This window comes from Rhizobium sp. BK418 (assembly GCF_004341105.1).
Lineage (GTDB): Bacteria > Pseudomonadota > Alphaproteobacteria > Rhizobiales > Rhizobiaceae > Rhizobium.
Window position 1 is genome coordinate 109,361 of the sequence record NZ_SLZK01000002.1, and the last position, 110,699, is coordinate 220,059.

A 110,699-nucleotide genomic window follows, 5' to 3' on the forward strand; every position below is an offset into this window, starting at 1 on the left:
CCGCGTGACGGGCATCGACATTTCCGAGCACATGATTGCCAAGGCGCGGGAAAAAGTTGCCAGGCACAAGCTTTTCCATGTGCGGCAACTGCAGGTCATGGACGCACATGCGCTCGCCTTCGAGGACCGGTCCTTCGATGCAGTCTGCCTACCCTTCGTCATCACTCTCATTCCCGAACCCGAGCGGGCGCTTGACGAATGTGCCCGCGTGCTGCGGCCAGGCGGCGAGATTATCCTTGCCAGCAAGCTCGGCGATGGCGCCGGTCTGCAGGGTGCCATCGAGGAGGCTGTCGCGCCGCTGGTGCGGCGAGTTGGCTGGAGTTCTTCTTTCCGAATCAGGCGGATCACGGACTGGGCAAAAGGGAACGGCTTCGATGAGGTTCAAATATTGCCGGTTTTCCCGAATGGCTTTTTCAAAGTCATGCGCCTCAAACGGCGTGCATCAGATGCTTGAGGCGGAAGTTTTTCCATACTGAACGTATCTGCAAATCAGGCCTTTGCTCGTTAGGGACCTTTATGACCTGGGATTTCCTCCTCTTCGTCGTCGTCGGTTTCTGCGCGCAGATCGTCGACGGCGCCCTCGGAATGGCCTTCGGCGTGCTGTCCACGACCAGCCTGCTGACGCTTGGCGTGCCGGCTGCCAATGCCAGCGCCATGACGCATGTGACGGAGCTGTTCACCACGGCAGCATCGGGCATTTCCCATGCCTGGCATCGCAATGTCGACTGGAAGCTCGTAGCACGGCTGGCGCCTGCCGGCATGATCGGTGGGGCCGTCGGCGCCTTTTTGCTGGCCAACGTCGACGGCAAGCTGATCGAGCCCTTCGTCTCCGCCTATCTGATCGTTATCGGCCTCCTAATTTTCTGGAAGGCTTTCCACCCGACGCCCAGGCGCGAAGTCAGCGACTGGATGGTGCCGCCCGTCGGGCTTTGCGGCGGCGTGCTGGATGCGATCGGCGGCGGCGGGTGGGGACCGATCGTCACCAGTTCGCTCGTCGGCCGCGGTCACGATCCGAAGCGGGTGATCGGCTCGACCAACTTCACCGAGTTCGCGGTGACGCTGATCATATCCATCACCTTCGTTCTGACGCTCGGCTGGTCCGAACTCGGCTCGGCAGTCGGGCTGATTATCGGTGGCGTGATCGCCGCGCCCTTCGGCGCGATCCTCGTCAAGCGGCTGCCGGTGAAACCTCTGATGATCGCGGTTTCCATCGTCATCATTGCGACTTCGGCGATGCGGCTCTTCTGACGTGCGCGATCTCTTAGTTTCGCCTGCCACGCTTCAAATTTAGGCGTGACGCATGTCGTTACCGCAAAACCGCTACACAATTTGCGCGACATGCTTCAGGCCGTATTGCGGCCGAAATAGACATCGACGGATGCTATCTTGTCGCCGGCGAAGCGAAAACTTTCCATGTTGCGGAACGCCTTGCCATCGGTCGTTTCGGCGCGGTAACGCACGACGCCCTGGTCCCCCTCAACCGACAGGAACTCGATATCGAAGGCTTTCAGCAGCGGCTCATTCGGCCAGCAGCGCTCGAAGTAGGTGGCCCGGTTTATGTGATCGTCCCGTGGGCTCGAAAAGGTAAAGTCCTCCGTCAGCATGGCGCCGACGATATCCTTGCGTTGATCGATATAGGCTGCGTAGAGATCGCGCAGCATCTGGGCGCGGTGTTCATTCCTGTTGCTCATGTCTGCCTCTCCTTACCGATTGCATATTGCAATCAGCTAGAGGCGAAATGGTGCTTTTCAAGCCGCTTTCCTTTTTACGGCAGGTCTGATTGGGGCGAATCCGTCCTTGGCAGCCCGCAGCGCGATGCATAAAGTGAGGATCGCCTCATCTTGGCCAAGGCCAAACTGTACGAAGAAGATCCGCAATGACCGACACGCAATGGGACGCCGCAAAGGTGGTACCCGGCTCCGCCTACTGGAAACGCAATCTCGTCATCTCGCTCACGGGCTCGTTCACGACCATCGTGGCGATGACCCTGCTGCTTCCCTTCCTTCCGCTCTATGTGGAAGAACTCGGCGTGAGCGATCATGCGGCGATCGTGCAATGGTCGGGCATCGCCTATGGTGCGACCTTCTTTGCCGCCGCTTGCGTGGCGCCACTCTGGGGCCGGCTCGGCGATATCTACGGGCGCAAGCTGATGCTGGTGCGCGCAAGCCTCGGCATGACCATCGCTATCTCGCTGATGGGCATGGCCGGCAGCGTCTGGCAGCTCGTGGCGCTGCGCCTCTTCGTTGGCCTCGCGGGTGGTTATGCTTCCGGCTCGATGGTGCTGGTCGCGACACAGACGCCGAAGGACCGATCGGCCTGGGCGCTCGGCGTGCTCTCATCCGGCATCATGGCCGGCAATCTGGTCGGCCCGCTGATCGGTGGGGCGCTGCCGCCCATCATTGGCATCCGCGGTACGTTTTTGGCTGCAGGCGGCATAATCTTCCTCGCCTTCCTCGCGACGACCTTTCTGATCAAGGAGGAGAAATCGGCGGCGCGCAAACAGGCGGCGAAGGCATCCGGCGGCTGGAAATCCATTCCCGACAAGGGGCCCGTGGTTGCGATGCTCGCGACCGGGCTGCTCCTGATGCTCGCCAATATGTCGATCGAACCGATCATCACCGTCTATGTGGCGCAGCTTGTGCCCGATCAGCGGCAGGTCACGATGGTGGCCGGCATCGTCATGTCGGCCGCGGCGCTCGGCAGCATTCTCTCGGCCTCGCGGCTTGGGAGGCTGGCGGACCGGATCGGCCACTGGCCCGTCATTGCCGGGGCGCTGGCCGTCGCCGGGCTGCTGCTCATCCCACAGGCTTTCGTGACCTCTTCCTGGCAGCTCATCGCCTTGCGTTTCCTGATGGGGGTCGCGCTTGGCGGGCTGCTGCCCTGCATCGCCGCCGTGATCCGGCACAATGTGCCCGATAGTGCGGCGGGCAGCATCCTCGGCCTCTCCACTTCCTCGCAATTCGTAGGCCAGGTCGTCGGGCCTGTTCTCGGCGGCTTCGTCGGCGGCCATATCGGTATGCGGGCGGTCTTTCTCGGCACCTGCGTCCTGCTGGTTGCAGGCGCGGCCTTTGCGTGGCTGGTCCGGCCGAAAGAAGAGGAAGCCTGAGCGTCAGGTTTTGCCGCAGATCATGTCAATGCCGGATTTAGCCAAGGCCTCCAGCGTCTCGCGGCTATCGCCGGCCCGGGCGCGCACGGCGAGCGAATGCATGACGGCCGAGGCAAGTCTTGCAAGCATGTGGACATCGCTGCCCCCGGGCAGTTCGCCGCGTTCGACGGCGAGCGCCATGCGCTGCTCGATCGCGCCGTCAAAATCCTCGAGACTGCGGCTCAGCAGGTCACGAACACGCTCGTGCTGGATCGCCTCGGCAGTCGCCGTGCTGATGAGGAAGCAGCCGCGAGCGGACGTCTCGCCGTGAAGATAAATCTCCAGGGCGCTTTTATAGACCTTCGCGAGATTGTCGCGCAGCGGCAGTGACGGGTCGAGTGCATCGGCCAGCACATCCATGCTTTCGGCCCGATAGGCCTCCATGACATCGAGATAGAGAGCCTCCTTGTCGCCGAAGGCACCGTAGAGGCTTGGGCGGTTGAGCTGGGTGGCAGCGCTCAGCGTATCCAGCGATGTGCCGGCAAAACCGCGGTCCCAGAACACCTCCCTCGCCTTTTCCAACGTTTGCCTGGCATCGAAGGCTCTTGGGCGACCACGCTTCTTCTCGCTCATTTTGTACCGTTTCGCATAAAATAATTGACCAAAAGAATTTTATGCGAAATAGTACAAAAGTCCAACGGATTGATGCGGCCGCTCTCGAACCGCCGCAGGAGGAGAAAACCCATGAAGCTCTATATGCATGCAGCCGCCTGTTCGCTGTCGCCGCACATCATCTGCCGCGAGCTCGATATCGACATCAAGCTCATCACGGTCGATCGAAAGACGCACATAACCAGCGAGGGTGACGACTATTTTGCGATCAACGGCAATGGCTATGTGCCGGCGCTGGTGCTGGATGATGGCAAGGTGCTGACGGAGGGACCGGCGATTGCGCAATTTCTCGCCGACAGCTCGCCTGATGGGCGCCGGATGCTACCGGAATTCGGCAGCTTCGCCCGCAATCAGGTGCAGTCGCTGCTGAACTTCATCACGTCGGAACTGCACAAACCGATGGTGATACTCTTCGATGCCAACTACACCACCGTGCATGACGCCATGCGCGCGGTCGTCCACAAGCGTCTCGACTGGATCAACGGCAGGCTTGCCGGCCCCTATCTCACCGGCGAGGATTTTACGATCGCGGATGCCTATCTCTTCGTTTGCCTCAACTGGTCGCCGTGGGTCAAAATCGATCTCGATCAGTTTCCGGCGCTTCCTGCTTTCATGAAGCGTGTCGCGTCGCGGCCGGCAGTACTGACGGCACTGAGCGAGGAAGGGCTGATGGCCTTCAATGCCGGCGGGAATTTCTTTGCGCCGATCGCCTATATCCAGTCCGCCGGTTATATCGGCTCGCCGGTCCGGCCGTGATAGAGTGCCGGTCCGGCAGGTCGCGCGGCCGGACCGGATTATCCTTTGATGCTTGATAATCCTTCCGCGACAGCGCGGGTTATCGGAAGCCTTCGATGGCGGCATCTTTTCTCCATCGAGACCGAAAGGAGCGAAAGATGACCACAACAGCCGACAAAGCCCCGAAGACGGACAAAACCATGAAAGCTTACCGGGTTCATGCATTCGGACCGCCGGAAGCCATTATTGCCGAAGACATCGAGATTCCCGCACCCGGCAAGGGTGAAGTTCTCATCAGGGTGCATGCGGCCGGCGTCGGACCTTGGGATGGCTGGATCCGTTTGGGCAACAGCGCCCTGCCCCAGCCCCTGCCGTTGACGCTCGGCTCGGACCTCTCCGGGACGGTGGAAGCGATTGGTGACGGCGTGACGCAGGTGGCGCGCGGCGATGCCGTTTATGGCGTCACCAATCCGCGCTTCATCGGCGCCTATGCCGAATATGCGATCGCCGCTGCCGGAATGATAGCCCGCAAGCCGGCGAGCATCGACCATGTCGAGGCCGCCTCGATACCTGTCATTGCGGTAACGGCGCGGCAGGCGCTGTTCGACCACGCCAGGCTCACCGCCGGACAAACGGTGCTGATTCACGGTGCGGCCGGCAATGTCGGCGCCTATGCGGTACAATTCGCCCGCAAAGCCGGGGTGAAGGTGATCGCCACGGCAAGCGGCAGCGACATCGAGACCGTCAGACGGCTCGGGGCCGATATCGTCGTGGACTTCCGCAGCCAGCGCTTCGAGGACTTTGCCCATGAAGTCGATGCCGTGATCGATCTTGCCGGCGGCGAAACGCAGACGCGCTCCTTTGCGGTCCTGAATCGCGGCGGCCGGCTCATTTCCGCCGTCTCGCAGCCGGATCAGGAGCTTGCGAAGACATATGGCGTCGAGGCCCTCTTCTTCCTCGTCAACGTCACAACGAAGGAGTTGAATGAAATTGCCGCGATGGTCGATGCCGCCGAACTCGAAACCAATGTCGGCGATGTGCTGCCGCTCGATGCGGCGATCGCCGCGCATGAGATGCTGGAAGGGATGCGCCCGCACGCCAAGGGCAAGATCGTGCTGAAGGTTATTTGAGGACGGTTTGAGGCAAGGTCCAGCCGGCTAACAGTCTTGCCGGACGTTTCTCATGCCATCCATTTGCGATGCTCGGCGAAACGCTCCACGAGCATGTCGAGGAACAGACGCACCTTGGTCGGCAGATGGCTGCGGTTGGGATAGACCGCATTGATGTGGATCTCGACGCCGCGATAATCGGGCATCATACTGACGAGACGGCCCGCGGCGAGGTCTTCGAAGATGACAAAGCTTGGCGCCAGAAAAATCCCTTGCCCGCTCAGCACCAGGTAGCGCAATGTTTCGGCGCTGTTGGAAATGAGGCTGCCGCCCACTTTGACGCTTTCCTGCTTGCCTTCCTTGTCCTGGAAACGCCATTCGTCGCCGAAGGGATAATAGGCATATTGCAGGCAATTGTGCTCGGCGACCTCCGCCGGCGTCGTCGGCATGGCATGGGTCTTCAAATAATCCGGCGAGCAGACGAGAAAATGCCGCCAGGGCGTCAGCTTGCGCGCAACGAGGCTCGAATCCGGAGACGGTGTCGAGCGGATCACCAGATCATAGCCATCCTCGATCATATCCACCGCGCGCTCGCCGATATTGAAATCGATCTGGACAGCCGGATAGAGCGTCATGAACTCGTTGATGACGGGGAGCAGGAAGCGGACGATCGCGCTGCTCGTATAGAATCTCAGCGTGCCGCGCGGCGTCGAACTCAATGCGCCGGCCGTGCGGTCCGCCTCTTCCAGATCGGCCAGGATCTGCGATGAACGTTCGTAATAATATTTGCCGGTTTCAGTGAGGCTGACCTTCCTGGTGGTGCGGTTCAGGAGCCGCACGCCAAGGCGATCCTCTAATGATTGCACATGGTTACCCACCATGGTGACGGACATGTTCAGGCGTCGCGCGGCAGCCGAAAAGCCGCCGCATTCCACTACCCGGCCGAAGACTGTGAGGCTGGTCAGCCGATCCATGTTGTTCCTCGATTATCCAATGAGAGTTGATGATCCTTCCGGAAAACAGGAGATTATCAGAAACTACTGCCGGGTCCATCTTCCAGCCATCGAACAAGGCCTCTCACGAACGGGGCCGAGACTGATGGAGAAGGACAATGGTTGAACTCCCCCGCAACGACATTTTCAAGAATACGCCACAGGGCGGGATCGCCCCGACGGCCGAAGCCGGGGCACCGACTGCAGAAGCGATGGCTGCAGCTGCCGCGGCCGTAGAAGCCCCTAGGAAAACCGGCCGCAAGATCGTCAAGCGTGCCGTTCTTGCCGCAGCCTTGCTTGCCGGCGCCGCCTTTGCCGGCGACTTCGGCTATCACTACTGGACGGTCGGCCGCTTCATCGAATCCACCGACGATGCCTATGTGAAGGCCGATTATACGACCGTCGCTCCGAAGGTCGCCGGCTATATCAAGGAAGTGCTCGTCAACGATAACGATACCGTCAAGGCCGGGCAGGTTCTCGCCCGTATCGACGACCGTGATTTCCAGGCAGCGCTCTCGCAGGCCAAGGCCGACGTGAAGGCGGCCGAGGCCGCCGTTACCAATCTCGACGCGCAGATTTCGCTGCAACAGTCGATCATCGCACAGGCACATGCAACGCTCGATGCCTCACAGGCTTCGCTTGCCTTCGCCCAATCCGATGCCCAGCGCGCCAGCCGCCTGATCACCAACGGCGCCGGCACGCAGTCTCGCGCCGAACAGAGCCAGTCGCAGAAGGATCAGGCTGCGGCTGCCGTCGAGCGCGATCAGGCCGCCGTCGTTGCCGCCGAGAACAAGGTGCCGGTGCTGCAGACACAGCGCGAACAGGCACTTGCCCAGCGCGACCGCGCCGTTGCCGCCGCCCGCCAGGCCGAGCTCAACCTCTCCTATACGGAGATCGTCGCTGCTGTTGATGGCACGGTCGGCGCCCGCTCGATCCGCGTCGGCCAGTATGTCACCTCGGGCACACAGCTGATGGCGGTTGTGCCGCTGCATGCGGTCTATGTCGTCGCCAACTTCAAGGAAACCCAGCTCACCTTCGTGCGTCCCGGCCAGCTGGTCGAGATCAAGGTCGACAGCTTCCCGGACATTGCCATCAAGGGTCATGTGGACAGTGTTTCGCCGGCAAGCGGCCTCGAATTCTCGCTGCTGCCGCCCGACAACGCCACAGGCAATTTCACCAAGATCGTCCAGCGCATTCCGGTCAAGATCGTCATCGACGACGAGCGCCTTGCCGGTCTGCTGCGCTCGGGCATGTCGGTCGTGCCCGACATCGATACCAAGGCCGCCCAGACCTCCGCGGCCGCGGCGGAAGGATTATCCACCGCTGCTGGATGATCCTTCCGTTCCTTTCTCAATTATCACCCACACAGCGTCATGAGAGAGTTTTCCGCAGAGCCGGAAGGAGATTAGTCATGGCTACGCTTCAGATCGCCGCAAACAGCAATTCCGTCGCGCGCCCTGTCGCTGCGACCGCCCCCGCTACCAGACCTGCCATGAGCCCGCTTCGCATGTGGTGTGCCGTCGTCGGCTCCACGCTCGGCGCCTTCATGGCGATCCTGAACATTCAGATCGTCAATGCCTCGCTTGCCGACATCCAGGGCGCCATCGGCGCCGGCACAGATGATGGCGGCTGGATCTCGACCTCCTATCTGATCGCCGAGATCGTCGTCATTCCGCTCAGCGCATGGCTTGCGCGCATCTTCTCGGTCCGCAACTATCTGCTGGTGAACGCGATCCTCTTTCTGGTCTTCTCGGTCGCCTGCGCCTTCGCAGTCAACCTGCAGCAGATGATCATCCTGCGCGCCATCCAGGGCTTTACCGGCGGCGTGCTGATCCCGATGGCCTTCACGATCATCATCACGCTCTTGCCCAAGCCCAAGCAGCCGGTAGGCCTGGCGCTCTTTGCCCTTTCGGCCACGTTTGCCCCGGCGATCGGCCCAACCATCGGCGGCTATTTCACCGAAAACTGGGGCTGGGAATATATTTTCTATATCAACCTTGTGCCTGGTGCGCTGATGGTTGGCATGCTCTGGGCCTCGCTCGACCGGGCGCCGATGAACCTCGGCCTGCTTTCCAAGGGCGACTGGCCCGGCATCATTACCATGGCGATAGGTCTCGCCGCGCTGCAGACCGTTCTGGAGGAAGGCAATAAGGAAGACTGGTTCGGCTCGGAATTCATCGTCCGCCTCTCGATCATTGCCGCCGTGTCGCTGACGCTCTTCCTCATCATCGAGCTGAAGGTCGCCCATCCACTCTTGAACCTGCGGCTGTTTGCCCGCCGCAATTTCGGCTTCGGCATCCTTGCAAACTTCCTGCTGGGCATCGCGCTTTACGGCTCGGTTTTCGTGCTGCCGATCTACCTGACCCGTATCCAGGGCTACAATTCCGAACAAATCGGCTTTGTGCTTGCCTGGACCGGCATCCCGCAGCTTTTGCTGATCCCTTTGGTGCCGCGTCTGATGAAGCGCTTCGACATCCGGCTGCTGATCATCGTCGGCTTTGCGCTCTTTGCCGCTTCGAACTTCATGAACGTGCATATGACAGGCGACTATGCGAGCGATCAGCTCTTCTGGCCGAACGTCGTGCGTGCTGTCGGTCAGGCGCTTGTCTTCACGCCGCTGTCGGCGATCGCTACCGCAGGCATCGAGCCGGAAAATGCCGGTTCGGCATCCGCGCTCTTCAATATGATGCGCAATCTCGGCGGCGCAGTCGGCATCGCCTCGCTGCAGACCTTCCTGTCGAAGCGCGAGCAGTTCCACTCGAACATCCTGACCAACTCGGTCTCCGTCTTCGAGGAAGCCACCCGCGACCGTGTCGCAAGGATGACCGCTTACTTCATGAACCACGGCGTCAGCGATCAGGCGCTTGCCACCCACAAGGCGATCGTTGCGATCGCGCTGAAGCTGCGCAAGCAGGCTAACATTATGGCCTTCAGCGACACGTTCTTCCTGCTCGGCGTCGCGCTCGTCGTCGCCCTGCTCGCCACCCTGCTTCTCAAGAAGCCCGCCCAGATTTCCGGCGGCGGCGCTCACTGAGGTCAGCGCGTCCAAAGGAGGAGAACACCCATGTCCAACTTGCTCGACATCGATTATCCCGTTGAAACCAGGGCTCCCGCGCGCAGCCGCAACACCACCGCTGTGTTCGACCTCATCGAATGGCTGACCGGTGACGAATGCCATGCACTCGATGAGGTCGGCCTCGTCTCCGGTCTTGGGCGCCGCCTGCGCGCGCTCGGCGTCCCGGTCGACCGGCTGACGCTGCATCTGATGACGCTGCATCCGGAATTTATCGGCCGCACCATTGCCTGGGCGCCGGGGGAACCCGTGGAGATCCACGACCGCGAGCACGGCACGCGTCTCGCCATCGCCAACACGCCGCTGCACAGGGTATTCGAAACACGCGAGATGCTGATCGTGGGGCCGGGTCAGAGCCCTTATGGTCGCTGGCAGCATCTCGATATCTTCGCCGGTCGTGAGCTTGTGCAGTTGATGATCGCTCCACTCTGCAATGCCGACGGTCCGGTCAGCGCGGCGGTCTTCGGCACCAAACGGCCGGGGGGCTTTACCGCCTCGGACATGCAGATGCTCGAACGCATCCTGCCGGCGCTGCGCAATACGAGCGAATTGCGCATCCTGCGCCAGGTCGAGCTCAGCCTGCTCGACACCTATATCGGGCCGATGACGGCAAGCCGCATCCTTGCCGGCCGCATTCGCCAGGGAGAGATCGAATCCATGCAGGCAGCCCTGCTGCTCTGTGACCTCAGAGGTTTCACCGAACTTTCCAACCGCCTGTCCGGCGAGACCGTGCTCGGACTGCTGAACGCCTATTTCGACCGGGTCATCCCGGCAATCACCCGCGAAGGCGGCGAAGTGCTGAAATTCATGGGAGACGCAGTGCTCGCCTTCTTCCCCGGCTATGATGCCGCCAGCACCTGCAATTCCGCACTTTCAGCGGCGCGGGCAATCCTCGAAGCGCTCGACGGCTTCAATTACGACGGCATCGGCGCCAGAGCCGGCATCGCCCTGCATCATGGCGAGGTCAGCTACGGCAATATCGGCTCCGGGCGACGGCTGGATTTCACGCTGATCGGCGGAGACGTCAATCTGGTCAGCCGTATTCAGGGTGCGTGCAGCGAACTTGGGGAAGCGTTGCTGATGTCCGAGGCGTTTTTTGAGGAGACGAAGCCCACAGATGCAATATCCTTGGGAAGCCATCGGTTGAAGGGCTTCCCGGATGGGGTGGGGTTGTATGGGGTGCGGTAGGGCCGGTGGTGCCGATATTCGCCGCTAGTGGCATCACGGCCCTTCGCATGGCTTCGGGCGTTCGGTCTTGCATCGATTCACTGGATCGACTGCCGGCGCGTTGCGGCGCCAGGACCTCACCTACTCATCGCTCGCCGAGCGGCCGTGGGCCCAGTCCATATAGAGTTCCAGCGCCTTGCGGGTGACTGGGCCTTCCTGGAAATTGCGGCCGTCGAGCCTGTTGACGCCGACCACCTTGGAATAGTTGCCGCTCGTGAAAACCTCGTCGGCGCTCATGAAATCTTCGACCGAGAGTGTCACCTCGCGCACGTCGAAGCCGGCCTTGCGCAAGAGGCCGATGACGCGCAGCCGCGTAATGCCGGCGAGGAAGGTGCGGTTGGCGATCGGTGTAAGGACCACGCCGTCCTTGACCATGAAGACGTTCGAGGAGGCGGTTTCGGCCACGTTGCCGTTCATGTCGCGCATCAGGGCGTTGTCGAAGCCGCGGCTTTTCGCTTCGGCAATCGCGCGGCCGCTATTCGGATAGAGCGAGCCGGCCTTGGCATCGGTCATCGCCGTTTCCGGCGTCGGGCGACGGTAAGGGGAAACCGTGAGCGAGGAGCCGGCGTGGCCGCCCATGGCCGCCTCGAACAGGCAGAGCGCAAAACGGGTGGATTCGCCATCGACGGTCACGACGCTGCCTGCCGAACCATGCTCGCCCCAATACATCGGCTTGATGTAGATCGGCGTCTTGCCGTCGAATTTCTTGACACCTTCCCAGGCAAGCGCTTCGATCTCTTCAGCCGTCTTGACTGGTTTCAGGCCCATGGCGACGGCAGAGCGGTTGATGCGCTGGCAATGCAGGTCGAGATCCGGCGCGATGCCATCGAACCAGCGGGCGCCGTCAAAAACGGTGGAACCGAGCCACATGGCATGGGAGGTCGGTCCGATCAGCGGCGGGTTGCCGGCAATCCACTCTCCGTCGACATAGGTCCAGGTGGTCGTGCGGGGTGATGTGTCGACGGGCATTTTGGGCTCTCCTTCTGAAGTCGGCAAAGCAAAATCCTCCGTGACCGGACCGGTCAAGCGCAAATTGGCGGCTGAAACATCGAAGCAAGAAAATGCCGGTGACTGCCTTGCGATTGAAATATTGATGCGCGTTCGGTGGTGCTAAAACGATGAGTGCATAAAGGAAAATGATGGAAGGCCGACTGGATGAATGCCACCGCCGCATGTCATCATGGCGATCAGAAAACGCGTGCCGGGCCAGGAGATGAACAGATGAAAGCCATGTATTACGAAGCCTTCGAACAGGCGCCCGAGATCCGCACCGTGCCGGACCCGACGCCCTCGGAAGATGGCGTGGTCATCAAGATCGGCGCAACAGGGCTCTGCCGCAGCGACTGGCATGGCTGGATGGGGCACGACCCGGATATCCGCCTGCCGCATGTGCCGGGGCACGAGCTTGCCGGCAAGATCGTGGCGACCGGCAAGGGCGTGGTGCGCTTCAAGGCCGGCGACCGCGTGACCGTGCCGTTCGTCTCCGGCTGCGGCCATTGCGCCGAATGCCATTCCGGCAACCAGCAGGTCTGCCTCAACCAGTTCCAGCCGGGCTTTACCCATTGGGGCTCATTTGCCGAATATGTCGCCATCGATTATGCCGACACCAATCTCGTGCATCTGCCCGAGACTGTGGACGATGCCACGGCGGCAAGCCTCGGTTGCCGCTTCGCCACCTCCTTCCGCGCGGTTGCCGATCAGGCGCGCACCGGCCCGGGTGAATGGATCGCCGTGCATGGCTGCGGCGGTGTGGGGCTTTCGGCGATCATGATCGCGACCGCGCTTGGGGCAAATGCGATTGCCGTCGACATTTCCGAGGAAAAACTTGCCTTCGCGCGCGAATGCGGGGCGGTGGCGACGATCAATGCTTCCGCCGTCACCGACGTCGCGGAAGCCGTGCGAGAGATCACCAAAGGCGGTGCGCATGTGTCGATCGATGCGCTTGGCCATCCCGTCACCTGCTTCAACTCGATCAAGAACCTGCGCCGGCGCGGCCGCCATGTGCAGGTCGGATTGATGCTCGGCGAGCACTCGACGCCGCAAATCCCGATGGCACAGGTGATCGGCCATGAGCTCGAAATCTACGGGAGCCACGGCATGCAGGCTTGGCGCTATGATGCGATGCTTTCCATGCTTTCTGCCGGCAAGATCGCGCCGCAGAAACTGATCGGGCGGCGTATCAGCCTTGAAGAGGCCGTTCCGGCACTGATGGCGCTCGACAAGGCCGAGGGTACGGGTATCAGCGTGATAACGCAGTTCTAGGACGGTGGGACGGCAATTCGCGCGGTGCGGACTACCCGATCGACGGTCGCGATCCCACCTATAGAGTGGTAAAGTCACCGGTCCGCCGGCGGCGATGGGGGATTTCATGAGCGAGACACAGCGCAAGCTGACGACGATCTTTGCAGCCGACGTGCAGGACTATACGCGGTTGATGGGCGAGGACGAGGAAGGCACGCTCGCGATGCTGAAGCACTATCGCGATGCCATGTCGCGGCTCATCACTTCGCATGGCGGACGGGTGGTCAATACCTGGGGCGACGGGCTGCTGGCCGATTTTCCGAGTGTGGTCGAGGCCGTGCGGGCGGCGATCGACGTGCAGAACGAGCTTGCCGGCAAGAATGCGGCACGGCCGACCGACGGGCGCATGCTCTTCCGCATCGGCATCAATCTCGGCGACCTCATTGTCGAAGGCGACGATATCTATGGCGACGGCGTCAATATCGCCGCGCGGCTGCAAGCCTCGGCGCCGGCCGGCGGGATCGTGATCTCGAATACCGTCTACGATCAGGTGCGCAACAAAGTGGCTGTCGGATTCGACTTTCTGGGCCCCCTGGAGATGAAGAATGTCGCCGACGCCGTGCCGAGCTATGCCGTTCGCATCGGCGATATCGGAACGGAGCCGCAGAGGCCGGCAGCCGCCGCTCCCGATCGGCCCGTCGAGATGGTGACGCCACGACCGGCGCCGGCCCCGCCTGCGCCTCCGCGGGGTCGGCTGCGCAAGATCGGCGGCATCCTGGCCGTCATCGGCGCTGTGCTCATTGTCATCAATATTGCCACCTGGGAGGGTGAATTTTGGGCAGTATGGCCGCTGCTCGCCTTCGCCTTCGTGGCCGCCATGAGATGGGTGCGATCACAGAACCAGTTCGACCAACGTATTGCAGCACTTGCCGTGATCGGGGTCGGCATCGTCGCCATCAATATGCTGACATGGCACGGAGTCTTCTGGGCGATATGGCCGCTGCTCGGGCTCTCCGTTGCCGCCGGCGTGCGCTGGGCAATGCGTGACTGAGGCTCAGGAGCGTCGTGCCAATCGAAGCGCGGCGCCATCGATCATCATCTGCAACCCGGCTTCGAAAAAGGCTTCGTGGCCGCTGTTGCGATAATGCGTGATCGCCCTGTTGGTCAGCGTGAAATCGGCCGCCGCGGCATCGAGCTTTTCCCGTTCCGGCGGCGGTTCGGCCTGCTCCTCGATAACGCAGCCGACGGTGTAGCGACTGACCGCGACGAGCAGTTCCATGGCGAATTCCGCTCCCATGCCTGCTTTGACGAGTATCGCGATATGGGTTTCAATATTGGCGAGATCCTGCGGATTGGCCTCGGTACCTACATGCACCCGCCCGCCATCGCGATAGTTCAGAAGCGCGCGGCGGAAATTGCGGGCATTGTCCAGCATGAAGTCACGCCAATCATCCACCGAAGCAGGCCAATTATGCGTGTGGCCGCGGGCCATGATCTCTTCGGCCATGGCTTCCACGAGCGCCCGCTTGCTCTTGAAGTGCCAGTAGAGCGCTGGCTGGCGCACATTCAGGCGCTCGGCAAGCATGCGGGTCGAGAGGGCATCGATACCCACTTCGTTCAAGAGCTTCAGCGCTTCGTCGACGATCTGCGCCCTGTCCACTTTCATCGGCTTCGACTTCCCGGTTGCCATTCCAATTTATCAGCGATAAGGAACTTATCAGTGATAAATTTTCAGTTGATCCCATGAAAATAGCGCTTGTCGTCGTCTATGCCACCGTGATCCTCGATGCTGCCGGCATCGGGCTGACCCTGCCGATCTTTCCACGGCTGCTGCAGGACGTCGGCCATACTGACGATCTGGGGTGGCGGTTCGGTGCATTCCTGGCACTTTATGCGCTGATGCAATTCATCTTCTCGCCGGTGCTCGGTTCGCTTTCAGACAGGTTCGGCCGCAAGCCGGTGCTGATGGTGTCACTTGCCGGTGCTGCCATCGACTATGTATTTATAGCGGCTGCCCCGTCGCTCTGGCTGCTCTTTATCGGCCGAGCGATTGCCGGCCTCACGGGTGCCAGCAACGCCGTAGCCGCAGCCTGCGTGACCGATATCACCGAGGATGCCGAGCGCACCCGCCGCTTCGGCCAGCTCAGCGCCTGCTTCGGCATCGGTTTCATTGCCGGTCCAGCGATCGGCGGAGTTCTAGGTGAATTCTCCGTGAGGTTGCCCTTCGTCATCGCTGCCGCACTCAATGCAGCTAATCTGGTGATGGCGCTCTTCCTGCTGCCGGAGACGCGCATGACCGGTTCGGAAGCCGAGAAACAGGAATTTTCACCGCTTGCACATTTCCGCTGGCTCATGGGCTATCGGCTACTGCTGCCGCTCGCGGGCGCCTATTTCATCCTTGCACTTGTCGGCGAAGTCGGCGGTACGATCTGGGTTCTTTATGGACAGGACAAGTTTTCCTGGTCGCCCATGATGGTTGGCTTCTCGCTTGCCGCTTTCGGCTTCTTCCATGCGGTCGTGCAGGCTTTCATTGCCGGGCCAATCAGCGAAAGATGGGGGGAGCACCGGACACTTCTGATCGGCATCGTCGCCGACAGCGCGGCCTATATCATCATCGCGCTGGTGACGCAGGGCTGGATGGCATTCCTGTTGATGCCGCTCTTCTGCCTCGGCGGGGTTGGCGCTCCTGCCCTGCAATCGCTGGTGACGGCGCGTGTCGATAGCGATCATCAGGGACGGGCACAGGGGCTGCTTGCGAGCATGACCAGCCTTGCCTCGATCATCGGACCGCTGGCGATCAGCACTGTCTACTTCGCCTCGCGCGATGCCTTCCCAGGACTTGTCTGGGTGCTTGGCGCTGCTTTCTACGTACTCTGCCTGCCAGTCGCCTTCACGCGCCGGCCGAAGGATACAACGGCCTGAACATCGGCGGCGGCGAGATGGTCTCGCCGCCTGTTCCGATTACTTGACGCTGTTATTGGGCGACGCCGATCGAAGCCAGGTATTCAGCCGAAGCAATGATCTTCGATTTGTCCTTGATCTCGATGATCAGGCGCGGATTGCTTTCGACCTTGGCAAGGGCTGCAAAAATCGCGCGCCAGTTCACGGTACCTTCGCCCAGCGCCCAGTGGCGGTCGGCATAACCGTCGGCATCCTGCAGGTGCACGTGGCCGAGGCGGTTGCCAGCGGCATGGACGTAATAATCAACCGGTGGCGCACCGGTCGAGCCGTGGGCGTAGTGCGCATGGCCGGTATCGATGGAGACCGCAACGGCCGGCGAATTGAAGCTTTCGGCAAGCGCCACGCGGATATGCGGATCCTTGTCCTCGATGTTTTCGATGACGAGGGTGCAGCCGATTTCTTCGGCGCGCTTCACGGCTTCCCGCATCGTCTGATGGCAATAGTCGGTGATGCTTTCGCGCTCGCCTGGATTGTTGTCGAGGTTGTTATAGCCCCAGGTCGTGTAGGGGCTGTGGATGACCATGTGCGTGCCGCCGATTGCGGCGCAGACATCGAGGCCCTGCAGCATGCGGCGGGAGACGACGGAGCGGATATCCGGATCCTGCGAGGCGATGATGAAGCCCCAGAACGGGCCATGGATGCCGACGCGGCCCTTGAAGCCGTCGAGCAGCTTCCTGGCGCGATCGGCGCGCGGCGTCCAGTCGCCGTTCAGAACGTCGGCATTGATGAAGCTCTGCAATTCGAGATCGCGGGACTTTTCGAAGAGCCAGTCACGATGGTTTTCGAGTTCGTCGATCGTCATGGCTGCGCCGACGACGGGAAGAGAAGACATGGGGTTGCTCCGCTGATGGTATGCCGGATTGGCGGGGAAGGATCGGCGCGTTCTATGCGCCTCTTCTGTGTCGGCGATATTACAGAAATAGTGGATGCAAACCTGCCGCACTTGCAGAACGGAGGACCCATACCGATATGCTGGCGGTGGGTTTCAGGGGCTGAAAGCGTGCAAAAGCCGCGTATTTGTCGCCCTCCCCCGGTTTTGCGGCGGTTGCCAAAGCGACCGCGAAAGTCTATCGGACCGCCCCGCAAGAACAAGAAAGAGACATCATGTCCAACTCATTTGTGAATACAGATGCCCGGAAGGAGGTAAAAAGCTTCTTCGTGCTGGGCGACAAGGTCGAGCGACGGGCTCGCCTGACAGGCAACTGGCTCAACGTCTTCGATGTGACCGTCGAGCCCGGCGGCAGGACGCCGCGGCACGCGCATGCGAGCCCAGAAGTCTTCCGGATCATCGAGGGTACTCTGACGGTCTGGCGGCTGACCGACACCGGGCCGGAAGAGATCCAGGCGAGCGCAGGCGACATCGTCAGCATCGCCCCCTTCATGGTGCACGGCTATTCCAACAACGGAACCGTGCCTGCGGTCTTCTCGGCCATCGTTGATCGCGACATGGCCGAATTCATCGAGACCGAAGGCGTTACCGAACGACCGCAGGGCAGTCCATCACCGGAGACGGTGGCGCGCATGCGGGCAGCGGCAAACGCGCATGGGATCACGATCCTGGCGGCTTGACGAGATCGATCCTTGCGACCGATCTGCTCTTCCGAAAACTGCCACATAAGCTCGCGTTGATGCACGGGCCAACGTTTACGGGGGATGGCGTCGCTCTGAATTCCCTACTACGACAACCGCGTTTGGCTCTAGTCGCAGATGGTCCTGTAGCGTACCACGCGGTGGTGATGCCTGTATCCGTAGTATCTCTGTGTCCAGCAGCGGTCGCCATGGCGATACCTCGGGCGGCCATAGTAGTCATCGTAGCCGTAGCGTGGCGGGTAGCGATAGTACCGTGGTTCTGGGCGATCGTAATAGCGAGGGCCGGTCCCATACTCGAAGTAGATCTGAGAGAATGCGGGCGACGCTGTTAACGCCGTCGCTAAAGCCAATGCTGCGATAATGAACTTCTTCATGTCCTCTTCCGATTCCGATTTACGCGCACTCCATGCAAGGCAATCTTCCCACGCCTTGAATCTTAATATGTCATCGGCACCGTCTCTGGACACTGGACCTAGGTCCCGCTCGAACAAGGACTTAGGTCCGATGACATAGGGTGGGGGATCCTCGGCGAAGGCGCTAGATAGGCCGTTTTGCGATGGAACATTTGGCATTGCCGCGGTATAAGCGCGCGCTATTTTCGGGAAGAGCCTTTTAGCGGTAACCGATGCCAAGTCCTCCCAAATCCTCAACGCAAAGTGCCGGTAGCTCAAGCACGGGTATCAATCACCCGGCAGATTCGAAGCTTCCGACCGACGATGTTGGGGCGCAGGCGCCCGCCGCGGACTCATTGGCTGAGACCAGCTCATCCCCCCAGGCCGCCTACCCAAAACAGCCTCACAAGTCCTTCGGCCAAAGCAGACAGGCAGCGCACGATTTATTGTGTGCCCTAGCCCATGATTTGCGAGTGGGCTTAACCTTGGCCAAGGCCAAAACAGTCGCAGCCGCTTCCCATTTGAGGACGGAGTTCAGAAAAGCAAACCGGTCGGAAACCACAACGACGATCGGCCATCTTGGCAAGTGGTTCGCGACTGCTCTGGCTAAAACCGGGCGCGGTATCGGTGATCTGTATGCCATGCCCTTCAAAAATCGCCGACGCGGCTCGCTTCATGCGGGACGGTGGAAAGTCGCCCTGGGATCGGCCTTTCTTGTCTTTCTGCTCCTGACGGGAAGTGTCCTGGTGTGGGCACTGAAGGACGTTCCCTGGGGCGAGATCCGGGATGGGAGCTTGAAGCCTGTCGTAGTGCTGGAGACCGCTGACGGTGCACCGTTGGTAAGACAGGGGCCGTATCAAGGCCCCTATGCGCAATACAACCAGTTTCCGCCGCAACTGATCGACGCCGTCCTCTCGATCGAGGATCGGCGGTTCATGCATCACTTTGGCATCGACATCAGAGGGATCGGAAGAGCGCTCCTGCGGAATTTCGAAGCTGGCTCGGTGGTAGAGGGCGGCAGCACGATCACCCAGCAGCTTATCAAACTGCAATATCTCGACAGCGATCGGACAATAAAACGAAAGATACAGGAGGTCGTCATCGCCCTCTGGCTGGAGTGGAAACTCGGCAAGCAAGAAATCCTGACGCGCTATCTCAACAGCGCTTATCTCGGTGCTGGTGCGACCGGCATGCCTGCCGCCGCGCGGATCTACTTCAACAAGGATATCAGCGCCCTCGACCTGCCGGAATCGGCGATGCTGGCGGGATTGCTGCGGGCGCCGAGCCAGTGGAATCCGATCGATAATTTCGAAGGCGCCCGGCAACGCACCGCCGTTGTTCTTGACGCGATGGTGGCCAATGGCAAGATCAGCGGACCGGAGGCGGAGGAAGCCAAGGCGAGTTTTGCCAAGCTGCATCCGACGACGCCGACACCGCGCTCCGGAAGCTGGTTTGCTGACTGGATTTCGCCGCAGGCGGGCGAGATCGCCGGCTCCTCGCCAGGATCGACCACGGTTCGCACGACCCTTGTGCCGCATCTGCAACAGATCGCTGAGAACGTCGTAAAGAGAGCCTTGGACAGGGAAGGAAAGGCCGCGGGAGCATCTCAAGCCGCGTTGGTTGCGATGACACCCGACGGCGCGGTCGTTGCCATGGTCGGTGGCCGCGACTACAAGGCAAGCCAGTTTAACCGCGCCGTCACGGCGATGCGGCAGCCCGGCTCCACCTTCAAGCTGTTCGTCTACTACGCGGCGCTGAAGGCTGGGCTTACCTTGTCCGATTGGGTTCTCGACGCGCCGATCAATATCGACGGCTGGTCGCCGGAAAATTCCGGCGACCGCTATCACGGCTGGGTAACACTGGCCGAGGCTTTCGCCCGATCACTCAATGCCGCGACAGTCAGGCTTGCCGATCAGATCGGGCTCGACAATGTGATTGCCGCCGCCCGAGAACTCGGCATCGATGCGCCGCTTGCCAATACACCGTCTCTGGCGCTCGGCACATCCGAAGTAAACCTGCTTGACCTGACCAGCGCCTACGCGTCTGTCCATCTCGGCAAGGCACCTGTCAGGCCCCGGGGCATCATCGACTTTCAGGCCGCGGGGCAGCCGAAAGCGTTTCGGGTCGGTTTACAAGCTGGGCCGAATGTCGACCTTTCGCCCTACCAGTCCGATCTCCTCGGGCTCTTGCAGTTGGTGGTCGAGCGGGGCACTGGACGGGGCGCCGACCCAGGGACGTTCGCAGCCGGCAAGACGGGCACCAGCCAAAACAATCGCGACGCCTGGTTCATCGGCTTCACGAAACCGCTTGTCGCCGGCGTCTGGGTGGGCAATGACGATGACGCGCCGATGAACGGCGTCACAGGCGGCGCCTTGCCGGCCCGTATCTGGCGGGACTTCATGCAAGAGGCAATGGCCGAGCCTGCACCGAATGAGGCAAGCTCGACAGGAGCAATGATCGACGGTCGAGGTGCACCGCAATCCTGCAACATCGCCGCCTGCTCCCGCAGCTATCGTTCCTTCCGGCCGTCGGACTGTACTTACCAACCCTACTCTGGCGAGCGGCTGCTTTGCGAAAAGTGATCTTCGCCTCTACACAAAGCCCTGCCGGATAGCCGCAGCATAGACGAGGTTCGCATCCGCCACGTCGAGGACGTGGCCTGATATCAGGAGAAAAATGATGGCATGGTCAGCCAGCCAATATGTGAAATTCGAGGATGAACGCACCCGCCCGGCGCGCGACCTGCTGGCGCAGGTGCCGCTGACGGAACTCCGCCATGCGGTCGATCTCGGCTGTGGGCCGGGCAATTCGACCGAGCTGATCATCGACCGTTATGGCGCGGCCAATGTGTCCGGCCTCGACAGCGACCTCAACATGCTGGAGGCCGCCCGCAAGCGCCTGCCGGGCACGGCCTTCGTGGAGGCCGATCTTTCCACCTGGCAGCCTTCCGAACCGGCAGACCTGCTCTTTGCCAATGCCGTGTTCCAGTGGCTTCCCGACCATCTCGACATTTTCGACCGGCTGATGGACGGGCTGGCGCCGGGTGGCGTGCTCGCCGTGCAGATGCCCGACAATCTCGGCGAGCCGAGCCATCTGATGATGGAGGAAACGGCACATGCCGGGCCATGGAAGGCCGCGTTTGAAAAGAAGAGCGTACGGCGCAACATGCTGCCACCGCCATCGACCTATTACAGCCGGCTGATCGCCAAATCCTCCCGCGTCGATATCTGGCACACGATCTACAATCACCCGATGGACAATGCGGCGGCGATCGTCGAATGGGTCAAGGGAACGGGGCTGCGCCCCTATCTCGACCATGCCGGCGAAGGGCATCGTGAGGCTTTTCTTGCTGACTATCTGGAACGAATCGACCGTGTCTATCCGAAGGCGTCCGACGGCAAAGTTCTGCTCAAGTTTCCGCGGCTCTTCATGGTAGCTGTGAAGGCCTGATCGGAAACCCCTGAATTCCCTGACGCCGGCAGCGATCCGCTGCCGGCGAAACTTTGTCGGCTCTCCGCAAGCCACACGCAAAGTTTGAAGTGTAGCGGTTCGCCCTGGGGTTTCTCAATCCAGACGTGCTTTTGTGACGCTGCCAGCGTCGATCGCTATCCATTCAACGCCTTTGCGCCACCACGTGCGGGGCCTGACAAAGAGATTTTCAAAATGGTTTCTTCTGTATCTAACATACGACTGGAGAGGGCGCAGATCGCGCTGCAGGTGATCAAGGGCAATTCCTCGGAAAGCAGCTCCAGCAGCTCGACCGGCCACGATTATTCCAGCCTTCCCTCGCAGTCGCGCTCGGCGCTGTCGGTGATGCTCGACAAGATTAATTCCGGCAAGACCGGATCGACGGATGCCTCCGGCAACACCGTCGCCAGCACCGACATCACCACCGCCTCATTCATGGCGCTGCTGCGCCAGAACATGACGGCCGCGGCTGATGCCAAGGGTGAAAACAGCCAGGAAGCTGCCATGCTTGCCGCCTTCAAGAAGGGCCAGTTGGCGGTTACCGATCCGATCCAGGGCGTTTCGATCAAGGCATGGGATGTGACCGATCCCAAGGAAGCCGATGTCGAGCAGAAGAAGGGCACAGCGATCAAGACGGACGACTGGAACGATTTCCTGCGCGACCATTTGCAGCGCGATTCCCACGGGCGCCTCGTCAGAAGCGAAAACGGCAGCTTCATCGAGAAGGGCACCGGCAACGAGGTCTATTTCGGCCAGGTCGGAACGCAAAATTATTATATCACCTGGCCTGTGAAGACCGAGACGAAGCCGGCCACGGATGGCGGCAAGTCGGACAGTACCAAATCCGGCACGGCGGACACATCCGGCACCCAGAAGCCAGCCACCAACAGCACCGCCGACACGTCAGTCAAGAGCAGCTAAGCTGCTCTTCTCAAACAGATTTTGCCAGTGACATCTCCGGGGCTCCGAGCCCCGGAACTGCTTTCGGGGTGCGGCACTGCACCGCGATCGCCCTGTCAAATGCTTGTTCTCATTGGTAGGCAGGTTCTCTTGCGGTAAAGCGGAAGCGCTTTATATTCGGCCGGACAATCCAGCAGGAGATGACACGCATGGACGCTCACCCTACCCCGCCCGTCACTCTCGTCATCTTCGGCGCCACCGGCGACCTGACACGGCGACTGCTGGTTCCGGCCATCATCAATCTCACGCGCAGCCACCTCGTCGGCAGCGATCTGAATATCCTCGGCGTCGGCATCGAGCCCGGTGACGACGAATTCCTGCGCAAGCGGCTAGATGACTTCCTCAGCCATATCAGCGGCGAGGAAGAAACAATGAAAGACGAAGCCTGGGGGAGCCTGCGGCCACGCATCTCCTATCTGCAGGGTGACTTCACCAAGGACGATATCTTCCTCGAAATCGGCAAGCGCCTCGGCACGACCTGCAATGCAGCCTTCTATCTTGCCGTGCCGCCGAGCTTCTTCGGTCCGATCGTCGAGAAACTTGCCGATCTCGGGCTGATGGATGAAAGCGACGGCTGCTTCCGCCGCGTGGCGATCGAAAAACCCTTCGGCACCGATCTAGCTTCGGCCAAAGCGCTGAATGCGCGCATTCTTGCCCGTGTGGCGGAAAGCCAAGTCTACCGGCTGGACCATTTCCTCGGCAAGGAAACGGTGCAGAACCTGATGACGGCGCGTTTCGCCAACATGATGATCGAGTCGCTGTGGAACAGCCGCTATATCGATCACGTGCAGATCACAGCCTCCGAAATCGTCGATGTCGGTACGCGCGGCAAGTTCTACGATGCGACCGGCGCACTGCGTGACATGATCCCCAACCATCTCTTCCAGCTTCTGGCGATGATTGCCATGGAACCACCGAACAGTTTTGACGCCGAGGCGATCCGCAACGAGAAGAGCAAGGTTCTGAAGGCGCTGCGCATCTATACGCCTGAGGAAGCCAGGGCCAATGGCGTGCGCGGGGCTTATACCGCCGGTCCGCTCAACGGCATCGACCTGCCCGCCTATCGCGATACGAAGGATGTTTCGCCCGACAGCAAGACCGAAACCTATGTGGCACTGAAGCTCTATGCCGATACCTGGCGCTGGGCCGGCGTTCCCTTCTATCTGCGCACCGGCAAGGCGATGACGGCGCGCGATACGGAAATCGTCATCACCTTCCAGCCTGTGCCCTTCGCGCAGTTCCGCGAAACGGGGGCCAACCGTCGCCTGCCGCCGAACAAGCTCGTCATTCAGGTGCAGCCCGATGAGGGGATGAGTATGGAAATTTCGATCAAATCGCCAGGTCAATCCGTCGATACCGTGCCGGTAGCGCTGGATTTCCGCTATGCCGACAAGTTCGATATCAGCAAGACGACCGGTTACGAATCACTGCTCTACGACCTCTTCATCGGCGATCAGACACTCTTCCAGCGCGCAGACGGCATCGAGGCCGGCTGGGCAGCGGTGCAGCCCTTCCTTGACGAGTGGGCAAAGGATGACCGCATTCCGGATCCTTATGTTCCGGGCAGCATGGGGCCTGCCTGCGCCGACGAACTGATCCAGCGCGATGGCCGCAAGTGGCATGAACTGGGAGTTCTCCGGCGCAAGAGCGGCAAATAGCCGTTCCTGCTCGCCGGCCCGACGATCGTCCCGTCAACGGCAGGCAGCGGGCAGCGTACCGTTACGCACCGCCGCGCGATAGGCGCGCGTGCCGTGCTTTGGGCACGGCGTCCGTTCGGGCGGAACGACGACGGTGACATTTTCGTTTCCGACTGTATCGAACGGAATGGAGATACCGCCGCCGCTTGCATTGGCATCCGGCACGGTGCCTGGCGGCATGCCACCGAAGCGGCCGGAATAGTCCATATCACCGAGGGCCTGGGAGAAGGCCGGAGCGGCGAAACCGAGGAGAATGATCGAGGCTGCTGCAATCAAGTTACGCATGACCATATTCCTTTTATCTGGCCGATATGAAACGAGATTTCGAAGCGCATCGTTCCAGCCGATCCGGCCGTCGGTGAAAAAATCCGGCACTGGTTAATCTAGGAAAGGTAGCCGCGGATTTCCATCCGGCGACTGGTGTTGCCGGATGGATTCATCAACTCTCAAAATGCGATCGATTCGTTGACGAAGAAGGTGCGCTGCTCGCCCATGAACCTGCCGCCATTATTATCTTTCGAGCGGGTAAATAATCGCTCGGCGAATAGCTTCTTCGCGCCGAAGCAATTGTTGCGCTTTCAAAGATCGGCTTTCAGACGAACTGGCTGAGGCCGGGAACGGAAGCAACGACCTGATCGACCACTTCTTCGCCGGCATGTTCCTTGGCGATGGCGATGGTTTCCTTGGCAAGGGAGGTGATCTCGCTCATGCCAAGGCCTTCGCTCATCAGTTGCTGGCCGAGACCCATGATGCCGCCGGCGCCGAGCGCACTCATGAGGCCGCCGAGCAGGCCGCCACCACCGCCGGCCCCTTCGCCGTTGAACTGGGCAACGAGTTCGGTGGCACCGGGGATCTTTTCGATCATCTCGGCGACAGGGCCGTCGGCCGCCTCGCGCTGCAGGAAGCCGAGCATCATGCCGAGCGCCTTTTCGGCCAGCTCAGGCGAAATGCCCACACGATTGGCAATTTCAGTCACAATCTCATTCATCGTCTGCCTCCTGTTTTTACGTTAACGTCAACGTAATCGAATTGACACGACTACTCAAGCTGCCCGTTCCGACGTTTCCATTGCCGCTTTGCCTTTTGACGCAAACAGTTGTCCGCATCCTGTCGCCTGCTTATAACAGACAAACGATAATTGCATGAATGTGCGGAAAGAGGCGCATATTCGGAACTGAGCGGCGGCATCGACCGAGGAGATATTCTTTCATGCTCGAGGACGGCAAGATTTTCATCGGCGCAAGCCGCAATCCTGATGACAGCATCAACAAGGGCGAATATCTCGACCTCAGGTTCGGCAACCGCCACGGGCTCGTGACCGGCGCCACCGGTACCGGCAAGACGGTGACGCTGCAGGTGCTGGCGGAAGGCTTTGCGAAAGCCGGCGTGCCGGTTTTCGCCGCCGACATCAAGGGTGACCTCTCGGGCATCGCCGCCAAGGGCGAGCCGAAGGATTTTCTCACCAAGCGCGCCCAGCAGATCGGCTTTGACGATTACGAGTTCGAGCAGTTCCCGGTCATCTTCTGGGATCTGTTCGGCGAAAAGGGTCATCGGGTGCGCACGACTGTCGCCGAGATGGGACCGCTGCTGCTTGCCCGCCTGATGGATGCTTCCGAGCCGCAGGAAGGCGTCATCAACATCGCCTTCAAGATCGCCGACAAAGCCGGCCTGCCGCTGCTCGACCTCAAGGATTTCACCGCGCTGCTCAACTATATGGGCGAGAACGCGTCGGAACTTTCCAGCCAGTTCGGCCTCATCTCCAAGGCCTCGGTCGGCTCGATCCAGCGCGCGCTGCTGGTGTTGGAACAGCAGGGGGCCGAACATTTCTTCGGCGAACCGGCGCTGAAGATTTCCGACATCATGCGCACCGCAAACAACGGCTATGGGCAGATCTCCGTTCTTGCCGCCGACAAGCTGATGATGAACCCGCGCCTCTATGCCACCTTCCTGCTGTGGCTGCTCTCCGAACTCTTCGAGGAACTGCCGGAGGTGGGCGATCCCGAGAAGCCGAAGCTCGTCTTCTTCTTCGACGAAGCCCATCTGCTCTTCAACGATGCGCCAAAGGTGCTGATCGAGCGTGTGGAGCAGGTCGTGCGGCTGATCCGTTCAAAGGGTGTGGGCGTCTATTTCGTCACGCAGAACCCGCTCGACGTGCCGGAAACTGTGCTCGCCCAACTCGGCAACCGCCTGCAGCACGCGCTGCGCGCCTATTCGCCGCGCGAGCAGAAGGCGGTGAAGACGGCAGCCGACACCTTCCGCCCCAACCCGGCCTTCGATTGCGCCACCGTCATCACCAATCTCGGCACCGGCGAGGCACTCGTCTCGACGCTGGAAGCCAAAGGTGCGCCGTCGATCGTCGAGCGCACGCTGATCCGCCCGCCATCCGCCCGCGTCGGGCCTGTGACGGATGCCGAGCGTCAGCTGGTCATGGACCACAGCCCCGTGCTCGGCGTCTATGACGAGGACGTGGACCGCGAATCCGCCTTCGAGATGCTCGCTGCCCGTGCCCGGAAGGCGGCCGATTCCGACGCTGCCAAGCGGGCGCAGGAACAGGCACCGCAGGAGGGCAACACCACGTCAGGCTGGACCCTGCCCGGATTTGGCGGCAACGATGACGACAAGGCTCAGCCGCGCGGCCGCTCCGGCTATCAGCGCGAAACGGTCATGGAAGCGGCGATGAAGAGTGTCGCACGCACAGTGGCGACACAGGTCGGCCGGGCACTGGTGCGCGGAATCCTGGGTAGCCTGAAGCGGTAGGAAAGCATGGCGCGATCTCTCGGATCCGCCGCCGCTTTAAGTCAGTCGGGCGCGGCCGGCATCGCAGAACGGCTGCGCACTCTTGTGCAACCAGCTTTGATCAGCGCTTGCGGACAAATTCTGTGCGCAGGACCAGCCCCTTGATCGTGTCGTGGCGGCAGTCGATCTCTTCCGGATTGTCTGTCAGACGGATCGAGCGGATGACCGTACCCTGCTTCAGGGTCTGATTGGCGCCCTTTACCTTCAGGTCCTTGATGAGCGTAACGGAATCGCCGTCCTTCAACACGTTTCCGGAGGCGTCGCGAACCTCGGACACGGCCTGCGCAGCTGCGGCCATCTCTGAAGCCGGACGCCATTCGCCCGTCGCCTCGTCATAAACATACTCGTCGTCACCGCCTGCCATGATACTCGTCCCCGATCAGGAATTGCCTCAGTCTGTCGACGGCCGCTTATACGATCACACATTGCTGTGCAACCGCGGCGGCAATTGGCGGGCGTGACGCGTCAGGTCGTAATGCAGGCGGGTTTAGAGCGGCCGCGACATGAAGACTTCGGTATGGCTGATTTCGGCCGGAACCTCGTGAAAAGGCGAACAGTGAACGAAGCCGAAGGCTTCGTAGAGGGAGACTGCACTCTTCAAATAGGCGGCGGTATTGACGAGCATGGTGGTGCGTTTGCTCTCTTTCGCCTCATCGAGCACCCTCTGCATCAGCAGATTGCCGACGCCGCGGCCACGAAAAGCGGGATCAACGTAGAATTTATGGATCTCCATGGCATCCGCCTCGAACGGCGCGAGCGCGATGCAGCCAGCCGGCGCGCCCTGCCATCTGGCAAGAAACATCATGGCATCATCGGATCCGTATTTCCGGGCGAGGCTTTCATGCGTTTCGCCGTGGAAAAGCGTCATGACGATCTCGGCGGGGATACCACGGTCGCGGCCGAGCTCCACATCCAATGCGCCGAGCGCATCGCAGAAGCCGGCGATGATGATGAAATCCTCTGTACTGCCTGCCCTGGATACGGAAATCATCCCTCGTCCCCCGATCCGGATGATGATGGTCGTTCATAGCATTTGCGCGCGTCCGGCGCCATGATGATCCCTCGTCCTCAAGCCCTCGTCCGCCATCCCTTGTCTGCAGCCCCAAGCAATGGTATTTCCTCTCCTGCAACCGAGAAAGAAAGGAGGGCTGCGCGTGAATATATACTTCCGGCATCATCGCCAGCGTGGCCCAGTCAACGCCCTGCAGATGCGTTTGCAGGGCTGACCAGAGACCGTTTCTCGCAAATCTCTTCCTGGTCCGCCCTTTGTGGCATTGCTGCGCCTGAATTCGACGTCTCAGCCGCATGCATCTCTCAATCCGCAAGGCATGGCGCGCATTTCCGTCGATGGCTGAAAGCCCCGGATCCGCGTCTTCGCCTGACAAGGCCAGGATCAGATCATGACCCTCATCAATATCCGCAATCTCGGCATCGTGCTGTCCGCGCCGCTGTTTTCGAAGCTCAATCTCGTCGTCAATGCCGGCGACCGGATCGGTCTCGTGGCGGCCAACGGGCGCGGCAAATCCACCCTCCTCAGGCTCATGACGGGTGCGCTGGAGGCGACCGAAGGCGACATCACCAGGGCGCGCGGGCTGACGATCGGCCATGTGGAACAAAACGTGCCATCAGCGCTTTTCGATGCCACCTTCCGCAACGCCATCCTGCACGCCCTTCCGCCTGACCAGGCCGACAGCGAAAGCTGGCGCGCCGATGTCGTGCTGGAATCGCTCGACGTGCCGGAGGAGCTGCGCGAGCGGCCGCTCCGGCAGCTCAGCGGCGGATGGCAGCGGCTGGCGTTGATCGGCCGCACCTGGGTGAACGAGCCTGATGTGCTGCTGCTCGACGAACCAACCAACCATCTCGATCTCGAAAAGATCGCGCAGCTCGAAAACTGGCTGAACATGCTGCCTCGCGATACGCCCGTCATCATTTCCAGCCACGACCGCGCCTTCCTCGATGCAACGACCAACCGGACGCTCTTCCTGCGGCCGGAGCAATCGCCCGTCTTTTCCCTGCCTTACAGCCGGGCGCGCGCCGCCCTCGACGAGGCGGATGCCTCCGACGCGCGGCGCTATGAGAAGGAGATGAAGACGGTCGAGCAGCTTCGAAAACAGGCGGCAAAGCTCAACAATATCGGCATCAATTCCGGCAGCGACCTGCTGGTGGTCAAAACGAAGCAGCTGAAGCAGCGCGCCGAGAAGCTTGAAGAGGCTGCCAGGCCCGCTCATCTTGAGCGTTCGGCCGGCGCGATCCGGCTCTCCAATCGCGGCACGCATGCCAAGGTTCTGGTGACCCTCGAAGATGCCGAAGTCACGACGCCTGACGGCACCCTGCTCTTCCGTACGGGAAAGCAGTTCATCTGCCAGGGTGACCGCATCGTGCTGCTCGGCCTCAACGGCGCCGGCAAGTCGCGGCTGGTCTCCATGCTCAGGGCAGCAATCGCCGAGCCTGAAACGGCAAAAGCCGGCATAAAGGCAACGCCGTCGCTGGTACTCGGCTACGGCGACCAGCTCCTTGCCGATCTCAGCGACGCCGACACGCCGCTGCAGACGATCATCCGCCGCTTCGATGTCGGCGATCAGCGGGCGCGCGCGCTGCTTGCCGGCGCCGGCATGACGATCGATATGCAGGGCAGGCCGGTAAAACTGCTTTCAGGCGGTCAGAAGGCGCGGCTCGGCATGCTGGTACTCAGGCTGACTCAACCAAATTTCTACCTGCTCGACGAGCCCACCAACCATCTCGACATCGACGGGCAGGAGGCGCTGGAAAGCGAGCTGATGGCGCAGGAGGCAAGCTGCCTGCTCGTCTCGCATGACCGCAGTTTCGTGCGCGCGGTCGGCAACCGCTTCTGGCTGATCGAACGGAAGAAGCTGGTGGAAGTGGAGAACCCTGAAGGATTTTTTGCAAGCGTAGGGGCTGGGTAACGGGGCTTGGGGACTGCTTTTCGTCTTCCGGCGTGCCGTGCGGCCCCCTCATCCGACCCTTCGGGCCACGTTCTCCCCGCTGGGGAGAAGGCAAGAATGCGCGGGCTCGGCAACGTCCCTTCTCCCCGGCGGGGAGAAGGTGCCGGCAGGCGGATGAGGGGGCCGCACGGCACCTCTTACCCGTGTCACTGCTGCATTCGTCGAGCTACCGCTTGCCCGCAGACAGGCAGAAATACGCCCCCTGCGGATCCATTCCCTGGCAGACCCAGCCGCCGGGAACTTCCATGGGACCGTTGACGACTTTGCCGCCGCCGGCATTGACGCGCTCGATCGCCGCATCGAGCGCCGGCACGGTGAAATAGTAGGACCAGAAGGCCATCTTGACTTCCGGCGGGCGGGTCATCATGCCGCCTGTCTGTTTTCCGTGCACGGCAAAGATGTGGTAGACGCCCATAGGCCCCATGTCGAAATCCTGATCCTTCGTCCAGCCGAAGCGCTTGGAATAAAAGTCGAAGGCCTTGGCGCCATCATTGGCGTAGAGTTCACGCCAGCCGACATGACCGGGCGTGTCGAAAGGAAGCTCCGGCGGCGGATTTTCCATCGGCAGCGGGGTCATGATGCAGAGCACAGCTCCATCAGGATCGGCCACGACCGCAAAGCGGCCGATGCCCGGAATATCCGCCGGCTGGCGGCGAACGGTACCGCCATTCGCCGCAAAGTCGCGCGCCGACTGGTCGACATCGTCGACGGCGACATAACCGGTCCAGTTCGGCGGAATGCCCTGGCCTTCCAGTTCCGCCGGAAATGGCATCATACCGGCGACCCTGACGCCGTTCGCTTCAAAGATCGTGTATTCAGGCTGGTCTGCTGCCGGCATCTTGCTCGCCGTCCAGCCGACGACCGAACCATAAAATTTCGCCGCCGCATCTGGGTCCGGCGTCATCAGTTCGCACCATATGAACTTCCCATGCGTATTGGACATCGTGTCCTCCTCGGTCCACGCTTGAGTTCTGTCTCTCTGCTTTTTTTACGCAATTCCGGTCCCCAAAATTGCTCTCGCACCTTTGCTGGAATTGCTCTTGATGTGCCCGGCGATTTCAGCCCTTGCGGGTGTATCTGGCTTCCATGAACTGTTTCCAGGTTCCATCCGGCTCCCTCGTGCTCGATGTGAAGGTTCTCACATCGTTGTCTAGGAAGGTGATTTGCTCGCGATAGTCAGCAAGGCCGCTATCATCGAAAGCTGGCCCCCTTGTATAAAGCGACAGGACATTGCCTGACGGCTCAACCTCGCCTTCATAAGTCCACATGTAATCCATCATGGAGCCGATCCAGCTGCCGACATACTTGCCCTTGCTTGGGTCGTAGCCGAGGGTGAGCATGGTGGTCGCTTGCTTGCCATCCGCCATCTCGCCGCTGCCTTCAGCAATGAACCAGATGCCTTGTAGAGAACGCACCTCCTCTTCCCAGGGCTTCTGGCCGGTCATGTCGGACGATGTCACAGTCCATCGGCCGACCATTTTCTCCAGGAAGGCATGCTCCTTCAGCACTTCCGCAGTCTTCATCGTCCTTCTCCTCGGGATGATGGGTGGCTGGCTAGATGCTTCATGCAATTCCGAACGCAAGACCGCGCAGCGCTTTTGCTGGGCCTGCGCTAGTGGCAGGATGAGGCCCGGGGGGCATCCTCATATTCATCGTGGCGCTTCACGAAATCCATGGTCGAATCTTCGTTGCGACCCTTGGGGGCATGATCCAGGATCATCAGCGTACCGAGGATTTCTTCCGCGCCTCGGGCATAGCTCGAATAGGTATGGAACACTTCGCCCTTGTCATTTTTATAAAAGGCGGAAAGTCCCGGCAGTTCGTCATTGGCGTCAGAGGGCGCTATCGGAGAGAAATTGTAAAAGACCTTGTCTTTGGCAAGGTCCTCAGGCGTGAAAGATACGTGATAATCGAAATTGAAATCGCTGCCGAAGGACGAAACCCAGGGGAATTTCCAGCCCATGCGCTTCTTGTAAGCTTCGATCTTGGCAAGCGGGGCGCGGGCGACCGCAACGAGGGTAACGTCGTGATGGTTGAGGTGGGGTAGCGTGCCGTCCAGATGATCGGCGAGGAACGAGCAGCCCGGGCAGCCGGCCTCCCATTCGGGACCGAACATGAAGTGATAGACCATCAGCTGGCTGCGGCCGTCGAACAGGTCGGCGAGCGATTTCGGCCCCTGCGGCGTGTCGAACGTGTAGTCCTTATCCACTTTCACCCATGGCAAAGCCATACGCTCGGCATTCAGCTTGTCTCTCAGATGGGTCGCCTCTTTTTCCTTCAGCAGCAAAGCTCGGCGGGCTTCGAGCCATTCCTCGCGGGAGACGACGGGATTTTGAGCTACCTTGTTCAGCATGATCTGCGCCCTCCTCCGGCGCGCCGGTATTTTCCGGCAGATAGGCTCCTCTTCTTGACTAAATATATTGATATCAATAGAAATAGATCATGTCAAACGTGATCACGATTCCTTTTTCCACGACGCTTCTGGTGCGGGATACATGCCTGTGCCTGCACGTACAGCGAGCCGCTCGTGCACTCGCAAGGCTGTTCGACGATGCGCTGCGGCCGGTCGGCCTCACCAACGGACAGTTCTCCCTGCTGATGTCCCTGAACCGGCCAGAGCCGCCGCCGATGGGACCCGTCGCAAGCCTGCTCGCCATGGACCAGACGACGCTGACGGCGGCACTGAAACCCCTGCAGCGAAAGGGGTACGTCGATATCATACCCAACCCGAGAGACCGGCGCGGCCGCCTGCTCCGCCTGACGGAGGACGGGCGGGCCGTGCTGCAAAAGGCGCTGCCGATATGGGAAAACACACATGCGGCGCTGGAAGCGAAATTGCCTGAGGGCAACGGGGACGAGCTGCGGCGGGACCTGCAGTACCTGGCCTGATCTTGCAAGGCTGGGATTTGACAACTGCAAAATAAGCCACAAAAAAGCCTCTTGACTTAGAGTGCGCTCGAAGCCGTAGCTTCCTTTGCGTCGTGACGAGAACAGGTGTCTCATGAAGATCAGTGACCTCGCGAAACGGTGCGGTTTGTCGGCTCATACGCTGCGTTATTACGAGCGTATCGGCCTGCTCCCCTATGCCGACCGCGATCGATCCGGACAACGTGACTACGACGCTTCAATCCTTTCCTGGATCGAGTTTCTTGGTCGTCTGAAGACGACCGGCATGCCGATCCGAGACATGCTGCTTTACGCAAAGCTTGCCGATAGCGGGAAAGTCACTTTCAGCGAGCGTCGCAAGTTGCTCGAAGTGCATCGTGAGCGTGTCCGGGCCAATCTGGCCGATCTCGAAGCCTGCCTTCGCGTCCTCGACGGCAAAATCGCCTCCTATGCGGAGGCGGAAGAAAGGATGAGAGATGACAAACGGAACATTGCAGACACGCCGGCTCGGGCAAGGGCTTGAGGTCGGATCGATCGGCCTCGGCTGCATGGGCATGAACTGGGCCTATGGGGCAACGGAAGCAGACAAGGGCGAGGCAATCGCCACGATCCATCAAGCGCTCGAGCGCGGCGTGACCCTGCTCGATACCGCCGATGCCTATGGCCCACACACCAACGAAGAACTCGTGGGTGGGGCGATCAGAGGTCGGCGCGAGCAGGTGGTGCTGGCAACCAAGTTCGGCCTCGTACGCGGAATAAAAGCAATACCTGGCGTCAGCGCCCAGACAGTCAATGGGCGGCCCGAATATGCCAAAGCCTCCTGCGATGGGTCGTTGCGGCGCCTCGGCGTCGACCACATCGATCTCTATTACCTGCACCGCGTCGACCCCAATACGCCGATCGAGGACACGGTCGGGGCGATGAAGGAACTCGTCGAAGCCGGCAAGGTCAGGCATATCGGATTGTCGGAGGCCAGCCCGGAAACGATCCGCCGGGCGCATGCCGTGCATCCCGTCACCGCCGTTCAGAGCGAATATTCGCTGTGGTCCCGCGAGCCTGAAGACGGGGTGCTGGAGACGCTGCGTGAACTCGGGATCGGGCTTGTCGCCTATTCGCCGCTCGGGCGCGGCTTCCTGTCCGGCGCCATCAAATCCGTCGACGATCTTGCACCCGATGACTATCGGCGGACCTCACCGCGGTTCATGGGCGACAATTTCCAGCGGAACCTCGAGCTCGTCGCCGTCGTCGAGGAGATTGCGCGCCGCAAGGGCGTAACGCCGGCGCAGCTGGCGCTTGCCTGGGTGATGGCGCAGGGCGACGATATCGTGCCGATACCCGGCACCCGCCGCCGCACCCGGCTGGACGAGAATCTTGGAGCGGCCGCCGTTGATCTGACACCTGGGGATCTCGAGGAAATCGCAAGCGTCCTGCCCCGCGCTGTCGGAGATCGCTACGGCGAAATCGGCATGCGCGAGCTCAACGGATAGACATCCGAAAAGCACGAAGTCTTCTCCCCACCTCTCGGGGAGAAGACACAGCGTTGTCGTGACGATCAGCGCGTCAGGTCGAGGGCTGCCGTCAGGTTGCCCATCGGCGGCTCGTTGTTCAGCGCAAGCGCCTTGTCGCGCGCGAGCAGGCCCGGCAGCACCGGCAGGTCGTAGCGGGCCGTGATCAGCCGCAGGATCGAGGTCGTGTCATATTGCGTGTGATCGACCATGCCGCCCTTGGCGTAAGGCGAGATGATGAAGGCCGGAATGCGGTTGCCCGGCCCCCAGCGGTCGGCCTTCGGCGGCGCGACGTGATCCCAGAAGCCGCCGTTTTCGTCATAAGTGACAATCACGAGCATGTGGCCCCATTGCGGGCTGTTTTCGAGATGCGAAACGAGATCGGCGAGGTGCTGGTCACCGCTCGATACATCGGCATAACCGCCATGTTCGTTGAGATTGCCCTGCGGCTTATAGAAGGAAACGGCCGGGAGTTTGCCGTCGTCGATATCCTTGATGAAGGCTTCGCCGCCGAGACCGCCGTCCTTCAGGTGCTCTGCGCGGGCTGCCGTGCCCGGCGCGAAGTTGGCGAAATAGTTGAAGGGCTGATGGTGGAACTGGAAGTTCGGCACCGGCGTAGCGTTCTTGCCGTCAAGCGCTGCCTGCCACGCACCGCTATACCATGCCCATGTGACTCCCTTCAGCGACAGGAGGTCGCCGATGGTAATCTCGTGCTGCGGCGGCAGGGTGTTCGGCTGCGACGGGTCGGCATAGGCCGCATCGCCATCCTTGGCCGGGGCGTTGACGCTCGGCTGGTAAGGTGGCTGCATGGTGTTGACGGCATAGAAATCCGGCGTGAGGTTGCCGTCGGAGACGAATTTCGGAGCGCCTTCGAGAGCCGACTTCGGTCCGTTTTCGGCCGGAATCAGCGAAACGCCGTCGGCATCGACCTTGGCGATCGTCGGCTTGGCCGGACTCTTGTCGGCATCAGCATAATAAGGAGCGCAGGCGCAGACCAATGCGAAATGGTTGAGGAAGGAGCCCCCGAAGGCGCCCTGGAAGAAGTTGTCGGCGAGGACGTATTTCTTGGCGACCTGCCACATGGGCAAGATCGAGCCGTCATAATGGCCCATGACGAGGCTGCCGGAATCGGCCCAAGCGACGAACTTGTCGTTCTTGCCGCCATCGATCTGCATCTGCTCCTGGTAGAAGCGGTGCCAGAGGTCGCGGGTGATGACGTTTGGCGCCTGCGCGAAGCCCTTGGGATCGTCGATCGAGAAGGTGGCATTGGGAAGATGAGCGGACTGTGCCTCTGTGATGGCGGGCGTCACGCCCTTGGCGGTCAGGCCACCCCAGGCGGGCGGCAGTTCGGCGAGTGGCGTGCCGTCGCGATCGAGCTGGCGGGCCTGGCTTTCGCTGACGTTGGAAAGACCATTGGCGCCCGGGAAGCTGCCATAGAGGTTATCGAAACTGCGGTTTTCGGCGTAGATGACGACGATATTCTGGATCTTGTCCATACCGGCGGGTGCGGCATGGGCAGCCGTGGCGAACGCCAGCGGCAGCATGGCCGAACCGGCCAGCGAAAGATTACGGAGGAGCTTCAGTCTGGTCATGCGGGAAACCTCATGGCTAAGGGGGCGTGGCTAGAGGAGCACACGGCGGAAATGCAATGGCCGAGCGCAAGCGCGACGCTATTCCCGCCGTCTATCAATTTGTGACATATGGCAGCTTGCCGCAACGGTTCGGAGGTGCGCGTCATCAATCTGTTGCAGTCAGGTTCGATTATGACAATGGACAATGTTAACCCATTGGAATCCCTGACATGACGGCAAAGAATATCTGGCTCCTGCGATCCGGTCTGGCGCTCGGTTTGGCTGCGTCAGCAATCGGTTTCAGCCTCTTGCCCCTGCGGCAAAGCAGCGCGGCTACTACCGGGGGCACACACCCCGGTCCCATGTCGCGAGCGGAAGCCTATGCCCGCGCCCAATCCCTTACGGAACTCGGCCGCAAGATGTTCTTCGATGCCTCGCTATCAGCCTCCGGCAAGCAGGCCTGCGCCTCATGTCACGATCCTCATCACGGTTTCACCCCGGCGACTGCAACGCCGGTCGAAATGGGCGGACCAGATATGGACCAGCCTGGCCTGCGCGCCGTGCCGACGCTGCGCTATCTGCAGGCGACCCCTTCGTTCACCGAGCATTTCTACGATTCCGAGGATGAAGGCGACGAGAGCGTCGACAACGGGCCGACTGGCGGTTTGACCTGGGATGGGCGCGTGGACCATGGCTCCGACCAGGCGAAGATCCCGCTGCTTTCACCTTTCGAAATGGGCAACAAGAACGAAGCCCAAGTCGTCGCAGCGCTCAGCAAGACAGCCTATGCCAATGATTTCAGGGCAATTTTCGGTCAGGATATCTTTGGCAATGTCGGGGATGCCTTCCAGGGTGCGGTTGAGGCACTCAGTACTTTCGAGCAGAGCGGCGCGGACTTCTATCCCTATTCCAGCCGCTATGACGCCTTTCTTGCCGGCAAGGGCACGTTGACGGCACAGGAACTTCATGGGCGCGACCTCTTCGAAGATCCGGCGAAGGGCAACTGTTCGAGCTGCCATCTGAGCGAGCCCGCCAACGACGGCGAGCCACCGCAATTTTCCGACTTCGGCTTCCTCGGGCTCGCGGTGCCGCGCAACATGGCAATCCCGGCCAACGCCGATTCCGATTATCACGATCTCGGCCTTTGCGGCCCGCAGCGGACAGACTTCAAGGACCGGCCGGAATATTGCGGCCTGTTCCGAACGCCGACGCTGCGCAATGTGGCGCTGAAGAAGAGCTTCTTCCACAATGGCTATTTCCACTCGCTGCGCGATGTCGTTTCCTTCTACGCCACACGCGACAGCGATCCGGGCCGCTGGTACCCTAGGAATGCCGACGGCACGATCCGCAAATATGATGATGTTCCGCAAGCCTATTGGGCCAATCTCAACCAGGACCCGCCTTTCGGACGTAAGCCCAGCGACCCGCCGGCGCTGACGGAATCGGAGATCGACGACATCGTCGCCTTCTTGGGCACGCTGACGGATGCGGACCAGCTGCCCGGATCGGAACAGCAAGCGGCACATTAGAGGCAAACGAAAAAGGCCGAAGCGGAGCCTCGGCCTCTCTCGCCAATGCTGCAAAGTGATCAGGCGACCGTGACCGGAACTTCGGTCGAGGTGCGCATGGCGTGGCTGTAAGGGCAAACGATGTGGGCTGCGGCTGCAAGCTTTTCGGCGGTTTCGCGGTCGACGCCCGGGATGTTGACGGTCAGCGCAACTTCGATGCCGAAGCCGCTGCCATCTTCACGCGGGCCGATGCCGACGGTTGCAGAAACCGTGGTTTCCTCGGGAATCTTGACCTTTTCCTTGCCGGCCACAAATTTCAGAGCACCGAGGAAGCAGGCCGAATAGCCGGCCGCGAAGAGCTGTTCGGGATTGGTGCCGGTTGCGCCGTCGCCGCCGAGCTCTTTCGGCACAGTCAGCGTGACGTCGAGAACGCCGTTTTCAGAGACGGCGCGGCCTGCGCGGCCACCAGTGGCGGAAGCTTTGGTCGTATAGAGAATAGGCATGACAATCTCCTTTGGTTGGCCCCGTTCGTTCGGGCTGGACTTTTAATATCGCGCAATTAAATTGTACGCAAGTGAATTTTGCAAATTGCATTCGGAATTTGAAAAGAGGACAATGAAGACCTCTAGGGAAGGCAGATATGAGAACGAGAACGGCGAAAGTGATGGAAATACCGGAAGAGGAAAAGCGGCTGGAGAAGCAGCTCTGTTTCGCAGTCTATGCGACGGCGCATGCCTTCACCCGGGCTTACAAGCCAATACTCGACAGGGTAGGCCTCACTTATCCGCAATATATCGTCATGCTGGTGCTCTGGGAAAAAGCCGAGCTGCCGGTCAAGACGATCGGCGAGCAGCTCGATCTCGATTCAGGCACGCTCTCCCCTCTCCTCAAGCGGCTGGAGCAGAGTGGCCTCATCAAGCGCGCCCGCGATTCCCGCGACGAGCGGCAGGTTATCGTGTCGTTGACGCCGAAAGGTCAGGCGATGAAGGGCGAGGTCAATACGATCATGTCTTCGATCGGCGAAGCAATCGGCTGCACGCTGGAAGAAATGGGCGCCATGCGCGACATGCTGACCCGGCTGCGGGCAAATCTCAATGCCAGCGTATAGAAGGCCACAGGTTCGATTAGAAACCCAAAGAGGATGCCCGCGCCAGGCCGACGCGGGCAATTTGCGTTATTCCGCAGCCTGATAGGCCTCGGACCGAAGCGTTGCGGTCTTCGGGCCAACGGCGGCCAAAAGAGTGATCAGAACGGCCAGCAAGGCCACGAAAACGATGCCGCCAACATAGGGATCCCAGCCGAAATGCGGGGCTGCGGCGAAGATTGCGGACGCAGCCGCCAGCACGATGCCGCCGCCGATCTGGAAAGCAGCAAAGAGCAGGCCGGAGGCAAGACCGGACTTGTCTTCTTCGACATCGGAGAGCGCGGCAACCTGAATTGACGGATAGGTCATCGCATAACCGAGACCGAGCGGGATCTGGTTGAGAGCAACCAGAATGGTCGGATCAATACGGCCGACCAACGCCACCCAGATGATATAGCTTGCCGCCTGCAGACCGACGCCGACGGCCATCAGCGCCGTAGTGCCGCGGTTCTGGGCCAATGCGGCAAAGCGCGGCGCGAGGAACATCACCGCCACGCCACCGAAGGCGAAGCAGAAGCCGGTGGCGAAGGGCGACCAGCCGACGACATCCTGATAGTAAAGCGTCGCGATGAACTGGAAGCCGACATAGGCGCCCTGGAACAGCGCGGCGATGAGATTGGCATGGCTGAGCTTTGCCCTGCGGAAGATGTGCAGGGGCACCATGGGATCGGCATGGCGCGATTCCACGATCAGGAAGAGCGCAACCAACACTACGGACGCGACGAGCGAACCCCAGGTGAAGAAATCGTTCCAGCCGGCCGCCGCGGCATTGGTAATGCCGAAGACGAAGAGCAGCAGGCCGGGCGTGATCGTCAGCGCGCCCGCCCAGTCGAAATGCTTGCGCCCCTCGCCGCGGCGTTCATCCGCGGGCAGAACGAAAGGGGCGATGGCGAGCGTGAGGATCGCGACCGGAGCGCCCATGACGAGCGTCGCGCGCCAACTGAAGACGGTGGCCGCACCACCAAGCACCATGCCGAGCACGAAGCCGGTGGCACCTGTCGACGCGAAGACGCCGAGTGCCTTTGCCCGCTTCTCGCCTTCTCCGAAGACGGAGAGCAGCAAAGCGAGCGCGGCTGGCGCCGTGAAAGCTGCGGCGATGCCCTTGACCAGGCGGGCAGCGATCAGCGTCGGGCCGCTGTCGACGAAGCCGCCCGCAATGCTGGCGGCCGCGAAGATACCAAGCGACCAGAGGAAAACGCGGCGGTGGCCGAAGAGGTCGGCGACACGGCCGCCGAGCAGCAGGAAGCCGCCATAACCCAGAACATAGGCGCTGACGGCCCATTGAAGCGAGGTTGCCGGCATACCAAGTTCGGTCTGGATGGCAGGCAGGGCGACACCGATGGTGGAAACATCCATGGCGTCAAGGAAGTTCGCAGCGCAAAGCAGCAGCAACGCCAGGCCGGCTCCGCGTGGAGATGGGGAATTGGTCATCGATCTCAGTTCCTTTTTGGCTGCCGCCTTTGGGAGGCTTGTTGGCGGCAGGGAACGAGAAAATGTACAGCTTCAAACCCCATTGCAAATTGATAGTAACCATGTCAGGTATTACTCATAATGATGAATGATGCTGTCCTTCGTAAAATCGACCTGAATCTCCTGCTCGCTTTCTCGGTGCTGATGCAGGAGCGCAATGTCAGCCGCGCGGCCGAAAGGCTGCTGCTCGGCCAGCCCGGGCTATCGGCTGCGCTGAAGCGGCTGCGCGAGGCGCTGGACGACGAACTCTTCGTTCGCGTCGGCCGCGGCCTGCAGCCGACGGCGCGGGCGCTCGCCATCGCACCGGCGATCGAGGATGCGCTGTCAGGTATCGAACGGGCCATCCGTCCGCCCCTGAGTTTCGATCCGTCGACCTGGCAGGGCGAATTCCGTGTCGGCATGTGCGACAATCTGGAGACGGCCTTCTTCGGCCCCTTGATCGCACGGCTGCGCCAGCTTGCGCCGGGTGCGCGGCTGGTCGGCGTTGCCGCCGACAAGCGCGACGCGGCGCAGATGCTCGATGATGGCGCGTTCGAATTCAGCATCTCCGTTCATGGAGAGCCCGCGTCCTGGCATATCCGTAAGCCGCTTTTCGAGCAGTGTTCGATTGCCATTTACGATCCGCAGCAATTGAAGCTGAAGCCGCCGCTCAGCATAGAGGATTTCACTGCCGCACCGCACATTGCCATTTCCTTCGTCGGCAGCGTGACGACGGCGGTCGACGCCGCGCTCAACAAGCTGGGGCTGAGCCGCAATGTAGTGGCGACAGTTCCGCGCTATTCGGCCTTGCCGCCGGCGCTGAGAGCCATGCCGTCGATCGCCATCGTGCCGGAATCACTTGGCCGCTGCATGGCGAAGCTCCATGATCTCGAGGTGTCGATGCCGCCGATCGATCTGCCGGCTGACCCGGTGTCGATGCTGTACCGGCGAGTGGATAGGGCGGATGAGCGGGCGTCGTGGTTCCGACGGTTGTTTGTGGAAGTGGCGGATGAGGCGCTGCTCGCTTCGGGGTGCAAGGCGGGGATTTGCGCTGAGGCGGCTTGATTTGATCTCGAAGCCAAACAAAAAAGCCGCGCGTTTGACGAGCGGCTTTTTTGTTTTTGGGTTGGCACCCTTCGGCCCTGCGCTTGCGCTTCGGGCGTTCGTCTCTGCAATCGATTCACGGGATCGATTGCTCGGGCTTCGCCCGACCGCTCCGGCCCTGCGCTTACGCTTCGGGCGTTCGTCGTTACAATCGATTCACTGGATCGATTGTTGCCGCTGCGCGGCATCACTCCTCACTGCCAAACAACAATGGGTGTCTTGTTCGGAACGCGGTCGTAGAGGTCGATAATGTCCTGGTTGAGCAGGCGCACGCAGCCGGACGAGACGGCCTTGCCGATGGAGCGCCATTCCGGATTCCCATGCAGACGGTAGAGCGTGTCTTCGCCATTCGAGAAGATGTAGAGCGCGCGTGCACCGAGCGGGTTCAGGAGACCGGGCTCCATGCCGCCACGATCGATCGAATATTTCGCAAGTTCCGGCTGACGGGCGACCATCTCATTCGGCGGCTTCCAGCGTGGCCATTTCTGCTTCCACTGGATGACGCCGCTGCCCGACCATGCGAAACCTTCGCGGCCGATGCCGACGCCGTAGCGCATCGCCATGCCGCCGGGCTCGACGAGATAGAGGAAGCGCGAGGGCGTATCGACGACGATGGTGCCTGGCGGCTGGCCCGTCGGGTCTACGACCTGCTGGCGATAGTAGCGCGGATCGATCTGCTGGTAGGGAACGGCGGGGATGAGGAAGCCGCCATCTTCAATCGGGCCGTACATGACGGCAAGTTCTGCTTCGCTGGGCACGCTCGTCGTCTGGAACGGGCGGAAGGGCGAACGGTAGCTGATCGTCATGCCGCCATTTTCGACCGTATTCGAAGTGGAGGCACAGCCTGCCAGCGCAGAAGCCGCTGTCAGAGCCGAAAAGGAAAGAAAGCGACGACGGGAGAGAGGGTTATCGAGGCTCATGACGCGGGACTGATTTCCTTCGTGATGCGGGGTTCGCCATAAACGCAGCTTGCCCCTGATTCGTCCAATGCCGATATCGACTACAGCGGCGCGCGTCTTCAGACGCGCAAAAGGACGCTGCAGCACTTTAAACTGCTGCATAATTTTATCCTTAAAGCGATTCCGGTCTAAGGAATTATGCAGCAGTAAAAATCTATCGGCTTATGCTGAATAAACCATAGCATCACGCAGACGTGTCCCGCTGCGGGCAGACGATCTCGCCAGTCCTGTTGCAGCTCTACATCACAACGATCTCGGACTTGGCCGGCACGCGGTCATAGAGGTCGACCACATCCTGATTGAGCATGCGGACGCAGCCGGAGGAGACGGCCTTGCCGACAGACTGCCAATCGGGCGTGCCATGGATGCGATAGAGCGTGTCCTGGCCGTTCTTGAAAATATACAGGGCGCGGGCGCCGAGCGGATTTGCGAGGCCCGGATTCATGCCGCCGTTTGCCGCAGAGAAGGGACGGACTTCCGGCTGGCGCGACACCATTTCGACCGGCGGCGTCCAGCGCGGCCACTTCTGCTTCCACTGAATGACGCCACGGCCCTTCCAGGAATAGCCTTCGCGGCCGAGCCCGACGCCATAGCGCATCGCCTTGCCATTGCCTTCGACGAAATAGAGGAAGCGATCCTTGGTATCGACGACGATCGTGCCGGGGCGCTCGTTGGTCTGGTAATCGACCTCCTGACGCAAATATTCCGGCTGGATGCGGCTGGTGGGGATGGCCGGCAGTGTAAAATCGCCGTCCCTGACCTGACCGTACCGGTCCATATCGAGGTGCAGCGGATTGCTGACCGGCAGACCGTAGGTCTGATGGAACTGCGTCTTGTAGAGTTCGCGCGTCTGCGGCACCGGCTGATCGGGTATCGGCTTGACGCGGCGCGGATCGACACCCGGCGGCTCGTAGAAGACCGGCGAGATTTCCTGCACGAAGCGCGCCGGGGAATCGGCTGCGACATCGGGAACGAGGATGTTGCAGCCGCTGAGCGTCATTGCGGCAGCCGCAAGCCCGGCAAACGGCAAAGCCTGGCGCAGAAAATTCATGAAACCACCCTCATCAGCAATCGTCGAACAGCATTACCTGTCTACAGAATGGCATTCGCGGCTGGCGCGAGGCTGGTGCAGAGGCCAAAATACCCCCGATAGCAGCGGATGCAGGCGCTTCCAGACCTGCATCCCGCGACAGTCAGGCCGCAATGCTGCGGAAGAAATGCATGCTCTGTTCGATCTCGTCCGGCAGCGCCGACGTGTGGTTGCCGTCGACCGTATCGGCTTCGATATGCGTACCGGCCGCACGGGCGCGCGAAACGAGCAGATCGGCCCGGTCGTTCAAATGCGCTTCTTCCGTGCCGTGCAACACGCGGACGGGGCATTTGAAACTGTGCGCGTAGCAGAGAGCCGTGCGCACCTCGAACTCATGCTCGTTGGAATCGTCGAAGCGAATATCTTCGGGGTAGCGGCTGAAAAAGCGAAAGGCATCCGCGTTACCCGATATCGGCACGGCCGCCCGGAACTGACGCGTGCTCATGGCCGTCAACATGGTCAGCGTGCCGCCGATACTATGGCCGGCGATGAACAGCCGCTCGGGGTCGATACCCGGCAGGTGGCGCAGGCGCTCGGTCGCGGCCAGAACGTCGTCCACCTCGTCATAGAAGCCGGAAAAATTGCCCATCTGACCATTTTCGCCACGCACAGACGGCATCATCACGACATAACCGGCATCCACGTAGGGCTTCATGAGCTGCCAATGGCCTTTGCCCATGGCATTGCCGCCGTGGAGGAAGAGTATGCCGGGCTTAGGTCTGCGTTCGCGCTTGTATTTCGAAACCCAGGCGGTCAATTCCAGCTCGCCGCCATATCCGGACCGGTAGAAGATCCTGTCGGCATCAGCAGGGGCCGTCAGCGGCTCGTATTTGTCCGGGGCAGGCCCCTTCTGAAGCAGCTTGGTGCGGAAGTGATGACGAACACCGGCATAATCGTGCTTGGCGAGCCTTGGGACGTCGGGAACATCGAAGGCGTTCGCGAGGCGCGGCAACAATAGCGAGCCGGCAATGCCTGCAAGCAGGCCGCGGCGCTGGCGGAAAAAGGCGTTTCGTTCTTGCGAGCTCATATGCGGCACCCATCATTTCCCCGGCGGGAAAAATCTGCACTGCAAGCGCGTTGTCGCCAATACACATGCTGTTGAAAAGGAGGGGCTGCGTCATTGTTGCGCAGGCAGATGTCATCATTCTGCCTTGGCATCGATCATAGCAATGAGCGTGCGCAGCCGATCGGCCTCATAGGAGGGTTTGTCTGGGCGCAATCTCGCGATGCGAGGAAAGCGCATGGCAACGCCTGACTTGTGGCGAGTCGAACGATTGATTCCCTCGAAGGCGACTTCCACCACGAAGCCGAAATCCTTATCGGCCCGCACTGCTCTCACGGGGCCGAAGCGTTCCGTCGTATTGTTGCGCACGAACTTGTCCAGCACTTCGAGCTCGGCATCGGTGAAGCCGAAATAGGCCTTACCGACGGGAACGAGCTGTTCGCCGTCCTCCCCTTCCGCCCAGACGCCGAAGGTAAAATCCGAATAGTAGCTGGAGCGCTTGCCGTGGCCGCGCTGGGCATACATCAGCACGGCGTCGACATTGTAAGGGTTGCGCTTCCACTTAAACCACGGGCCCTTCATGCGGCCGGCCTGATAGATACTGTCGCGCCGTTTGATCATCACGCCCTCGATGACAGGATCGGGCGGGGCGGCGCGCAGATCATCCAACGCCTTCCAGGTCGAGAAGGGCACCAGCGGCGAGAGATCGAAGCGATCGTGGGGGGCGCGCTCGATAATTTCGGAGAGACGGTCGCGGCGCTCGATATAGCTCTCGCCGCGTACATCCTGCTCGCCGTCGAAAAGCATGTCATAGGCGCGGATGAAAGCCGGATATTCGTCCAGCATTTTTGCCGTCACGGTCTTGCGGTTCAGACGCTGCTGCAGATCGGAAAAGGTGCGGGTCGGATTGTTGGAGCGCGCCGTGCCGCCGACCAGAAGTTCGCCATCGATGACACCGGAAAAGGTGATCGATTCCAGTATATCCGGAAAAGCACCGGAGATATCGTCACCGGAACGGGAATAGATCCTGCGCGTCTCGCCGGAGCGTGACAGCTGAACGCGAATACCGTCCCATTTCCATTCGGCGGCGTAATCGGCAGGATCGAGCGCTTCAAGATCACCCTCCTCCACCGGATTTGCGAGCATGACGGAATGGAAGATGGCGGGCGTAGCAAGCACCGGTTTTTCTTCGCCACCTTCCAACCATTTGAAGAGCGATTCATAGGGCGGCTGCAGGCCATGCCAAAGGGTCTCGATCTCGGTGACATCCTTGCCGCCGAGATCGGCGAGTGCCTGCTTGGCGAGCCGCGCCGAAACGCCGATGCGCAGCGCCCCGGTCGCGAGCTTGATGAAAGCGAAACGGCCGGAGGAATCGAGGCGATCGAGCAGGTCGCGCACGAAGCTGCGTACCTCCGTGCGACCGAGCGAATTCATTTTGACGACCACGTCGCCGAGGCGTGGCTGGGCGAGCGCGGAGCGGTCGATATCGCGCTCGTTGTCCCAGACCAGCGAGATGGTTTCGGCGAGGTCGCCGACATAATCATAGGAATAGCGGAAGAGCACCTCGTCCATGCGTTCCAGCACCAGATCGCGCAACATGGCGGGCTTGACGTCGCGTACTTCGAGCGTGCCTGCAATGGCGGCAAGGCCGTATCCCCGGTCAGGGTCCGGCGTATCGCGGAAATAGTCTGTCAGCAGCTTCAGCTTGCCGTTGCGGCTGGGGGTCAGGACCAGACGGTCGAGCAGGTCGGCGAAGGCTTTCATGGCGAGCCTCCTGCCCTTCTCCCCGCTGGGGAGAAGATAGCCCGAAGGGTCGGATGAAGGTGCCTCCGGCGCCGGACGTGAATTGCTACTGCAACAGCTAGCTCTTGCTTTGTAGCCCCCTCATCCGGCTGCCGCCACCTTCTCCCCGCTGGGGAGAAGGGATGTTTGGTCGGCCCTCCAAACTTTTCGCTCGATGGAAAAGTCCCCTCCCCAACCCCTCCCCACAAGGGGGAGGGGCTACGATGCCGCTCCCTTCTGCCCCTAAACCTCGTTGCTGCTCGCGGGATGGCTGGAAGTGAAATGCGGAGGGCACGGCACGAAAGCCCCTCCCCCTTGTGGGGAGGGGTTGGGGAGGGGTTTTCAGCCACAAACGCCATCCTCAATCCCCCTCATCCTCATAGCCGACAAGATGCAGCGGCTTGGCCTTAATGCCCTGCAGTTCGCACCAGCGCACCAGCGCCTCCTCGCGGCCATGGGTGACCCAGACTTCCTGCGGAGCAAGCTCAGTGATGGTCTCGGTCAGTTCCGGCCAGTCGCAATGGTCAGAGATGACGAGCGGCAGTTCGACGCCGAGCTGTTTGGCGCGCTGGCGCACCATCATCCAGCCGGAAGCGAAGGACGGCAACGGATCGTTGAAACGGCGCGCCCAGCGATCGGCGAAAGCCGAGGATGGGCCGACAACCACAGCGCCCTTGAAGATGGACTTGTCGCGGCTTTCGATGGTAGCGGGCAGGAGTTCGCCGAGATCGACGCCCTCGCTCACATAATAGTCGCAGAGCCTTTCCATCGCACCATGGATATAGATCGGCTCGCCATAACCGGCATCACGCAGCAGGCGAATGACGCGTTGCGCCTTGCCGAGCGCATAGGCGCCAACGAGATGCGTCCGCTCGGGAAACTGCCGCAACGAGGCGAGCAGCTTGCCAGTCTCGTCGATCGGGTCGGGATGGTGGAATACCGGCAGGCCGAAGGTCGCCTCCGTGATGAAGACATCGCAGGGTACCGGCACATAGGCCTCGCAGGTCGGGTCCTGACGGCGCTTGTAGTCACCTGACACGACAATGCGCGTGCCATCCTTCTCTATGGCGATCTGGGCGGAGCCGAGCACATGGCCGGCGGGGTGAAAGCTCACGTTCACGCCGTTGACTACCAACTCCTCTCCGAAAGTGACCGGCTGCTCGCTGACGCAGAAGCCATCACCGTAACGTATGCGCATGATGTCGAGCGTCTGGCGGGTGGCGAGCACGTTCACGTGGCCCGCACGGGCATGGTCGGAATGGCCATGGGTGATCAAGGCCCGCTCCACCGGTCGCACCGGATCGACATAGAAGCCGCCTTCCGGGCAATAGAGCCCTTCGGGGGTGGGATAGAGCAGGGCGTCAGGTCTCATGGCAGCAAAGATAGTGGGAATTGCGTTTTGCGCCAGAGGGATACTCGGTGGCAAATTTGCGGGCGAAGCCGTGCCACGCGGCCCGTCCATTGCATCCTTCTGCAACGCCGATTAGCTTCGCCCGCGCTGCAGCAAAGCAAATGAGAGACGCATGCGGACTGTCTTCGGATACGGACTACTGGCATTCGGGCTGATGCTGCCCGCCGCGGCCTCGGCAACCGACTGGCAGCCGAGTGAAGAAGTGAAGGCTTACGCGATCTCCGGCCGCACCGGCATGGAGCTCTATCGATCGATCGGCGAACGCGGGCCGCAGGTCGGTCTGGGTCGCGTCATCGCGCATACGACCTTCAAGCTGACCTGGACACGCAAATACGAGCAGCAAGGCAGCGCCTGCACACTGACATCAGCAAAGCCGAAGCTCATTATCATCTACACGCTGCCGCAAGCCCCGAACAATCTGCCGGCAGCCACCAAGACAAGCTGGGAGAGCTTCATTGCAGGCGTGCGCACGCATGAGCGCTGGCATGGCGAGACGATCATCGAAATGGTCAAGGAGATCGAGACCCTGAGTAACGGCTTCTCCGTGCCTGATGATCCCGGCTGCAAGAAGATCAGGCCTGCACTGACGGTACGGCTCGGAGAGCTCTCCAACAGGCAGCGCCAGCGCGGCCGGGATTTCGACCGCGTGGAAATGAGCGAGGGCGGCAATATCCAGCAGCTGATCCTGAAGCTGGTGAACGGCCCCTGACGGGCTCAGAGCGCGGCGAGGAAGGCGTCGACGCGGCTCCAGGTGGCCTCGGAAGCCTTGGCCTCGTAATCGGGCAGCGACGGATCGGTATAGAGATGGCCAACGCCGGGATAGAGGAACATCTCGAGGCCGATGTTGGCTCTTGCGGCATGCGCACGCCACGGAGTCACCTCGTCCGCCGGCGTGAACTCGTCGGGCTCTGCCAGATGGACCTGAAGGGGAATGCCCTCGCGCGCATTGGTCGGAATTTCTGCGATACCATGCAGCAAGAGAATGCCGGCCGCTTGCGGTCGGCCTGGCCAGAGGCTTGCGGCTACGCCTGCGCCCATGGAGAAGCCGCCGAGGACGGCCGATGCCGGCAAGTCGGCGACCGCCATTTCGGCGCGTCTGCAAAGTTCGGCCCAGCCAATCTCTTTCTTGAGGGCAAAGCCTTCTTCGAGGGTGCGCCCTACCCTGCCGCCGTAGAGATCGGGCGTTACGACATGATGGCCGGCCGCGCGCAGGCGCGCCGCGGTATCCCGTTCAAGGGACCGCAATCCGTAGACCGAGTGGAAAAGTGCAATCGCTGCCATCGCTAGCTCCCTGCTTTGCGGGACCAACATACGGTTTCTACAACGTGAAGGCGAGCTTTAACCCATAAAAGCCCCAAATGAGCCAAAAAACCACCGGAATCGCTCTCTAGCCATTGTCGAGGCACGGCCGGAGGGGATGATGGGACGGAAGCTCAAATATGCGGGCGCGGCAATTCTCGCATTTGCCGCCGCCGTTTATCTCAACAATACCAGTTTTTTAGCCAAACATCGCGAGGGCAAGCCACTGCTTCTGGCCCATCGCGGCATTGCCCAGCGCTTCGACGAGACGGACCTCAAGAACGACACCTGCACGGCCGCGCGCATGCTGCCGCCAAAGCACGACTATCTGGAGAATACGATCCGCTCCATGCAGGCGGGTTTCGATGCGGGTGCCGACATGGTGGAGGTCGATGTGCACCCCACGACGGACGGGCAGTTCGCCGTCTTCCATGACTGGACGCTCGATTGCCGGACCGATGGGCATGGCGTGACACGGGAGCATTCCATGGCCGAGATGAAGATGCTCGATATCGGCTATGGCTATACCGCCGATGACGGCAAGACATTTCCTTTTCGCGGCAAGGGTATCGGCCTGATGCCGACCCTTGAGGAGGTGCTTTCCGCCTTTCCAGATAAACATCTGCTCATCAATGTGAAGAGCCGCGACCCTTCCGAGGGCGAAAAGCTCGCCGCCGTGCTGAATGGCCTGCCGGCGGAACGGCGCGTCAAGATCATCGTCTATGGCGGCGACGAGCCGATCGACAGAATCAGGCAGCTGGCGCCCGATATCCGCACGGCTTCGCGTGCCAGCCTGATGGGCTGCCTCGCCGGCTATATCGGTTATGGCTGGATAGGTCTTCTGCCGGACGACTGCCGAAATGTGATGATGCTGGTACCGATCAATTACGCGCCCTGGCTGTGGGGCTGGCCTGACAGGTTCCTTAACCGCATGCGGGATGCGAATAGCCAGGTCTTCGTCATCGGTCCCTATCATGGCGGCGGGTTTTCGACCGGTATTGACGATGCCGAACGTTTCGAACAACTGCCGAACAATTATTCCGGCGGCATATGGACAAACGAGATCGAGACGATCGCCGATCTGGTGAACTGATCAGATACCACGCGCCAAAAGCATGACGACGATTTCTTCCGGCGCTACGGGCCTGGAGAAGCGATAGCCCTGCACCTCTTCGCATCTGGCCTGACGCAGGAATTCCAGCTGCGCATCGGTTTCCACGCCTTCGGCGAGGACCGAGAGTTTCAGCGTCTGCGCGAGCGAAATGACGGCCGATGCAATGGCGACGGCGGTCTTATCGGCAGGCAGCGCCTCGACCAGCGAGCGGTCCATCTTCAATCGATCGAATGGGAAGGTCTTCAATGCCGCAAGCGAGGAATAGCCGGAGCCGAAATCGTCGATGGACAGGCGCACGCCGAGGGCACGCAATGACAGCATGATGGAGAGCGCACGGGCAGCATCCTGCATGATGACGCTTTCAGTCACTTCCAGCTCTAACCAGCGCGCATCCAGCCGGTGACGGTCGATTGCTTCGGCGACGTGCGATGCGAAATCCGGATCTGCGAACTGTTTGGGCGAAACGTTGACGGCAATTGTCAGCGGCGTCAGCCCCATGTCCTGCCAGGCGCGGGCCTGGCGACAGGCTTCGTTCAATACCCAGAGGCCGAGCGGCACGATGAGACCGGTCTCTTCCGCAAGCGGAATGAAATTGGCGGGCGGCATCACACCCTTCACCGGATGGTTCCAGCGGACCAGAGCTTCGAGGCCGGTGATGCGGCCGCTCGCGACATCGATCTGTGGCTGGTAGAGCAGGAAGAGCTGGTTGGCGACGATCGCCTGGCGCAGTTCCTCCTCTTCGCTGAGCGGCAGGTCGACGGCATTGCTGACGACGCCGTCGTGGTATTGCAGCGTATTCCGGCCGAGCTGCTTGGCGCGGTACATGGCACGGTCGGCATTGGTGAGCAATTCGTCCGGTGTGGCGCCGTCCCATGGGAAGGCGGCAATGCCGATACTGGAGGTAACGACGATCTCGCCGGCCTCGGAACGGATCGGTCGGGCAATCGTCTTCTGCAATTCCCGAAGGCGTCGCATGATGCCGGCATCGTGGCTGGACTGGTGAACAAGCACGACGAGGAATTCGTCACCGCCGAGCCGCACGACCATATCGGAGGCGCGCACGCAATTTGCCATGCGGGCGGCCGTCTCCTTGAGCACGTCGTCGCCGGCGGCGTGGCCGCTTGTGTCGTTGATTTCCTTGAAATTGTCGAGATCAATATAGGCGACCGTGACCTTGCGGTTGTTACGGCGGGCCTGATCGAGGATCTTCGCCATGCGCTCCTTCAGGAAGGCGCGGTTCGGCAAGCCGGTCAGGTCGTCGTGATGGGCCATGAAATGAATGCGATCATCGACGCGTTTACGCTCGACGGCGATGCCGGCAATGTGAGTGGCGAGTGCCACCAGCTTCATCTCCTGCTCTGTCGGGCGTCGCGGCTCTTTCGAATAGAGCGCGAACGTGCCGAGCACATTTTTTTGCGAGGTACAGATCGGCGTCGACCAGCAGGAGCGGAAGCCGAACTGGCTTACCATCGTCCGGAAATCCTCCCAAAGCGGATCGGTCATGACGTCCTCGACGGTGACCGTTTCGCCGCGCCAGGCTGCCGTGCCGCAGGAGCCGACCTTCGGACCAATCGCGACGCCATCGATCATCCGGCTGTAGGCGCCGGGCAGATTGGGCGCCGCGCCGTGGTAGAGCCGTGTGCCCTCGCTGTCGAGCAGCAACACGGAGCCGGAAATGCCGGTCATCTGGCGCTCGATCATCAACACGAGAGCCTCGAGAATCATCGGCAGCGGTTCGTTGCGGGCGATCATTTCCAGAAGGTTCGCCTGGCCGCGATAGAGCTCTTCCTGTCGCTTGCGCTCGGTTATGTCACGGGACACGCCGATGAGGCCGACCACCTCGCCGCGATCGTTGCGCAGCGGTATCTTGGAGGTCAGGCGACACATCGTGCCGCCATCCGGCAGCAGCACGAGTTCTTCCATGTCGATGCGGGGCTCACCGCTCGACATGATCTCCTGCTCGATATCGAAATATCGGCGGGCCGTCTCGAAATCGAACAGATCGAAGTCACGTTTACCCGCGATCTCGGCAGCGTTCTCCAGTCCGTGGCTGCGCGCCGTCACCGCATTGGCGAAAACGAAGCGGCCGTCTCGATCTTTGACGTAGAGAAAGTCGGGAAGCTCGTGGACGATCGCCTTAAGACGGAGATTCTCTATACCTTCGGAAAGGTGGTGGGCCGTCGCCGCCATCAGGGCTTCGGTGGCCGCCACGATACGCTGTGTCTCAGCACTGAAAGTATCACCAGATTCCCAACGTCCGGCGCCCAATCCATTCATGACGCTGCTCTCCGGCAATCGCAGGCTCTATCCACAAGTCGTAATTGAAACCGCTTTCCAAGATAGCGGCCATTTCCTTCGGGTTGCTTAAATGGGAAGGTGAACAAGACGACAATATTCGAAAAGTTGCGTTCGTTATTCGACCGACGATCATTTTTTCGTTGCGCACATGTGCCGAAAAGAAACACGTCCTCTGGCATAAATCCTGCATGAGATCAGACATGAAGAGGGATTTCAGCAAATTTACCCGTCGAGATATACTTGGTCTGGCCGCGGCCTCCACCGCGGCCGTGATGGCGCCGCGCGCTTTTGCTGCTCCGCTCACCGTGGAGCAGCCCGACCTGCGCGGCTCGATCGATGCGGTACAGTATCGGGCAAATCCTCAAAGCGGCGACAGGAAGAACCGCAATCTGCAGCAGATGATCGAAAAAGCGGCGCGCGACAACGTGCCGGTCTTCCTGCCGCCCGGCACCTACCGCATCTCCAACCTGACGCTGCCGGACAATACGCGCATCACTGGCGTGCCCGGTGCAACGCGGATCATTTATACCGGCGAAGGCCACCTTTTTGCGGCTGAAAACGCCGGCCGTATCGAGCTTTCCAATCTCGTCATCGACGGATCGAACCGATGGCTAGCCGACTATGCCGGCGGCCTCATCCAGTTCACCGGCGTCGGTGAGGTGCTCATCGATAACTGTGTGATTGGCGGCAGCCGCAAACATGCGCTGCAACTCGAACGCTGCGGCGGGCGGATCGAACGCAACACGATTTCCGGCGCCGGACAATCGGCCATCTATGCGGTGGAATCGGCGGGGCTTTCGATATCGGACAATACGGTTTCCGACTGCGGCAATGGCGGCATTCTCGTGCATCGCTGGAAGAAGGCCGACGACGGCACGATCATTTCCGGCAATCGTGTTTCCAATATCCGCGCCAATGATGGAGGTACCGGCGAAAACGGCAACGGCATCAACGTCTTCCGCGCCGATGGGGTGACGGTGACGAACAACCAGATTTCCGACTGCGCCTTTACCGCAGTCCGCGCCAATTCCGGCTCCAACATCCTGATCGGCAACAACCAATGCCGGCGCTCGGGCGAAACGGCAATCTATGTGGAGTTCGAATTTGTCGGCGCCGTCGTGTCAGGCAACATGATCGACGGCGCGGCAAACGGAATCTCCATTGCTAATTTCGACCAGGGCGGCCGACTGGCGAGCGTGACGGGAAATGTCATCCGCAACCTGACGCTGAAAGGGCCTTACAAGCATGAGGTCGGCTTCGGCATCGGCATTGCGGCGGAGGCCGATACGCTCGTATCGGGCAATGTCATCGAGGACGCGCCGCGCTGGGGGCTGCAGATCGGCTGGGGTCCCTATCTGCGTAATGTGGTCGTCAATGGCAATGTGGTGCGCAAATCACCCGTCGGCTGCGCGGTCTCCGTTGCCGAAGGTGCGGGTTCGGCCGTCATCACCGACAACATCTTCCAGGAGATGGGCAAAGGCGCGGTCATGGGCTTCGAGTGGGACAAGCAGGTTTCCGACGAGCTTGCCAGCAGCAGCTCACGCTACGGACAGCTGACCGTCGAGCGAAACCGGATTTCCTGAGCGCTATCAAAAGCTTTCATCGACATATCATCCGCAGGTGCTTTCCTCACGGCTGCGCCGGCCTTAGGGTCTGCGCAGAGGAAAGGGACATTGCCATGCTGACAATCTACGGAGTTTACCGCTCGCGTTCCGCACGCGTTTACTGGATGGTCGAGGAACTGGGGATCGAATTCCAGTCCGTGCCGGTGCTGCAGGCCAAACGGCTTGCCAATCCGCTATCGCCGAATGCGCCGATCAACACGCTCTCGCCGGATTTTCTAGCCATCAATCCTATGGCGATGATCCCTGCCATCAAGGATGGCGATCTCGTGATGAACGAGTCGCTGGCGATCAATCTCTATCTGGCGCGCAAATATGGCGGCGATCTCGGTGGAAAAACCGTCGAAGAAGACGGTTTGATGACGATGTGGACGATCTGGGCCGTTTCCGAGCTCGATTCAAACACCGGCAAAATCGTCTCGACCTATGACGATGGCAAGGAAAACACCGAAGCGGGACGCGCCGTGATCGATGTCGCGACCCGCACCATGAAACGGCCGCTTTCGGTTCTCGAAAAGCATCTCGACGGCAAGGACTGGATCGTCGGCGGACGTTTCACGGTCGCCGACCTTAACATCGCGGAAGTGCTCCGCTACGCCCAGAGCGAAGCGGCGCTGTTTGCGGCGCATCCGAATATCGATGCCTGGATCAAGCGTTGTCAGTCGCGTCCAGCCTATCTGGAAATGCAGCGCAAGCGCTCGCTGGAGCCGATCGAGGTCTGACGGCTCTAGCCGAAGATTGCAGCGGTTTCGGCCATTTCCTCGCGGATCCAGGTCTTGAAGTCGCGCACCTTCTTCGGTTCCCGACTGCCTTCAGCGGTCACGAAATAATAGCCGTCGCCGGTATTGGCGCGGATGCCGAAGGGCGCAACGAGCCTGCCCTCCTGCAGAGAAAAGCCGGCAAGCGTCTGCCAGGCGAGCATGACGCCCTGCCCAGCGATCGCCGCATCGAGGCAAAGCGAGGCATCGTTGAACACGTGCCGCACGGTGGGTGGCTGGCCTGAGAGGCCGGCTGCCTGGATCCAGACATCCCATGTGAACATGGCATGGGCATCGATGACGGCCGGCAGCTTGAGAATATCTGCCGGCTCCTTCAGTTTCGCAGCCATTTCGGGAGAGCAGACGGGAAATACCTCCTGTTCCAGGAGATGCTCGACTTTGACACCTGGCCACTGGCCCTTGCCGACGCGGATTGCGACATCGATATCGGAGGCGGCCAGATTGACGAGCTTGGTGGTCGCATCGAGACGCAGGTTGATTTCCGGATGGCGCTCCATGAAACGGTCCAGCCGGCAGACCAGCCAGCGGGCGGCGAGAACAGGCGCCACCGAAATGGTCAGGATGCATTCATCCTTGCGCTGCGCCATGGCAACGGCTTCCGAAAGGTGGAGGAAACCTTCGTTCAGAGCGGCAAGAACAGGCGCGCCCGCCTCCGTCACAAGCATGCCCTTCGGCGTGCGCTCGAAGAGCAACCGACCGAGTTGGGCTTCAGCCTTGATGACTTGCTGGCTGACGGCGCCGACGGAAACGCCAAGCTCATCCGCAGCCGCCTGAAGCGAGCCCAGCCGGCCGACCGCTTCCAGAGCGCGAAGGCCATTGAGATGCACGGAGTTGAGATTTCGCATATAGCTTTCCTATATCGTGGAACCGGTAATCTCAATTGAAAACCAATCGGTCTCCGCCGATATATTGATATCACAACAAGGCCACCCGCAGCCCAAGAAACCGCGAAAGTGGCCGACGCAGCTGAATCCCTGCGCTATAAGCCCTGATATCAGAAAGCGAGAGCAAGATGTCATTGCTGAAGTTTTTCTTGAGCCAAGCAACCCCCGGCAAGGTCGCTCAACGCAAATATGCCGAGGATGAAGATCTCTTCGATCATCCCGATATCGCCACGATGTCGCAGCGGGAGCTCGCGGACCTGCCGTTGCCGATACCTGCGCCAAGACGCTCGCCGCAAACGCAAACAGGCTCAGGATCTATCGGTTTGAATTGAGCTGTAGTTTTAAGGGCTGACGGCGTAAGGCCGGCATGTCCGCTCCGAGGTAATGCCGTCATACCCTTCACACAGCTTATGGCCCATCCTTCGTTGCCATCTCTTCTGGCGGAAGTCTGATTGCCGCACCCGTCAGGACATTGTTGAGTTCCTGTGCCATCCGCAGGTGTTCCAGTACCTTCGGAAGAAGAGCGGCGGCCAGTCGCTGCATGTCGGCATCCTCGCCCATGGAGATCTCCCATGAAAGCAGTTGCGCGGTTTTTTGATGGTCGACAATCTGGGATTTGACGTAGGCGGCGTCAAAGTCGTCTCCATTCAGCCTCTGAAGCCGGTCGCGCACGATTGAATGCTCCGCGTCGAGCTGGTCGGGGATAGGGATTTTGGCGGCGTCAGCTAAATCCTTCAGCTTCGCGTTGGCATCAGAATGATCCCGGACCATCATCTCGGCAAAGCGCCGCACGGCGTCTGCCTTCGCTTTTTCACCGCCCAGCTTTCCAAGTTCGACTTCTGCGAGGCCGCCCGCGGCCGCCAACTGTGCAAAGAGCCTGTCCTGGTTGTTGGTCTGATGTGGCGCAGGAACCCCTGGCCTCGACATACGGGTGTCGACGCCCATGCCGGCCGGATTGCCCATCTGTGCCGCCGCGGCGAGCGGAAGGACGCAGAGTGCGACGGATAGAATTGTGGTGCGGATTTTCATGGCCGTCTCCTATAGCGTCAGCATGTAAGCGACGAGGTCCTTCTTCTCCTGCTCTTCCAGCTTGGTGCTTAGAACGAGATTGAAGAACTCGACGGTGTCGGCGAGCGTCATCAGACGGCCGTCGTGCAGGTATGGCGGCGAGTCTTTGATGCCGCGCAGTGTGAAGGTCTTGATAGGGCCATCCGGGAGTGTGACGAAGTCGTTGAAGACCTGGCCGACCTTATAGAAACGCTCGAGCTTCAGATCGTGCATGTTGTTGTCCATGAACTCCGTCTGCGGCACGTGACATTCGGCACAGCGCCCCTTGCCCATAAAGATCTTTTCGCCTGCCAGCTCCTGCGGCGTGGCGAGTGAAGGATCAAGCCGATTGAACGGGTCGAGCTTGGGCGCTGGGGGGAAGTCGATAATATTTTGCATCTGCGCCATCATCGCGACCTGGTTCGTCCGATCCGGCAGGTTCGGGCCTTTGCGGGTGGCGCTGACGTGGTCGCCGTTAAAGTAGGCCGTCCGCTGTTCAAATTCACTGAAGTCTTCAACGGATCGCAAAGAGCGTTTTGATCCGTGGATCTGCTGGTTGAACAAGCCCCTGATGCTGGTGGTATCGAGACGGAAGCGATCCGCCTGCGGCCTTACATCCGGCGTCAGATGAAAGGCAGCGTTGGTGTGAAAATTCGAATGACAGTCAAGACAGGCGACACCGGTGCTCTGATCGGCCACCTTCCGGTCTTCGGTCTGGTTGAACTCCTCCTGGGGAAACGGCGTCAGTAGAAGGCGAAGCCCTTCCATCTGCACGGGCGTGACGATCCCGTTCATGATCTCGTAGAAATTCTTGATGGTGAGGAGCTGCCCTCGTGACACGTCACCGAGCTCCGGATGGGTCGTCAGGAAGATCGGCGGGGGGAACTCCGGCGTGAGATTGTCGGGTAGATCGAAATCGACGTCGAAGCGACGAAGATCTCGCATTTCCTGCGCGTGGATCTCGTCTATCTGTCGGTTTGGAAACACTTGGCCGCCAGTCGCCTGCTTGACGTGAGGCAGGGGCAGGAAGCCCTCAGGCAGAAGGTTTTTGTCTCTGATCTCGAGCGGCTTCATCGTCGCGAGATCTGCCCAGCTCGTGCCAGGGGCGAGTTTCACGCGGACGCCGTCCTGAACCGGCTTCATTCCGCCAGACATCATCACGCCTGCCATCGGCCTGTCGGAAAGGTCGTAGCGCCTTTCGAGAAGGTCGCGCTGGCGCTTCATGACCTCGGGCTTCTGCGCTTCGTCGATTTGACGAGCCTGCGAGAACGGCATCGTCGGCAACGGCCGATATGTCGTGTCGGGAGGCAGCGGATCGGAAAACGCTCCGACCGCAAAAATACAGACCCCTGCAGACAGAGATCCAGCAATGAGCGTCATCAAGATTCGTGAGTCGGACATGATTTCCCCCTGCGTCGAGCGCACGTCCAACTCTGAAGAATTCAAAATGTTCCCGTTAAGGTGTCATTGATCCAGTGCTGCAGGTTGAATCGAGCGACCAGAAATGAATTGCTTTGAAATTGTCTGCTCAAGCAGCCAGTTGGCGAGACAAAAGTCAGTCTGAAGCTGGAGAGTGCAGCTGAAGACGTGATAGATTTTTGGGGGAGACAATCGGGCGGACACCATGACCGAAAGCGTGGAAGGCATTCTGGCGCGACTGAAGCGGCTGGCGAAGGAGGCAGACCTGCCTGGCATCGAAGAAGGCACGTCCTACGGCAACCTTGCGCTGAAGGTCGGCGGCAAAAGTTTCGTCGCGGTCAAGAACGACGAAATGGTGGTGATCTCAATCCCGATCGATCACAAGGAACACCTGCTTACGATCGCGCCCGACATTTACTTTCAGACGAACCATTATGTCGGCTGGCCGCACCTGCCGGTTCGCATTGCCGCCATCGGCGACGATGAACTCAAGCAGCGGCTGATCGACGCCTGGACGTACCGGGCGCCGAAGAAGCTGATTTCCGCCTATCGGAGTTAAGCTTTTTCACGTGCCAGCGCGCGCTGAACCGCCGGACGCTCCAGCATGCGGGCATAATGTGCGTTCACCTTAGGGAAACGCGCGGGATCGACGCCATCGGATGGCAGCCAGCCGGTCATGACGAAAAGATAGGGATCGGCAACCGTATAGGCCTCGCCCATCACCCATGGCCCCTCAAACATCGTCGATTCGATCAGTTCGAAGCTTTCGGTCATGGTCTGCGGCACCTTGGCCTTCATGGATTCGAGCGCGGCCGCATCATCAGCCCAGCGGGAGCCGCGCGGACGATGCGCATGGTTCACATGCACTGTCGATGTGATGTACCCATTGAAAGCCTGCAAGCGGGCAAATTCAAAGGGATCGTCGAGCGGGGCGAGCTTTGCGGCTGGCGCTATCTGGGCAATGTAGGCGAGGATTGCCGGCGTCTCGGTCAGCACGCCGCGATCGGTGACGAGCGCCGGAACGCGGCCTTTCGGATTGATCTTCAGATAGGCTTCCGAGCGCTGCTCGTTCTCCCGCGTATTGACCTTTTTCGTGTCGAAGGAAAGGCCTGATTCCTCCAGCGTGATCAAGCTGGCTAGCGCGCAGGTCCCGGGTGAGAAATAGAGTGTGAGCATGGTGAGACTCCCCTTTCGGGGAGCCTTATAGCGCGAGCTGCATGGCCAACGGAAGACAAGGTCTCGTCATTCGCGTGGCCTTACACCCTTCACGCGCAACCCGGCACATCTTTCAGCCGATACCAGACCGGGATGCCGCGTTCTTTGGCGATGCGTACGTCATTATCGGCGCCCTTGGAGTCGCCCGGCAGGCGCAGCACGCCTTCGCAAAGCTGCAGCAGGCGACCGGCGACCGGATGGAAGATTTCCTCGTAGAGATCGTCACCGACCGACTTGCCGCCGGCAGAATGCCAGACCGGCAAGGCCACCCATTCGCCAATCATCGGTACATGACCTGCCTTGAAGAGCGCGTGCGACGGCTCCTCGAGACGTTTGAGATTGGCAGCCATCTTCACCGGGTCGTCGCCCGTTCCGGACCGATACGGCCCGGCAATCAAGATCAACATGATCGTCTCCATCAACTCCCGGCCTCATGCACGGGATTTCGTGAAAATGCACGATATTTCTTGAGTGTCGAGTCATTTCGTGCATATTCACGATATTTCGTAAATTTTCATGCAGAGATCCATCATGCTCACCAGCCAACGCAAAGCCGTCATCCTCGACATCCTGCGCCGTGACGGGCAGGTCATCGCCAAGCGGGTGGCTGAAGATTTCGAGCTGTCGGAGGATACGATCCGTCGCGATCTCCGGGAGATGGCGGCGGAAGGCCTGCTGAGGCGCGTCCATGGCGGCGCCCTGCCCCTTGTCCCCGACCTGCCTGATTTCACGGCCCGCCGCGATATCGCTTCCGATGTCAAGGCGCGGCTCGGCGCAAAAGCAGCCCAGATGGTGAAGGCCGGACAGATGGTATTTCTCGACGGCGGCACGACGACGGCGGAGGTGGCCCGACACCTACCGCGCAACATCCCTTTCACCATCGCCACCCACAGCCCGACGATCGCCGCGGAGCTGGAACATCACCCGACTGCCGAGGTGATCCTCTGCGGCGGCAAGCTTTACAAGCATTCCATGGTGGCAACGGGTGCCGTCGCGATGGCAGCGATTTCTGCGCTGCGGCCGGATATCTTCTTCCTCGGCGTGACGGCCGTCCATCCCATGCACGGATTTTCGACCGGGGATTTCGAGGAGGCGGCGATCAAGCGGCATATAGCCGGCCGTTCAGCAGAGACGCATGTGCTTTTGACGGCAGAGAAATTCGGCCTCGTTTCACCCTGTCCAGTGCTTGCGATAAGCGAGGTGGCAGGATTGATCGTGCCCGCGGAAATGCCTAGGGAAAGACTTCAGCCCTATGCCGAACTCAATGTCACAATTGCCGCAGCTTGACCGCTTCCGGCGCATGAGAGGAAAAGCCTTATTTTATAACTTGCATCCATAACGATGCACCGATCGAGGCAGCGATCAGGCGAAAGCCTCGGTCACCCTGATGTCGCCGACATGGATGCCGTTCCAGTTGCGCATCGATTTATTCGCCATAGCGGTCAGTGCGGTATGTTCCTCGCCGCCCGTCTCGAAGAAGCGGGCAAGCGTGGCAGCAACCATGGCTTCGGCCGCACGGGTGGTGCCGTCATCGCATTTCAATGCGATCCCAACGCCCTTTTCCGGAATGACAGCACAAAAAACGCCTTCCGCGCCGGTCTTGCAGAAGATGCGGCCGGGGGCGATCTGCATCAATGTCGTGCAGGCGCGGCCGGTGCCAGCCACATAGAAGGGTTCCGCCATACAGGCTTCGATCAGCCGGCGGGAGGCTTTCGCCCGCTCCGGACCGAGGCCGTTGCCGGTCGCCATCTTCGCAAACCCATGCGCGAGCGCTTTCAGCGGCACGGCATACGTCGGAATGGAGCAACCGTCTGTGCCGCAGACGTCGTGTCCAAGCGGAGCGCCCGTCAGGTTCTCCATGACATCGCGGATCTGCTGTTGCAGAGGGTGGTCGTAGCCGATGTAGCCCTTGCTATCGATACCCTGATGGCGGCAGGCGCAGATGAAGCCGGCATGCTTGCCGGAGCAATTGTTGTGAAGCGCTGTCGGCTTCTCCAGCGTGCGCGCCTGATGGATCAGCGTCTTCTGGTCCGAAGACCAGTGCGCGCCGCATTCCAGCGCTCCCACATCGTGGCCGGCCCTCGATAGCATGGAGGCGGCAAGCGCCACATGCTCGTATTCGCCGCTGTGGGACGAACAGGCAAGCGCCAGTTCCTTGTTGCCGAAGCCATAAGTATCGGCCGCGCCGCTTTCGACCAGCGGCAGCCCCTGCATCGCCTTGCAGGCCGAGCGCGGGAAGACGCCCGCATCGATATCACCGAGCGAAAAGGCGACACGGCCATCGCCATCCACAACCGCAACCGATCCGCGATGACGGCTTTCGATGAGCAAGCCGCGGGTGACTTCAACGAGGACGGGATTGGGCATGAGCAAGAATCCGGACTGTGGGCAGGAAGATCGAAGGCATAACCCCTCGCTCTTCGAAAGCCAATGGAATTTGCGATGGATGTCAGCTGATCACAGCATCTAAACAAGCATCACACGAAGTGACGGCAGGTGCGGCAAACTATCGTTTTCCGTGTGGGCGCGATGCAGCTAAAGGTGGGTTATCAGGACTCATTCTCATGCCATCTTCATTTTCTTCCATCATCCGCGATAGCCGTATTCGTATTCCAACCGTCACACTGGTGGCGCTCGCCTTCACCTATGCCTCGACAGTCCCCTACCAGTCGATCATCGGCATCAGCGAACTCGGCATGAGCGACGGTGCCTATTCGGCGCTGGTGTTCTTTGCCGCCGTCGTCAATGTCGCGGTCAGTCTGACGCTCGGCATATGGTCGGACAGGCTTAGGGAAAGGCGGCCTCTGGTGCTTGCGCTTTCGGTTGCCGGCATTTTCGGCTTTGGATCGATCGCCCTTATCCATAGTCCCGCCATCTTCATCTTTTCGGTGCTTTTCCTCGTGCCGATGAGCAATTCCACCTATTCGTTGCTCTTTGCCAGCGTGCGGGCGCGCACCAACCAGTTGGCCCGCAGTGAAGCGGTCGCCATTACCTCGACGGTGCGCGCACTTTATTCCGGCTCCTGGGCCGTGGCCCCTGGCCTGGTCGGGCTTGCGCTGGTGACATCGCCATCAATGACGCCGGCTTACGGAGTCGCGGCGGTGGCGAGCCTTATCTGCTTCTGCCTCTATTTCTTCTTCGCACCCGGCAACGGCCCGGTACGCGAGACGATCCCCGCCCAAGTGGGCTTTTTCGCCTCTTTAAAACGTGTCTTTGCGCCCGATGTTTTCATCCGCGTCTTCGTGATGTCGTTGCTGCTCGGCCTGCAGCGGCTGAACGGCATGGTTTCGCCGCTCATCATCGTGCATTCGATCGGCGGCAGTGTCGTCGATGTCGGCTTCCTGTCGGGCCTGACGGCCTTCCTCGAAATGCCCTTCATGATGATGTGGGGGCTCGTGCAGCGGCGCTTCCATACCGTACATGTGCTGGCTTTCGGCACTGTTCTCTACTGCCTCTATCTGGTGCTGCTCGGTTTCGCCACCGCACCCTGGCAGCTCTATGCGCTGCTCGGGCTCAATGCCTGCGGGGCGGCCGCGATCCTCAGCCTGCCAATCACCTACCTGCAAGATCTCATCGCCGACCGGCCTGGCCTCGGCAGTTCTTTGATCTCGCTCAATACCTTCATCGGCATCGGTGTCGCGGCAGGTTTATTCGCCCTGGGAACGGGATTCACGGATTATTCCGGCACGGCCTTTGTCGGCGCTGCCGTCGGCATCGTCACGATCGTGGTCCTGCTTTATCTGGAAACCAGCAGTCGGGTGCGTCAACCGGCCTAGATCTTCATTTTTCAATTCTGAAAACCGGACGCCGCTTTTCCGCGCGCTGCCCTATCTTGGCGTAATCCGATAGGCGCAACGCCGCGCCCCAAGCAGGATGTGTTCGCTGCGCTCGACATTGGCGACGAGCACTCCGCGAAAAGTTTCAAGCTCCGAACGACAGAAGCCGGCGCAGGCCGTCGCCGCCGCACAGATCGGGCAATGGTTCTCAACCAGCATCCACGAGCCGTCCTCTTCCTGCCAGCTATCCGCCATGTAGCCCTCACGGCTTCTGATGTCCGCCAATCTCCTGACACGGGCGGCGAGATCCGGCATGCCGGCAAGTTCATCGCGATAGCGCTTCAGCGTTTCATTTTCGCGGGCAGAGATCACGGTATCGAGCGCGGCGGGGCCGAGCTGCTCGACAACAGTCGTCAGCAGGGCCGCCGTCAGCTCCGCATGACCGTCCGGGAAATGGCTGTTTCCCTCGGCCGTCAGACGCCAGAGCTGGCTCGGTCGTCCCCTGCCCTTGGCGGCAACCGCGATGGCTTCGACCAGCCCCCCCTCCGCCATTTTGGCAAGTTGCTGCCGGGCGGCCTCGCCTGATATGCCGAGTGCATCGCCAACCGCAGCAGCGAGCTGCGGTCCCTCGGTTTTCAGAAGGATCAGGATGCGGTTGACGGGAGACTGGCGCATATTTTCCAAGCTATCCCTTGTTTTAATCCGAAGCCCGTGTAATTTTCCAATTCATAACTTGGAAAATAATCGTGGGTCAGGAAAAACGCAAGGATACCATTATGTCCGAGGCCGCATTGGAGCCACCCGGCTCGTCAACATCCGTGTTTCAGCTGTTTTCTCCCGCACTACTGCCGGCGACTCTGATGCTTGGCGGCGGCATGACGATCGCTGCCGTCGAAAGTTACATTACGGCGACGATTGCGCCGAGCATCGTGCGCGACGTCGGCGGGCTGGCGTTGTTTTCGCTGGTCACGACGCTCTACGTTGCCGCCACCATACTGGGTTCGATCTTCATGGCGATGCGGCCGAGAAGTATTGCGCTACGCAGCGTCTATGTCTTGGCGGCCGTGGTCTTTGGCGTCGGCAGCCTGCTTTGCGCGGCTGCACCGTCGATGCCAGTCGTGCTGATCGGACGAACGGTGCAAGGGTTCGGCACCGGCGCACTTGCCGCCCTCTGTTACGCCTTCATCCGCTTTGTCTATCCCGAACCGCTCTGGCCGAAGGCTTCGACCCTCTATGCGGCTATCTGGGGTGTTTCGACCGTGATAGGCCCGACGCTCGGCGGCTTCTTCGCGCATGACAGCGCCTGGCGTTATGCCTTTGCCGTGCTCGTTCCGCTCGGCGTGCTGATGGCACTGCTGGCGCCGCGGCTTTTGCCTCAGGCTGAGGACGACCGCGAACAGACGAAGATGCCTGTCGTGCAGATCTGCCTGCTGCTGGCGGCAGTGCTGCTCGTCAGCACGGCGGGCACTGTCGAGGCGATGACGGCGAAAATCGGATTGCTCGCCATCTCGGTCGTCGCCGTCGGCGCGACGCTCGTCATGGAACGCAAGGGAGATAACCGGCTGCTGCCATCTGGCGCGGTGACGCTCGGTCAGCCGATCTCGCGAGTGTATCTGACGATGCTCGGCCTGAACTTCGTGCTCGTGAGCGATATTTTCATTCCTTATTTCCTGCAGGTCCTGCATGGGGTGACACCGCTGATCTCAGGCTATCTGGTGGCACTTGTCGCGCTCGGATGGACGGTGGCGGCCTTCTTCAGCGCTTCCTTTTCCGGCCGGAAAGCCAATGCAGCCATTGTCGCGGGCTGTGTGACAGAGGCCGTTGCGACAGCTGTTCTCGCCATCTTCCTTGCCCGCGAGAACCCGGAGGCGAATCTTGCCATCCTCGTGCCGGCGGCGATCGCCATGTTCATGATGGGCTTTGGCGTCGGCCTTGGCTGGGCTCATCTCGTCGCCAAGGTTCTGAAGCTGGTTGCCGACAACGAGCAGGACAAGGCATCAGCAGCCATCCCTACCATAAGTTCGCTCGGAAGTGCTTTTGGCGCCGCCTTTGCCGGTGTCATCGCCAATGGCACCGGCCTGGTGGAACCGGGCGGCATAACCGGCGCGCTGTCGGCGGCGAGCTGGCTCTATCTGATCATGGCCTTGCCCGGACTGATTGCGACAGGCGCAGCGCTGTCCCTCAGGCGAACTTCAGCATAATCTTGCCGATGTGGTTGCTGCTTTCCATCAGGCGGTGGGCGGCGGCCACATCCTCGAAGGCGAAGGTTTCGTAGATGACGGGGGCGACCGTTCCGGCCTCCAGAAGCGGCCAGACCTCGGAGAGAAGATCGTCACGGATCGCCCGCTTCTCCTCCGCGGTGCGCGGCCGCATGGTGGAACCTGTCACGGTCAGGCGCTTGACCATGATCGGCGCTAGGTTGACCTTCTCGGCAACCGCGCCCTGCAGGAATGCGATGATCGAGAGGCAGCCATCCTTCGCCAGCGAGGCGATGTTCTTTTCGAAATAAGCTGCGCCGATCATGTCGAGAATGATATCGACACCCTGGCCGGTCTCTTCCTTGATGACCGCAGCGAAATCTTCTTCTCGGTAATTGATGGCGCGCTTGGCGCCGAGCTTCTCACAGGCCTCGCATTTCTCCTTCGAGCCGGCGGTCGCATAGACCTCGGCGCCGAAAGCTCGGGCAAGCTGGATGGCAGTCGTGCCGATGCCGCTAGAGCCGCCGTGGATCAGCACTTTCTCGCCTTCCGTCAGGCCTGCCATCTGAAAGAGATTCGCCCAGACGGTGAAGAAGGTTTCGGGAAGAGCCGCCGCCCTCACCGCATCGTAACCGCTTGGAAATGGCAGCGCCTGGCCGGCCGGCAGGAGGCAATATTCGGCATAGGCACCGCCATTGGCGAGGCCGCAGACCTTGTCGCCGATCGAATAGCCGATCACGCCGGGGCCGATCGCGACGACTTCACCGGCGAGCTCGAGGCCGAGAATGGGGCTCGCATCCTTCGGCGGCGGATAGCTACCCTGACGCTGGGAAATGTCGGGACGGTTGACGCCGACAGCTTCGGTGCGAACGAGAATCTGGCCTTCACCAAGAACCGGCAGCGGCCCGTTGGCAACGACCATGGCCTCCGGTCCGCCGAAAGATGGCAGATCGACAAAACGCATATGCGACGGCAACGACATGACCCGGCTCTCCCTATTCCGAAACTTTGGAGATAAATCAGGGTCCGGGGCTTGGGAAGGCCGGAAGTAACAGAGGCGTCAATTCGCCTCGCCTAACGCATGAAAAACGAGACCTTCCTCGTTTTCCTTCGCGGCAGACTTCACGTGCGCTATCTCGGCGCTGACGCGATTGATATCGTCGATAACGAGACCCTCGGGCAGTTCGAGAACGCCTATCGAACAGCGCATAAGCGGGAAAAAGGCCTCAGCGCCCGAACGATCGTGACCGCGGATACGGCCGGCAGCGCGGTCCTCGTCCGTATAGAGATCGACCACGTCATCATGGAAATCGCTGATGAGGCGATCGAGGATTTCCGTCAGTTCCTCCTTCGTCCAGCCGACGACACCGACAAAGAAATCGTCGCCGCCGACATGGCCGAGGAAGTGGCGCTCGGCGAAGAAGTAGCGGCGCATCAGCGCGGCGAAGAGCGAGATCGCATGGTCGCCGAGATGGAAGCCGTAAGCATCGTTGAAGGGCTTGAAGTTGTCGAAGTCGCAATAGCAGAAATGACGCACTTCATCGCCATCGCGGCCGGAGTGGCGCATGAAATCTCTGATAGCACGATTGCCCGGCAGACCAGTCAGCGGGTTCTGATCCTGCGCCGTCTTCAACTGCTTCTCGTTGATGACCTTGATGAGCGAAGCAGCGGAAACAACACCGGCATAACGCATGTTGTCGGTTAGGATCAGGCAGTTGCTGCCTTCCATATTGGCGAAGATCGCCATGAGCTGATCGGCATCGCTGTCAAGGCCGACGATCGGCGCCCGCTCGACGAAATGCGAAATGGTGCGTTCGTAGACCTTGTTCTTCAGAAGGTCGCGGCCGAAAGGCTGATAGATATATTCCTTGAGGTGGTGCTCGTGGATAATGCCGCGCGGCTCACCGTTGGCGTTCAGAACCGGGAAATAGGCCTGGCGCGGGTTGCGGCGGAAGAGCTCGAAGACCGTATCGATGCCGTCGCTTTCATAGACGGTCGGCAGCATTTCGATCTGCTTGCGGATCAGGATTTCGTCGAGCGACTGATTGTTGCCCTTGTTCTTGCCGAGTTCCTGCAGATGCGGGAAAGACGGTACAAGTTCCGAAAGGTGCGTCGACGGGCGGGAGATGAACCAGCCCTGCACGAGATCGACGCCATAATCGCGGCAGACGATGAATTCGGCTTCGGTCTCGATACCCTCGGCAATGACACGAGTGCCGAGAACGTGAGCCATATTGACGATGCTCTTCAGCAGGTGGCGCTTACGCGGGCTGCGATCGATGGCGGCGACGAAGTGACGGTCGATCTTCAGGTAGTCGACGGAGTAATCGCAGAGCAGCTTCATCTCGCCGTGACCGACGCCGAAATCGTCGATCGCCAGCTTGAAGCCGGCCTTGCGCAGACGCAGGACGAGTTCGGCAAACTCTGGCACGCTGGTGTTGTCGAAGCGTTCGGAGAATTCGAAGCAGACTGAGGACGGCGGGATATTCGCGGTCTTCAGCTGCAGCAGCAGGTTCTCGACAAGGCGATTGCCATACGGGATGAGACGGACGTCGAGATTGAGGAACAGCGTCGCAGTCGCGAAATTCGAGAGCGTGGCGAATTTGGCGAGCGCGCGGTTGGCGACCATCTGCTCGAGCTGCAGAAGCTGCCCGTGCTCATAGGCTTCGTCTAGGATTTCGACCGGCGTTTCGAAACCGATGCGATCCTGCCCGCGCATGAGAGATTCATAACCGAAAACCGTGCCGGTCCCGGCTTCTACGATCGGCTGAAATGCATTTTCGATGACCAGTTTGGCAAGGGTGACGATCTGATCGCTGGCATAACGACGCACGACACCCGGTTCGACGCTGGCAGCCAAAGACATGCCAATCTCCACTGTGACCTTTTCTTTTTCGGCCGGACAATGGAGTAGAAGGGTCAACGAACCCTTTCGTCAGTGTGAAACTTTTGTGAAAGGCGCAAGCCGTCATACGCGCTTGGCGATCATTAGATTTTCATTTGCAATCAAAGGCTTACTCAGGCGGAGCGGCGGTGTTCCGCTTCATGATCGGCGAACATATCGGCCACGCATCTGCTGCCGCGCGGAGCACTTTCCTCGACTAAAAGGTCGTGGCGGCATTCGCCCGATTTCCGGGCGGCATCCCAAAGGCGCAGTGCCTCGCGCACGACCTCGCTGCTCGATGCATATCCGCCTTGATCGACAGCATCGCGGATGCCTGCTGCCTGGAGCGGTGAGATGGAAACGGTGACCATCGGCATGGAATTCTCCTCCCATTCTATTTCGGCAGAGACTGCCTACGGGGGTCGATTTTCGGCTTTCTTGGACGACGTGCGCCCCTGCCGAAGTGCCTCAGCACAGGAGGCAGCCCTTCTTCGGGGCCGGCCTTCGATGGCGGAATTTTAGTACCCCGTCACTCTCTTGTCAAAGAAACGACCAACCGGCCGCCGCGCTCCACGGTCTCAAGACCGGATACCCAGGCCGAAGGCAAGCATTGTCCAGCCCTGAACGATGAGGTCGATCGCCAGGAAAAGGCCGAGGATCCACAGGCTGTTGACCGGCCAACCGAGCGCAATCACGAAGCCTGCGAGAGTGGTGATGACGCCGCTTGTGACGATCCAGCCCCAGCCCTTGAGCGGCCGCGTGCGCATACCGACGAAGAGACGGAAAATGCCAGCCACGAGCAGGGCGATCGCCAAAAGCAGCGTCAGCAGGGCCGAGGTGAGGATGGGGTTGATGAAGGCGCAGATGCCGGCAAGCACATAGAGCACGCCGCTCAACGCCCAGAAGAGCACATGATCCCAGCTGCGTACCTGGAAGGCGTGGATGAGATAGATGACACCGCCTGCCAGCATCAGCATGCCGACGTAAAAGACCGAAGCGACGGTCGCGACCAGCAGATTGCCGAGAGCAATGAGGCCACAGATCAGAAGCAGCAGGCCGAGACCGACGAACCACAGCCATTTCGACCGCAGCGACGAGGATGTGGGCATTTCGTTAAATATGCTAGCCATCGGCGCACCTCCTGATGTTGGAGATATGCTGCAACAATTTTGCATGGAAAGAGGTGATTCAAGTCAACCGGACGAAAGATTTTTATTGATTGATCAGTCAATCAAAAATACGCTTCCGATGTTCTCGGAGGACAGAATATGCCGAAGGTCGGGATGGAACCGGTGCGTCGCAAGGCGCTTGTGGATGCGGCACTACGTGTAATCGGCGATCACGGTTCGCTGACCGTTACCATGTCCGACATCGCCCGACAGGCCGGAGTGTCGCCTGCTCTCGCGCATCATTATTTCGGCAGCAAGGAACAGCTGCTGATCGAAACCATCCGCTTCCTTCTAAGACAATTGCGCAACGACGCGGTGACGGCGCTGAAGCTGGCGGCAACGCCGCGCGAACGGATTTCCGCTATCATCCGTGTCAGCTTCCATGCCGATCAATTCGCGCCGCAGACGATTGCCGCATGGCTCGCCTTTTATGCCGAAGCGCAGCGATCCGAAGAGACGCGCCGCTTTCTCCTCATCTATGCACGACGCCTGCGCTCCAACCTGCTTGCGTCCCTCAAGGCGCTCTGCCCTTCCGATGCCGCAGAACGCATCGCCGAGGGCGCAGCCGCGATGATCGACGGGCTCTATATCCGCCAAAGTCTGAAATCGGCGCCGATCGGCATTATGGCCTCGATTGCGCTGACTGAGGACTATGTAGCGACACAGCTTGCCCGCATCGGGGCATGAACCACCATGACATCAAGCCAGGGACCAGCGACATGAAAGCCCAGCCGAAAGCATCGCACTTCATCGACGGGGAATATGTCGAGGATGAAGGCGGCACCGTCATCGAAAGCATTTATCCGGCAACCGGCGAAGTGATCGCCCGGCTCCATGCCGCAACGCCCGCCATCATTGAGAAGGCGATTGCCGCAGCCAAGCGCGCGCAGCCGGAATGGGCAGCGATGAGCCCGATGGCGCGCGGGCGCATCCTGAAGCGCGCGGCCGAGATCATGCGCGAGCGCAACCGCGAGCTTTCGGAGCTGGAAACGCTCGACACCGGCAAGCCGATCCAGGAAACGATCGTGGCCGACCCGACCTCGGGCGCCGACGCCTTCGAATTCTTCGGCGGTGTCGCCCCGGCCGGACTGAACGGCTCGCATATTCCGCTCGGCCAGGATTTTGCCTATACGAAGCGCGTACCGCTCGGTGTCTGCGTCGGCATCGGCGCCTGGAACTACCCGCAGCAGATCGCCTGCTGGAAGGGCGCGCCGGCGCTGGTCGCCGGCAATGCCATGGTCTTCAAGCCCTCGGAAACCACGCCGCTCGGCGCGTTGAAGATTGCCGAGATCCTGCATGAGGCCGGCCTGCCGAAGGGGCTTTACAATGTCATCCAGGGTGACCGGGACACCGGGCCACTGCTTGTCAACCATCCTGACGTCGCCAAGGTGTCGCTGACAGGCTCGGTTCCAACCGGCCGCAAGGTGGCTGCCGCAGCAGCAGGACAGCTGAAGCATGTGACGATGGAACTCGGCGGCAAGTCGCCGCTGATCGTCTTCAACGATGCCGATCTCGACAGTGCTGTCGGCGGCGCCATGCTCGGCAATTTCTATTCGACCGGCCAGGTCTGCTCCAATGGCACGCGTGTCTTCGTGCAGAAGACGATCAAGAGCGAATTCCTGAAGCGACTGAAGGCGCGCACCGAGGCCATCGTTATCGGCGATCCGATGGACGAAGCAAGCCAGCTCGGGCCGATGGTCTCCTGGGTGCAGCGCGAGAAGGTGCTCGCCTATATCGAGAAGGGCAAGGCCGAAGGCGCAACGCTGGTAACAGGCGGCGGCATCCCAAACCACGTGACGGGAGAAGGCTATTACGTGCAACCGACCGTCTTTGCCGACGTGACCGACAACATGACGATTGCCCGGGAGGAGATCTTCGGACCGGTCATGTGCGTGCTCGATTTCGATGACGAAGCCGAAGTCGTCAAACGCGCCAATACGACGGAATTCGGCCTTTCGGGCGGCGTCTTCACCGCCGATCTCACTCGCGCGCATCGCGTCGTCGACCAGCTCGACGCCGGCACGCTCTGGATCAATACATACAACCTTTGCCCGGTAGAGATCCCGTTCGGCGGTTCCAAGCAATCCGGTTTCGGGCGGGAGAATTCGCTGGCAGCGCTCGAACACTATAGCGAGCTGAAGACGGTCTATGTCGGCATGGGACCGGTTGTGGCGCCTTACTGACCTCATCAAAACCAACGCATCCGTTGCACACGACAATCCAAAGGGAACAGCATGCAACAGGCAGATTTCGTCATCGTCGGCTCCGGCTCGGCAGGCTCGGCGTTGGCCTACCGGCTTTCGGAAGACGGCAAGAACACAGTCATCGTCATCGAGGCAGGCGGCTCCGATTTCGGGCCATTCATTCAGATGCCGGCGGCGCTCGCCTGGCCGATGAGCATGAAGCGCTACAACTGGGGTTATCTTTCCGAGCCGGAACCGAACCTCAACAACCGGCGCATCACTGCACCCCGCGGCAAAGTTATCGGCGGCTCCTCCTCCATCAACGGCATGGTCTACGTGCGCGGCCATGCCGAAGACTTTAACCGATGGGAAGAGCTTGGCGCGCGTGGCTGGGCCTATGCTGATGTGCTGCCCTATTTCAAGCGCATGGAGAATTCCAAGGGCGGCGAGGAAGGGTGGCGCGGAACGGACGGGCCGCTGCATGTGCAGCGTGGCGTGGTAAAGAACCCACTCTTCCGTGCCTTCATAGAGGCCGGGAAGGAGGCGGGTTTCGAGACGACAGAGGATTATAACGGCTCGAAGCAGGAAGGCTTCGGTCTAATGGAACAGACCATCCATCATGGCCGGCGTTGGTCGGCGGCAAATGCCTATCTGAAGCCGGCGTTGAAGCGTCCCAACGTTGAACTCATCCGTGGTTTTGCCCGCAGGATCGTCATCGAGAACGGGCGCGCGACGGGCGTTGAAATCGAGCGCGGTGGTACAACGGAGATCGTCAAAGCCAACCGCGAGGTGATCGTCTCGGCCTCCGCCTTCAACTCGCCGAAGCTTTTGATGCTATCAGGCATCGGCCGCGGTCAGCATCTGCAGGATATGGGCATCGCGGTGATGGTCGACCGGCCCGGCGTCGGCGCCAATCTTCAGGACCATATGGAGTTCTATTTCCAACAGGTTTCGACAAAGCCGGTATCGCTTTATTCCTGGCTGCCCTGGTTCTGGCAGGGTGTCGCCGGCGCTCAGTGGCTGCTCTCCAAGGGTGGGCTTGGCGCCTCCAACCAGTTCGAAGCCTGCGCCTTTTTGCGTTCCGCCCCGGGGCTCAAGCAGCCGGATATTCAATATCACTTCCTGCCGGTGGCCATCAGCTATGACGGCAAGGCGGCAGCCAATACACACGGCTTTCAGGTGCATGTCGGCTACAATCTTTCGAAATCGCGTGGAAACGTGACGCTGCGCTCGGCCGATCCGAAGGCCGACCCGGTACTGCGCTTCAACTATATGAACCATGCCGAAGACTGGGAGAAGTTCCGTCATTGCGTGCGTCTGACCCGCGAGATCTTCGGCCAGAGGGCCTTCGACCATTATCGCGGCCCGGAAATCCAGCCGGGCGAGAAGGTCCAGACAGACGATCAGATCGACGCCTTCCTGCGCGAGCATCTGGAGAGCGCCTATCACCCCTGCGGCACCTGCCGGATGGGCGCCAAGGACGATCCGATGGCTGTCGTCGATCCCGATACGCGCGTGATCGGCGTCGATGGCCTGCGTGTGGCCGACAGCTCCATCTTCCCGCACGTCACCTACGGCAACCTCAACGGCCCGTCGATCATGACGGGCGAGAAGGCCGCAGATCATATTCTCGGCAAGCAGCTGTTGGCGCGCTCCAATCAGGAACCCTGGAGCAATCCGCGGGCTGCAGTGAGCGACCGGTAGGGCCGCACAAAAAACTGGACAGCGTGTCACAAATGGCCACCTCATCTCGTCCAGCCTTCTCGAACAGACAAGGTGAAGGAGATGGCAATGGCGAAGCTGAACAAGAGCGAGGCTGAGCGATGACGGCGGCAGAGGGAGCGGATGCCATTGCCGCCTTCAATCCACTGCGCCCGCGGCTGACGCGGGTTGCCTATCGCATGCTGGGCTCGGTGGCAGAGGCTGAAGATATCGTCCAGGAGGCATTTCTGCGCTGGCTCGACGCCGATCGCGATGCGGTTCGCGAACCCGCTGCCTTTCTGCACCGGATCGTGACACGACTTTGCCTCGACCAGCTGAAATCGGCCAGGCGTCGGCGCGAGACCTATATAGGTCCATGGTTGCCGGAGCCGCTTGTCGTTATGCCGGAAGAGGGCATCGACGACGTCACCCTGCCGCTGATGATGGCGCTGGAACGGCTCTCGCCGCTCGAACGGGCAGTTTTCGTGCTGCACGACGTGTTCGGCATCGGCTTCGAAGAGATTGCCGCTACGATCGGGCGCAAGCCGGCAACCTGCCGCCAGCTTGCCAGCCGGGCGCGGGCCAATGTGCGAAGCGCACGGCCGCGTCATGCCCTACCGCCCGAGCACGGGATGCAGATCGCGTCGGCCTTTTTTGCGGCATCGCGAAGCGGCGATATCGAGGCGTTGCGGGCGCTGCTTACGGAAGATGCAGCCGTCTACACGGACGGTGGCGGCAAGGCAGTAGCCCCACGACGGCCGGTTATCGGCAGCGACAAGGTGACGAAACTCTTTGCGGCCCTGGCGCCGATCTTCCGCGCACACATGTCCCGGCTGCTGCACTACGGCCTCGTCAACGGACTACCTGGATTTGTCAGCATCGAGGAAGATCGCTGGCTGCAGACCACGGCCCTTCAGATCGACGGTGGCAGGATCACGGCGATCTATGTGACCCGCAATCCCGAGAAGCTCGCGCACCTGAAGCAGAACGCCCTGCATTAGGCCGCATCACCCACTTCACAGCCTTTCCTTTCAGCATCCGCAGCCACTGGCGGGGGCAGGCATCTGTTTTTCTCAAATCACAGGAGATTACCCATGACAAACATCGCCATCGTCTATCACAGCGGTTACGGCCATACGGCGCGGCAGGCGCAGGCGGTGAAAGCCGGTATCGAGCGGGTCGCCGCCACGAGGGGGGTGCTACTGACAACAGAAGAAGCGCAGGACCGCTGGGATGATCTGGCGGCGGCGGAGGCGATTATCTTCGGTGCACCAACCTATGTCGCCGGGCCTTCCGCCGCTTTCAAGGCGTTTCAGGAGGCAAGCTCGCACGCGGTCATGGCGCGGGGTTATCGCTGGAGGAACAAGATCGCCGCAGGCTTCACCAATTCGGGCGCCCAAGCGGGCGACAAGCTCGCCACACTGATGCAGATCGCTCTCTTTGCCGCCCAGCACGGCATGCACTGGATCAATCTCGACCTGCCTCCGGCAAACAATTCCTCCCTTGGCTCGAAGGAGGACCTGAACCGGCTGGGTTTCTGGCTTGGTGCTGCGGCGCAATCGAATGTCGATGAAGGTCCGGAAAGCGCACCGCCCGAAGCGGACCTGGCAACTGCCCGCCATCTCGGCCAGCGGGTCGCCGAGGCGACACTGCAATTCATGCGTGGGCGCAACTGAGTGCTCAGAGCAATCGCGTCAGAGAAAACCGATCCACCGTCCGGCGACCAGAGCGACCCAGATCATCGCTGAAAGGGCTGCCGAGACCCGCACGATGGGACGGATGATGCCGATCGCGATTGCGGTTCGCCACCCCTCGCCTATGTGAAGCATGAACACGTTCAGGAGACCAAGGGCGATCAGGCCGAGTTTGGCAAGGAAGGCGGGATTTCCGGCATATTCGGCCGGGCGCACACTGAAGAGGCAGAAGCCGGTGACAAGGGCCAAGGCAAGGCCGCTGCCGGCCGAGCGGGACAGGAATGGCGCAACGATCTCCACGGGCAGCTTGCGGAAGAAGCCGGCAAGTCTGAGATCGAGGGGCAGAATGGCGCCGATCAGAAGGCCGATCGCCAGGATGTGGGCCGCATTGACGAACATGTAGAGCACCGCGGAGCGCCGGAGCTCGACCGCCAACGTGGTGGCCGACAGCCATTCGAGAAACTCCATAACGGGGCGTCAGTTCATCTGGATGCGTTCCGGATAAATGTCGTAACGCTTTTCACCGATGGTGATGCGTACGGCCTTCAGCCGCTTCTCGTTGCGATCCTGCGAACGGTTTCCGAGTGCCACGACCTGATCGCCGGGTTTTGCGACACCCTCCACGAAGCCGGAGCGCTCTGTCTGACGCGGATTGCCGAGTTCGACGCGCCAGAGACCGTCGTCGACGGTTACAACGTCGAGCGTCGGATGCGGCCCGCCCATGGATATCTGCTGTATGGCGCCACGAAGCTCGATCTGATCGGCTTCCGCCCATGACCAGCCATGATGCGCCGCCGCACCCGTTGCGAATGCAGCCGAGAGCATGGCAGCCGCCAGCACTCGCTTTCCCGAAAGTATAGACATGATGTTCTCCCTACCCGCATGCACGGGCAGGTGGAGCATCGATGATAGATAAAAAGAGCACTCACCGATTGTTGAAGATCGGTGAGTGGGAGGAGAAACGGATCAGGCGAGCAGACGTGTGACTTCGGCACCCTGCTTGGTGCCGACGGCATCGGCGATGGTCGTGGAAAAGAGCACCTTACGGGTGGCGTCTGCCACCTTGGCGAAGACATGACGGATTTCGCAATTCTGCTCGCCATCGCAATCATCGCACTTGCGGTAAGCGGTGATCGACAGGCACGGCAAAGGTGCAATGGGACCGTCGATAATACGCAGGATTTCGCCAAAGGTAATGTTGTGGGCCGGCTTCAGCAGCAGATAACCGCCCTGCTTGCCGCGACGGCTGACGACGATGCCGTGATGCTTCAGGTCGAGCAGGATCTGTTCCAGAAACTTCTTCGGAATCTTCTGCTGCACGGCGATGTCGGAAATCATGACGGGTTCATCGGCCTCGGCTTCCGCCAAAACCGTTAGCGCCCGCAGCGCATATTTTGCCTTTTGCGTAATCATCTCGGACCGTCGACACACACAGAGCGGTGTCGAATCCCGACATCGCTGCGAAAGCTAATCGCCTCTATTGCACAGCCAGCATGAACGGAATTTGAACGCGCCGGAAAAAGCCTTGAGAGACAAGTATTTTGGCCCTGTTTTTCACCCTCGGCCAATAGCTGATAACTTACTTCAAAAAACGGCAATTTTCATCATTATCGCCATCACTTCCGATTTCCAATTGACAGGCGGCGTGTAACACTACTATTTCTATAGACATTAAGTCGAGGCGACTTTTCGGCGCCGGCGGCTGCTTTTCTGCATTGCGGCAGGATGGGAGAGATATTTGCTCCGCTAAGCAGTCCTTTCGAAATCCCTTTTTCTGTCCGACCTGTCGTTGAGCTGCGATACTCCGGCCAACATCAAGGACAGGATTCCCCATGACTGTTATCAATCCGATCCAAGAAGCTGAGGCCTTGGCTGCAAAGCTGGAACGCCTTGACCTCGCAGGCCGGCTTTCGCTCGTTGCCGGCCTTGGCGGACGCGTCGTCTTCACCACCTCCCTCGGAATCGAAGACCAGGTCATCACTGCAGAAATCGGCACGCATCGCCTGCCGATCGACGTCGTGACGCTGCAGACGGGCCGGCTTTTCAAGGAAACGCTTGATCTGATCGGCGAGACCGAGAGCCAGTACGACATCCATATAACGCGCTATGAACCGGAGCAGGCCGATATCGACGCCTACGCAGCGAAGTACGGCATGAACGGTTTCTACGAGAGCGTCGAAGCCAGGCATGCCTGTTGTAGCGTGCGCAAGCTGAAGCCGCTTGCACGAGCACTTGAAGGCGCAACGATCTGGATCACCGGCCTGCGCCGCGGCCAGTCGGCCAACCGCGCCGAGACCCCTTTTGCGGAATATGACGCCGAGCGTCACCTCTTGAAGGTCAATCCGCTTGCTGATTGGGATATCGACGCAATCAAGGTCTTCGTCGCCGACAATGGCGTGCCGATAAATCCGTTGCATGCCCGCGGTTATCCCTCAATCGGTTGCGAGCCCTGCACCCGTGCCATCAAGCCCGGTGAGCCTGAGCGCGCAGGCCGCTGGTGGTGGGAGCAGGATGAGAAGCGCGAATGCGGTCTGCATGTCGCCGAAGAGACGGCTTCGATCGTCGCGCAGCAATAAGAAATCTGGAGTACGAAATGCCCGATACCCGTCAGGATACGGAATTGACCAATCCGCAGAGCGCCAAGCCGCCACTCGACCCCCATCTGAAGGCACTGGAAAACGAAGCAATTCATATCTTCCGCGAAGTTGCCGCCGAATTCGAGCGTCCGGTGATGCTCTATTCGATCGGCAAAGATTCCTCCGTGCTGCTGCATCTTGCCCGCAAGGCCTTCTATCCCGGCCGCGTACCTTTCCCGCTGCTGCACGTCAACACGGGCTGGAAGTTTGCAGAGATGATCACCTTCCGCGACGAGATCGTGAAGAAGTACGATCTCGACTTGATCGAGCACATCAATCCGCGCGGCAAAGCTGAAAATATCACGCCTTTCACCTATGGCTCGGCGCGCTATACCGACATCATGAAGACGGAAGCATTGCGCAACGCGCTGGACGCCGGCCAGTACGACGCGGCCTTCGGCGGCGCGCGGCGCGATGAGGAAGCCTCTCGCGCCAAGGAACGCATCTATTCGTTCCGCACGCCCGATCATCGCTGGGATCCGCGCAACCAGCGCCCGGAACTCTGGAACATCTATAACGGTCAGATCCGCAAAGGCGAGAGCGTTCGCGTCTTCCCGCTGTCGAACTGGACCGAGGTTGATATCTGGCGCTACATTCAGGCCGAGGAAATCCCGATCGTGCCGCTCTATTTCGCGGCCAAGCGCCCCTATGTTGAGCGTGACGGCATGATGATCGCTGCCTCCGATCCGCGTTTGGAACTGCTGCCCGGCGAAACCAAGCAGGAAGACTTCATCCGCTTCCGCACACTCGGCTGCTTCCCGCTGACGGGCGCAATCCGCTCGACCGCCACTACCCTGGAAGACATCATCGCGGAACTGGAGATCGCCACGGTTTCCGAGCGCCAGGGCCGCGCCATCGACCGTGATCAATCCGGTTCCATGGAAAAGAAGAAGCGTGAAGGATATTTCTGAGATGACTGCAGCAGTTCCCGCAAACGCCGTCGCCGTGCCCGCCGCCGAGCCTCTGAAGGCCGTGCGCGACTCGCGCCCGTTGCGCCTCATCACCTGCGGCAGCGTCGATGATGGCAAGTCCACCCTGATCGGCCGCCTGCTCTGGGATACCAAGGCAGTGAAGGAAGACCAGGCGGCGACGCTTCGCCGTGATTCCACCGGCAAGCAGAACGATCTCGGCCTCCCCGATTTCGCGCTGCTTCTCGATGGCCTGCAGGCCGAGCGCGAACAGGGCATCACCATCGATGTCGCCTATCGCTATTTCTCAACCGATAAACGCTCCTTCATCGTCGCCGACACGCCTGGCCACGAGCAATATACCCGCAACATGGCGACCGGCGCATCCACCGCCGATCTCGCCGTCCTGCTGGTGGATGCCCGCGCCGGCATCCTCGAACAGACGCGCCGTCATGCGACGATCGCCTCGCTGCTCGGCATCAAGCAGTTCGTGCTTGCCGTCAACAAGATCGATCTGACGAATTACGATCGCGCCGGCTTCGACAAGATCAGCCACGAATTCAAGGAGTTTGCCCTGTCGCTCGGCGTCAAGCAGATCACTGCGATTCCGATGTCGGCCCTGAAAGGCGAAAACGTCGTCTATTCCGGCCAGGCCGCCATGCCCTGGTATAATGGGCCGACGCTGGTCGAGACGCTGGAACATGCAACCGTCCGCTCGGGCCAGACGACCGGCTTCCGTCTTTCCGTTCAGCGCGTCTCGCGCCCCGGCGAAAGCTTCCGTGGCTATCAGGGCACGGTTGCCGGCGGTTCGGTAAAGCCGGGCGATAGCGTCATGATCCTGCCGTCGGGCATGGTCGCCAACGTCAGCAAGATCGTCACCTTCGACCTGGTGCGCAACGCGGCTGTTGCCGGTGACGCGATCACGCTCGTTCTCGACCGTCAGGTGGACGTGGCGCGCGGCGACATGATCGTGTCGATCGACTCGCAGCCGCAGACCGGCCTGTCCTTTGATGCGCAGGTCGTCGCTCTGCAGCCTGAAGGTATCGAAGCCGGCAAGCGTTACTGGCTGAAGAGCGGCTCGCGCCGCCAACGTGTTCAGGTCGAGCCTGTCAGCCAGCTCGAATTGAAGACCGGCGCCTGGAATGCCGCCCAGCGGCTTTACATGAATGCCATCGGAAAGGTGCGCCTCGTTTTCGACGAAGCCGCGATCTTCGATCCCTACGAGCAGAACCGTGCCACTGGCTCCTTCATCCTGATCGATCCGGAGACGAACAATACCATTGCGGGCGGCATGGTGACCGGCAAGCGCGCCGAGGTCAGTGGCCTGCATGGCAACGATGCCCGTGTCATTCTCTCGCTGCCGGCCGACCTTGCCGAGCAGATCATGGCAAGCGAGCTTTTCGCCACCCGCCGCCACGAAGCCGAGGTGCGTCGCATGACGGCGTCGGAAGCAGCCGACCTCTGGTCCAGCGCGGCAAGCGACATCTAGGGAAGGGGCCGGTCGGCCCCTTTTTTATTGCTTTGGCTTTGAGCGCCTCGAAGCCCACGCGATATTGAAAAGCAGGAATCGATCCCCTCGCCCAACTCGGCAATCGTCCCTGGTCGTTCGCTTACGTTTAAGCAGCGGCAAGCCAGCAGATCACAGCAAAAACCGAACATAGTTGACCATTCTGCGCCCCCCGCAGTGCGGCGACAGCCGGTGCCGGAGAGGTGCGGCGATGCTTGGCCAAGCAAGATTAAATTATAGTAATGTCTTACTATACCGTAATACAAACATGATCAATGTTTAATTTGTAAATCTCACAGAACAAGACATATAGGTATCAAGCGACAATTCTTGACTAGTGAAGTATTCGCCTCAATACACAGGCGAAATTGAAGTAACGATGTCAATAAATGCCGACGATACTCCCCGGCGCCGGGGCCCGCCTCATGGAACCAAGACGCCATCTCATGCCAACGCTCTCGCAAGGGACTTCCACCATGTCAGACATTCTTCGCAAGCATCGGGCCGCAGCACTTGTCGGAGCGGCCATCGTTCTCGGCGCGGCCTCCCTGCCTTTCGCCATCCCCTCTTCCTCGACGGCTCTTGCTGCACCGGCTGAGACCGGTGGCATTCTTGCCTCCAGCGGTTCATTTGCTTCCGTCGTCGATGCCGACAAGCCGGCCGTGGTGACCATCACCACCACGATGAAGGAGACCAATGCCAGCGCCGACAATTCGCCGATGGACGAGCAGTTCCGCCAGTTCTTCGAACAGCAGGGCATTCCTCTGCCGCACCAGGCACCGCAGCAGCACCAATCGCAGCATGCCATGGCGCTCGGCTCCGGCTTCGTCATCAGCCCTGACGGCGTAATCGTCACCAACAACCACGTCATCGACAATGCCAGCGATATCAAGGTCACGCTTGACGACGGCACGGAGCTGCCGGCCAAACTCCTTGGCGCCGACGCCAAGTCCGACCTTGCGGTTTTGAAAGTCCAGGCTCCGCATCAGCTTCCGACCATCGCCTGGGGCGATTCCGACAAGCTGAAGCTCGGCGACCAGATCCTTGCTATCGGCAATCCGTTCGGCATCGGTACGACGGTCACGGCCGGTATCGTCTCGGCCCGCGGCCGCGACCTGCATAGCGGCCCTTACGACGATTTCATCCAGATCGATGCGCCGATCAACCATGGCAATTCCGGCGGCCCGCTGGTCGATCGTGACGGTAATGTCGTCGGCATCAATACCGCAATCTACTCGCCGAACGGCGGCAGCGTCGGCGTCGGTTTCGCTATCCCCTCGGCTGAAGCCAGGGCAATCGTTGCGAAGCTGCAGAAGGACGGCTCGATCGATCACGGCTATCTGGGCGTACAGATCCAGCCGGTCACTCAGGATGTCGCCGATGCTGTGGGTCTCGCCAAGGCTGAAGGCGCGCTTGTTGCCGCCGTCACCGACGGAACGCCGGCAGCACAAGCCGGTATTAAGAGCGGCGATGTCGTGACCGCTGTTGGCAGCGAGAACGTCAAGACGCCGAAGGATCTGTCGCGCCTCGTCGCAGACCTGTCGCCGGGTGCTAAGGAAACGCTGGCCGTCTGGCGTGACGGCAAGACCATCGATGTCAAGGTCACCGTCGGTGGCAATGAAGATACCCAGAAGCAGGCCGCTGCCGAAAGCAACGACGATCAGGGCAAGGCTGCCGGCCAGCCGAGCATCGGCATCGGTCTTGCCGACCTGACGCCTGATGCACGCGAGCAGCTCAACCTGCCCCGCGACGTCGTCGGCGCAGTTGTTGCCAGCGTCAACCCGGACAAACCGGCCGCTACGGCCGGCATTCAGCCCGGCGACGTGATCATCTCGGTCAACGGCAAGCCCGTCCATAACGCCCGCGACGTCAAGACCGCCGTCGCAGACGCCGGCAAGGCTGGTCGCAAGTCGGTGCTGCTTTTGATCGAACGCGGCGATGCGAAGACCTTCGTGGCTGTGCCTTTCGCCGCCGCATGAGCACATCCACGTGAGCGCTGCGCCCGGACCAGTTCCGGGCGCACGTGTTTTTAGTCAAGCACAGCGCGGAGATCCGCGGCCAGCCTTTGAACGGCGGCCGGCTCGGCCTGCGAGATGCCAAACAGGATGCCGGGAGCGGACCTGCCGAGGAAAAAGTGCGACATCGGCATTAGCCCATAGCCCAATGCATACGCCTTCGCGACCACCATTCGATCATCCGTTGTCTCGTCACGAAACCATGTCGCAAGCTGCAGTCCGCCGTTACCGCCCGATACGGCGAGTCTTCCGCCAAACTGGCTCTCCAGCGTCTCGACCGTCCGGGCCATGCGCGCGGCATATTGCAGGTTCATTCGCCTCAAATAGGCGCGCAGCCTGCCCTCGTTGATGAAATCGGCAAGGGCCGCCTGGATATGGGCGGAAACGGCAACGCCCCTGCGATGCAATGCCTCCGAAGCCTCCGATATCAGCCAGCGCGGCACGACCGCATAGGCGACTCGCAGGCCGGGCGCCAGCACCTTGGAGAAGGTACCGACATAGGCGACGACCTCCGCCCTGTCGATGCCCTGCAAAGCGGCGATCGGCCGCGAGCCATACTGAAAATCGCTGTCGTAATCATCCTCCACGACGAGGCTTTGGCCAAGGCGCGCAGCCTCCAGCAGCGCCAGCCGGCGCGGCAGGCTGAGCGTGGCACCGGTCGGGTATTGATGGGACGGCGTCACATAGATCAGCGCCGGCGGCGGACCTTCGACCCTTGAAACATCGATGCCCTGATCATCGCAGGGAACCGGCACGACCTCGGCACCGGCATCACCGAGCAGCAAGCGAGCGGCGGGATAGCCTGGGTCTTCCATCCATGCGGTTGCGCGGCCGCTTCTTCTCAGCATTGACCTCGCCAGCATGTCGATTGCCGCACGCGTGGAGGGCACGATCATGACCTGCTCCGGCTCGGCGACCACGCCGCGCGTCACTGAGACATGCGCCAGAATGGCTTCGCGCAGTTCGCGGATACCGGTTGGATTCTCATAGCCGAGATGATGGATGCGCAGAGACCGGCTGCGGGCCGCAAGGCGGCGGCTCCAGACGGCATGAGGGAAATCCGATACGTCGGGCGCGCCGGGCCGAAAAAGGGCGCGGTAAGGTGGTTGTTCGGAGCTTTCTCCCGCTACCGGCCGGCGGTCGCCCTGCTGCGGTTCGGGCCGTATCCGTGCAAGGGCGGCAACCCGTGTCGCAGCACCGGCGGAAGCTTCGACATATCCTTCGGACTTCAGACGATCGTAAGCCTCCACGACAGTCGAGCGCGCGACACCCAGCGAAGTCGCAAAGGCGCGAGTCGATGACAGCTTATGCCCGGCCGGAAGCTGACCAAACAGGATGCGGTCACGCAGGCTTCGATAGATCTGGCCGACGAGATCACCGCCATTGCGATCGAGATCGAGCCATGCGGGCGTGAAGGTCATTCTTCTACTGGTCTGCTGAAAAGATCGAAACTGGACTTTTACTCCAGTCCATTAGCAAGGCAAGACCAACCCGAGTTCAATGCTCCCAAGGGAATATGGATATGACGACGGATCTTGCCGACTGGAAGGGTGTCGCCCGCCCCGACCGCGCTCCAATTGAAGGCCGCTACACGCGCCTCGAGCCGCTGGACGCAGCAAAACATGGCGCCGACCTACTCCGTTCGGCCCAGCAACCGGGTGCGGAAGACCGATTCCGCTATCTCTTCGAAAGCGCGCCCGCCGATATGGCCGCCTTCACGCCCTGGCTGGAAAAGGCTGCGGCAAGCGAGGACCCGCTGTTCTTTGCCGTCATCGACAAGGCGACGGGACGTGCCGAGGGACGGCAGGGGCTGATGCGTATCGATACCGCCAACGGCGTCATCGAGATCGGCAACATTCTCTGGGGACCTGAAATCGCCCGCAAACGGGTTGCGACCGAAGCGCTCTACCTCTGCGCCGCCTACGTCTTCGACACGCTCGGCTACCGTCGTTTCGAATGGAAGTGCAACAATCTCAACGAACCTTCAAAGCGGGCAGCACAACGCTTCGGCTTCGTCTTCGAGGGCATCTTCCGCCAGCATATGGTGCAGAAGGGCCGCAACCGCGACACCGCCTGGTTTGCCATGATCGATAGTGACTGGCCAAGGCTGAAGGCGGGATATGAAGCGTGGCTTTCGCCCGAGAATTTTGATGCCGACGGCCAGCAGAAGAGCAAGCTCAGGTTCTGATTGACCCAGGCGTGCCGTGATCTTTCGGATACGCCGTCACGCTTCAGGCTTTTGTCCTCGGAGGTCGTTATCGCAAGACCGCTAGGCGGTTTTGCGCGACACGCCGAAAGCGGCGGCGACAAAAAAGCCGACCCGCCGATGACAATAACTTCATTGCTACCAATATGTTCATGGGTGCCAATTGCCGTTAAGCATTGGGTCCTTCATTCACAGCACGAAGTTATTCTGTCAGGAGCTCATATGACCAGTTCGTCCGAGTATACGCCCCCTAAAATCTGGACCTGGGACAAGGAAAACGGCGGCCAATTCGCCAGCATCAACCGTCCGATTGCAGGACCGACCCACGAGAAGGAACTGCCGGTCGGCCGCCATCCGCTGCAGCTTTATTCGCTGGGAACGCCAAATGGCGTGAAAATCACCATCATGCTCGAAGAGCTGCTGGCACTTGGCCATCGCGGAGCAGAATATGATGCCTGGCTGATCAAGATCGGCGACGGCGACCAGTTCGGCAGTGGTTTTGTCGAGGTCAATCCGAACTCCAAGATTCCGGCGCTGATGGACCGCAGCAGTGAAAAGCCTGTGCGCATTTTTGAATCCGGCGCGATCCTCACCTATCTCGCGGAAAAATTCGGTGCGTTCCTGCCGACCGATCCGGCCAAACGCGCCGAGTGCTTCTCCTGGCTGTTCTGGCAAGTCGGCAGTGCGCCTTATCTTGGCGGCGGCTTCGGCCATTTCTATTCCTATGCGCCGACAAAGATCGAATATGCGATCAATCGTTTCGCCATGGAGACCAAGCGTCAGCTCGACGTGCTCGACCGGCGCCTCGCCGAAAGCGAATATATCGCCGGTGACAAGTTCACCGTTGCCGACATGGCGATCTGGCCCTGGTATGGCGGTCTCGTAAAGGGCTGGATGTATGGTGATTCCGCCGAATTCCTGCAGGTGCAGGAATATAAGCACGTCAACCGCTGGGCCGACATGATCGGCGACCGACCGGCCGTCAAGCGCGGCCGCATGGTCAACCGCGTCAGCGGCGAGCCCTCCAGCCAGCTTCGCGAACGCCATGATGCCAGCGATTTCGAAACAAAGACCCAGGATAAGCTGAACCCAGCCAGCTAAGGGACTCCGGAAGGCGGACGCGCACTACGCCGTGCGTCCGCCTCTGCAAAAAACCGCGACAGGCCATGATCGCGTGTTTTCCCACTAAAAATTATGGGTTTTGAAGCGAACTGTACCGAATCCGGCAAAAGTGCCCTCGTCTCATCCTCTCAGTCTTGCTGAAATACAAAAGCTCTCCTGCCACCTTTCGGAGGGCTTTCCCTATCTGCCCCGTCGACAGCCACCGGCGGGGCTTTTTTGTTTCGAGCCTTTGGACGCGGCTATATCTCACCCGTGCGTCAAAGCGGAGACGCCGGCCATTACATGGAGAGTGTGGGATGGAGACGGCGTCGATCTAACGCCACTTCGGTTGAGGTATGGGAGCGTTCGCCTGGATCTCATGAAGCGGCGCTCTGTGACCCAGAAGCTTCTTCAGCTTCTTCTCCTCGGCCGGGCCTATCCCGAATTTTCGGCAGTGCTCGGCGATGTCATGATCTTTCGGGCCGGGAATGCGGACTTGCCGGTTGTTCATCTGCTTCATCGACGTTTCCTCCTCCGAAAGAAACCAACTTAGCGCCGATTTGTTCGTTAGAAAAATCTAAAATTTAGAATCTTGCCCGCTGAAAATCAGTTCGCAGGAGGAGGAATGTGATCTGTCAGGCCTGGCGGATGCATCGTGATCGCAAGGCTGAAGCTGTTCCGGGATGCAGCGGACGATAACACCGCAAAGAAAAAAGCCCGCTTGCGCGGGCTTTTCGGCTGGTCGGAGTGGAGTGATTCGAACACTCGACCCCCACGTCCCGAACGTGGTGCGCTACCAGACTGCGCTACACTCCGTGACCAGCGGCGCCTCTATAGACCGGCCTATTATGTTGCGCAAGCACCAAAATTCAAAAAGGTATCGGAATTTTTGACAGGCTCGCGACAGGGCCTTCCGGCCGGCTGTGCAGCAAAAAGCCACACCTTCGACAAATTCTGCAGAAGCGGCCAAGTGGCAATTTTCTTTTGCCGGGTTACGCGCTAAAGCGCTCGGCGGGACAGGCGAAACCGTCGCGAGGCGGCTTCGCAGCCACTGGCTAACTATCAGGGACGATACGATGAAACTCCGCACCATGACCGGGGCCGCCGCGCTTGCGATTGCGCTCGCCGGCTGCACCACCATACCCACCCCCGGCGATCCGATCGAGGCACGCTGGGTCGGCCAGTCGGCCGGCAAATTTTTTGCTGCTTACGGCCCGCCGCTCAGCGACCGCGACGAAGGATCGTCGACGATCTACAGCTGGAAGGGCGGCTATAAGACGGTGCGCGTTCCGGCGAAATATGCCGAAGGTGCTGATGGCAAGCGCGGCAAGCAGATTGCAGGCGCCCGCACGCTCTACCTGCGCTGCCAGGCGGAAATCACCACCAATTCCGATTACACGATCCGCGATATCCGCACCGTCAACGATATCCCCGGTGTGGACGGACCGTCCTATTGCGCCGAATTCCTGGCGCCGGCTCAGAAATAAGTCTGACTGCTTGATAGACGTTTGATCGAGCCCGTCGGTGAAAATCGATGGGCTTTTCTTTTCAGGCCTAAAAAGGGTAAAGGCCTCGCCCCGCTCCGCTAACAGGGCCTTCGATAGCACGATCGATATTTGGAAACTTGGCTGGGGCGCCTGGATTCGAACCAGGGGATGGCGGTACCAAAAACCGCTGCCTTACCGCTTGGCTACGCCCCACCAGAGCTGAAGCGGATGCCCGCTTCACTGAAACGTGGCCTGATTAGCAAAGGACTGCCTGCCTCACAATCACTAAGTTGACTGCGACGTCATATTTGTATGCGGCTGCGGTGCCGGCATGGTAGGACTTCAAGCATCGACACAGCCAATGGAGAAACCGTTGAGCCAATATCGCGCCCGTCCACCCGCGCTTGCCACGCCGATCCTCGACGATGCCGTCGTGCGCATCACCCAGTGGGATTTCGAGCCGGGTGCCGATATCGGCGTTCACACGCACGGATTTGGCTATGTCGTCGTGCCGATGACCGATTGTCAGTTCCTGATCGAGGATGCCGAGGGAAGCCAGCGGGTGGATGTCGCCAAGGGAGCTGCCTATCGCCGTGAGGCCGGCATCGAGCATAATGTCGTCAACGCCGGCGACCAGCCCATGTCCTTCATCGAGATCGAATATAAATAATCATGTCCGGTGCGAACTTCGATCTCTTCTTCGAGCCGGCTTATGGTCAGCCGATTCCCGTCGCCGACGGCATCCAGCGCTTGACGGCAAAAAATCCGAGCCCTTTTACCTTCCATGGCACGAACAGCTATATCATCGGCGGCTCGTCGGTCGCGGTCATCGATCCCGGACCGGAGAACGACGCGCATTTCGAAGCGCTGATGGCAGCGCTTGCCGGCCGGCAGGTGACGCATATTTTCGTCAGCCACACGCACCGGGATCACTCGCCGCTTGCACGGCGACTGAAGGAAAAAACGAGAGCGCTGACGGTCGGCGAAGGACCGCACCGGCCGTCGCGGCCGCTAAGGGATGGCGAGATCAATCCCTTTGCAGAAAGCTCGGACATGGAGTTCGTACCCGACATCGCCATTGGCGACGGGGAGACTATTTCCGGCGACGGTTGGGCGCTGACAGGCGTGCTGACGCCGGGGCATACCGCCAATCATGCAGCCTATGCGCTTGAAGGCAGCGGCGTCCTGTTTTCGGGCGACCATGTGATGGCCTGGGCAACGACGATCGTTGCGCCTCCCGATGGCTCCATGGCGGATTATATGGCCTCGCTCGACACGCTGATCGCCCGCGATGATCAGTTGCTGCTCCCCGGCCATGGCGGCCCGGTCACTTCGCCTGCACCCTTTATGCGCGGACTGAAGACGCATAGGCGCCTGCGGGAACTGTCCATCATCGAGCGTCTTCGGAAAGGGGACAGCACCATCCCGGAAATGGTGAAAGTGATCTACCGCGATACAGATAAGCAGCTGCATGGTGCCGCAGCGCTCTCGGTGCTGGCGCATATCGAGGAATTAATGGAGCGCGGCGAGGTCAGCGCCGATGGGTCGCCTTCTCTTTTTGCGCACTATCGATTAGCGGGAGGCTGAGAATGGCCTATGCGGATTACAGCTATCGCGACGATCCTTCGGTGCCCGCTTTTGCCGACGACAAGCCCTTGATCCTTTTCGATGGCGAATGCGTTTTCTGCTCCGGCTGGGTCCAGTTCCTGCTGAAGCGGGATACGGAGAAACGCTATCGCTTCATCATCGCCCAAACGCCGCTCGGCGAGGCGCTTTACCGGCATTATGGGCTGGAGACGCGGGACTACGAGACCAACCTGCTGCTCGACAAGGGGCGCGCCTACTACAAGTCCGATGCGACGATCCGCATGTTGGAGGGGCTTGGCATGCCTTGGGCATTCGCGGGCATGCTGAGGATCGTGCCGCGGCAGATTGCGGATGTGGCTTATGGGGTGGTTGCGCGGAACCGGCTCAGGATTGCCGGGCGGCGGGAGAGTTGCATGGTGCCGACGGCTGAGGTGCGGGAGCGGTTTCTGGGGTGAGGCTTGCGGTTTTGCAAGCCTCTGTGCGCCGCCCTTCAGGTGTCTCGGGTGCCGGAGCAATCTACCGGATAAGTTTGCGGTAAAGGCGCTTCAATATGCCTCGCCGTATCCTGGCCCTCCGCATGGCTTCGGGAGTTCGGCCCTGTATCGATTCACTGGATCGATTACTGCTGCTCCGCAGCACCGGGCTTGCCGGCCCTCCGCATGGCTTCGGGCGTTCGGCCCTGTATCGATTCACTGGATCGATTACTGCTGCTCCGCAGCACCGGGCTTGCCGGCCCTCCGCATGGCTTCGGGCGTTCGGCCCTGTAATCGATTCACTGGATCGATTACTGCTGCTCCGCAGCACCGGGCCTCACCCACCCGCGATCCCCAGGAGTTCGGAGTCGAGGGCACCAAGGTATTGCTCGGCAACCTCGGCGCTGAAGCCGAGATCATGCTGGCCGTAACGCGAGGCGACGCGGACGTCGACGAAGGTGGTTTCCGCCTCTTCCCTGAGACGGATGATGATGTCGAAACGCAGGCCGAGGATGAAGGTGCGGGTGGTGCCTTGCAAGGTCACACCGTTGGCGCCGCGAATCAGCTTGGCAACATCATCCTCATAGGGGCGCGGTATCGGCACGGGAATGACGTCGGGAGAATCGGCGACACCGCCGTTTTCCGGCTGGGTCGGGACGGGCTTGTCCTCCAGTTCGCGGCCGGGCGCTGTATCGCCTTTGCTTTTGGTGATGGTGATGCCGTTCTGCTTGGCGACTTTCTTGACCGCCTCGAGAACACGGTCGAGCGCGCCGTCGTAACGGCGGCCGGTGAGTTCCGGATAAGCGGCAAGCTGCCGCTCGCGGTCCCCTGGCGTGATCACGGGATCACGTGGAAGCCAGATCTGATCGGCTTGCGGCTGCGCCAGCCAGTCGGGTGCGGAAGCCGTATCCGTGGTGACGTCGTAAATGGCCGGCAGAGTGAAGTAGCGCTCGGCCGCAAAGGCGCCGACGCCGAGCGGAAAGGCAGCGTAGATGAGTGCAGCCAGCGCGTTCAACCCACCTTCTGCACCCGTCATCCAGAGGCTGCGCAGGCCGATTGCCGCCAACAGGGTAGCGAGGACAGCGCAGCCGACGGAAACGAGCAGCACCAGGATGAGATAAGGTGTGGCAAGCCCGCCGAAGCGATGAGCGATCAGCACCGCCACCGAGAGCACAAGCGCAAACGCCCCGAAGTGCCGCGAAAGGCGGGCAGCACGGGAAACGGGACGATCGAAACGGATGGCCATCAAACTTACCGGTTGGTCGGCGGCAGACGCGTCGAGCGCGTTTGCCGCCATCGACTTTTCTAGTGCAAGATTCGTCTAAATTGAAACTCTTGTCTGAGCATTGCCGACGCAATCCACGTTAAAGGCGCCGCGACCTCCATAAGGTATTGCTGATATGCCGCAAAAAGGCCATTCTGCCGGGGTTTCATAGACTTCCCACGAAACAGGAGAGACAGATGATCTCACCCGAGACGATGGAAAGGCAGCAGTCGCCCTCGCTTGGCGGCATCGATCACGGCGAGCCGCTTTTGCCGCTGGAACTGCTTGAACTCGAACTTTCGCTGGAAGGCTATGCGGGCGGCGAGGCCGGATTCTGCGAGGCGGTACGCAAGGCGGCTGGCGAAACCGGTGGGGAACTCCTCTTCGACCTGCCGGCGGCAGGCCTCGTGGAGGATTGCCGGCGCATCGCTGTGCTGCGGATCCCGACCTCGGACAAGAAGATGCGGGTGGTTCTTGCCCTGCTCGACCAGAACGGCACGGAAATCCGCGTGCAGGCGCCCGATGAAGATACCGAGCATCTGGTGCGATTCGCAGATGCCTTCGTCGAAGTTCTCGAGCGGATTTAGAGCCTTTCCTGGCGTCAGTCTCTACCGGCTGCAGCTTCCGCCAGCGAGCGGAAAGGAAACTTGCGGCCGCATTCGCATTTCAGCATGAATGTTTCCTGATGAACCGACGGCCGCTGTACGAAGAAGCCGCGCGGCAGCTGATCGACCTTGAAGTCAGGGGTTTTGCGCTTGGCATCATCGATCTCGGAGGCTTCGGCGAAGCCGCTATTGCCGCATTGCGGGCAGGTGAGTTTCTTCGAAAATCGATCACGGATCGCCATGGTGCTCTTTCCAGTGCTGCTGTCCTTGCTCTTACATAGGAACGCCCGACGACGAAAGTGGAACGAAGCATGCATTCTGCCGTTCCTTCCCCAAAGAAGGAGGCAACCATGCCAAATAAGGATTCCATTCCAGCACCCGATCAAATACCCGACGCCGAATCGCAGCCCGGTCAGCAGCCGCCCGCCGGTATTCCCGACCGCATTCAGGAAAATCCACAGGATCCGGGCGATACGAAGAAGCCGGAAGACCGGCCACTCGATCCGGCGCTATTGCCAATTGGCGACCCTGCGGGCGCAGCCTGATATCACAGTAGGTTGACGACGCCAGGCGGATGGATTTTTCTTGTTCGGAAGGTGATGCTCGAGGAATAAACCGATGCGCGTATATGTTCTGTCGCTTCTCGCCGTTCTGGCCGCAGGCCTTGCTGCCTGCCAGACGCTGACGCCCGAGGAGCGGCGGGCACGCGACGAGCAGACCTGCCTCGGTTACGGCTTCAAGCGCGGAACCGATGGCTTTGCCACATGCCTGCAGCGTATCGATCTCGACCGCCGTGCCCAGGCCCGCTACGACAGCGACTGGGTGATGGCCGACATGGCTTATAATCTGAACGGTCCCTACGTCTATCCGCGCTATTATCACCACCGTCACTGAGCGCCTGAAATCACCGCCTGCGCCGCCGCGAGCCGTGCAATCGGCACGCGGAAGGGCGAGCATGAGACATAGTCGAGGCCGATCGTCTCGCAGAAATGGATCGAGGCGGGATCGCCGCCATGTTCGCCGCAGATGCCGAGCTTCATGTCATTGCGGGTGCGCCGGCCACGTTCGGCGGCAATACGGATCAGCTCACCTACCCCATCGAAATCCAGGGATATGAAGGGATCATGTTCGATGATGCCCTTGCGCTGGTAGGTCGGGATGAAGGCAGAGGCATCATCGCGCGAAATGCCAAAGGTTGTCTGCGTCAGGTCGTTGGTGCCGAAGGAGAAGAATTCGGCCGCCTCGGCGATGACATGGGCGCGCAGTGCCGCGCGCGGCAGCTCGATCATCGTGCCGACGAGATAATCGATGCGCATCTTGGCTTCCGACATGACATCCTGCGCCACGGCATCGATCTTCGCTTTCACGTAATCGAGCTCCGAGCGCAGGCCGACGAGCGGCACCATGATTTCCGGAACGACGGCAGCACCGGTTTCTTGTGCAGCGGCGACCGCCGCCTCGAATATGGCGCGGGCCTGCATCTCGACAATTTCAGGATAGGAGATAGCAAGGCGGCAGCCGCGATGGCCGAGCATCGGGTTGAATTCATGCAGCGCATCGACGCGCTGGCGAAGAGCTGCAGGCTCCATGCCCATGGCATAGGCGACTTCGGCAATCTCCTCATCACTCTTCGGCAGGAATTCATGCAGTGGCGGATCGAGCAGGCGGATCGTCACCGGCAGGCCGTGCATAACCGTGAACAGGCCGGTGAAATCGCCTCGCTGCATGGGCAGGAGCTTGTCGAGCGCACTCCGCCTGCCCTTCTCGTCTTCGGCAAGGATCATCTCGCGCATCACATGGATGCGCTCGCCTTCAAAGAACATGTGTTCGGTGCGGCAAAGACCGATGCCTTCGGCGCCGAAGGAGCGCGCGGCGCGAGCATCGGCCGGCGTGTCGGCATTGGTGCGCACGGTCATGCGGCGGGCGCGATCCGCCCAGCCCATGATGCGGCCGAAATCGCCTGACAGTTCCGGCTGGATCATCGGCACTTCGCCCTTCAGCACCTGGCCGGCAGAACCGTCGATGGTGATGATATCGCCCTTTTTCAGTGTCACACCGATGCCGATCAGCCGTTCGTTGCGGGCATCGATACGCATGGTGCCGGCGCCGACGACGCAGGGGATACCCATGCCGCGGGCAACGACGGCCGCGTGGCTGGTCATGCCGCCACGGGTGGTCAAGATGCCTTCGGCGGCATGCATGCCGTGAATGTCCTCGGGGCTCGTCTCGACGCGGAGCAGGATGACCTTGCGGCCCTCTTCCTCCGCTTCGACCGCCTCTTCCGCCGTGAAGACGATCTCGCCGGTGGCAGCCCCCGGAGAGGCCGGCAGGCCGGAGCCGATGACCTGGCGGCTGACCCGGGGGTCGATGGTCGGATGCAGGAGCTGGTCGAGCGTCGATGGCTCGATGCGCAGGACGGCCTCGTCCTCGGTGATGAGGCCTTCATCGACCATGTCGACGGCGATCCTCATGGCTGCGCGTGTCGAGCGTTTGCCTGATCGCGTCTGCAGCATCCAGAGCTTTCCGCGCTCGATGGTGAATTCGATGTCCTGCATGTCGCGGTAATGAGATTCGAGCTCGGCGCAGATCCGGCCGAACTCCGCGAATGCCTCCGGCATCAGCTTTTCCATCGAGGGCCTTTCGGAGCCGGAAGCGATCCGCCCCTCCTCGGTAATGCTCTGCGGCGTGCGAATGCCGGCCACAACATCCTCGCCCTGCGCGTTCACGAGGAATTCGCCATAGAGGATCTTCTCCCCTGTCGAGGGATTGCGGGTGAAGGCAACGCCTGTCGCAGACGCATTGCCTAGATTGCCGAAGACCATGGCCTGGATATTGACCGCGGTACCCCAGCTTTCCGGAATATTGTGGAGCTGGCGATAGGTGACGGCGCGGGGGCTCATCCAGCTCGAAAAGACCGCACCGACAGCACCCCAAAGCTGGACTGCCGGATCCTGGGGGAAGGCCTCTTCCAGCTCTTCCTCGATCAATGCCTTATAGAGCGAAACGACATGCTGCCATTCGGACGCGCTGAGTTCGGTATCGAATTCGTGGCCAAGGCGCGCTTTCTCGTCCTCGAGGATTTCCTCGAAGAGATCGTTGCCGAGACCCATGACGACGTCGGCATACATCTGGATGAAACGGCGATAGCTGTCCCAGGCAAAGCGGGCATCGCCGGCATCGTGGCCGAGCGCCTGGACCGTCTCGTCGTTCAGGCCGAGGTTGAGCACCGTATCCATCATGCCGGGCATTGAGACGCGGGCACCGGAGCGCACGGACAGCAGCAGAGGCCGATTGCTCGAGCCGAAATGGCGCCCGGTAATCTCTTCGATACCGGCAATGCCCGCAAGCACCTGCTTTTTCAGATCAGGATCGATCTTGCGGCCGTTCTTGTAATAGATGTTGCAGGCTTCGCCGATGATGGTGAGACCGGGAGGAACCGGAAGACCGAGACTGCACATCTCGGCGAGATTGGCGCCCTTGCCGCCAAGGATCTCCTTGTCGCGCGCCCGGCCTTCAGCCTGCCCATTGCCGAACGTATAGACCCACTTGGTCATCTTCCCCCCAACCTATTTCGGGGATCAGCTTAATCCCTTGGTGTTGAAATGAAAATCGACAAATGCGGCAAAATGTTGCGTCGCACAATAAATCCCTGACGGGATGCAGAATCAAACGATTGAAAATCATGAGGCGCCAGATAAACGCATAAAAAAAGCTTTGCGGGACTGCAACAACGGTCCCGCAAAGCCTTGTTTCCGTCCAGCCAGGAAAACCGGACGGGGGGTCCATTCATGCCATGCTGCCTCCGGTCCGCATCTCAACCCGAAGGCGGCATTGCAAATTCCATTGATCGCAAGGGTCGATTGCTACTTATCGGCAATGACGCGGTTGCGATAAAACAACTTCTAATGCAATACGCGCAAAAGAGCATCACCCAAATGGGGTACGTACCCGATGTGAACGTGACCTTTTTTGGTCTTTAATTAAAATGCCGCCTCAAGCAGTCTCGCGGAGACGCTCTGCTGTCTGCAAATCGACCGAGACGAGCTGTGAAACACCCTGCTCGGCCATCGTCACACCGAAGAGGCGATTCATGCGGGCCATGGTGATCGGGTTGTGAGTGATGATGACGAATCGGGTTTCGGTCGATGCCGCCATCTCGTCCATCAGATTGCAGTAACGCTCGACATTGTGGTCGTCGAGGGGAGCGTCCACTTCGTCCAGCACGCAGATCGGCGCGGGATTGGTGAGGAAGACGGCAAAGATCAACGCCATCGCCGTCAGCGCCTGTTCGCCACCTGACAGCAGCGTCATGGTCTGCGGCTTCTTGCCCGGCGGGCGGGCGAGGATTTCAAGGCCTGCTTCGAGCGGATCGTCGGATTCGATCAGTTGCAGTTCCGCCGTGCCGCCCCCGAACAGGTGGGTGAAGAGACGCTGGAACTGGGCGTTGACGACATCGAAGGCGGCGATCAGGCGTTCACGGCCCTCGCGGTTGAGGCTCTGGATCGCACCGCGCAGCTTTCTGATGGCATCGATGACGTCGTCACGTTCCTTGACGAGCGCTTCCAGCTTCTCGCTCAGTTCCTTCTGCTCCTCGTCGGCGCGCAGGTTGACGGCGCCCAGACGCTCGCGCTCAATCCGCAGCCGCTCCACCTCACGTTCGACCTCGCGCGGATCTGGCAGCGTCTGCAGTCCCGGCCGCCCGGCAAGGCGCAGCGCCTCATGCGGCGGCACGTTCAGCGTTTCGCGAATGCGCTGCTCGCTTTCCTGCCGCTTCTCGCGGGCAGAAACGAGGCGTTCTTCCGCACGGCCGCGGCGCTCGCGGCTTTCGGCGAGTTCGGAAAGTGCAGTAGCCGCCTTATGGTCGGCGTCACGCTGGAAGAGTTCGGCTTCTGCCAAGAGGTCAGCAGCGTGACGGCGGGCCTCCTCGGCCTTTTGGAGCTCGCTCAGAAGCGCGCGGCGCTTGCCGTCGAATTCGTCCGGCGCCATATCCAGTTCGGCGGATTCCTCGCGGGCCTCCTCCTCGCGATCGCGCAGCGTGGCGATGTGGTCTTCGGCGCTTGCGGCCCGCTGGCGCCATGTCTCGCGCTCCTGGCCGATGGCAACGATACGTCGCTGGCGAGCGTCGTTTTCGCGGTTCAAACTCTCGTGGCGGGCGCGGGCTTCGGCAAGGGCGCCGCGATCCGTCGCGACCTCGGCCTGCTGGAAGCGCAGTCGTTCATCGAGCGCAGTCAGATCTGCTGCATCTTCGAGCTCGATACGGGCATTTTCCTCCTGAACCGAGATATCCTCCAGCTGCGCCTGCAACTGGCTGACGGCTTCGGCGATGACATCGCGGCGACGAATGAGATCGCCGGAAGCGCGCTCGGCAGCGGCAAGCGCCTCGCGTGCTTCCGCCAGATGGCGTGCAGACAGACGGCTCAAGTCACGGGCGTCCGTCAACCGCCGCTCCTCGCCGCGGATCATCTCGGCAGCGGAAGCAAGACGTTCTTCGGCTTCGCTCAGAACATCGCGGGCAAGCTCAGCCTCGCCTTCCAGTTCTGCAAGTCGATTCTTCTGGGCAAGCCGAAGGGCAGCAGCACTCGGCGCATCGGCGCCGGTCACGTGGCCATCCCATCGATAGACAGCACCTTCCCGGGTGACCAGCCGCTGGCCGGCCTTGAGTTCTTTCACCAGACGTGGCGCGTCGGTGGCAGCGACCAGACCGATCTGGCGCAGGCGGCGGATCAGCGCGGCGGGTGCGCGGACATGGTTCAGCAGAGGCTCAGCGCCTGCGGGCAACGCCGGGTCGCCGGCGCCATCGCCGTTTTCCGACCAGTAGGCTGGTGCATTCGGGTCGAGCGGCGATTCGAGATCATCGCCGAGTGCGGCACCGAGCGCCGTCTCGAAACCGCGATCGACCTTCAGCTCTTCAGCAACCGGCGAAAATTCGCCCGCTGCGGCACCGGCCAGCATGCGCTGGATCGTGCGGGCTTCCGTTTCCAGCGCGTTGAGCTTGCTGCGGGCCTGTTCGACCGGGGTGCGGGAGAGCGCTTCGGTCTCACGCGCTCTTGCAAGCGCCTGTTCGACAGACTGGATCGTCGCTTCGGCCTCAGTGACGGCGATCTCACCGGCCTCGACCACGGCGCGTTTTTCGTCCGGATCCGGCAGTGTGGCAATCTTCTCCTCGATGCCGGCAAGTTCGCGATTGGCCTCGTCCATCTGGCGTTCGAGGCGCAGCTTGCGGTCCGCGAGGTCGCGGATGGCGCGTTCAAGCTGGTTGCGGCCGGCGGCGGCTTCGGCGCGTTCTGCCGTGAGCGCGCTGAAGATACGTTCGCTGTCGGCGAGTTTGGCCGCAGCCTCCTCGAAAGCTTCCCGCATTTCCTCGGCATAACGACCGGAATCGGCGAGGATTTCAGCGATATCGGCCTCTTCCGCATCGAGCCTAGCAAGGATGACAGCGTTATCGGCAACAAGCCGTTCTTCGCGCCTGATGTCTTCGGCAAGTTGCGCGAGACGCCGGGTAAGCTCGTCGCGGCGGCGCAAAATGCGGTTGGCATCTTCCTCGAGCTGGCTGCGGGCGATCTGCAGGCGCTGGAGAGCGGCCGCAGCCCGCGCTTCGCCTTCGCGCAGTTCCGGGAGCTTCAGGCTGGCGATACCCTGGTTCTTCGCCGCATCCATCTGGATCTGCGCCTTTTCGGCGACGACGACGGTTGCCTGGTTGAGCGCGCTGTCGGCCTCGGCTTCGGCCTCCTTTGCCTGCACCCAGCGGATGTGCAGGAGCATTGCCTCGCGGGCGCGGATATCGGCGGAAAGCGTCTTGAAACGGTTTGCCTGACGGGCCTGGCGCTTCAGGCTTTCGATCTGGCTTTCGAGCTGCGAAGTGACGTCGTCCAGCCGCTCCAGATTGCTTTCGGCGGCGCGCAGACGAAGTTCGGCTTCGTGGCGGCGGGAATGCAGGCCGGAGATGCCGGCGGCCTCTTCCAAGAGCTGACGGCGGGCCTGCGGTTTTGCGGCGATCAGTTCGCCGATGCGACCCTGCCCTACCATGGAGGGAGAGCGCGCGCCGGTGGAGGCATCCGCAAAGAGCAATTGCACGTCCTTGGCGCGGCTTTCCTTGCCGTTGATGCGATAGATCGAACCTTGCTCACGCTCGATGCGGCGGGTGACCTGGATTTCATCGCTGTCGTTGAAGGCGGCTGGCGCGGTGCGCTCGCCATTATCGAGATAGAGCGCAACTTCGGCGGTGTTGCGCGCCGGGCGGTTTCCCGAGCCGGAGAAAATCACGTCGTCCATGCCGGACGCGCGCATGTTCTTGTAGGAATTCTCGCCCATGACCCAGCGCAGGGCTTCGACGAGATTGGACTTGCCGCAACCGTTCGGACCAACGACGCCCGTCAGTCCGCGCTCGATGATGAATTCGGTCGGTTCGACGAAGGACTTGAAGCCGACAAGGCGAAGCTTGTTGAACTTCATGCCGCGGCCTTATCAAACGAAAAAGCGGGCGCACGGTTTTCGCCGCCGCCCGCCTTCGCAAAACGGTACGGATCAGAGGAGGCTGTCAATGAGGGCCGACATGGTGTCAACCGGCATGTCTCCAGAATAGCGCTTGCCATTGATGAGGAACGTCGGCGTGGCGTTGACGCCAAAATCCTTGGAACCCCGTTCCCGCGTGGCATTCACTTCATCCAGCAGTTTCTGGTTCGTCAAGCACTTCGTGAAGCTATCCTCAGTAAATCCGGCGAGCTTCGACATCTGCAGCAGCGCGGCGCGCCCATCATCGGCGGCAGCCCATTGCTGCTGCTGCTTGAAGAGCATCGCGACCATCGGGAAATACTGCTCGGGCGTGGAGAGTTCTTCCGGCTTCTGCGGGTTACAACGGGCGAGCATGAAGGCGGCGGCAGCACGCGGGTCGAAGGGGAATTCGCGCAGGACGAACTGAACCTTGCCGGTATCGACGTATTTCTGCTTGATCGTATCGAAGGTCGTGTTGTGAAAGTGGGCGCAATGCGGGCAGGTCATCGACATATATTCGACGATCTTGACCGGAGCATCGGCCTTTCCGAGCGCCATTTCCGGCAGCGTGCCGGGGGTCAACACCTTGGCCATATCCACATCGCCATCCGGCTTCGGAATTTCCGGGGCTGCCTGCGCCTGCGCCGTACCATAAACCGCGATCGATGCGGTTGCGGCGGCGACACCACCCAGAAGCTGGCGTTTCGTCAGTTGCATTTCAGAGATGCGCATGGGTTCCCCATAAACAAGTGTGGCAGCTGGTTGTGCGATATAACGGCAGGAAGCCGCTAACAAGGCACGCTTCGCCAACTTTCTTCAAAGAATTGTGACCTGCGAAAGACGAAACCGCAGATCCGCGAACAAATCAATCATTCCCGGAATGCAGAAGGGGTGTTTCGTCCTGCATAAAAGAGACTGATTATCTGTATCTCGCTCTTCCGCAAGCGGTAAGCGATCATAACGCGCTGTTCAAAAACCAGGATTCTGATGCCGGCGCGAAGTCGTTGCGCAGCGCGCCACGCTCAGGCATCGTTTCCAACGAGGTGCAAAGGCTTCTCAACCTGCGAACAAATTCGATAGCCCGGACGGGGCTATCGCGGGCGATAAACTCGTATATGGCAAGAAGATCATCTTCTGCCTTGGGCCGAAAGACGACCTTAGTCACCATTGCCGCCGCGTGCGGCGTGCAACCGCTCGATACGGTCAAATACCGTTTCCGAGTCGATATCCGGGCGTGGATCGTCGAGCGCTTCGCGAATTTTTTGGTTCATAATTTCGTTGATCGCGTCTTCTTCACGATCAAGCGCCCTCAAAGCAGCGCGCAGAACCTCGCTGGCAGAGCCGTAAGCTCCAGATTCCAGACGAGCGTCGAGACTTTTCTGCTGGCGGCCTAGTGTGACCGTAATGGGCTTACTGCTGCGCATGACTTGACCTTGGTTGAATGCATTACAGTGTAATACACCGCTTGGGCCGTGCCAATAGAAAGGTGCCTTTATCTGGGCTTTTTGCCGAGAACGGCCGTCCCGAGGCGGGCGATCGCCTGCCTAATTTTCTCGTCCTCGAGGCCCTGCATCATGCCTTCCAGCTTGCGGGCGGCGTCGCCCTTCAAGGGCGGCGGTGTGCGGAAGCGCTTGACCGGCTGATAGACCGGCTTCTGGACGATGCGGATCTGGTGGACGGCAGCGAAGCCGAAGAAACTATTGATGCGCTGGATGAGTTCGCCCTGAGCGTGGCTGAGGAAAAGGGCGCGTGCGCCTTCGCACGCAATGGTCAGAATACCGGGGCGGAAGCTACCGTCATCGCCACCGCGCGCCCAGGTGATTTTTTCCGGGCGGGTGCAATCGGCGAAGTCCTCGCCGGCAATTTCATCCCAGGAGCCGAGCAGCGCGCTATTAATGCCGGCACGACGAGCGAGAACGGGATCGATGATACCGTTCGTCAGCTCCGCAATTTGCTTAACATCTTTGCGTGGATAATTCATCGAAACCTTGGTAAGCGACGTCCAGTCGAGGCCGCCGGCTTGATCGCGCCGCATTGCTTCGTCAAGTATAGAGCACTTCCCCCGATCGCGGCAAATAATGACGATACGCACACCGGACGCGCCGACTGCCTCCCCTCTCCTCGACTGGTACGACCGCCATCATCGCGACCTGCCTTGGCGCGTTTCTCCGCCGATGGCCAAGCGCGGCATCAAGGCTGATCCCTATCGTGTCTGGCTCTCGGAAGTCATGCTGCAGCAGACGACTGTGCCGGCGGTGAAACCCTATTTCGCCAACTTCCTGGCGAAATGGCCCTCGGTAACCGATCTCGCAAGAGCGCCGAGTGAAGAGGTCATGGCCGCCTGGGCGGGGCTTGGCTACTATGCGCGGGCGCGCAACCTGAAGAAATGCGCCGAGGCGGTAGCGAGCGAGCATGGCGGCATTTTCCCGGATACCGAAGAGGGGCTGAAGGCCCTGCCCGGCATTGGCGATTATACGGCGGCAGCGGTGGCGGCGATCGCCTTCAACCGGCAGGCAGCCGTGATGGACGGCAATGTGGAGCGCGTGATTTCCAGACTCTATGCCATCGCCACACCGCTTCCGGCCGCAAAGCCGCTGATGCGCCAGAAGGTGGCGCTGCTGACACCAGCCGACCGGCCCGGTGATTTCGCGCAGGCGATGATGGATCTTGGCGCCACGATCTGTACGCCGAAGCGACCAGCCTGTTCGCTCTGTCCCTTTAATGGGTCGTGCGAAGCACTCAGGCTGCATGATCCCGAGCAATTCCCGCTCAAGGCCGCGAAGAAAGAGAAGCCGATCCGCCGTGGCGCAGCCTTCGTAGCGGTCACCTCCGATGGCGAGATTCTGCTGCGGCGGCGTATCGAAAGCGGCCTGCTCGGCGGCATGACGGAGATTCCGACGACGGCATGGACCGCGCGGCAGGATGGCGAGACATCAGCCGAGGCCGCGCCTTTCAAAGCCGGATGGGAGAGTGCTGGCACCGTCACTCATGTCTTCACCCATTTCGAATTGAGACTTTCGATCTTCCGGGTGGCGATTGCCGATCGCCTTCCAATCGATGACGGATGGTGGGAGCCGGTTACAAATCTTGAAGCTCAGGCATTGCCGACTATCATGAAAAAAGCGATCGCAGCGGCTATTCCTCTCGCGTTCAAAACAGCCAAGGGATGACTATGGCAGAAGACATCAAACACATCGTTTTCGATATCGGCAAAGTTCTCATTCATTACGATCCGCATATTCCCTTTAGCCGCCTCATTCCCGACGAGGCCGAGCGCAACTGGTTTTTTGCCAATGTCTGCACGCACGACTGGAACATCGAGCAGGACCGCGGTCGTACCTGGGCGGATGCAGAAGCACTTCTTATTGCTCAGCATCCGACCCGCGAAGAGCATATCCGCGCCTTCCGCAAGAACTGGCACGAGATGGTGCCGCATGCCTATGAAGATAGCGTCGCGATCATGGAAGACTTCATCAATGAAGGCCGGGATGTGACGATGCTGACGAACTTCGCCTCGGACACGTTCCGCGAGGCGCAGGAGCGCTTCCCCTTCCTCAAGAAGCCACGCGGCGTGACCGTTTCTGGCGATGTCGGCCTCATCAAACCCGATCTCGCGATCTACGAAACGCATACGAAGAGCTTCGGCCTTGATCCGACCGCGACAATCTTTATTGACGACGCGCCAGTCAATGTCGAGGGCGCGAAGGCAGCCGGCTGGAACGCCGTGCTTTTCACCGGCGCCGATAAGCTGCGCGCCGATCTCGCCAGCTACGGCCTTAAGGCCTGAGCCATGGTTTTCGATCCTGCAGCAGCTATCGACCGCTTTCACGCAGCAATCAACGCGCTCGATTTTCCGGAAATCGAGGGCTGGTTCGCCGAGAATGCCACCTATGTCTCCAACGGCGTCGGCAGTCTTGCCGGACGGGCCGAAATCATGGCTGCCTTCCGTCGCTACTTCGACGATTATCCGGATCAGACGGCGGAGAATTCGCTGGTCGAAACGCTGACGCCGCTTTCGGGCCGAGCCGTATGGTCCGTTCGGGCGACGCATAGCAAGACCGGAAAGCGGTTGGTCCGCGAGGGAGAAGAGACGATCACCTTCAACGAGGACGGCAAGGTCACGCGCGTTGACGTGACCGACTATCAGGAATTCTGAGGCGGAAATCTGGTGCTAAAAAGGAAGCGCGGGGCCGAAAGACCTCGCGCTTCTTTTTCTTCTTCCGTAACTGGAGGTGCAAACTGGAAGAAGAGGTCGTCTCAACCTTCAGGGGTGTTACTCAGTCCACCTTTGCGAGATCACCGCGGATGATGGATCGCAATTCGTCGATCGGACGCAGGGATTTTCCGTCGTCGAAATGCCAGAAGGTCCATCCATTGCATGCATCAAGGCCTTGGACTTTCGCACCAAGGCGATGAATGGAGCCGGCCTCGCCGCCAGAGGCAACCGTGCCGTCGGCGCGCACCACGGCGCTGTAGCGGCGCTTCGCATCCGTCAGCACCTGGCCGGGCTTGATGAGGCCGCTTTCAACCAGCACGTTGAAGGCGACGCGCGCTTCGGCCTTCTTGCCAGTCATGACCGTGAGCTCCGCCTTGCCGAGCGGCTCGACGGCGGCGATGCGGGCAGAGGCCGCATCGATATAATCCTGCTCACGTTCGATGCCGACGAAGTGGCGGCCGAGGCGCTTGGCGACGGCGCCAGTCGTTCCCGACCCGAAGAAGGGATCAAGGATGATATCGCCCGGCTTTGAGGACGCCATGATGACGCGGGCAAGCAGAGCTTCCGGCTTCTGGGTCGGATGCACCTTCTTGCCGTCGTCGCCCTTCAGGCGCTCGTTGCCGTTGCAGATCGGGAAGAGCCAGTCGGAGCGCATCTGCACGTCGTCATTGGCCGCCTTCATGGCATCGTAATTGAAGGTATAGCCCTTGGCCTTGGCGTTGGGGCTTGCCCAGATCATCGTCTCGTGGGCGTTCTGGAAACGACGGCCCTTGAAATTCGGCATCGGATTGGTCTTGCGCCAGACGATGTCGTTCAAGATCCAGAAGTTCAGATCCTGCAGTGTCGCGCCGACGCGGAAGATATTGTGATAGGAGCCGATCACCCAGATCGTGCCCGTCGGCTTCAGAACGCGGCGGCAGGCGAGCAGCCACGCGCGGGTGAAAGCGTCGTAGGCCTCGAAGGAGGCGAACTGATCCCAATCGTCGTCGACGGCATCAACCAGCGACTGGTCCGGCCGGTGCAGCGTGCCGCCAAGCTGGAGGTTGTAGGGCGGATCGGCGAAGATGACGTCAACCGACTGGTTCGGAAGAGCGTCAAGGGCTGCAACGCAATCACCCTTGATGATCGTGTCGACCCAAGAGCCCGGTTTTACGGAAGTCTTCAGGTCGGCAAGCGGGAAAACAGACGCCATATAGATACTCACTCATACGCTTTACGCTTAACTCTCCGTTATGGTTACGCAAGTTGGTTACCAAAGCCTGAAGCATCGACCCGTTTCGGGAAAATATTCCGATCTCTATATGAGGAAGAGCGGACTCCACAGCCCGCCCCGATTTCACTCCGCCGCCTGAGGCGTGTGAACCTGCCTGCTGTCCTCAGGCGCATCGACCCGTTCGAGCATGCCATAATCCCTGACGACATGACCGATGCGCAGGCGATAGTCGGCGAAAATGCCGTTGCGGCCGGCCTTCTGGGCCGCCCGATGGGCTTCGAGATTGCGCCACTGGCGCACCGCCTCCTCATCCCGGAAGAACGAAAGCGAGAGGATCTTGCCGCGCATCGTCAGGCTCTCGAAACGCTCGATGGAGATGAAGCCGTCGATTTTTTCGAGTTCGGATCTGAGTTCGCCGGCAAGGTCGAGATATCGATGTCGTTCGCCGACGTAGGGAATGACTTCAAACATGACAGCGATCATGGCAGCACCAGTTGCGCATGCGGGGTCGAAACGTTCTTCAGAAAGATACGGTCTTCTTTCAGGATGAAGCGCTCGCGGCGGGCAAATTCATAGTTCTCCCGGCCGAGCGGATCGGCGGCAAGCCGTGCGCGATAGGCCTCGTAGGCTGCAAGATTTTCAATATTGTAGACGCCGTAAGCTGTCGTCGCTGAGCCCTCGTGTGGACCAAAATAGCCAACCAGGTCAGCGCCGTTTCTCGGAATCGCTTGCCCCCAATTGCGGGCATATTCGGCAAAGGCTTCCTTGCGGAAGGGGTCGATCTCATAGCGAATGAAGCAAGTGATCATCGGTTTCTCCTTTCGTATGCGAAGAGTTTTCGCACATTGTGGTGCGGAGATGCTTCGGTTAAGATCGAAGTATGAAAGAAGGACCTGACATTGCGCAGATCGGCGCGCTCATCGGCGATCCGGCCCGCGCCAATATGCTGGCGGCGCTGACAGGCGGTCGTGCGCTTACGGCAACCGAACTTGCGGCAGCCGGCGGCATCACGCTGCAGACGGCAAGCGCGCATCTCTCGAAGCTCGAAACCGGTGGATTGCTTACCCAGCGCAAACAGGGGCGACACCGCTATTTTACGCTCGCCGACGAGGCGGTGGCCCGGCTGATCGAAAGCATGATGGGGCTGGCGGCGAGTCGAGGGCATCTGCGCCACCAGCCCGGTCCGAAAGACCCGGCGCTGCGCAAGGCGCGCATCTGCTACGATCATCTCGCCGGCGATTACGGCGTGCGCATGCTGGACAGCCTGGTTGCATCCGGGTCGATCGATGCCATCGGCGACGGACTTGCTGTGACGGCCAAGGGCGAAAGCCAGCTGCAATGTATCGGCATCGATGTCGGCTGCCTCAAATCCTCGCGCCGACCGCTCTGCCGTTCCTGCCTCGACTGGAGCGAACGGCGCGCCCATCTTGCCGGTAGCCTCGGCAGGGCGCTGCTGTCGAATTTCATGGAAAAGGGCTGGGCGCGGCGGATGCCGGAAAGCCGCTCGGTTATCTTTTCACCGGACGGCGAGCGGCAATTCCTGAAGCTTTTTCCGTTGGAAAGCTAGCAAGGCGCGACCAGCGTATTCCTGAAATGATTGTGAGCGACCGTGCTGCAAAGCTCGCTCCATTCGCAATCCGTGCAGGCATTGCGGATGATGTCGGCCGCGAAACCGCGGCGTAGTCTTTTCAGCAGGGCTTTATCGGGAATGAGGCGGGCGCCCTGCTCTATCCGCACCCCCATGAGCCTACCAACGGCTTCGGCAGCAGCTGCATCCCTGGCTTTCGGACTCGGCAGTAAGCAATGCGCTGAAGCCTCGGACATCAGGGGGGCGCAGATATCGTCGGGGCCGGAGACGATTTCTATCTCCTCTCCGGCCGAGAGACGCTCTGCGATGCGACGGTAATTGGCGGTGAAGGCCGGAGTGTAGCCTTCACCGACGAAAGTCAGCATGCAGAGCAGATGGTGGGCGCGCAGCCTGACGGTCAACGCAGCTCTGCCTGGTCGCCATAGATACGGATGCCCTTGAGCACGGCTGCAGCGAGCGCCGATTTCAGCACGCCGCCCAGGATGAAGGGCGCGACGCCGAGCAGCCAGCCTTTTTCCGCGCCAATCAGAGAGGCGAGATAGAGGCCGCCAAGGGAGAGGCAGAAGAGGTTGGCAGCAAGGTGAGCAATGAAGCTGCGCACCACATTGTCCCCTGTCCAGCCGCGCTCCGCGAGCCAGCCGACCATCAGCGCCATCAGCGGAAAAGCTGCGAGATAACCAGCCGTCGGGCCGGCAAAGGGCGCAAGGCCGCCGGAGCCGTTTGCCAGAACCGGTGCGCCGAGCATGGCTTCTCCCAGCCAGGCGAGAACGGTGAGCGTACCAAGCCGCCAGCCATAGAGCGCGCCGATCATGGTGACGGCAAAGGTCTGCATAGTGATCGGCACCGGCACCATCGGCACCGAGATCTGCGAGGCAAGGGCCAGTACCAGCGTGCCGGCGAGAACGAAGAGATATTTGACTGCAATCGACCGTGCAGATAGGCGCAACGGATCGAAAACGACGGTACGGGACGGGTCAGAGAGGGACATGAAGTTCTCCTTTTCAAAATTATAGATAATTGTCGATTCCCATCTATTTGATGGAGGAGATTTTTGGACGACGCAAGAGCAGGCATGCAGGATTCTCATGTGGCCGGATCACAATCCATCGCGAATGCATGCGGAAACGCCGTAAAACCAAGGCGTTTCACGCGCTCGAAAATTATCTATAATTCTTTTGGAGGATCAGCCGACGATGGCGAAAGCTTCCCGTTCGCCTTTTTGCGCGGGCTGTGGCGCGCGTCCGATCCACTGCACGTGCTTCTGGAGAATGGCCGCGGCCTCCTCCGCCTTGCCTTGCCGAAGAGCGGCAAGAATGGCGCGGTGGTCATGGTCGGTGCGCTTCTCCCAGCCCGAACGCCAGGCCGAAAATAGAAAACGGGCACTCGCCGCGTGCAGATCGTCGATCGAAGCCAGCAGGCGCGGCATCGCGCAAGGGGTAAGGATCAAGCGATGGAAGCGGCGGTTTGCCTCTTCCCATGCATGAACGTCGGCGGCCGCATCGCCCTCGCGCGTCGCGTCCTCCGCAGCATCGAGGATCGCGGGCGTCAGGTGACGGGCGGCGTGTTTCAAAGCGAGCACTTCGAGGGCAGCGCGCATTTCGGCGACTTCACGCACCTCGGCGAGATCGAAGGAGGCAACACGAACACCACGGCGCGGCTCGCTGATCGCTAGCCCCTGCGCCTCAAGCCTACGGAAAGCCTCGCGCACCGGCACATGGCTGGTTTCGAATTCCTCGGCGATATGGTCCTGACGCAGACGGGCACCGGGCGCAAGCGCTCCATGCACGATGCGCTCCGCAAGCGTGCGGGCGATGCGCCCGGCAATGGTATTGTCTTCGGGTTCCCTGCTCATTGCTATCCAGTAGCGAGCACTGCGGGGCTTGTCGAGGTGGCATGCAATCCGTCCCCCCGCAAAGCTGCCCGCAGCGTGCATTCCAGCCATGTCCCGCCATCGGTTGAGCTTTTGCGCGCCATCGTGTAAAGCCGCATCATCCCGAACAAGGTATGAGTATATGGACGGCTTCGACCTGATTATTTTCGACTGCGACGGCGTTCTGGTCGATTCCGAAATCATCGCAGCGGATGTCGAATCCAAATTGCTGACGGAAGCAGGCTATCCGATCAGCATCGAGGAGATGAACGAGCGCTTCGCCGGTCTCACGTGGCGCGACATCCTCTTCCAGATCGAACGGGAAGCCAGCATTCCGCTCTCGGCATCCCTCATCGATCAGTCCCAGAAGCTTCTGGACATCCGGCTCGAACAGGAAGTCCAGGCTATTCCTGGCGTCGAATTCGCCGTCGGCCGTCTCTCGATGAAGCGCTGCATCTGCTCGAATTCGTCGAGCCAACGGCTTGATATGATGCTGAGCAAGGTCGGCCTGAAGAAACTCTTCGCTCCGAACACCTTCTCCGCCAAGGACCTCGGTCCCGACCGCGCCAAGCCGAAGCCGGATATCTACCTGCACGGCGCAAGCCAGATGGGCATCTCACCTTCGAAGACGGTCGTCGTTGAAGATTCCACCCATGGCGTCCATGCCGCGCGCGCTGCTGGCATGCGGGTGATCGGCTTCACCGGCGGTTCACACACCTATCCTTCGCATGCCGACAAGCTGACGGATGCAGGTGCTGAGACCGTCATCTCGCGCATGAACGATCTGCCGGGCGTCGTTGCTGCGCTGGCCGAATGGGAAGGCGCGCTCTAAAGCAGGAGCCCTGCCACCCGCGAGCCTTATAGAAACTGTACAAAGCCCGCAGTTTGCGGGCTTCTTGCATTGGGATGATTGTTTTCGCGTGGCGGCATATGGCGCGTCAATTGCAAGAGATTGCGTGCCGAGCTGTCTTAGCTGCTCTTCTTAGAATTCTTGGCGTTCTTTGCTGGCTGGGTGTCGAAGCCGACATTGACGCGAACGAGTGCGCCGGAACCGACCGGCATCTTGACGCCCTCATGGCGGAAGATGACCTGAGTGGCTGGCGCGCCGACCGGGATCTGAGTCGGGAAGTTAACGACTTCGGACGACAGCACGTCTTGTCCGTCCAGTACCGAAATGCGGATCGGCAGCGTGACCGGGCCTGGCGTGCCGCCGGGGCCAGCAACCAAACGCAGCTGCGCCACGACGGTCATGGAGAGGGCCGTATCGTTCAGCGTGCACTGGCGGCTGTAATCGCCGAAAGAGGCCTGGAAGACAACCTGCTGCGGATCGCCGGTTTTTGCGCCCTTGGCATAGGTGCGGTAGATCGAATCCTGATCACGCATGAAGATCTGCGGGCAGGCGCCCTGCACGACGGGAGCGACCTTGCCCTGAGCGGTGACACCGGTGCCGATCGGGGTCTGGTTCGACGAAGGATTGGCCGGCGCAACCGGCATGATCTGGGCGTTGCCATTCGGCTGCAGCGGCGCAGGGCCGGCGCTCGCAGCGCTCGCTTCAGGCTTGCTGTCGCCACCGAGCCCGAGTGAATTGCAGCCGGCAAGGGCAGCAACGAGCGATGCGGAAACGATGAGACGCGAGACCTTGCCGAGCACGATATTCCACCCTTTGCGAACGCTTTTCTTCTAGGTGCTTGCGACTTTCGCGCAAGGCCTTTCATGACAGTTGGCGATGGTCTATATCAGCGGCGCAAAGAAAAATCGATTGGGTAAGCACCGTTTTGATGCACTTTTCGGCGCCGGATGCGGGCAACTTCAATAGGATACCTGCGACAACGCCCCGGCAGGCCGGCGAGCTCCCTCTTTTCGGCGGCGCTGTGGCGACCCGTTTTGCGCACGAAAATTCTCCAGCCATAGATCAAGGATAACGAACGTGGACTATATCTCGACCCGCGGCGAGGCCCCTTCCCTCGGCTTTTGCGACGCCCTTCTGACGGGGCTGGCGCGCGATGGCGGGCTCTACGTTCCCCGCAAATGGCCGAGTTTCTCCAAGAAGGAAATCCGGGCACTACGCGGCAAGACCTATCAGGAAGTCGCCTTCACGATCCTTTCGCCCTTCACCAACGGCGAAATCCCGGATGAAACCTTCCGGGCGATGATCGACGAGGCCTATGGCACGTTCCGCCATCCGGCGATCGCGCCGCTCGTACAGACCGGTCCGAACAGCTTCGTCATGGAGCTCTTCCACGGCACGACGCTCGCCTTCAAGGACGTGGCGATGCAGCTTCTCGCCCGGCTAATGGACTATGCGCTGGAAAAGCGCGGTGAACGGGCGACCATCGTCGGAGCCACGTCGGGCGACACGGGTGGCGCGGCGATCGATGCCTTTGCCGGCCGCGAGCGCACCGATATCTTCATCCTCTTCCCACATGGCAAGGTGTCGCCGGTGCAGCAGCGGCAGATGACGACCTCCAAGGCGGGCAATGTGCATGCGCTCGCCATCGAGGGCAATTTCGACGATTGCCAGAATCTCGTCAAAGCGATGTTCAACGATGCGCCTTTCCGCGACCGAGTGAAGCTCTCGGGCGTCAACTCGATCAACTGGGCGCGCATCATGGCCCAGATCGTCTACTATTTCACGACGGCGATCGCACTCGGCGGACCGGACCGAAAAATCTCCTTCACGGTACCAACGGGCAATTTCGGCGATATATTCGCCGGCTACTGCGCCAAGCGCATGGGCCTGCCGATCGATAAGCTCGTGATCGCCACGAACGAGAACGACATTCTCACGCGCACGCTGAAGACCGGCCGCTACGACATGAAATCGGTGAAGGCGACCAGCTCTCCATCAATGGATATCCAGATCTCCTCCAATTTCGAACGGCTGCTCTTCGAAGCGTATGACCGCGATGCCTCCAAGGTGCGCGCCGCCATGGAAAGCCTCAAGCAATCCAATGGCTTCGAAATTTCGCCCGAAGCACTGAAATTCATCAGGAAGGACTTCCGCGCCGGCCGCGCCAGCGAACGTCAGGTGGCCGAAACGATCCGCGAGACTTACGCGGAAACCGGCTACCTGCTCGACCCGCATTCGGCGATCGGTGTCTTCGTTGCCGCCAAGCGGGCAAAGCCTGATACCCCGATGGTGATGCTTGCGACCGCCCATCCGGCAAAATTCCCGGCCGCCGTAAAATCCGCCTCCGGTATTGACCCGGCGCTTCCGACGTGGCTTGCTGATCTGATGCACAGGGAGGAGCGCTTCCAGATCATCGAGCCCGAGCTTAAAGCGGTTGAAACCTTTATCGGCAAGCACGCCCGCAGCTAGATGACGGCAGGCGCAGAAAGATAGCACATGACAGTTGAGTGCACCCGGCTCAATTCCGGGCTGACAGTAGTCACACAGACCATGCCGCACCTTGAAAGCGTTGCGCTCGGCGTCTGGATCAAATCAGGTTCGCGCAACGAAACAGAAGACGAGCACGGCATCGCCCACCTGCTCGAACACATGGCTTTCAAGGGTACGGGACGTCGTTCCGCCCGTCAGATCGCCGAGGAAATCGAGGATGTCGGCGGCGAAGTAAATGCTGCGACCTCCACCGAGACCACCTCCTACTATGCCCGCGTCCTTAAGGACCACGTTCCGCTCGCCGTCGACATCCTTGCCGATATCCTGACGGAGTCCGCCTTCGAGGAAGATGAGCTGGAGCGTGAAAAGCAGGTCATCCTGCAGGAGATCAATGCGGCCAACGATACGCCTGACGACGTCGTCTTCGACCGCTTCTCCGAAGTTGCCTATCGCGGGCAGACACTCGGCCGGCCGATCCTCGGCACGCCGGAAACCGTCGTTTCCTTCACGCCGCAGCAGATCCGCGGCTATCTCGGC

At 60.6% G+C, this 110,699-nt stretch carries 112 protein-coding genes and 2 tRNA genes (2 of these 114 running past the window's edge); 58 read left to right on the forward strand and 56 right to left on the reverse strand.

All coding sequences use genetic code 11. From position 1 onward, the window contains the following. A protein-coding gene (locus tag EV281_RS06540; RefSeq protein ID WP_132652132.1) for a class I SAM-dependent methyltransferase crosses the window boundary here: on the forward strand, positions 1–454 show its 3' portion. Its footprint begins 197 nt before the window's first position; only the last 454 of its 651 coding nucleotides appear in the window; the start codon falls outside the window, past its left edge; its stop codon occupies positions 452–454. A 62-nt stretch (positions 455–516) separates the two neighbouring features. Next, positions 517–1,248 (forward strand): sulfite exporter TauE/SafE family protein, encoded by a 732-nt coding sequence (locus EV281_RS06545; protein ID WP_132652133.1) that lies wholly within the window; start codon positions 517–519, stop codon positions 1,246–1,248. Between the two features lie 95 nt (positions 1,249–1,343). On the opposite strand, the gene EV281_RS06550 is transcribed toward EV281_RS06545, so the two are convergent. Beyond that, on the reverse strand, positions 1,344–1,691 hold the full coding sequence (locus EV281_RS06550) for a nuclear transport factor 2 family protein (RefSeq protein ID WP_132652134.1): 348 nt from the start codon (positions 1,689–1,691) through the stop codon (positions 1,344–1,346). Between the two features lie 185 nt (positions 1,692–1,876). On the opposite strand from EV281_RS06550, the gene EV281_RS06555 reads away from it, so the two are divergent. Beyond that, positions 1,877–3,106, forward strand: coding sequence for a multidrug efflux MFS transporter (locus EV281_RS06555; protein ID WP_132652135.1), 1,230 nt, complete (start codon positions 1,877–1,879; stop codon positions 3,104–3,106). Between the two features lie 3 nt (positions 3,107–3,109). Here the strand turns inward: EV281_RS06555 and EV281_RS06560 are convergent, their stop codons facing one another. Continuing rightward, entirely contained in the window at positions 3,110–3,718 is a 609-nt protein-coding gene (locus tag EV281_RS06560) for a TetR/AcrR family transcriptional regulator (RefSeq protein ID WP_132652136.1), read from the reverse strand. Positions 3,719–3,829: 111 nt separating this feature from the next. Between EV281_RS06560 and EV281_RS06565 the strand changes: the two genes are divergently transcribed. Together EV281_RS06565 and EV281_RS06570 are read left to right on the forward strand one after the other, a co-directional pair. Continuing rightward, positions 3,830–4,513, forward strand: a complete 684-nt coding sequence (locus tag EV281_RS06565; RefSeq protein ID WP_132652137.1) for a glutathione binding-like protein — start codon at positions 3,830–3,832, stop codon at positions 4,511–4,513. Positions 4,514–4,650: 137 nt separating this feature from the next. Then, a complete protein-coding gene (locus EV281_RS06570; protein ID WP_245508238.1) occupies positions 4,651–5,622 on the forward strand; it encodes an NADP-dependent oxidoreductase in 972 nt (323 codons plus the stop codon). A gap of 50 nt (positions 5,623–5,672) precedes the next feature. On the opposite strand, the gene EV281_RS06575 is transcribed toward EV281_RS06570, so the two are convergent. After that, positions 5,673–6,575, reverse strand: coding sequence for a LysR family transcriptional regulator (locus EV281_RS06575; protein ID WP_132652138.1), 903 nt, complete (start codon positions 6,573–6,575; stop codon positions 5,673–5,675). 137 nt (positions 6,576–6,712) lie between these two features. Here EV281_RS06575 and EV281_RS06580 point away from each other — a divergent pair, with 137 nt between their 5' ends. The 3 genes from EV281_RS06580 (at position 6,713) to EV281_RS06590 (ending at position 10,854) form a co-directional block, all read left to right on the forward strand. Beyond that, positions 6,713–7,927 (forward strand): HlyD family secretion protein, encoded by a 1,215-nt coding sequence (locus EV281_RS06580; protein WP_132652139.1) that lies wholly within the window; start codon positions 6,713–6,715, stop codon positions 7,925–7,927. Positions 7,928–8,004: 77 nt separating this feature from the next. After that, a complete protein-coding gene (locus EV281_RS06585) occupies positions 8,005–9,627 on the forward strand; it encodes an MDR family MFS transporter (RefSeq protein ID WP_132652140.1) in 1,623 nt (540 codons plus the stop codon). A 30-nt stretch (positions 9,628–9,657) separates the two neighbouring features. Then, the gene (locus EV281_RS06590; RefSeq protein WP_132652141.1) at positions 9,658–10,854 is read left to right on the forward strand and encodes an adenylate/guanylate cyclase domain-containing protein; all 1,197 of its coding nucleotides are present in this window, start codon (positions 9,658–9,660) and stop codon (positions 10,852–10,854) included. 120 nt (positions 10,855–10,974) lie between these two features. Here EV281_RS06590 and EV281_RS06595 read toward each other — a convergent pair whose 3' ends face one another. Beyond that, positions 10,975–11,862 carry a branched-chain amino acid aminotransferase gene (locus EV281_RS06595; protein ID WP_132652142.1) on the reverse strand — a complete coding sequence of 296 codons (888 nt, stop codon included), beginning with the start codon at positions 11,860–11,862 and terminating at the stop codon, positions 10,975–10,977. Between the two features lie 252 nt (positions 11,863–12,114). On the opposite strand from EV281_RS06595, the gene EV281_RS06600 reads away from it, so the two are divergent. After that, entirely contained in the window at positions 12,115–13,155 is a 1,041-nt protein-coding gene (locus EV281_RS06600) for a zinc-dependent alcohol dehydrogenase family protein (protein ID WP_132652143.1), read from the forward strand. 106 nt (positions 13,156–13,261) lie between these two features. After that, positions 13,262–14,185, forward strand: coding sequence for an adenylate/guanylate cyclase domain-containing protein (locus EV281_RS06605; protein WP_132652144.1), 924 nt, complete (start codon positions 13,262–13,264; stop codon positions 14,183–14,185). Between the two features lie 3 nt (positions 14,186–14,188). On the opposite strand, the gene tetR is transcribed toward EV281_RS06605, so the two are convergent. Next, positions 14,189–14,824 carry a tetracycline resistance transcriptional repressor TetR gene (gene tetR, locus EV281_RS06610; RefSeq protein ID WP_245508239.1) on the reverse strand — a complete coding sequence of 212 codons (636 nt, stop codon included), beginning with the start codon at positions 14,822–14,824 and terminating at the stop codon, positions 14,189–14,191. A 53-nt stretch (positions 14,825–14,877) separates the two neighbouring features. On the opposite strand from tetR, the gene tet reads away from it, so the two are divergent. After that, positions 14,878–16,056: a Tet(A)/Tet(B)/Tet(C) family tetracycline efflux MFS transporter gene (gene tet / locus EV281_RS06615; RefSeq protein WP_132652145.1), complete on the forward strand. Its 1,179-nt coding sequence runs from the start codon at positions 14,878–14,880 to the stop codon at positions 16,054–16,056. A gap of 52 nt (positions 16,057–16,108) precedes the next feature. Here tet and EV281_RS06620 read toward each other — a convergent pair whose 3' ends face one another. Further along, positions 16,109–16,927 carry a sugar phosphate isomerase/epimerase family protein gene (locus tag EV281_RS06620; protein ID WP_132652146.1) on the reverse strand — a complete coding sequence of 273 codons (819 nt, stop codon included), beginning with the start codon at positions 16,925–16,927 and terminating at the stop codon, positions 16,109–16,111. 272 nt (positions 16,928–17,199) lie between these two features. Between EV281_RS06620 and EV281_RS06625 the strand changes: the two genes are divergently transcribed. The 5 genes from EV281_RS06625 to zwf all read left to right on the forward strand — a co-directional run bounded on the left by EV281_RS06625 (position 17,200) and on the right by zwf (position 24,163). Further along, the gene (locus EV281_RS06625; protein ID WP_132652147.1) at positions 17,200–17,664 is read left to right on the forward strand and encodes a cupin domain-containing protein; all 465 of its coding nucleotides are present in this window, start codon (positions 17,200–17,202) and stop codon (positions 17,662–17,664) included. 646 nt (positions 17,665–18,310) lie between these two features. Continuing rightward, positions 18,311–20,659, forward strand: coding sequence for a PBP1A family penicillin-binding protein (locus tag EV281_RS06635; protein WP_132652149.1), 2,349 nt, complete (start codon positions 18,311–18,313; stop codon positions 20,657–20,659). 97 nt (positions 20,660–20,756) lie between these two features. Further along, positions 20,757–21,527 (forward strand): trans-aconitate 2-methyltransferase, encoded by a 771-nt coding sequence (gene tam, locus EV281_RS06640; protein WP_132653198.1) that lies wholly within the window; start codon positions 20,757–20,759, stop codon positions 21,525–21,527. Positions 21,528–21,740: 213 nt separating this feature from the next. Further along, entirely contained in the window at positions 21,741–22,466 is a 726-nt protein-coding gene (locus EV281_RS06645) for a hypothetical protein (protein WP_132652150.1), read from the forward strand. Between the two features lie 188 nt (positions 22,467–22,654). After that, entirely contained in the window at positions 22,655–24,163 is a 1,509-nt protein-coding gene (zwf, locus tag EV281_RS06650; protein ID WP_132652151.1) for a glucose-6-phosphate dehydrogenase, read from the forward strand. 33 nt (positions 24,164–24,196) lie between these two features. Here zwf and EV281_RS06655 read toward each other — a convergent pair whose 3' ends face one another. Both EV281_RS06655 and EV281_RS06660 read right to left on the reverse strand, forming a co-directional pair. Beyond that, complete coding sequence (locus EV281_RS06655; RefSeq protein WP_132652152.1) at positions 24,197–24,487, reverse strand: hypothetical protein; 291 nt, start codon at positions 24,485–24,487, stop codon at positions 24,197–24,199. A gap of 307 nt (positions 24,488–24,794) precedes the next feature. Continuing rightward, positions 24,795–25,190 carry a hypothetical protein gene (locus EV281_RS06660; RefSeq protein ID WP_132652153.1) on the reverse strand — a complete coding sequence of 132 codons (396 nt, stop codon included), beginning with the start codon at positions 25,188–25,190 and terminating at the stop codon, positions 24,795–24,797. Positions 25,191–25,411: 221 nt separating this feature from the next. Between EV281_RS06660 and EV281_RS06665 the strand changes: the two genes are divergently transcribed. Next, positions 25,412–26,959, forward strand: a complete 1,548-nt coding sequence (locus EV281_RS06665; protein WP_132652154.1) for a helicase HerA-like C-terminal domain-containing protein — start codon at positions 25,412–25,414, stop codon at positions 26,957–26,959. Positions 26,960–27,059: 100 nt separating this feature from the next. On the opposite strand, the gene EV281_RS06670 is transcribed toward EV281_RS06665, so the two are convergent. Both EV281_RS06670 and EV281_RS06675 read right to left on the reverse strand, forming a co-directional pair. After that, on the reverse strand, positions 27,060–27,362 hold the full coding sequence (locus tag EV281_RS06670) for an alkylphosphonate utilization protein (protein WP_132652155.1): 303 nt from the start codon (positions 27,360–27,362) through the stop codon (positions 27,060–27,062). 123 nt (positions 27,363–27,485) lie between these two features. Next, entirely contained in the window at positions 27,486–27,989 is a 504-nt protein-coding gene (locus EV281_RS06675; protein ID WP_132652156.1) for a GNAT family N-acetyltransferase, read from the reverse strand. A gap of 409 nt (positions 27,990–28,398) precedes the next feature. Here EV281_RS06675 and EV281_RS06680 point away from each other — a divergent pair, with 409 nt between their 5' ends. Further along, entirely contained in the window at positions 28,399–29,922 is a 1,524-nt protein-coding gene (locus tag EV281_RS06680) for an ABC-F family ATP-binding cassette domain-containing protein (RefSeq protein ID WP_132652157.1), read from the forward strand. A gap of 205 nt (positions 29,923–30,127) precedes the next feature. Here EV281_RS06680 and EV281_RS06685 read toward each other — a convergent pair whose 3' ends face one another. The 3 genes from EV281_RS06685 to EV281_RS06695 all read right to left on the reverse strand — a co-directional run bounded on the left by EV281_RS06685 (position 30,128) and on the right by EV281_RS06695 (position 32,314). Next, the gene (locus tag EV281_RS06685) at positions 30,128–30,904 is read right to left on the reverse strand and encodes a VOC family protein (RefSeq protein WP_132652158.1); all 777 of its coding nucleotides are present in this window, start codon (positions 30,902–30,904) and stop codon (positions 30,128–30,130) included. Between the two features lie 115 nt (positions 30,905–31,019). Then, on the reverse strand, positions 31,020–31,484 hold the full coding sequence (locus EV281_RS06690) for a DUF1579 domain-containing protein (RefSeq protein ID WP_132652159.1): 465 nt from the start codon (positions 31,482–31,484) through the stop codon (positions 31,020–31,022). An 89-nt stretch (positions 31,485–31,573) separates the two neighbouring features. After that, positions 31,574–32,314: a thioredoxin family protein gene (locus EV281_RS06695; RefSeq protein WP_132652160.1), complete on the reverse strand. Its 741-nt coding sequence runs from the start codon at positions 32,312–32,314 to the stop codon at positions 31,574–31,576. Between the two features lie 89 nt (positions 32,315–32,403). Between EV281_RS06695 and EV281_RS06700 the strand changes: the two genes are divergently transcribed. From EV281_RS06700 to EV281_RS06710, 3 genes are all read left to right on the forward strand, one after another. Continuing rightward, positions 32,404–32,850 carry a MarR family winged helix-turn-helix transcriptional regulator gene (locus tag EV281_RS06700; protein ID WP_132652161.1) on the forward strand — a complete coding sequence of 149 codons (447 nt, stop codon included), beginning with the start codon at positions 32,404–32,406 and terminating at the stop codon, positions 32,848–32,850. A 112-nt stretch (positions 32,851–32,962) separates the two neighbouring features. Then, positions 32,963–33,370: a MerR family transcriptional regulator gene (locus tag EV281_RS06705; protein WP_132652162.1), complete on the forward strand. Its 408-nt coding sequence runs from the start codon at positions 32,963–32,965 to the stop codon at positions 33,368–33,370. Then, positions 33,339–34,334, forward strand: a complete 996-nt coding sequence (locus tag EV281_RS06710) for an aldo/keto reductase (protein ID WP_165911871.1) — start codon at positions 33,339–33,341, stop codon at positions 34,332–34,334. The genes EV281_RS06705 and EV281_RS06710 overlap by 32 nt, the downstream gene beginning before the upstream one ends. Positions 34,335–34,399: 65 nt before the next feature. Here EV281_RS06710 and EV281_RS06715 read toward each other — a convergent pair whose 3' ends face one another. Next, a complete protein-coding gene (locus tag EV281_RS06715) occupies positions 34,400–35,944 on the reverse strand; it encodes an acid phosphatase (protein ID WP_132652164.1) in 1,545 nt (514 codons plus the stop codon). Between the two features lie 209 nt (positions 35,945–36,153). Between EV281_RS06715 and EV281_RS06720 the strand changes: the two genes are divergently transcribed. Beyond that, positions 36,154–37,452, forward strand: coding sequence for a cytochrome-c peroxidase (locus tag EV281_RS06720; protein WP_132652165.1), 1,299 nt, complete (start codon positions 36,154–36,156; stop codon positions 37,450–37,452). 59 nt (positions 37,453–37,511) lie between these two features. Here the strand turns inward: EV281_RS06720 and EV281_RS06725 are convergent, their stop codons facing one another. After that, entirely contained in the window at positions 37,512–37,934 is a 423-nt protein-coding gene (locus tag EV281_RS06725; protein ID WP_132652167.1) for an organic hydroperoxide resistance protein, read from the reverse strand. A 137-nt stretch (positions 37,935–38,071) separates the two neighbouring features. On the opposite strand from EV281_RS06725, the gene EV281_RS06730 reads away from it, so the two are divergent. Further along, entirely contained in the window at positions 38,072–38,539 is a 468-nt protein-coding gene (locus EV281_RS06730; protein ID WP_132652168.1) for a MarR family transcriptional regulator, read from the forward strand. A gap of 66 nt (positions 38,540–38,605) precedes the next feature. Here EV281_RS06730 and EV281_RS06735 read toward each other — a convergent pair whose 3' ends face one another. After that, the gene (locus EV281_RS06735) at positions 38,606–40,006 is read right to left on the reverse strand and encodes an MFS transporter (RefSeq protein WP_132652170.1); all 1,401 of its coding nucleotides are present in this window, start codon (positions 40,004–40,006) and stop codon (positions 38,606–38,608) included. A gap of 120 nt (positions 40,007–40,126) precedes the next feature. On the opposite strand from EV281_RS06735, the gene EV281_RS06740 reads away from it, so the two are divergent. After that, complete coding sequence (locus EV281_RS06740) at positions 40,127–41,089, forward strand: LysR family transcriptional regulator (protein WP_132652172.1); 963 nt, start codon at positions 40,127–40,129, stop codon at positions 41,087–41,089. Between the two features lie 233 nt (positions 41,090–41,322). Here EV281_RS06740 and EV281_RS06745 read toward each other — a convergent pair whose 3' ends face one another. From EV281_RS06745 to EV281_RS06770, 5 genes are all read right to left on the reverse strand, one after another. Further along, on the reverse strand, positions 41,323–42,048 hold the full coding sequence (locus EV281_RS06745; protein WP_132653199.1) for a L,D-transpeptidase: 726 nt from the start codon (positions 42,046–42,048) through the stop codon (positions 41,323–41,325). A 277-nt stretch (positions 42,049–42,325) separates the two neighbouring features. Next, the gene (locus EV281_RS06750; protein WP_132652174.1) at positions 42,326–43,138 is read right to left on the reverse strand and encodes a L,D-transpeptidase; all 813 of its coding nucleotides are present in this window, start codon (positions 43,136–43,138) and stop codon (positions 42,326–42,328) included. Positions 43,139–43,280: 142 nt separating this feature from the next. Continuing rightward, positions 43,281–44,204, reverse strand: a complete 924-nt coding sequence (locus EV281_RS06755) for an alpha/beta fold hydrolase (RefSeq protein ID WP_132652175.1) — start codon at positions 44,202–44,204, stop codon at positions 43,281–43,283. A 114-nt stretch (positions 44,205–44,318) separates the two neighbouring features. After that, positions 44,319–45,944, reverse strand: coding sequence for a cisplatin damage response ATP-dependent DNA ligase (locus EV281_RS06760; RefSeq protein WP_132652177.1), 1,626 nt, complete (start codon positions 45,942–45,944; stop codon positions 44,319–44,321). Positions 45,945–46,323: 379 nt separating this feature from the next. Further along, a complete protein-coding gene (locus EV281_RS06770; RefSeq protein WP_132652179.1) occupies positions 46,324–47,334 on the reverse strand; it encodes a ligase-associated DNA damage response exonuclease in 1,011 nt (336 codons plus the stop codon). Positions 47,335–47,485: 151 nt separating this feature from the next. On the opposite strand from EV281_RS06770, the gene EV281_RS06775 reads away from it, so the two are divergent. Further along, positions 47,486–48,082 carry a DUF922 domain-containing protein gene (locus EV281_RS06775; RefSeq protein ID WP_132652181.1) on the forward strand — a complete coding sequence of 199 codons (597 nt, stop codon included), beginning with the start codon at positions 47,486–47,488 and terminating at the stop codon, positions 48,080–48,082. Positions 48,083–48,087: 5 nt separating this feature from the next. Here EV281_RS06775 and EV281_RS06780 read toward each other — a convergent pair whose 3' ends face one another. Next, positions 48,088–48,654, reverse strand: a complete 567-nt coding sequence (locus tag EV281_RS06780) for a dienelactone hydrolase family protein (protein WP_132652183.1) — start codon at positions 48,652–48,654, stop codon at positions 48,088–48,090. A gap of 139 nt (positions 48,655–48,793) precedes the next feature. On the opposite strand from EV281_RS06780, the gene EV281_RS06785 reads away from it, so the two are divergent. Continuing rightward, positions 48,794–49,765 carry a glycerophosphodiester phosphodiesterase family protein gene (locus EV281_RS06785; protein WP_132653200.1) on the forward strand — a complete coding sequence of 324 codons (972 nt, stop codon included), beginning with the start codon at positions 48,794–48,796 and terminating at the stop codon, positions 49,763–49,765. Here the strand turns inward: EV281_RS06785 and EV281_RS06790 are convergent, their stop codons facing one another. After that, complete coding sequence (locus EV281_RS06790) at positions 49,766–52,063, reverse strand: EAL domain-containing protein (protein ID WP_132652184.1); 2,298 nt, start codon at positions 52,061–52,063, stop codon at positions 49,766–49,768. Between the two features lie 221 nt (positions 52,064–52,284). Between EV281_RS06790 and EV281_RS06795 the strand changes: the two genes are divergently transcribed. Both EV281_RS06795 and EV281_RS06800 read left to right on the forward strand, forming a co-directional pair. Continuing rightward, a complete protein-coding gene (locus EV281_RS06795) occupies positions 52,285–53,667 on the forward strand; it encodes a TIGR03808 family TAT-translocated repetitive protein (protein ID WP_132652186.1) in 1,383 nt (460 codons plus the stop codon). Between the two features lie 95 nt (positions 53,668–53,762). Then, the gene (locus tag EV281_RS06800; protein WP_132652188.1) at positions 53,763–54,428 is read left to right on the forward strand and encodes a glutathione S-transferase family protein; all 666 of its coding nucleotides are present in this window, start codon (positions 53,763–53,765) and stop codon (positions 54,426–54,428) included. 5 nt (positions 54,429–54,433) lie between these two features. Here the strand turns inward: EV281_RS06800 and EV281_RS06805 are convergent, their stop codons facing one another. Then, the gene (locus EV281_RS06805) at positions 54,434–55,330 is read right to left on the reverse strand and encodes a LysR substrate-binding domain-containing protein (protein ID WP_132652189.1); all 897 of its coding nucleotides are present in this window, start codon (positions 55,328–55,330) and stop codon (positions 54,434–54,436) included. Between the two features lie 167 nt (positions 55,331–55,497). On the opposite strand from EV281_RS06805, the gene EV281_RS06810 reads away from it, so the two are divergent. Then, on the forward strand, positions 55,498–55,701 hold the full coding sequence (locus EV281_RS06810; protein ID WP_132652191.1) for a hypothetical protein: 204 nt from the start codon (positions 55,498–55,500) through the stop codon (positions 55,699–55,701). A 76-nt stretch (positions 55,702–55,777) separates the two neighbouring features. On the opposite strand, the gene EV281_RS06815 is transcribed toward EV281_RS06810, so the two are convergent. Continuing rightward, positions 55,778–56,398, reverse strand: coding sequence for a DUF4142 domain-containing protein (locus EV281_RS06815; RefSeq protein ID WP_132652193.1), 621 nt, complete (start codon positions 56,396–56,398; stop codon positions 55,778–55,780). A gap of 9 nt (positions 56,399–56,407) precedes the next feature. After that, the gene (locus EV281_RS06820; RefSeq protein WP_132653201.1) at positions 56,408–57,796 is read right to left on the reverse strand and encodes a cytochrome B6; all 1,389 of its coding nucleotides are present in this window, start codon (positions 57,794–57,796) and stop codon (positions 56,408–56,410) included. 244 nt (positions 57,797–58,040) lie between these two features. On the opposite strand from EV281_RS06820, the gene EV281_RS06825 reads away from it, so the two are divergent. Next, positions 58,041–58,394, forward strand: coding sequence for an MmcQ/YjbR family DNA-binding protein (locus EV281_RS06825; protein WP_132652194.1), 354 nt, complete (start codon positions 58,041–58,043; stop codon positions 58,392–58,394). Here EV281_RS06825 and EV281_RS06830 read toward each other — a convergent pair. Together EV281_RS06830 and EV281_RS06835 are read right to left on the reverse strand one after the other, a co-directional pair. Continuing rightward, on the reverse strand, positions 58,391–59,011 hold the full coding sequence (locus tag EV281_RS06830; protein ID WP_132652196.1) for a glutathione S-transferase: 621 nt from the start codon (positions 59,009–59,011) through the stop codon (positions 58,391–58,393). The two genes, EV281_RS06825 and EV281_RS06830, sit on opposite strands and share 4 nt — an antisense overlap. Before the next feature lie 89 nt (positions 59,012–59,100). Continuing rightward, positions 59,101–59,457: a DUF4406 domain-containing protein gene (locus tag EV281_RS06835; RefSeq protein ID WP_132652197.1), complete on the reverse strand. Its 357-nt coding sequence runs from the start codon at positions 59,455–59,457 to the stop codon at positions 59,101–59,103. A gap of 124 nt (positions 59,458–59,581) precedes the next feature. On the opposite strand from EV281_RS06835, the gene EV281_RS06840 reads away from it, so the two are divergent. Further along, complete coding sequence (locus EV281_RS06840; RefSeq protein ID WP_132652199.1) at positions 59,582–60,337, forward strand: DeoR/GlpR family DNA-binding transcription regulator; 756 nt, start codon at positions 59,582–59,584, stop codon at positions 60,335–60,337. Between the two features lie 75 nt (positions 60,338–60,412). Here the strand turns inward: EV281_RS06840 and EV281_RS06845 are convergent, their stop codons facing one another. Continuing rightward, positions 60,413–61,417 carry an asparaginase gene (locus EV281_RS06845; RefSeq protein WP_132652200.1) on the reverse strand — a complete coding sequence of 335 codons (1,005 nt, stop codon included), beginning with the start codon at positions 61,415–61,417 and terminating at the stop codon, positions 60,413–60,415. A gap of 197 nt (positions 61,418–61,614) precedes the next feature. Here EV281_RS06845 and EV281_RS06850 point away from each other — a divergent pair, with 197 nt between their 5' ends. Beyond that, a complete protein-coding gene (locus tag EV281_RS06850) occupies positions 61,615–62,826 on the forward strand; it encodes an MFS transporter (RefSeq protein ID WP_132652202.1) in 1,212 nt (403 codons plus the stop codon). Between the two features lie 51 nt (positions 62,827–62,877). On the opposite strand, the gene EV281_RS06855 is transcribed toward EV281_RS06850, so the two are convergent. Then, complete coding sequence (locus tag EV281_RS06855; RefSeq protein ID WP_132652204.1) at positions 62,878–63,501, reverse strand: metalloregulator ArsR/SmtB family transcription factor; 624 nt, start codon at positions 63,499–63,501, stop codon at positions 62,878–62,880. A gap of 101 nt (positions 63,502–63,602) precedes the next feature. On the opposite strand from EV281_RS06855, the gene EV281_RS06860 reads away from it, so the two are divergent. Continuing rightward, positions 63,603–65,027, forward strand: a complete 1,425-nt coding sequence (locus EV281_RS06860) for an MFS transporter (RefSeq protein WP_132652206.1) — start codon at positions 63,603–63,605, stop codon at positions 65,025–65,027. Here EV281_RS06860 and EV281_RS06865 read toward each other — a convergent pair. The 4 genes from EV281_RS06865 to EV281_RS06880 all read right to left on the reverse strand — a co-directional run bounded on the left by EV281_RS06865 (position 65,008) and on the right by EV281_RS06880 (position 69,038). Continuing rightward, complete coding sequence (locus EV281_RS06865) at positions 65,008–66,006, reverse strand: NAD(P)H-quinone oxidoreductase (protein ID WP_132652208.1); 999 nt, start codon at positions 66,004–66,006, stop codon at positions 65,008–65,010. The two genes, EV281_RS06860 and EV281_RS06865, sit on opposite strands and share 20 nt — an antisense overlap. Positions 66,007–66,084: 78 nt before the next feature. Continuing rightward, positions 66,085–67,890 (reverse strand): EAL domain-containing protein, encoded by a 1,806-nt coding sequence (locus tag EV281_RS06870; RefSeq protein ID WP_210288195.1) that lies wholly within the window; start codon positions 67,888–67,890, stop codon positions 66,085–66,087. A 152-nt stretch (positions 67,891–68,042) separates the two neighbouring features. Further along, positions 68,043–68,285 carry a type II toxin-antitoxin system ParD family antitoxin gene (locus tag EV281_RS06875; protein ID WP_132652210.1) on the reverse strand — a complete coding sequence of 81 codons (243 nt, stop codon included), beginning with the start codon at positions 68,283–68,285 and terminating at the stop codon, positions 68,043–68,045. Positions 68,286–68,486: 201 nt separating this feature from the next. Continuing rightward, positions 68,487–69,038 (reverse strand): HdeD family acid-resistance protein, encoded by a 552-nt coding sequence (locus tag EV281_RS06880; protein ID WP_132652212.1) that lies wholly within the window; start codon positions 69,036–69,038, stop codon positions 68,487–68,489. Positions 69,039–69,176: 138 nt separating this feature from the next. Here EV281_RS06880 and betI point away from each other — a divergent pair, with 138 nt between their 5' ends. The 5 genes from betI (at position 69,177) to EV281_RS06905 (ending at position 74,637) form a co-directional block, all read left to right on the forward strand. Continuing rightward, on the forward strand, positions 69,177–69,764 hold the full coding sequence (gene betI, locus EV281_RS06885) for a transcriptional regulator BetI (protein ID WP_132652213.1): 588 nt from the start codon (positions 69,177–69,179) through the stop codon (positions 69,762–69,764). 32 nt (positions 69,765–69,796) lie between these two features. Beyond that, positions 69,797–71,260, forward strand: coding sequence for a betaine-aldehyde dehydrogenase (betB, locus tag EV281_RS06890; protein ID WP_132652215.1), 1,464 nt, complete (start codon positions 69,797–69,799; stop codon positions 71,258–71,260). Positions 71,261–71,311: 51 nt separating this feature from the next. Then, positions 71,312–72,964, forward strand: a complete 1,653-nt coding sequence (gene betA, locus EV281_RS06895; protein WP_132652217.1) for a choline dehydrogenase — start codon at positions 71,312–71,314, stop codon at positions 72,962–72,964. A 119-nt stretch (positions 72,965–73,083) separates the two neighbouring features. After that, a complete protein-coding gene (locus tag EV281_RS06900) occupies positions 73,084–73,962 on the forward strand; it encodes a sigma-70 family RNA polymerase sigma factor (RefSeq protein ID WP_132652219.1) in 879 nt (292 codons plus the stop codon). A 93-nt stretch (positions 73,963–74,055) separates the two neighbouring features. Then, positions 74,056–74,637 (forward strand): flavodoxin family protein, encoded by a 582-nt coding sequence (locus EV281_RS06905; protein ID WP_132652220.1) that lies wholly within the window; start codon positions 74,056–74,058, stop codon positions 74,635–74,637. Positions 74,638–74,655: 18 nt separating this feature from the next. On the opposite strand, the gene EV281_RS06910 is transcribed toward EV281_RS06905, so the two are convergent. The 3 genes from EV281_RS06910 to EV281_RS06920 form a co-directional block, all read right to left on the reverse strand. Next, positions 74,656–75,123: a DUF6644 family protein gene (locus tag EV281_RS06910; protein WP_132652222.1), complete on the reverse strand. Its 468-nt coding sequence runs from the start codon at positions 75,121–75,123 to the stop codon at positions 74,656–74,658. A gap of 9 nt (positions 75,124–75,132) precedes the next feature. Further along, positions 75,133–75,519: a DUF6152 family protein gene (locus EV281_RS06915; RefSeq protein ID WP_132652223.1), complete on the reverse strand. Its 387-nt coding sequence runs from the start codon at positions 75,517–75,519 to the stop codon at positions 75,133–75,135. Positions 75,520–75,621: 102 nt separating this feature from the next. Beyond that, the gene (locus tag EV281_RS06920; protein WP_132652225.1) at positions 75,622–76,068 is read right to left on the reverse strand and encodes an Rrf2 family transcriptional regulator; all 447 of its coding nucleotides are present in this window, start codon (positions 76,066–76,068) and stop codon (positions 75,622–75,624) included. Positions 76,069–76,487: 419 nt separating this feature from the next. Here EV281_RS06920 and EV281_RS06925 point away from each other — a divergent pair, with 419 nt between their 5' ends. The 4 genes from EV281_RS06925 (at position 76,488) to EV281_RS06940 (ending at position 81,685) form a co-directional block, all read left to right on the forward strand. Next, complete coding sequence (locus tag EV281_RS06925) at positions 76,488–77,231, forward strand: phosphoadenylyl-sulfate reductase (protein WP_132652227.1); 744 nt, start codon at positions 76,488–76,490, stop codon at positions 77,229–77,231. A gap of 17 nt (positions 77,232–77,248) precedes the next feature. Then, complete coding sequence (gene cysD / locus EV281_RS06930) at positions 77,249–78,202, forward strand: sulfate adenylyltransferase subunit CysD (RefSeq protein WP_132652228.1); 954 nt, start codon at positions 77,249–77,251, stop codon at positions 78,200–78,202. Position 78,203: 1 nt separating this feature from the next. After that, complete coding sequence (gene cysN / locus EV281_RS06935) at positions 78,204–79,688, forward strand: sulfate adenylyltransferase subunit CysN (RefSeq protein WP_132652230.1); 1,485 nt, start codon at positions 78,204–78,206, stop codon at positions 79,686–79,688. 494 nt (positions 79,689–80,182) lie between these two features. Beyond that, positions 80,183–81,685, forward strand: a complete 1,503-nt coding sequence (locus EV281_RS06940) for a DegQ family serine endoprotease (protein WP_132652232.1) — start codon at positions 80,183–80,185, stop codon at positions 81,683–81,685. Positions 81,686–81,735: 50 nt separating this feature from the next. Here the strand turns inward: EV281_RS06940 and EV281_RS06945 are convergent, their stop codons facing one another. Then, complete coding sequence (locus EV281_RS06945) at positions 81,736–83,142, reverse strand: PLP-dependent aminotransferase family protein (RefSeq protein ID WP_132652234.1); 1,407 nt, start codon at positions 83,140–83,142, stop codon at positions 81,736–81,738. A gap of 95 nt (positions 83,143–83,237) precedes the next feature. Here EV281_RS06945 and EV281_RS06950 point away from each other — a divergent pair, with 95 nt between their 5' ends. Next, on the forward strand, positions 83,238–83,909 hold the full coding sequence (locus EV281_RS06950) for a GNAT family protein (protein WP_184327212.1): 672 nt from the start codon (positions 83,238–83,240) through the stop codon (positions 83,907–83,909). A 240-nt stretch (positions 83,910–84,149) separates the two neighbouring features. Continuing rightward, positions 84,150–85,028 (forward strand): glutathione-dependent disulfide-bond oxidoreductase, encoded by an 879-nt coding sequence (gene yghU, locus EV281_RS06955; protein WP_132652237.1) that lies wholly within the window; start codon positions 84,150–84,152, stop codon positions 85,026–85,028. 334 nt (positions 85,029–85,362) lie between these two features. Here yghU and EV281_RS06960 read toward each other — a convergent pair whose 3' ends face one another. Next, entirely contained in the window at positions 85,363–85,548 is a 186-nt protein-coding gene (locus EV281_RS06960) for a hypothetical protein (protein ID WP_132652238.1), read from the reverse strand. A 219-nt stretch (positions 85,549–85,767) separates the two neighbouring features. Continuing rightward, a tRNA-Pro gene (locus tag EV281_RS06965) sits at positions 85,768–85,844 on the reverse strand. A 260-nt stretch (positions 85,845–86,104) separates the two neighbouring features. On the opposite strand from EV281_RS06965, the gene EV281_RS06970 reads away from it, so the two are divergent. Then, positions 86,105–86,515 carry a hypothetical protein gene (locus EV281_RS06970; protein ID WP_132652240.1) on the forward strand — a complete coding sequence of 137 codons (411 nt, stop codon included), beginning with the start codon at positions 86,105–86,107 and terminating at the stop codon, positions 86,513–86,515. Positions 86,516–86,653: 138 nt separating this feature from the next. Here the strand turns inward: EV281_RS06970 and EV281_RS06975 are convergent. Continuing rightward, positions 86,654–86,728 (reverse strand) — tRNA-Gln (locus EV281_RS06975). 160 nt (positions 86,729–86,888) lie between these two features. Between EV281_RS06975 and EV281_RS06980 the strand changes: the two genes are divergently transcribed. The 3 genes from EV281_RS06980 to EV281_RS06990 are packed head-to-tail and all read left to right on the forward strand — an operon-like array spanning position 86,889 to position 88,557. Further along, on the forward strand, positions 86,889–87,185 hold the full coding sequence (locus tag EV281_RS06980) for a cupin domain-containing protein (RefSeq protein ID WP_132652241.1): 297 nt from the start codon (positions 86,889–86,891) through the stop codon (positions 87,183–87,185). A gap of 2 nt (positions 87,186–87,187) precedes the next feature. Next, entirely contained in the window at positions 87,188–88,102 is a 915-nt protein-coding gene (locus EV281_RS06985; protein ID WP_132652243.1) for an MBL fold metallo-hydrolase, read from the forward strand. Positions 88,103–88,104: 2 nt separating this feature from the next. Further along, positions 88,105–88,557, forward strand: coding sequence for a DCC1-like thiol-disulfide oxidoreductase family protein (locus tag EV281_RS06990; RefSeq protein ID WP_132652245.1), 453 nt, complete (start codon positions 88,105–88,107; stop codon positions 88,555–88,557). Positions 88,558–88,912: 355 nt separating this feature from the next. On the opposite strand, the gene EV281_RS06995 is transcribed toward EV281_RS06990, so the two are convergent. Further along, positions 88,913–89,821 carry a DUF1499 domain-containing protein gene (locus EV281_RS06995; RefSeq protein ID WP_132653203.1) on the reverse strand — a complete coding sequence of 303 codons (909 nt, stop codon included), beginning with the start codon at positions 89,819–89,821 and terminating at the stop codon, positions 88,913–88,915. 215 nt (positions 89,822–90,036) lie between these two features. Between EV281_RS06995 and EV281_RS07000 the strand changes: the two genes are divergently transcribed. Next, a complete protein-coding gene (locus EV281_RS07000) occupies positions 90,037–90,426 on the forward strand; it encodes a hypothetical protein (RefSeq protein WP_132652247.1) in 390 nt (129 codons plus the stop codon). A 14-nt stretch (positions 90,427–90,440) separates the two neighbouring features. On the opposite strand, the gene EV281_RS07005 is transcribed toward EV281_RS07000, so the two are convergent. Next, positions 90,441–90,686, reverse strand: coding sequence for a hypothetical protein (locus tag EV281_RS07005; RefSeq protein WP_007818080.1), 246 nt, complete (start codon positions 90,684–90,686; stop codon positions 90,441–90,443). Positions 90,687–90,794: 108 nt separating this feature from the next. Between EV281_RS07005 and EV281_RS07010 the strand changes: the two genes are divergently transcribed. Together EV281_RS07010 and EV281_RS07015 are read left to right on the forward strand one after the other, a co-directional pair. Then, complete coding sequence (locus EV281_RS07010; RefSeq protein ID WP_132652249.1) at positions 90,795–90,989, forward strand: hypothetical protein; 195 nt, start codon at positions 90,795–90,797, stop codon at positions 90,987–90,989. Positions 90,990–91,062: 73 nt separating this feature from the next. Next, complete coding sequence (locus EV281_RS07015; protein WP_132652251.1) at positions 91,063–91,338, forward strand: hypothetical protein; 276 nt, start codon at positions 91,063–91,065, stop codon at positions 91,336–91,338. Here EV281_RS07015 and ppdK read toward each other — a convergent pair. The 6 genes from ppdK to EV281_RS07045 all read right to left on the reverse strand — a co-directional run bounded on the left by ppdK (position 91,332) and on the right by EV281_RS07045 (position 99,916). Next, positions 91,332–93,998, reverse strand: coding sequence for a pyruvate, phosphate dikinase (gene ppdK / locus EV281_RS07020; RefSeq protein WP_132652253.1), 2,667 nt, complete (start codon positions 93,996–93,998; stop codon positions 91,332–91,334). The genes EV281_RS07015 and ppdK overlap by 7 nt on opposite strands. 439 nt (positions 93,999–94,437) lie before the next feature. Next, positions 94,438–97,896 (reverse strand): chromosome segregation SMC family protein, encoded by a 3,459-nt coding sequence (locus EV281_RS07025; protein WP_132652255.1) that lies wholly within the window; start codon positions 97,894–97,896, stop codon positions 94,438–94,440. 72 nt (positions 97,897–97,968) lie between these two features. Beyond that, entirely contained in the window at positions 97,969–98,667 is a 699-nt protein-coding gene (locus EV281_RS07030; RefSeq protein WP_132652257.1) for a DsbA family protein, read from the reverse strand. 223 nt (positions 98,668–98,890) lie between these two features. Continuing rightward, positions 98,891–99,103 carry a type II toxin-antitoxin system RelE/ParE family toxin gene (locus EV281_RS07035; RefSeq protein ID WP_245508240.1) on the reverse strand — a complete coding sequence of 71 codons (213 nt, stop codon included), beginning with the start codon at positions 99,101–99,103 and terminating at the stop codon, positions 98,891–98,893. Further along, positions 99,093–99,359 (reverse strand): type II toxin-antitoxin system ParD family antitoxin, encoded by a 267-nt coding sequence (locus EV281_RS07040; protein WP_132652258.1) that lies wholly within the window; start codon positions 99,357–99,359, stop codon positions 99,093–99,095. Before EV281_RS07040 ends, EV281_RS07035 begins: the two co-directional genes overlap by 11 nt. A 68-nt stretch (positions 99,360–99,427) precedes the next feature. Continuing rightward, positions 99,428–99,916, reverse strand: coding sequence for a DUF721 domain-containing protein (locus EV281_RS07045; RefSeq protein ID WP_132653204.1), 489 nt, complete (start codon positions 99,914–99,916; stop codon positions 99,428–99,430). 97 nt (positions 99,917–100,013) lie between these two features. Here EV281_RS07045 and mutY point away from each other — a divergent pair, with 97 nt between their 5' ends. The 3 genes from mutY to EV281_RS07060 are packed head-to-tail and all read left to right on the forward strand — an operon-like array spanning position 100,014 to position 102,091. After that, positions 100,014–101,105, forward strand: coding sequence for an A/G-specific adenine glycosylase (gene mutY, locus EV281_RS07050; protein WP_132652260.1), 1,092 nt, complete (start codon positions 100,014–100,016; stop codon positions 101,103–101,105). Between the two features lie 2 nt (positions 101,106–101,107). After that, positions 101,108–101,722, forward strand: coding sequence for an HAD family phosphatase (locus EV281_RS07055; protein ID WP_132652261.1), 615 nt, complete (start codon positions 101,108–101,110; stop codon positions 101,720–101,722). Between the two features lie 3 nt (positions 101,723–101,725). Then, positions 101,726–102,091: a nuclear transport factor 2 family protein gene (locus tag EV281_RS07060; protein ID WP_132652263.1), complete on the forward strand. Its 366-nt coding sequence runs from the start codon at positions 101,726–101,728 to the stop codon at positions 102,089–102,091. 121 nt (positions 102,092–102,212) lie between these two features. Here the strand turns inward: EV281_RS07060 and EV281_RS07065 are convergent, their stop codons facing one another. The 3 genes from EV281_RS07065 to EV281_RS07075 all read right to left on the reverse strand — a co-directional run bounded on the left by EV281_RS07065 (position 102,213) and on the right by EV281_RS07075 (position 104,173). Then, on the reverse strand, positions 102,213–103,343 hold the full coding sequence (locus EV281_RS07065; protein ID WP_132652265.1) for a site-specific DNA-methyltransferase: 1,131 nt from the start codon (positions 103,341–103,343) through the stop codon (positions 102,213–102,215). A 144-nt stretch (positions 103,344–103,487) separates the two neighbouring features. After that, positions 103,488–103,847, reverse strand: coding sequence for an antibiotic biosynthesis monooxygenase (locus EV281_RS07070; protein ID WP_132652266.1), 360 nt, complete (start codon positions 103,845–103,847; stop codon positions 103,488–103,490). Further along, on the reverse strand, positions 103,844–104,173 hold the full coding sequence (locus EV281_RS07075) for an NIPSNAP family protein (RefSeq protein WP_132652268.1): 330 nt from the start codon (positions 104,171–104,173) through the stop codon (positions 103,844–103,846). Before EV281_RS07075 ends, EV281_RS07070 begins: the two co-directional genes overlap by 4 nt. A gap of 71 nt (positions 104,174–104,244) precedes the next feature. Here EV281_RS07075 and EV281_RS07080 point away from each other — a divergent pair, with 71 nt between their 5' ends. Then, positions 104,245–104,931, forward strand: coding sequence for a helix-turn-helix transcriptional regulator (locus EV281_RS07080; RefSeq protein WP_132652269.1), 687 nt, complete (start codon positions 104,245–104,247; stop codon positions 104,929–104,931). On the opposite strand, the gene EV281_RS07085 is transcribed toward EV281_RS07080, so the two are convergent. The 3 genes from EV281_RS07085 to EV281_RS07095 form a co-directional block, all read right to left on the reverse strand. After that, entirely contained in the window at positions 104,928–105,353 is a 426-nt protein-coding gene (locus EV281_RS07085; protein ID WP_132652271.1) for a DUF1284 domain-containing protein, read from the reverse strand. The two genes, EV281_RS07080 and EV281_RS07085, sit on opposite strands and share 4 nt — an antisense overlap. After that, the gene (locus tag EV281_RS07090) at positions 105,350–105,940 is read right to left on the reverse strand and encodes a biotin transporter BioY (protein WP_132652273.1); all 591 of its coding nucleotides are present in this window, start codon (positions 105,938–105,940) and stop codon (positions 105,350–105,352) included. The genes EV281_RS07085 and EV281_RS07090 overlap by 4 nt, the downstream gene beginning before the upstream one ends. 195 nt (positions 105,941–106,135) lie before the next feature. After that, the gene (locus EV281_RS07095) at positions 106,136–106,804 is read right to left on the reverse strand and encodes a GntR family transcriptional regulator (protein WP_132652275.1); all 669 of its coding nucleotides are present in this window, start codon (positions 106,802–106,804) and stop codon (positions 106,136–106,138) included. Positions 106,805–106,964: 160 nt separating this feature from the next. Here EV281_RS07095 and EV281_RS07100 point away from each other — a divergent pair, with 160 nt between their 5' ends. Next, positions 106,965–107,654 carry an HAD family phosphatase gene (locus tag EV281_RS07100; RefSeq protein WP_132652277.1) on the forward strand — a complete coding sequence of 230 codons (690 nt, stop codon included), beginning with the start codon at positions 106,965–106,967 and terminating at the stop codon, positions 107,652–107,654. Between the two features lie 137 nt (positions 107,655–107,791). Here the strand turns inward: EV281_RS07100 and EV281_RS07105 are convergent, their stop codons facing one another. Further along, positions 107,792–108,475, reverse strand: coding sequence for a hypothetical protein (locus EV281_RS07105; RefSeq protein ID WP_184327378.1), 684 nt, complete (start codon positions 108,473–108,475; stop codon positions 107,792–107,794). Positions 108,476–108,740: 265 nt separating this feature from the next. Here EV281_RS07105 and thrC point away from each other — a divergent pair, with 265 nt between their 5' ends. Together thrC and EV281_RS07115 are read left to right on the forward strand one after the other, a co-directional pair. Next, positions 108,741–110,141, forward strand: a complete 1,401-nt coding sequence (gene thrC / locus EV281_RS07110; RefSeq protein WP_132652281.1) for a threonine synthase — start codon at positions 108,741–108,743, stop codon at positions 110,139–110,141. A 27-nt stretch (positions 110,142–110,168) separates the two neighbouring features. Next, positions 110,169–110,699, forward strand: partial view of a pitrilysin family protein gene (locus EV281_RS07115; protein WP_132652282.1) — the beginning only. The gene runs 768 nt beyond the window's last position; only the first 531 of its 1,299 coding nucleotides appear in the window; its start codon is at positions 110,169–110,171; its stop codon lies off the right edge, out of view.

What these genes read in the sequence shown, in the direction of transcription:
- EV281_RS06670 (WP_132652155.1), bottom strand. Translation starts at nt 27,362, where the DNA reads ATGGCAGGCGGTGACGACGAGTATGTTTATGACGAGGCGACGGGCGAA.
- EV281_RS07080 (WP_132652269.1), top strand. Translation starts at nt 104,245, where the DNA reads ATGAAAGAAGGACCTGACATTGCGCAGATCGGCGCGCTCATCGGCGAT.
- EV281_RS06575 (WP_132652138.1), bottom strand. Translation starts at nt 6,575, where the DNA reads ATGGATCGGCTGACCAGCCTCACAGTCTTCGGCCGGGTAGTGGAATGC.
- EV281_RS06750 (WP_132652174.1), bottom strand. Translation starts at nt 43,138, where the DNA reads ATGAATTTTCTGCGCCAGGCTTTGCCGTTTGCCGGGCTTGCGGCTGCC.
- EV281_RS06990 (WP_132652245.1), top strand. Translation starts at nt 88,105, where the DNA reads ATGGCCTATGCGGATTACAGCTATCGCGACGATCCTTCGGTGCCCGCT.
- EV281_RS06580 (WP_132652139.1), top strand. Translation starts at nt 6,713, where the DNA reads ATGGTTGAACTCCCCCGCAACGACATTTTCAAGAATACGCCACAGGGC.
- EV281_RS07030 (WP_132652257.1), bottom strand. Translation starts at nt 98,667, where the DNA reads ATGCGCATCTCTGAAATGCAACTGACGAAACGCCAGCTTCTGGGTGGT.
- EV281_RS06570 (WP_245508238.1), top strand. Translation starts at nt 4,651, where the DNA reads ATGACCACAACAGCCGACAAAGCCCCGAAGACGGACAAAACCATGAAA.
- EV281_RS07100 (WP_132652277.1), top strand. Translation starts at nt 106,965, where the DNA reads ATGGACGGCTTCGACCTGATTATTTTCGACTGCGACGGCGTTCTGGTC.
- EV281_RS06705 (WP_132652162.1), top strand. Translation starts at nt 32,963, where the DNA reads ATGAAGATCAGTGACCTCGCGAAACGGTGCGGTTTGTCGGCTCATACG.
- EV281_RS06560 (WP_132652136.1), bottom strand. Translation starts at nt 3,718, where the DNA reads ATGAGCGAGAAGAAGCGTGGTCGCCCAAGAGCCTTCGATGCCAGGCAA.
- EV281_RS06785 (WP_132653200.1), top strand. Translation starts at nt 48,794, where the DNA reads ATGGGACGGAAGCTCAAATATGCGGGCGCGGCAATTCTCGCATTTGCC.
- EV281_RS06950 (WP_184327212.1), top strand. Translation starts at nt 83,238, where the DNA reads ATGGATATGACGACGGATCTTGCCGACTGGAAGGGTGTCGCCCGCCCC.
- EV281_RS06960 (WP_132652238.1), bottom strand. Translation starts at nt 85,548, where the DNA reads ATGAAGCAGATGAACAACCGGCAAGTCCGCATTCCCGGCCCGAAAGAT.
- EV281_RS06920 (WP_132652225.1), bottom strand. Translation starts at nt 76,068, where the DNA reads ATGATTACGCAAAAGGCAAAATATGCGCTGCGGGCGCTAACGGTTTTG.
- EV281_RS06910 (WP_132652222.1), bottom strand. Translation starts at nt 75,123, where the DNA reads ATGGAGTTTCTCGAATGGCTGTCGGCCACCACGTTGGCGGTCGAGCTC.
- EV281_RS06715 (WP_132652164.1), bottom strand. Translation starts at nt 35,944, where the DNA reads ATGACCAGACTGAAGCTCCTCCGTAATCTTTCGCTGGCCGGTTCGGCC.
- EV281_RS06685 (WP_132652158.1), bottom strand. Translation starts at nt 30,904, where the DNA reads ATGTCCAATACGCATGGGAAGTTCATATGGTGCGAACTGATGACGCCG.
- EV281_RS06675 (WP_132652156.1), bottom strand. Translation starts at nt 27,989, where the DNA reads ATGATTTCCGTATCCAGGGCAGGCAGTACAGAGGATTTCATCATCATC.
- EV281_RS07015 (WP_132652251.1), top strand. Translation starts at nt 91,063, where the DNA reads ATGCGCGTATATGTTCTGTCGCTTCTCGCCGTTCTGGCCGCAGGCCTT.
- cysD (WP_132652228.1), top strand. Translation starts at nt 77,249, where the DNA reads ATGCCCGATACCCGTCAGGATACGGAATTGACCAATCCGCAGAGCGCC.
- EV281_RS06725 (WP_132652167.1), bottom strand. Translation starts at nt 37,934, where the DNA reads ATGCCTATTCTCTATACGACCAAAGCTTCCGCCACTGGTGGCCGCGCA.
- EV281_RS07045 (WP_132653204.1), bottom strand. Translation starts at nt 99,916, where the DNA reads ATGAATTATCCACGCAAAGATGTTAAGCAAATTGCGGAGCTGACGAAC.
- tam (WP_132653198.1), top strand. Translation starts at nt 20,757, where the DNA reads ATGGCATGGTCAGCCAGCCAATATGTGAAATTCGAGGATGAACGCACC.
- EV281_RS07040 (WP_132652258.1), bottom strand. Translation starts at nt 99,359, where the DNA reads ATGCGCAGCAGTAAGCCCATTACGGTCACACTAGGCCGCCAGCAGAAA.
- mutY (WP_132652260.1), top strand. Translation starts at nt 100,014, where the DNA reads ATGACGATACGCACACCGGACGCGCCGACTGCCTCCCCTCTCCTCGAC.
- EV281_RS06600 (WP_132652143.1), top strand. Translation starts at nt 12,115, where the DNA reads ATGAAAGCCATGTATTACGAAGCCTTCGAACAGGCGCCCGAGATCCGC.
- EV281_RS07025 (WP_132652255.1), bottom strand. Translation starts at nt 97,896, where the DNA reads ATGAAGTTCAACAAGCTTCGCCTTGTCGGCTTCAAGTCCTTCGTCGAA.
- EV281_RS07010 (WP_132652249.1), top strand. Translation starts at nt 90,795, where the DNA reads ATGCCAAATAAGGATTCCATTCCAGCACCCGATCAAATACCCGACGCC.
- EV281_RS06680 (WP_132652157.1), top strand. Translation starts at nt 28,399, where the DNA reads ATGACCCTCATCAATATCCGCAATCTCGGCATCGTGCTGTCCGCGCCG.
- EV281_RS06795 (WP_132652186.1), top strand. Translation starts at nt 52,285, where the DNA reads ATGAAGAGGGATTTCAGCAAATTTACCCGTCGAGATATACTTGGTCTG.
- EV281_RS06855 (WP_132652204.1), bottom strand. Translation starts at nt 63,501, where the DNA reads ATGCGCCAGTCTCCCGTCAACCGCATCCTGATCCTTCTGAAAACCGAG.
- betI (WP_132652213.1), top strand. Translation starts at nt 69,177, where the DNA reads ATGCCGAAGGTCGGGATGGAACCGGTGCGTCGCAAGGCGCTTGTGGAT.
- EV281_RS06940 (WP_132652232.1), top strand. Translation starts at nt 80,183, where the DNA reads ATGTCAGACATTCTTCGCAAGCATCGGGCCGCAGCACTTGTCGGAGCG.
- EV281_RS06830 (WP_132652196.1), bottom strand. Translation starts at nt 59,011, where the DNA reads ATGCTCACACTCTATTTCTCACCCGGGACCTGCGCGCTAGCCAGCTTG.
- betA (WP_132652217.1), top strand. Translation starts at nt 71,312, where the DNA reads ATGCAACAGGCAGATTTCGTCATCGTCGGCTCCGGCTCGGCAGGCTCG.
- EV281_RS06915 (WP_132652223.1), bottom strand. Translation starts at nt 75,519, where the DNA reads ATGTCTATACTTTCGGGAAAGCGAGTGCTGGCGGCTGCCATGCTCTCG.
- EV281_RS06825 (WP_132652194.1), top strand. Translation starts at nt 58,041, where the DNA reads ATGACCGAAAGCGTGGAAGGCATTCTGGCGCGACTGAAGCGGCTGGCG.
- EV281_RS06850 (WP_132652202.1), top strand. Translation starts at nt 61,615, where the DNA reads ATGCCATCTTCATTTTCTTCCATCATCCGCGATAGCCGTATTCGTATT.
- EV281_RS06760 (WP_132652177.1), bottom strand. Translation starts at nt 45,944, where the DNA reads ATGAAAGCCTTCGCCGACCTGCTCGACCGTCTGGTCCTGACCCCCAGC.
- EV281_RS06735 (WP_132652170.1), bottom strand. Translation starts at nt 40,006, where the DNA reads ATGACCAATTCCCCATCTCCACGCGGAGCCGGCCTGGCGTTGCTGCTG.
- EV281_RS06745 (WP_132653199.1), bottom strand. Translation starts at nt 42,048, where the DNA reads ATGAGCCTCGATAACCCTCTCTCCCGTCGTCGCTTTCTTTCCTTTTCG.
- EV281_RS06880 (WP_132652212.1), bottom strand. Translation starts at nt 69,038, where the DNA reads ATGGCTAGCATATTTAACGAAATGCCCACATCCTCGTCGCTGCGGTCG.
- EV281_RS06985 (WP_132652243.1), top strand. Translation starts at nt 87,188, where the DNA reads ATGTCCGGTGCGAACTTCGATCTCTTCTTCGAGCCGGCTTATGGTCAG.
- EV281_RS06550 (WP_132652134.1), bottom strand. Translation starts at nt 1,691, where the DNA reads ATGAGCAACAGGAATGAACACCGCGCCCAGATGCTGCGCGATCTCTAC.
- EV281_RS06870 (WP_210288195.1), bottom strand. Translation starts at nt 67,890, where the DNA reads ATGTCTTTGGCTGCCAGCGTCGAACCGGGTGTCGTGCGTCGTTATGCC.
- EV281_RS06605 (WP_132652144.1), top strand. Translation starts at nt 13,262, where the DNA reads ATGAGCGAGACACAGCGCAAGCTGACGACGATCTTTGCAGCCGACGTG.
- EV281_RS06595 (WP_132652142.1), bottom strand. Translation starts at nt 11,862, where the DNA reads ATGCCCGTCGACACATCACCCCGCACGACCACCTGGACCTATGTCGAC.
- EV281_RS06800 (WP_132652188.1), top strand. Translation starts at nt 53,763, where the DNA reads ATGCTGACAATCTACGGAGTTTACCGCTCGCGTTCCGCACGCGTTTAC.
- EV281_RS06775 (WP_132652181.1), top strand. Translation starts at nt 47,486, where the DNA reads ATGCGGACTGTCTTCGGATACGGACTACTGGCATTCGGGCTGATGCTG.
- EV281_RS06790 (WP_132652184.1), bottom strand. Translation starts at nt 52,063, where the DNA reads ATGAATGGATTGGGCGCCGGACGTTGGGAATCTGGTGATACTTTCAGT.
- EV281_RS06845 (WP_132652200.1), bottom strand. Translation starts at nt 61,417, where the DNA reads ATGCCCAATCCCGTCCTCGTTGAAGTCACCCGCGGCTTGCTCATCGAA.
- EV281_RS06770 (WP_132652179.1), bottom strand. Translation starts at nt 47,334, where the DNA reads ATGAGACCTGACGCCCTGCTCTATCCCACCCCCGAAGGGCTCTATTGC.
- EV281_RS06995 (WP_132653203.1), bottom strand. Translation starts at nt 89,821, where the DNA reads ATGGCCATCCGTTTCGATCGTCCCGTTTCCCGTGCTGCCCGCCTTTCG.
- EV281_RS06700 (WP_132652161.1), top strand. Translation starts at nt 32,404, where the DNA reads ATGTCAAACGTGATCACGATTCCTTTTTCCACGACGCTTCTGGTGCGG.
- EV281_RS06905 (WP_132652220.1), top strand. Translation starts at nt 74,056, where the DNA reads ATGACAAACATCGCCATCGTCTATCACAGCGGTTACGGCCATACGGCG.
- EV281_RS06755 (WP_132652175.1), bottom strand. Translation starts at nt 44,204, where the DNA reads ATGAGCTCGCAAGAACGAAACGCCTTTTTCCGCCAGCGCCGCGGCCTG.
- EV281_RS06665 (WP_132652154.1), top strand. Translation starts at nt 25,412, where the DNA reads ATGCTCGAGGACGGCAAGATTTTCATCGGCGCAAGCCGCAATCCTGAT.
- EV281_RS06925 (WP_132652227.1), top strand. Translation starts at nt 76,488, where the DNA reads ATGACTGTTATCAATCCGATCCAAGAAGCTGAGGCCTTGGCTGCAAAG.
- EV281_RS06820 (WP_132653201.1), bottom strand. Translation starts at nt 57,796, where the DNA reads ATGACGCTCATTGCTGGATCTCTGTCTGCAGGGGTCTGTATTTTTGCG.
- EV281_RS07090 (WP_132652273.1), bottom strand. Translation starts at nt 105,940, where the DNA reads ATGTCCCTCTCTGACCCGTCCCGTACCGTCGTTTTCGATCCGTTGCGC.
- EV281_RS06620 (WP_132652146.1), bottom strand. Translation starts at nt 16,927, where the DNA reads ATGTCTTCTCTTCCCGTCGTCGGCGCAGCCATGACGATCGACGAACTC.
- betB (WP_132652215.1), top strand. Translation starts at nt 69,797, where the DNA reads ATGAAAGCCCAGCCGAAAGCATCGCACTTCATCGACGGGGAATATGTC.
- EV281_RS06805 (WP_132652189.1), bottom strand. Translation starts at nt 55,330, where the DNA reads ATGCGAAATCTCAACTCCGTGCATCTCAATGGCCTTCGCGCTCTGGAA.
- EV281_RS07095 (WP_132652275.1), bottom strand. Translation starts at nt 106,804, where the DNA reads ATGAGCAGGGAACCCGAAGACAATACCATTGCCGGGCGCATCGCCCGC.
- EV281_RS06555 (WP_132652135.1), top strand. Translation starts at nt 1,877, where the DNA reads ATGACCGACACGCAATGGGACGCCGCAAAGGTGGTACCCGGCTCCGCC.
- EV281_RS06690 (WP_132652159.1), bottom strand. Translation starts at nt 31,484, where the DNA reads ATGAAGACTGCGGAAGTGCTGAAGGAGCATGCCTTCCTGGAGAAAATG.
- EV281_RS06875 (WP_132652210.1), bottom strand. Translation starts at nt 68,285, where the DNA reads ATGCCGATGGTCACCGTTTCCATCTCACCGCTCCAGGCAGCAGGCATC.
- EV281_RS07070 (WP_132652266.1), bottom strand. Translation starts at nt 103,847, where the DNA reads ATGATCGCTGTCATGTTTGAAGTCATTCCCTACGTCGGCGAACGACAT.
- EV281_RS06660 (WP_132652153.1), bottom strand. Translation starts at nt 25,190, where the DNA reads ATGAATGAGATTGTGACTGAAATTGCCAATCGTGTGGGCATTTCGCCT.
- EV281_RS06810 (WP_132652191.1), top strand. Translation starts at nt 55,498, where the DNA reads ATGTCATTGCTGAAGTTTTTCTTGAGCCAAGCAACCCCCGGCAAGGTC.
- EV281_RS06545 (WP_132652133.1), top strand. Translation starts at nt 517, where the DNA reads ATGACCTGGGATTTCCTCCTCTTCGTCGTCGTCGGTTTCTGCGCGCAG.
- EV281_RS07005 (WP_007818080.1), bottom strand. Translation starts at nt 90,686, where the DNA reads ATGGCGATCCGTGATCGATTTTCGAAGAAACTCACCTGCCCGCAATGC.
- tetR (WP_245508239.1), bottom strand. Translation starts at nt 14,824, where the DNA reads ATGGCAACCGGGAAGTCGAAGCCGATGAAAGTGGACAGGGCGCAGATC.
- EV281_RS07060 (WP_132652263.1), top strand. Translation starts at nt 101,726, where the DNA reads ATGGTTTTCGATCCTGCAGCAGCTATCGACCGCTTTCACGCAGCAATC.
- EV281_RS07075 (WP_132652268.1), bottom strand. Translation starts at nt 104,173, where the DNA reads ATGATCACTTGCTTCATTCGCTATGAGATCGACCCCTTCCGCAAGGAA.
- EV281_RS06780 (WP_132652183.1), bottom strand. Translation starts at nt 48,654, where the DNA reads ATGGCAGCGATTGCACTTTTCCACTCGGTCTACGGATTGCGGTCCCTT.
- EV281_RS06585 (WP_132652140.1), top strand. Translation starts at nt 8,005, where the DNA reads ATGGCTACGCTTCAGATCGCCGCAAACAGCAATTCCGTCGCGCGCCCT.
- EV281_RS06815 (WP_132652193.1), bottom strand. Translation starts at nt 56,398, where the DNA reads ATGAAAATCCGCACCACAATTCTATCCGTCGCACTCTGCGTCCTTCCG.
- EV281_RS06730 (WP_132652168.1), top strand. Translation starts at nt 38,072, where the DNA reads ATGAGAACGAGAACGGCGAAAGTGATGGAAATACCGGAAGAGGAAAAG.
- yghU (WP_132652237.1), top strand. Translation starts at nt 84,150, where the DNA reads ATGACCAGTTCGTCCGAGTATACGCCCCCTAAAATCTGGACCTGGGAC.
- zwf (WP_132652151.1), top strand. Translation starts at nt 22,655, where the DNA reads ATGGACGCTCACCCTACCCCGCCCGTCACTCTCGTCATCTTCGGCGCC.
- EV281_RS07055 (WP_132652261.1), top strand. Translation starts at nt 101,108, where the DNA reads ATGGCAGAAGACATCAAACACATCGTTTTCGATATCGGCAAAGTTCTC.
- EV281_RS07035 (WP_245508240.1), bottom strand. Translation starts at nt 99,103, where the DNA reads ATGGTGACTAAGGTCGTCTTTCGGCCCAAGGCAGAAGATGATCTTCTT.
- EV281_RS06635 (WP_132652149.1), top strand. Translation starts at nt 18,311, where the DNA reads ATGCCAAGTCCTCCCAAATCCTCAACGCAAAGTGCCGGTAGCTCAAGC.
- cysN (WP_132652230.1), top strand. Translation starts at nt 78,204, where the DNA reads ATGACTGCAGCAGTTCCCGCAAACGCCGTCGCCGTGCCCGCCGCCGAG.
- EV281_RS06655 (WP_132652152.1), bottom strand. Translation starts at nt 24,487, where the DNA reads ATGCGTAACTTGATTGCAGCAGCCTCGATCATTCTCCTCGGTTTCGCC.
- EV281_RS06740 (WP_132652172.1), top strand. Translation starts at nt 40,127, where the DNA reads ATGATGAATGATGCTGTCCTTCGTAAAATCGACCTGAATCTCCTGCTC.
- EV281_RS06695 (WP_132652160.1), bottom strand. Translation starts at nt 32,314, where the DNA reads ATGCTGAACAAGGTAGCTCAAAATCCCGTCGTCTCCCGCGAGGAATGG.
- EV281_RS06970 (WP_132652240.1), top strand. Translation starts at nt 86,105, where the DNA reads ATGAAACTCCGCACCATGACCGGGGCCGCCGCGCTTGCGATTGCGCTC.
- EV281_RS07000 (WP_132652247.1), top strand. Translation starts at nt 90,037, where the DNA reads ATGATCTCACCCGAGACGATGGAAAGGCAGCAGTCGCCCTCGCTTGGC.
- EV281_RS06565 (WP_132652137.1), top strand. Translation starts at nt 3,830, where the DNA reads ATGAAGCTCTATATGCATGCAGCCGCCTGTTCGCTGTCGCCGCACATC.
- EV281_RS06840 (WP_132652199.1), top strand. Translation starts at nt 59,582, where the DNA reads ATGCTCACCAGCCAACGCAAAGCCGTCATCCTCGACATCCTGCGCCGT.
- ppdK (WP_132652253.1), bottom strand. Translation starts at nt 93,998, where the DNA reads ATGACCAAGTGGGTCTATACGTTCGGCAATGGGCAGGCTGAAGGCCGG.
- EV281_RS06720 (WP_132652165.1), top strand. Translation starts at nt 36,154, where the DNA reads ATGACGGCAAAGAATATCTGGCTCCTGCGATCCGGTCTGGCGCTCGGT.
- EV281_RS06865 (WP_132652208.1), bottom strand. Translation starts at nt 66,006, where the DNA reads ATGTCGTTGCCGTCGCATATGCGTTTTGTCGATCTGCCATCTTTCGGC.
- EV281_RS06835 (WP_132652197.1), bottom strand. Translation starts at nt 59,457, where the DNA reads ATGTTGATCTTGATTGCCGGGCCGTATCGGTCCGGAACGGGCGACGAC.
- EV281_RS06625 (WP_132652147.1), top strand. Translation starts at nt 17,200, where the DNA reads ATGTCCAACTCATTTGTGAATACAGATGCCCGGAAGGAGGTAAAAAGC.
- EV281_RS06645 (WP_132652150.1), top strand. Translation starts at nt 21,741, where the DNA reads ATGGTTTCTTCTGTATCTAACATACGACTGGAGAGGGCGCAGATCGCG.
- EV281_RS06860 (WP_132652206.1), top strand. Translation starts at nt 63,603, where the DNA reads ATGTCCGAGGCCGCATTGGAGCCACCCGGCTCGTCAACATCCGTGTTT.
- EV281_RS07065 (WP_132652265.1), bottom strand. Translation starts at nt 103,343, where the DNA reads ATGGCGTCTGTTTTCCCGCTTGCCGACCTGAAGACTTCCGTAAAACCG.
- EV281_RS06900 (WP_132652219.1), top strand. Translation starts at nt 73,084, where the DNA reads ATGACGGCGGCAGAGGGAGCGGATGCCATTGCCGCCTTCAATCCACTG.
- EV281_RS06590 (WP_132652141.1), top strand. Translation starts at nt 9,658, where the DNA reads ATGTCCAACTTGCTCGACATCGATTATCCCGTTGAAACCAGGGCTCCC.
- tet (WP_132652145.1), top strand. Translation starts at nt 14,878, where the DNA reads ATGAAAATAGCGCTTGTCGTCGTCTATGCCACCGTGATCCTCGATGCT.
- EV281_RS06945 (WP_132652234.1), bottom strand. Translation starts at nt 83,142, where the DNA reads ATGACCTTCACGCCCGCATGGCTCGATCTCGATCGCAATGGCGGTGAT.